The sequence below is a fragment of the Paraburkholderia sp. genome, assembly GCF_050742655.1.
Lineage (GTDB): Bacteria > Pseudomonadota > Gammaproteobacteria > Burkholderiales > Burkholderiaceae > Paraburkholderia.
Map to the genome: position 1 here is coordinate 227,188 of NZ_JBOIGG010000004.1, position 112,705 is coordinate 339,892.

At 64.7% G+C, this 112,705-nt stretch carries 104 protein-coding genes, 1 tRNA gene and 1 pseudogene (2 of these 106 running past the window's edge); 65 read left to right on the forward strand and 41 right to left on the reverse strand.

Annotated elements, in window-relative coordinates:
* Both mctP and ACREXZ_RS08260 read left to right on the forward strand, forming a co-directional pair.
* A protein-coding gene (gene mctP / locus ACREXZ_RS08255; protein ID WP_431763562.1) for a monocarboxylate uptake permease MctP crosses the window boundary here: on the forward strand, positions 1-476 show its end. Its footprint begins 1,075 nt before the window's first position; only the last 476 of its 1,551 coding nucleotides appear in the window; its start codon lies off the left edge, out of view; its stop codon occupies positions 474-476.
* Positions 477-613: 137 nt separating this feature from the next.
* A complete protein-coding gene (locus ACREXZ_RS08260; RefSeq protein WP_431763563.1) occupies positions 614-1,789 on the forward strand; it encodes an FUSC family protein in 1,176 nt (391 codons plus the stop codon).
* A 22-nt stretch (positions 1,790-1,811) separates the two neighbouring features.
* On the opposite strand, the gene ACREXZ_RS08265 is transcribed toward ACREXZ_RS08260, so the two are convergent.
* From ACREXZ_RS08265 to ACREXZ_RS08285, 5 genes are all read right to left on the reverse strand, one after another.
* Positions 1,812-2,231 carry a VOC family protein gene (locus ACREXZ_RS08265; RefSeq protein ID WP_431763564.1) on the reverse strand — a complete coding sequence of 140 codons (420 nt, stop codon included), beginning with the start codon at positions 2,229-2,231 and terminating at the stop codon, positions 1,812-1,814.
* A 254-nt stretch (positions 2,232-2,485) separates the two neighbouring features.
* Positions 2,486-3,436, reverse strand: a complete 951-nt coding sequence (tal, locus tag ACREXZ_RS08270) for a transaldolase (RefSeq protein ID WP_431763565.1) — start codon at positions 3,434-3,436, stop codon at positions 2,486-2,488.
* Between the two features lie 218 nt (positions 3,437-3,654).
* A complete protein-coding gene (locus tag ACREXZ_RS08275; protein WP_431763566.1) occupies positions 3,655-4,875 on the reverse strand; it encodes a benzoate/H(+) symporter BenE family transporter in 1,221 nt (406 codons plus the stop codon).
* Between the two features lie 121 nt (positions 4,876-4,996).
* Positions 4,997-6,172: a vWA domain-containing protein gene (locus tag ACREXZ_RS08280; protein WP_431763567.1), complete on the reverse strand. Its 1,176-nt coding sequence runs from the start codon at positions 6,170-6,172 to the stop codon at positions 4,997-4,999.
* Between the two features lie 48 nt (positions 6,173-6,220).
* Positions 6,221-7,063: an AAA family ATPase gene (locus tag ACREXZ_RS08285; RefSeq protein WP_431763568.1), complete on the reverse strand. Its 843-nt coding sequence runs from the start codon at positions 7,061-7,063 to the stop codon at positions 6,221-6,223.
* 341 nt (positions 7,064-7,404) lie between these two features.
* On the opposite strand from ACREXZ_RS08285, the gene ACREXZ_RS08290 reads away from it, so the two are divergent.
* Positions 7,405-7,773 carry a c-type cytochrome gene (locus ACREXZ_RS08290; protein ID WP_431763569.1) on the forward strand — a complete coding sequence of 123 codons (369 nt, stop codon included), beginning with the start codon at positions 7,405-7,407 and terminating at the stop codon, positions 7,771-7,773.
* A 70-nt stretch (positions 7,774-7,843) separates the two neighbouring features.
* Complete coding sequence (locus ACREXZ_RS08295) at positions 7,844-8,224, forward strand: c-type cytochrome (protein WP_431763570.1); 381 nt, start codon at positions 7,844-7,846, stop codon at positions 8,222-8,224.
* 170 nt (positions 8,225-8,394) lie between these two features.
* Here ACREXZ_RS08295 and ACREXZ_RS08300 read toward each other — a convergent pair whose 3' ends face one another.
* The 3 genes from ACREXZ_RS08300 to rsxB form a co-directional block, all read right to left on the reverse strand.
* A complete protein-coding gene (locus tag ACREXZ_RS08300) occupies positions 8,395-8,829 on the reverse strand; it encodes a DUF1841 family protein (protein ID WP_431763571.1) in 435 nt (144 codons plus the stop codon).
* A 119-nt stretch (positions 8,830-8,948) separates the two neighbouring features.
* A complete protein-coding gene (nth, locus tag ACREXZ_RS08305) occupies positions 8,949-9,593 on the reverse strand; it encodes an endonuclease III (RefSeq protein ID WP_431763572.1) in 645 nt (214 codons plus the stop codon).
* Between the two features lie 7 nt (positions 9,594-9,600).
* On the reverse strand, positions 9,601-10,500 hold the full coding sequence (gene rsxB / locus ACREXZ_RS08310; RefSeq protein WP_431763573.1) for an electron transport complex subunit RsxB: 900 nt from the start codon (positions 10,498-10,500) through the stop codon (positions 9,601-9,603).
* A gap of 305 nt (positions 10,501-10,805) precedes the next feature.
* On the opposite strand from rsxB, the gene ACREXZ_RS08315 reads away from it, so the two are divergent.
* The gene (locus ACREXZ_RS08315) at positions 10,806-11,438 is read left to right on the forward strand and encodes a TetR family transcriptional regulator (RefSeq protein ID WP_431763574.1); all 633 of its coding nucleotides are present in this window, start codon (positions 10,806-10,808) and stop codon (positions 11,436-11,438) included.
* A gap of 85 nt (positions 11,439-11,523) precedes the next feature.
* On the opposite strand, the gene ACREXZ_RS08320 is transcribed toward ACREXZ_RS08315, so the two are convergent.
* Entirely contained in the window at positions 11,524-12,810 is a 1,287-nt protein-coding gene (locus ACREXZ_RS08320) for a polyhydroxyalkanoate depolymerase (protein WP_431763575.1), read from the reverse strand.
* 181 nt (positions 12,811-12,991) lie between these two features.
* Complete coding sequence (locus tag ACREXZ_RS08325; RefSeq protein ID WP_431763576.1) at positions 12,992-14,824, reverse strand: glycoside hydrolase family 15 protein; 1,833 nt, start codon at positions 14,822-14,824, stop codon at positions 12,992-12,994.
* Between the two features lie 282 nt (positions 14,825-15,106).
* Between ACREXZ_RS08325 and ACREXZ_RS08330 the strand changes: the two genes are divergently transcribed.
* Positions 15,107-15,352 (forward strand): hypothetical protein, encoded by a 246-nt coding sequence (locus ACREXZ_RS08330; RefSeq protein WP_431763577.1) that lies wholly within the window; start codon positions 15,107-15,109, stop codon positions 15,350-15,352.
* A 193-nt stretch (positions 15,353-15,545) separates the two neighbouring features.
* Here ACREXZ_RS08330 and ACREXZ_RS08335 read toward each other — a convergent pair whose 3' ends face one another.
* Positions 15,546-15,704, reverse strand: coding sequence for a DUF3096 domain-containing protein (locus ACREXZ_RS08335; RefSeq protein WP_431763578.1), 159 nt, complete (start codon positions 15,702-15,704; stop codon positions 15,546-15,548).
* Positions 15,705-15,914: 210 nt separating this feature from the next.
* Between ACREXZ_RS08335 and ACREXZ_RS08340 the strand changes: the two genes are divergently transcribed.
* Positions 15,915-17,183 carry a lactonase family protein gene (locus ACREXZ_RS08340; protein ID WP_431763579.1) on the forward strand — a complete coding sequence of 423 codons (1,269 nt, stop codon included), beginning with the start codon at positions 15,915-15,917 and terminating at the stop codon, positions 17,181-17,183.
* Between the two features lie 40 nt (positions 17,184-17,223).
* On the opposite strand, the gene ACREXZ_RS08345 is transcribed toward ACREXZ_RS08340, so the two are convergent.
* Positions 17,224-20,799: a DNA translocase FtsK gene (locus ACREXZ_RS08345; protein ID WP_431763580.1), complete on the reverse strand. Its 3,576-nt coding sequence runs from the start codon at positions 20,797-20,799 to the stop codon at positions 17,224-17,226.
* A gap of 183 nt (positions 20,800-20,982) precedes the next feature.
* Complete coding sequence (locus ACREXZ_RS08350) at positions 20,983-21,507, reverse strand: META domain-containing protein (RefSeq protein WP_431763581.1); 525 nt, start codon at positions 21,505-21,507, stop codon at positions 20,983-20,985.
* Positions 21,508-21,770: 263 nt separating this feature from the next.
* Here ACREXZ_RS08350 and purT point away from each other — a divergent pair, with 263 nt between their 5' ends.
* The 6 genes from purT (at position 21,771) to ACREXZ_RS08380 (ending at position 29,091) form a co-directional block, all read left to right on the forward strand.
* A complete protein-coding gene (gene purT / locus ACREXZ_RS08355) occupies positions 21,771-22,985 on the forward strand; it encodes a formate-dependent phosphoribosylglycinamide formyltransferase (RefSeq protein ID WP_431763582.1) in 1,215 nt (404 codons plus the stop codon).
* A gap of 153 nt (positions 22,986-23,138) precedes the next feature.
* Complete coding sequence (locus tag ACREXZ_RS08360) at positions 23,139-23,309, forward strand: DUF6726 family protein (protein ID WP_431763683.1); 171 nt, start codon at positions 23,139-23,141, stop codon at positions 23,307-23,309.
* Positions 23,310-23,377: 68 nt separating this feature from the next.
* Entirely contained in the window at positions 23,378-23,809 is a 432-nt protein-coding gene (locus tag ACREXZ_RS08365) for an MliC family protein (protein ID WP_431763583.1), read from the forward strand.
* A gap of 276 nt (positions 23,810-24,085) precedes the next feature.
* On the forward strand, positions 24,086-25,738 hold the full coding sequence (locus ACREXZ_RS08370) for an acetolactate synthase large subunit (RefSeq protein ID WP_431763584.1): 1,653 nt from the start codon (positions 24,086-24,088) through the stop codon (positions 25,736-25,738).
* Positions 25,739-25,804: 66 nt separating this feature from the next.
* Positions 25,805-27,241 carry an aldehyde dehydrogenase family protein gene (locus ACREXZ_RS08375; RefSeq protein ID WP_431763585.1) on the forward strand — a complete coding sequence of 479 codons (1,437 nt, stop codon included), beginning with the start codon at positions 25,805-25,807 and terminating at the stop codon, positions 27,239-27,241.
* A gap of 374 nt (positions 27,242-27,615) precedes the next feature.
* A complete protein-coding gene (locus tag ACREXZ_RS08380; RefSeq protein ID WP_431763586.1) occupies positions 27,616-29,091 on the forward strand; it encodes a DEAD/DEAH box helicase in 1,476 nt (491 codons plus the stop codon).
* 78 nt (positions 29,092-29,169) lie between these two features.
* Here the strand turns inward: ACREXZ_RS08380 and gluQRS are convergent, their stop codons facing one another.
* On the reverse strand, positions 29,170-30,126 hold the full coding sequence (gene gluQRS, locus ACREXZ_RS08385; protein WP_431763587.1) for a tRNA glutamyl-Q(34) synthetase GluQRS: 957 nt from the start codon (positions 30,124-30,126) through the stop codon (positions 29,170-29,172).
* A gap of 57 nt (positions 30,127-30,183) precedes the next feature.
* Entirely contained in the window at positions 30,184-31,047 is an 864-nt protein-coding gene (locus ACREXZ_RS08390; RefSeq protein WP_431763684.1) for a sulfurtransferase, read from the reverse strand.
* A gap of 269 nt (positions 31,048-31,316) precedes the next feature.
* On the opposite strand from ACREXZ_RS08390, the gene dnaE reads away from it, so the two are divergent.
* Positions 31,317-34,910: a DNA polymerase III subunit alpha gene (dnaE, locus tag ACREXZ_RS08395; protein WP_431763588.1), complete on the forward strand. Its 3,594-nt coding sequence runs from the start codon at positions 31,317-31,319 to the stop codon at positions 34,908-34,910.
* Positions 34,911-34,937: 27 nt separating this feature from the next.
* Here dnaE and ACREXZ_RS08400 read toward each other — a convergent pair whose 3' ends face one another.
* Positions 34,938-35,708 (reverse strand): glycosyltransferase family 2 protein, encoded by a 771-nt coding sequence (locus ACREXZ_RS08400; protein WP_431763589.1) that lies wholly within the window; start codon positions 35,706-35,708, stop codon positions 34,938-34,940.
* 195 nt (positions 35,709-35,903) lie between these two features.
* Between ACREXZ_RS08400 and msbA the strand changes: the two genes are divergently transcribed.
* The 5 genes from msbA to ACREXZ_RS08425 all read left to right on the forward strand — a co-directional run bounded on the left by msbA (position 35,904) and on the right by ACREXZ_RS08425 (position 42,902).
* Positions 35,904-37,691 carry a lipid A export permease/ATP-binding protein MsbA gene (gene msbA, locus ACREXZ_RS08405; protein WP_431763590.1) on the forward strand — a complete coding sequence of 596 codons (1,788 nt, stop codon included), beginning with the start codon at positions 35,904-35,906 and terminating at the stop codon, positions 37,689-37,691.
* A 51-nt stretch (positions 37,692-37,742) separates the two neighbouring features.
* Positions 37,743-38,822 carry a glycosyltransferase family 4 protein gene (locus ACREXZ_RS08410; RefSeq protein WP_431763591.1) on the forward strand — a complete coding sequence of 360 codons (1,080 nt, stop codon included), beginning with the start codon at positions 37,743-37,745 and terminating at the stop codon, positions 38,820-38,822.
* A 401-nt stretch (positions 38,823-39,223) separates the two neighbouring features.
* Complete coding sequence (locus ACREXZ_RS08415; RefSeq protein ID WP_431763592.1) at positions 39,224-40,354, forward strand: glycosyltransferase family 9 protein; 1,131 nt, start codon at positions 39,224-39,226, stop codon at positions 40,352-40,354.
* A complete protein-coding gene (locus ACREXZ_RS08420; protein ID WP_431763593.1) occupies positions 40,351-41,643 on the forward strand; it encodes an O-antigen ligase family protein in 1,293 nt (430 codons plus the stop codon). Before ACREXZ_RS08415 ends, ACREXZ_RS08420 begins: the two co-directional genes overlap by 4 nt.
* A 26-nt stretch (positions 41,644-41,669) precedes the next feature.
* Complete coding sequence (locus ACREXZ_RS08425) at positions 41,670-42,902, forward strand: glycosyltransferase (protein ID WP_431763594.1); 1,233 nt, start codon at positions 41,670-41,672, stop codon at positions 42,900-42,902.
* Between the two features lie 48 nt (positions 42,903-42,950).
* Here the strand turns inward: ACREXZ_RS08425 and ACREXZ_RS08430 are convergent, their stop codons facing one another.
* The 12 genes from ACREXZ_RS08430 to upp form a co-directional block, all read right to left on the reverse strand.
* Complete coding sequence (locus ACREXZ_RS08430; protein ID WP_431763595.1) at positions 42,951-43,382, reverse strand: helix-turn-helix domain-containing protein; 432 nt, start codon at positions 43,380-43,382, stop codon at positions 42,951-42,953.
* Positions 43,370-43,651, reverse strand: a complete 282-nt coding sequence (locus ACREXZ_RS08435; protein ID WP_431763596.1) for a type II toxin-antitoxin system HigB family toxin — start codon at positions 43,649-43,651, stop codon at positions 43,370-43,372. The genes ACREXZ_RS08430 and ACREXZ_RS08435 overlap by 13 nt, the downstream gene beginning before the upstream one ends.
* Positions 43,652-44,071: 420 nt before the next feature.
* On the reverse strand, positions 44,072-45,142 hold the full coding sequence (locus ACREXZ_RS08440; protein WP_431763597.1) for a hypothetical protein: 1,071 nt from the start codon (positions 45,140-45,142) through the stop codon (positions 44,072-44,074).
* A gap of 71 nt (positions 45,143-45,213) precedes the next feature.
* The gene (gene rng, locus ACREXZ_RS08445; RefSeq protein ID WP_431763598.1) at positions 45,214-46,683 is read right to left on the reverse strand and encodes a ribonuclease G; all 1,470 of its coding nucleotides are present in this window, start codon (positions 46,681-46,683) and stop codon (positions 45,214-45,216) included.
* Between the two features lie 10 nt (positions 46,684-46,693).
* Positions 46,694-47,317, reverse strand: a complete 624-nt coding sequence (locus ACREXZ_RS08450; protein WP_431763599.1) for a Maf family protein — start codon at positions 47,315-47,317, stop codon at positions 46,694-46,696.
* 81 nt (positions 47,318-47,398) lie between these two features.
* Positions 47,399-47,869 carry a 23S rRNA (pseudouridine(1915)-N(3))-methyltransferase RlmH gene (gene rlmH, locus ACREXZ_RS08455; protein ID WP_431763600.1) on the reverse strand — a complete coding sequence of 157 codons (471 nt, stop codon included), beginning with the start codon at positions 47,867-47,869 and terminating at the stop codon, positions 47,399-47,401.
* 29 nt (positions 47,870-47,898) lie between these two features.
* Positions 47,899-48,354, reverse strand: coding sequence for a ribosome silencing factor (rsfS, locus tag ACREXZ_RS08460; protein ID WP_431763601.1), 456 nt, complete (start codon positions 48,352-48,354; stop codon positions 47,899-47,901).
* A gap of 8 nt (positions 48,355-48,362) precedes the next feature.
* Positions 48,363-49,106 carry a nicotinate-nucleotide adenylyltransferase gene (locus tag ACREXZ_RS08465; RefSeq protein ID WP_431763685.1) on the reverse strand — a complete coding sequence of 248 codons (744 nt, stop codon included), beginning with the start codon at positions 49,104-49,106 and terminating at the stop codon, positions 48,363-48,365.
* Between the two features lie 61 nt (positions 49,107-49,167).
* Positions 49,168-50,091, reverse strand: a complete 924-nt coding sequence (gene hemF, locus ACREXZ_RS08470; protein ID WP_431763602.1) for an oxygen-dependent coproporphyrinogen oxidase — start codon at positions 50,089-50,091, stop codon at positions 49,168-49,170.
* A 154-nt stretch (positions 50,092-50,245) separates the two neighbouring features.
* The gene (gene purD, locus ACREXZ_RS08475; protein WP_431763603.1) at positions 50,246-51,523 is read right to left on the reverse strand and encodes a phosphoribosylamine--glycine ligase; all 1,278 of its coding nucleotides are present in this window, start codon (positions 51,521-51,523) and stop codon (positions 50,246-50,248) included.
* A 173-nt stretch (positions 51,524-51,696) separates the two neighbouring features.
* Positions 51,697-52,425 carry a YebC/PmpR family DNA-binding transcriptional regulator gene (locus ACREXZ_RS08480; RefSeq protein ID WP_431763604.1) on the reverse strand — a complete coding sequence of 243 codons (729 nt, stop codon included), beginning with the start codon at positions 52,423-52,425 and terminating at the stop codon, positions 51,697-51,699.
* Between the two features lie 390 nt (positions 52,426-52,815).
* A complete protein-coding gene (upp, locus tag ACREXZ_RS08485) occupies positions 52,816-53,466 on the reverse strand; it encodes a uracil phosphoribosyltransferase (RefSeq protein WP_431763605.1) in 651 nt (216 codons plus the stop codon).
* A 221-nt stretch (positions 53,467-53,687) separates the two neighbouring features.
* Between upp and ACREXZ_RS08490 the strand changes: the two genes are divergently transcribed.
* The 17 genes from ACREXZ_RS08490 to ACREXZ_RS08570 all read left to right on the forward strand — a co-directional run bounded on the left by ACREXZ_RS08490 (position 53,688) and on the right by ACREXZ_RS08570 (position 71,395).
* A complete protein-coding gene (locus ACREXZ_RS08490) occupies positions 53,688-54,467 on the forward strand; it encodes an SDR family oxidoreductase (protein ID WP_431763606.1) in 780 nt (259 codons plus the stop codon).
* A gap of 161 nt (positions 54,468-54,628) precedes the next feature.
* Positions 54,629-55,018, forward strand: coding sequence for a methylglyoxal synthase (locus ACREXZ_RS08495; protein WP_431763607.1), 390 nt, complete (start codon positions 54,629-54,631; stop codon positions 55,016-55,018).
* Positions 55,019-55,064: 46 nt separating this feature from the next.
* A complete protein-coding gene (locus tag ACREXZ_RS08500) occupies positions 55,065-56,039 on the forward strand; it encodes a quinone oxidoreductase family protein (protein WP_431763608.1) in 975 nt (324 codons plus the stop codon).
* A 194-nt stretch (positions 56,040-56,233) separates the two neighbouring features.
* Positions 56,234-56,596, forward strand: a complete 363-nt coding sequence (locus ACREXZ_RS08505; RefSeq protein WP_431763686.1) for a glyoxalase superfamily protein — start codon at positions 56,234-56,236, stop codon at positions 56,594-56,596.
* Between the two features lie 315 nt (positions 56,597-56,911).
* On the forward strand, positions 56,912-57,025 hold the full coding sequence (locus tag ACREXZ_RS08510; protein WP_431763687.1) for a potassium ABC transporter ATPase: 114 nt from the start codon (positions 56,912-56,914) through the stop codon (positions 57,023-57,025).
* A complete protein-coding gene (gene kdpF / locus ACREXZ_RS08515) occupies positions 57,022-57,114 on the forward strand; it encodes a K(+)-transporting ATPase subunit F (RefSeq protein WP_431763609.1) in 93 nt (30 codons plus the stop codon). The genes ACREXZ_RS08510 and kdpF overlap by 4 nt, the downstream gene beginning before the upstream one ends.
* Positions 57,111-58,916: a potassium-transporting ATPase subunit KdpA gene (kdpA, locus tag ACREXZ_RS08520; protein ID WP_431763610.1), complete on the forward strand. Its 1,806-nt coding sequence runs from the start codon at positions 57,111-57,113 to the stop codon at positions 58,914-58,916. The genes kdpF and kdpA overlap by 4 nt, the downstream gene beginning before the upstream one ends.
* 39 nt (positions 58,917-58,955) lie before the next feature.
* Entirely contained in the window at positions 58,956-61,040 is a 2,085-nt protein-coding gene (gene kdpB / locus ACREXZ_RS08525) for a potassium-transporting ATPase subunit KdpB (protein ID WP_431763611.1), read from the forward strand.
* 56 nt (positions 61,041-61,096) lie between these two features.
* A complete protein-coding gene (gene kdpC, locus ACREXZ_RS08530) occupies positions 61,097-61,675 on the forward strand; it encodes a potassium-transporting ATPase subunit KdpC (protein ID WP_431763612.1) in 579 nt (192 codons plus the stop codon).
* 233 nt (positions 61,676-61,908) lie between these two features.
* On the forward strand, positions 61,909-64,860 hold the full coding sequence (locus ACREXZ_RS08535; RefSeq protein ID WP_431763613.1) for a DUF4118 domain-containing protein: 2,952 nt from the start codon (positions 61,909-61,911) through the stop codon (positions 64,858-64,860).
* Positions 64,853-65,551, forward strand: a complete 699-nt coding sequence (gene kdpE / locus ACREXZ_RS08540) for a two-component system response regulator KdpE (protein ID WP_431763614.1) — start codon at positions 64,853-64,855, stop codon at positions 65,549-65,551. Before ACREXZ_RS08535 ends, kdpE begins: the two co-directional genes overlap by 8 nt.
* A gap of 90 nt (positions 65,552-65,641) precedes the next feature.
* The gene (sugE, locus tag ACREXZ_RS08545) at positions 65,642-65,962 is read left to right on the forward strand and encodes a quaternary ammonium compound efflux SMR transporter SugE (RefSeq protein WP_431763615.1); all 321 of its coding nucleotides are present in this window, start codon (positions 65,642-65,644) and stop codon (positions 65,960-65,962) included.
* A 234-nt stretch (positions 65,963-66,196) separates the two neighbouring features.
* Positions 66,197-66,814: a DUF4126 domain-containing protein gene (locus ACREXZ_RS08550; RefSeq protein ID WP_431763616.1), complete on the forward strand. Its 618-nt coding sequence runs from the start codon at positions 66,197-66,199 to the stop codon at positions 66,812-66,814.
* An 80-nt stretch (positions 66,815-66,894) separates the two neighbouring features.
* A complete protein-coding gene (locus tag ACREXZ_RS08555; protein WP_431763688.1) occupies positions 66,895-69,387 on the forward strand; it encodes an ABC transporter permease in 2,493 nt (830 codons plus the stop codon).
* Between the two features lie 65 nt (positions 69,388-69,452).
* On the forward strand, positions 69,453-69,863 hold the full coding sequence (locus ACREXZ_RS08560) for a group II truncated hemoglobin (protein WP_431763617.1): 411 nt from the start codon (positions 69,453-69,455) through the stop codon (positions 69,861-69,863).
* A 192-nt stretch (positions 69,864-70,055) separates the two neighbouring features.
* Positions 70,056-70,787: an alanyl-tRNA editing protein gene (locus tag ACREXZ_RS08565; RefSeq protein ID WP_431763618.1), complete on the forward strand. Its 732-nt coding sequence runs from the start codon at positions 70,056-70,058 to the stop codon at positions 70,785-70,787.
* Positions 70,784-71,395, forward strand: a complete 612-nt coding sequence (locus ACREXZ_RS08570) for a DUF924 family protein (RefSeq protein ID WP_431763619.1) — start codon at positions 70,784-70,786, stop codon at positions 71,393-71,395. Before ACREXZ_RS08565 ends, ACREXZ_RS08570 begins: the two co-directional genes overlap by 4 nt.
* A gap of 45 nt (positions 71,396-71,440) precedes the next feature.
* Here the strand turns inward: ACREXZ_RS08570 and ACREXZ_RS08575 are convergent, their stop codons facing one another.
* From ACREXZ_RS08575 to ACREXZ_RS08620, 10 genes and pseudogenes are all read right to left on the reverse strand, one after another.
* Positions 71,441-72,187, reverse strand: coding sequence for an SDR family oxidoreductase (locus tag ACREXZ_RS08575; RefSeq protein WP_431763620.1), 747 nt, complete (start codon positions 72,185-72,187; stop codon positions 71,441-71,443).
* A gap of 38 nt (positions 72,188-72,225) precedes the next feature.
* The gene (locus tag ACREXZ_RS08580; RefSeq protein ID WP_431763621.1) at positions 72,226-72,819 is read right to left on the reverse strand and encodes a TIGR00730 family Rossman fold protein; all 594 of its coding nucleotides are present in this window, start codon (positions 72,817-72,819) and stop codon (positions 72,226-72,228) included.
* Positions 72,820-72,822: 3 nt separating this feature from the next.
* The gene (locus ACREXZ_RS08585; RefSeq protein ID WP_431763622.1) at positions 72,823-73,548 is read right to left on the reverse strand and encodes a TetR/AcrR family transcriptional regulator; all 726 of its coding nucleotides are present in this window, start codon (positions 73,546-73,548) and stop codon (positions 72,823-72,825) included.
* 185 nt (positions 73,549-73,733) lie between these two features.
* A complete protein-coding gene (locus ACREXZ_RS08590) occupies positions 73,734-74,381 on the reverse strand; it encodes a diacylglycerol kinase (RefSeq protein ID WP_431763623.1) in 648 nt (215 codons plus the stop codon).
* A gap of 14 nt (positions 74,382-74,395) precedes the next feature.
* On the reverse strand, positions 74,396-75,427 hold the full coding sequence (locus tag ACREXZ_RS08595) for a glycosyltransferase family 4 protein (protein WP_431763624.1): 1,032 nt from the start codon (positions 75,425-75,427) through the stop codon (positions 74,396-74,398).
* Positions 75,428-75,490: 63 nt separating this feature from the next.
* Positions 75,491-76,321: pseudogene (locus ACREXZ_RS08600) on the reverse strand (UDP-2,3-diacylglucosamine diphosphatase); the annotation flags it as partial.
* A 265-nt stretch (positions 76,322-76,586) separates the two neighbouring features.
* Complete coding sequence (locus ACREXZ_RS08605; protein WP_431763625.1) at positions 76,587-77,117, reverse strand: RDD family protein; 531 nt, start codon at positions 77,115-77,117, stop codon at positions 76,587-76,589.
* 12 nt (positions 77,118-77,129) lie between these two features.
* Entirely contained in the window at positions 77,130-77,870 is a 741-nt protein-coding gene (locus ACREXZ_RS08610) for a DUF3106 domain-containing protein (RefSeq protein WP_431763626.1), read from the reverse strand.
* Between the two features lie 16 nt (positions 77,871-77,886).
* Positions 77,887-78,306 (reverse strand): DUF3619 family protein, encoded by a 420-nt coding sequence (locus ACREXZ_RS08615; protein ID WP_431763627.1) that lies wholly within the window; start codon positions 78,304-78,306, stop codon positions 77,887-77,889.
* Positions 78,303-78,866, reverse strand: a complete 564-nt coding sequence (locus ACREXZ_RS08620; protein WP_431763628.1) for an RNA polymerase sigma factor — start codon at positions 78,864-78,866, stop codon at positions 78,303-78,305. The genes ACREXZ_RS08615 and ACREXZ_RS08620 overlap by 4 nt, the downstream gene beginning before the upstream one ends.
* 424 nt (positions 78,867-79,290) lie before the next feature.
* On the opposite strand from ACREXZ_RS08620, the gene ACREXZ_RS08625 reads away from it, so the two are divergent.
* From ACREXZ_RS08625 to ACREXZ_RS08650, 6 genes are all read left to right on the forward strand, one after another.
* Positions 79,291-81,054 (forward strand): acetolactate synthase 3 catalytic subunit, encoded by a 1,764-nt coding sequence (locus ACREXZ_RS08625; protein ID WP_431763689.1) that lies wholly within the window; start codon positions 79,291-79,293, stop codon positions 81,052-81,054.
* 108 nt (positions 81,055-81,162) lie between these two features.
* A complete protein-coding gene (gene ilvN, locus ACREXZ_RS08630; protein WP_133650607.1) occupies positions 81,163-81,654 on the forward strand; it encodes an acetolactate synthase small subunit in 492 nt (163 codons plus the stop codon).
* A gap of 115 nt (positions 81,655-81,769) precedes the next feature.
* The gene (gene ilvC, locus ACREXZ_RS08635) at positions 81,770-82,786 is read left to right on the forward strand and encodes a ketol-acid reductoisomerase (RefSeq protein ID WP_431763629.1); all 1,017 of its coding nucleotides are present in this window, start codon (positions 81,770-81,772) and stop codon (positions 82,784-82,786) included.
* Between the two features lie 132 nt (positions 82,787-82,918).
* Positions 82,919-83,557 carry a phosphatidylserine decarboxylase gene (locus tag ACREXZ_RS08640; RefSeq protein WP_431763630.1) on the forward strand — a complete coding sequence of 213 codons (639 nt, stop codon included), beginning with the start codon at positions 82,919-82,921 and terminating at the stop codon, positions 83,555-83,557.
* 20 nt (positions 83,558-83,577) lie between these two features.
* Positions 83,578-84,450, forward strand: coding sequence for a CDP-diacylglycerol--serine O-phosphatidyltransferase (gene pssA / locus ACREXZ_RS08645; protein WP_431763631.1), 873 nt, complete (start codon positions 83,578-83,580; stop codon positions 84,448-84,450).
* Positions 84,451-84,781: 331 nt separating this feature from the next.
* Positions 84,782-86,326 carry a 2-isopropylmalate synthase gene (locus tag ACREXZ_RS08650; RefSeq protein ID WP_431763632.1) on the forward strand — a complete coding sequence of 515 codons (1,545 nt, stop codon included), beginning with the start codon at positions 84,782-84,784 and terminating at the stop codon, positions 86,324-86,326.
* 127 nt (positions 86,327-86,453) lie between these two features.
* Here ACREXZ_RS08650 and ACREXZ_RS08655 read toward each other — a convergent pair whose 3' ends face one another.
* The 3 genes from ACREXZ_RS08655 to ACREXZ_RS08665 form a co-directional block, all read right to left on the reverse strand.
* Entirely contained in the window at positions 86,454-88,022 is a 1,569-nt protein-coding gene (locus ACREXZ_RS08655; protein WP_431763633.1) for a SulP family inorganic anion transporter, read from the reverse strand.
* Positions 88,023-88,110: 88 nt separating this feature from the next.
* On the reverse strand, positions 88,111-88,746 hold the full coding sequence (locus tag ACREXZ_RS08660; protein ID WP_431763634.1) for a carbonic anhydrase: 636 nt from the start codon (positions 88,744-88,746) through the stop codon (positions 88,111-88,113).
* A 196-nt stretch (positions 88,747-88,942) separates the two neighbouring features.
* Entirely contained in the window at positions 88,943-89,506 is a 564-nt protein-coding gene (locus ACREXZ_RS08665) for a hypothetical protein (protein ID WP_431763635.1), read from the reverse strand.
* 227 nt (positions 89,507-89,733) lie between these two features.
* Here ACREXZ_RS08665 and ACREXZ_RS08670 point away from each other — a divergent pair, with 227 nt between their 5' ends.
* The 23 genes from ACREXZ_RS08670 to ACREXZ_RS08780 form a co-directional block, all read left to right on the forward strand.
* The gene (locus ACREXZ_RS08670) at positions 89,734-90,981 is read left to right on the forward strand and encodes a branched-chain amino acid ABC transporter substrate-binding protein (RefSeq protein WP_431763690.1); all 1,248 of its coding nucleotides are present in this window, start codon (positions 89,734-89,736) and stop codon (positions 90,979-90,981) included.
* A 165-nt stretch (positions 90,982-91,146) separates the two neighbouring features.
* Positions 91,147-91,425 (forward strand): 30S ribosomal protein S15, encoded by a 279-nt coding sequence (gene rpsO, locus ACREXZ_RS08675; protein ID WP_431763636.1) that lies wholly within the window; start codon positions 91,147-91,149, stop codon positions 91,423-91,425.
* A gap of 319 nt (positions 91,426-91,744) precedes the next feature.
* Positions 91,745-93,877, forward strand: coding sequence for a polyribonucleotide nucleotidyltransferase (gene pnp / locus ACREXZ_RS08680; RefSeq protein WP_431763637.1), 2,133 nt, complete (start codon positions 91,745-91,747; stop codon positions 93,875-93,877).
* Between the two features lie 141 nt (positions 93,878-94,018).
* On the forward strand, positions 94,019-95,041 hold the full coding sequence (locus ACREXZ_RS08685) for an NAD(P)H-quinone oxidoreductase (RefSeq protein ID WP_431763638.1): 1,023 nt from the start codon (positions 94,019-94,021) through the stop codon (positions 95,039-95,041).
* A 178-nt stretch (positions 95,042-95,219) separates the two neighbouring features.
* On the forward strand, positions 95,220-95,990 hold the full coding sequence (gene tpiA, locus ACREXZ_RS08690; RefSeq protein WP_431763639.1) for a triose-phosphate isomerase: 771 nt from the start codon (positions 95,220-95,222) through the stop codon (positions 95,988-95,990).
* Positions 95,991-96,068: 78 nt separating this feature from the next.
* On the forward strand, positions 96,069-96,446 hold the full coding sequence (secG, locus tag ACREXZ_RS08695) for a preprotein translocase subunit SecG (protein ID WP_431763640.1): 378 nt from the start codon (positions 96,069-96,071) through the stop codon (positions 96,444-96,446).
* A gap of 112 nt (positions 96,447-96,558) precedes the next feature.
* A tRNA-Leu gene (locus tag ACREXZ_RS08700) sits at positions 96,559-96,643 on the forward strand.
* Between the two features lie 156 nt (positions 96,644-96,799).
* A complete protein-coding gene (locus ACREXZ_RS08705) occupies positions 96,800-97,159 on the forward strand; it encodes an NADH-quinone oxidoreductase subunit A (protein WP_431763641.1) in 360 nt (119 codons plus the stop codon).
* Between the two features lie 61 nt (positions 97,160-97,220).
* A complete protein-coding gene (locus tag ACREXZ_RS08710; RefSeq protein WP_006052903.1) occupies positions 97,221-97,700 on the forward strand; it encodes a NuoB/complex I 20 kDa subunit family protein in 480 nt (159 codons plus the stop codon).
* Between the two features lie 21 nt (positions 97,701-97,721).
* Entirely contained in the window at positions 97,722-98,324 is a 603-nt protein-coding gene (locus ACREXZ_RS08715) for an NADH-quinone oxidoreductase subunit C (protein ID WP_431763642.1), read from the forward strand.
* Positions 98,325-98,333: 9 nt separating this feature from the next.
* Positions 98,334-99,587 (forward strand): NADH-quinone oxidoreductase subunit D, encoded by a 1,254-nt coding sequence (locus tag ACREXZ_RS08720; RefSeq protein ID WP_431763643.1) that lies wholly within the window; start codon positions 98,334-98,336, stop codon positions 99,585-99,587.
* 144 nt (positions 99,588-99,731) lie between these two features.
* On the forward strand, positions 99,732-100,217 hold the full coding sequence (nuoE, locus tag ACREXZ_RS08725; RefSeq protein ID WP_431763644.1) for an NADH-quinone oxidoreductase subunit NuoE: 486 nt from the start codon (positions 99,732-99,734) through the stop codon (positions 100,215-100,217).
* Positions 100,214-101,542 (forward strand): NADH-quinone oxidoreductase subunit NuoF, encoded by a 1,329-nt coding sequence (nuoF, locus tag ACREXZ_RS08730; protein WP_431763645.1) that lies wholly within the window; start codon positions 100,214-100,216, stop codon positions 101,540-101,542. The genes nuoE and nuoF overlap by 4 nt, the downstream gene beginning before the upstream one ends.
* Positions 101,543-101,595: 53 nt before the next feature.
* Positions 101,596-103,932, forward strand: coding sequence for an NADH-quinone oxidoreductase subunit NuoG (nuoG, locus tag ACREXZ_RS08735; RefSeq protein ID WP_431763646.1), 2,337 nt, complete (start codon positions 101,596-101,598; stop codon positions 103,930-103,932).
* Complete coding sequence (nuoH, locus tag ACREXZ_RS08740; protein WP_431763647.1) at positions 103,933-104,997, forward strand: NADH-quinone oxidoreductase subunit NuoH; 1,065 nt, start codon at positions 103,933-103,935, stop codon at positions 104,995-104,997.
* A gap of 14 nt (positions 104,998-105,011) precedes the next feature.
* Positions 105,012-105,500: an NADH-quinone oxidoreductase subunit NuoI gene (gene nuoI, locus ACREXZ_RS08745; RefSeq protein WP_431763648.1), complete on the forward strand. Its 489-nt coding sequence runs from the start codon at positions 105,012-105,014 to the stop codon at positions 105,498-105,500.
* A gap of 140 nt (positions 105,501-105,640) precedes the next feature.
* The gene (locus ACREXZ_RS08750; protein ID WP_431763649.1) at positions 105,641-106,354 is read left to right on the forward strand and encodes an NADH-quinone oxidoreductase subunit J; all 714 of its coding nucleotides are present in this window, start codon (positions 105,641-105,643) and stop codon (positions 106,352-106,354) included.
* A gap of 18 nt (positions 106,355-106,372) precedes the next feature.
* The gene (gene nuoK, locus ACREXZ_RS08755) at positions 106,373-106,678 is read left to right on the forward strand and encodes an NADH-quinone oxidoreductase subunit NuoK (RefSeq protein ID WP_091018293.1); all 306 of its coding nucleotides are present in this window, start codon (positions 106,373-106,375) and stop codon (positions 106,676-106,678) included.
* A 17-nt stretch (positions 106,679-106,695) separates the two neighbouring features.
* A complete protein-coding gene (gene nuoL, locus ACREXZ_RS08760) occupies positions 106,696-108,774 on the forward strand; it encodes an NADH-quinone oxidoreductase subunit L (protein ID WP_431763650.1) in 2,079 nt (692 codons plus the stop codon).
* Between the two features lie 14 nt (positions 108,775-108,788).
* Positions 108,789-110,279, forward strand: coding sequence for an NADH-quinone oxidoreductase subunit M (locus ACREXZ_RS08765; RefSeq protein WP_431763651.1), 1,491 nt, complete (start codon positions 108,789-108,791; stop codon positions 110,277-110,279).
* A gap of 25 nt (positions 110,280-110,304) precedes the next feature.
* On the forward strand, positions 110,305-111,777 hold the full coding sequence (gene nuoN, locus ACREXZ_RS08770; protein ID WP_431763652.1) for an NADH-quinone oxidoreductase subunit NuoN: 1,473 nt from the start codon (positions 110,305-110,307) through the stop codon (positions 111,775-111,777).
* 3 nt (positions 111,778-111,780) lie between these two features.
* Positions 111,781-112,077 (forward strand): DUF2818 family protein, encoded by a 297-nt coding sequence (locus ACREXZ_RS08775; protein ID WP_431763653.1) that lies wholly within the window; start codon positions 111,781-111,783, stop codon positions 112,075-112,077.
* 60 nt (positions 112,078-112,137) lie between these two features.
* Positions 112,138-112,705, forward strand: partial view of an NUDIX domain-containing protein gene (locus ACREXZ_RS08780; protein WP_431763654.1) — the 5' portion only. 62 nt of this gene lie beyond the right edge of the window; 568 of the gene's 630 nt are visible here — the first part of the coding sequence; the start codon lies at positions 112,138-112,140; its stop codon lies off the right edge, out of view.

Sequence of the window (112,705 nt, forward strand, 5' to 3'; positions counted from 1 at the left end):
ACACGCGCAACATCCACAAGGAGTTCATCAACCGCAACATGACCCACACGCAGGAAACCGATGTCGCGAAGCTGGTGTCGCTGATCGTCAAGGTCGGCGCGGTCGCGTTCATTCTCGGTCTGCCGTTGACCTACGCGATCCAGCTGCAGCTGCTCGGCGGGATCTGGATTATCCAGACGCTGCCCGCAATCGTGCTCGGTCTCTATACCCGCATGCTCGACCATCGCGGTCTGCTGGTCGGCTGGGCGGTCGGTATTGCGACCGGTACGTGGATGGCGGTGTCGCTGAAGCTGGCTGGCTCGATCTACACGATCCATATCGGCGGCCTGTCGATTCCGGGCTACGCGGCAGTGTGGTCGCTGATCGTGAACCTGGTGGTGTCGGTGGCGGTGAGCCTGCTGGTGCGCGTGATCGGCATGAAGCGCGCGGAAGATCGCACGCGTCCTGAGGATTATCTCGACGTGGTCGAAAGCTGATCGATCGGGAGCCGCGGATCGTGTAGCGGATCCGATGCCCGCAACGAAAGTTGCGGGCATTTCTTTTGCGGGGCGCGATAATCGACGTATCGTCCACGCCAGGTTCGCGCTAAGTCCACGCGCTATCCGCCCGACTCATGGCCCTTTCCGATCAAGACCATTCCGATTCCTCTGCAGGCCCCACGCCGCGCTCACCGCGTTCACGCCTCGCGCGGATCTGGCGCATCGCGACGTCACCGTTCTACCGCTACCGGCACGCGAAGCTGATCCACGGCCTGCGGGTCGGCATCGCGATGCTGGTGTCGATTCTCGCGACAACCGGCGTCGACATCCCGCACGGCATCTGGGCGTCGGTGACGGTGCTGGTCGTGATCGGCGGGCTCCAGCATCAGGGGGGCATCCGCAAGAAGGCCGCAGAGCGCGCGGCGGGCACGCTGCTCGGCGCGTCGCTCGGGCTCGGGCTGATCCTGCAGCAGAACCTGATCGGCTCACTGCCGCTCACTTATCTGCTGATGGCGGCGATTGCCGGCGTCTGCGGCTGGTATGCGATCGGCAAGGCGGGCTACGTCGCGCTGCTGACCGCGATCACCACGGTCATCGTCGCGGGCCACGGCGACAATCTGATCGATGTGGGCCTGTGGCGCACGGCGAACGTGCTGATCGGCATTGTGATCGCGCTCGCGTTTTCATTCGCGCTGCCGCTGCACGCGACTTATTCATGGCGCTATCTGCTCGCCGACAATCTGCGCGAATGCGCGCGCATCTATACGCGGATGGTGGCCGGCGAGTCCGCCGCCGGTGTGCTGTCCGCGGATGAGCAGATCAAGATCTTCCTGCGGCTCGGCACGCGGCTCGTGCAACTGCGTGCGCTGATGCCGTCGGTGGCGAAGGAGATCGACGTGCCGCTGTCGACGCTCGATGAAATCCAGCGGCTGCACCGTTCGATGCTGAGCGCGCTCGAGATGATGTCGACCGGCACGCTCGCGCACGTCGATGCGGCGGCGCGCGCGGCGTTCGCGCAGCAGTGCGGTACGGAGTGGCATCAGGTGCGCGGCGTGCTACTAGGCACCGCGCGTGCGCTGCGCTTCGCGGGGACGACGCGGTTCAGGATGCCGGAACGGCCATCGCCCGACGCGTCGTGTACAGATGATTCACAGGCCAACCCGCTGCCGGACCTGCCGCCCGATCTGCAAGGGCCTTACTGGCTCGGCCTGCGGCTCGCGGAGCAGGTGGAGCGGTTGCGCGAACTGCTTGCGCAGACCGAGCCGAACTGGAACATCGAGCGGCACGTGCGGCCGCCCGTCGCGCAATGAACGTCGGGTGGTTCGCCGCCGGTTATTTCTCTTCCGGCGCGGAGATCATCCACGCGACGCCGAGACGGTCCTGCAGCATCCCGAAGCCCTTGCTCCAGAAGGTTTCCTGCCACGGTATCATCACCTGACCGTCCTGCGCGAGCGCGTCGTAATAGCGTTTCGCGGAGGCGGCGTCGTCGGCGGTGAGCGACAGCGCGAAGCTCGAGATCGGTTTCGGCGTCGCGTTGCAGTCACCGTCGGAAGCCATCAGTGTCGTCGAACCGATCTGGAACGACGCGTGCATGACCTTGTCTTCGGTGCCGGGACGGATCGGTTGGTCGGGGTTCGGCGGCGCATCGCGAAAGTGCATCTTCTGCAGCACCTGCGCGCCGAGCCTCTCGCCGTAGAACGTGAGCGCCTCTTCGCAGCGGCCGTCGAAAAACAGATAGGGCTGAACGTACATGATCGTCTCCTGGATCGTTGGCGTGGCGGTATGCGTGCGTTGATGCACCGGGCATCCGCGCTCACGATTGTAGTCATCACGGCGGCATGCAGGGCCATGAAACTTTGGTGAAACGGTGGGGGTTCGAACGCGGCGGAGGCGGGGAGACTACGAAAACGACTGCGCCCGGCTTTGGGGGCCGGGCGCGGGGTGAGGATCGTGAGCGGCGCGTTTGGGGCGCGCTGCGTATCGTGTATCGCGTATCGCGAAGTGTTTTAGCGAAGTGCTTCGATCATCTTTTCGAGCTTGACCGCGTCGGCGGCGAACGCGCGGATGCCTTCCGCGAGCTTTTCGGTCGCCATCGGGTCGTCGTTCACGAGGAAGCGGAACGACGATTCGTCGACCGGCACGCGTTCGAGGTTCGGGGTCTTCGCATCCGGCAACAGCTTGCGCTCGACGGTGTCCGTGCTGTCCTGCAGCTTTTGCAGCAGGTCGGGACTGATTGTGAGCAGGTCGCAGCCGGCCAGCTCGGTGATCTGCGACACCGTGCGGAAGCTCGCGCCCATCACTTCGGTCTTGTGGCCGAACGTCTTGTAGTAGCCGTAGATGCGGCGCACCGACTCCACGCCCGGATCGTTCGCGCCACCGTTCTTCGCTTCGTCCCATGCGCTGCCGGCGGACTTCTTGTACCAGTCATAGATGCGGCCGACGAACGGCGAAATGAGCTGCGCACCCGCTTCCGCACACGCGGCGGCCTGCGCGAGCGAGAACAGCAGCGTCATGTTGCAGTGGATGCCTTCTTTCTGCAGCACCTCGGCCGCGCGGATACCTTCCCACGTGGACGCGAGCTTGATCAGCACGCGCTCGCGGCCGATGCCCGCATCCTGATAGAGCTTGATGATCTCGTGTGCCTTGTCGATCGACGCCTTCGTATCGAACGACAGCCGCGCGTCCACTTCGGTCGACACGCGGCCGGGGATGATCTTCAGGATTTCGGTGCCGAACGCGATCAGCAGACGGTCGATGATGGCGCCCACCGGCTTCGACGCGTGATCGCGCACGGTTTTTTCCAGCAGCGGCTTGTAGTCGTCCTTCTGTACGGCCTTGAGAATCAGCGACGGATTGGTCGTCGCGTCGCGCGGCTTGTACTGGGCGAGCTGCTGGAAGTCGCCGGTGTCGGCGACGACGACGGTGTACTGCTTGAGCTGGTCGAGTGCGGTAGTCATATCGAGCCTTCCAGACGCCTGCGCGCCGTGGTCAATAAAAGATGAGGTTGTCGAACCGATGACCGGCGTGTCTGCCGGTCATCCCGAAACGTTCCCGCCATGTCGCGTCGATGTTACCGCGAAGCACGGCGCTCGACCTCTATTCTATGGCGGATCGGGCGATGCGTTTTTGACATGTGCGCTTGGGCGCGCGTTCAGTGCCCAGCACCCATCAAAGCCTACGCCCGTCGCGCGTTCAGCACCACCTGCGTGGCGACGCCCGCGACGAGCCCCCAGAACGCGGAGCCGATCGACAGCAACGTCAGGCCCGACGCGGTCACCATGAACGTGACGAGCGCCGCGTCGCGCTGCCGCGGATCCTGCATCGCATTCGTCAGCCCGCCCGAAATCGAGCCGAACAGCGCGAGCGCGGCCACCGACACGACCAGCGCCTGCGGCAGTGCGGCGAACAGCGCCGCGATCGTCGCGCCGAACACGCCCGCGATCAGGTAGAAGATGCCGCACCAGACCGCGGCTGTGTAACGTTTCGACCGGTCTTCGTGTGCGTCGGGGCCCGTGCAGATCGCCGCGGTAATGGCGGCGAGATTCATGCCGTGCGAACCGAACGGCGCGAGCACCAGCGATGTGAGGCCGGTCGTCGCGATCAGCGGCGCGGACGGCGTCGTGTAGCCGTCCGCACGCAGCACGGCGATGCCTGGCACGTTTTGCGACGCGGTCGCGACGACGAAGAGCGGGATGCCGATGCTGATGATCGCCGGCAGCGAGAACGACGGCCATGTCAGCACCGGCTGTGCGAGCGCGACGTGAACGCGGCTGAAGTCGAGTAGTCCGAGACCGCCCGCGACGACGGTGCCGGCGACGAGCGTCGTGACGATCGCGTAGCGGGGCGCCGCGCGTCGCATGATCAGATAGATGAAGAACATCGCGAGCACGAGCGCGGTGCTCGACTGCGCAGCGCGAAAGATTCCGATGCCGATCTCGAACAGGATGCCCGCGAGCAGCGCCGACGCGATGCCCGCCGGGATTTTCTTCATCAGCGTGTCGAACCAGCCGGTCAGGCCGGTGAGGGTAAGCAGCAGCGCGCACACGACGAACGCGCCGATAGCCTGCGCATACGGCACGTGGGGCAGCGACGACACTAGCAGCGCCGCGCCGGGCGTCGACCACGCGACGACGATCGGCGCGCGAAAGCGCAGCGACAGGCCGATCGTCGACAGCGCCATGCCGATCGACAGGGCCCAGATCCACGACGAGATCTGCGCATCGGACAGATGCGCGGCGGCTCCGGCCTGGAAAATCAGCACGAGCGAACTCGTGTAGCCGGTCATCATCGCGACGAAGCCGGCGACGAGCGCCGCGAGCGACGTGTCGCTCCAGGGTTTCGGCCAGCCGGAGGCGACGGCGGCGGAAGACAGATCGGGCGCGGAGGGGGGATTCATGCGGAGATGTCTCTTGGCGTGTTCAGGTTTCGTTCGATGCCGTGTCTGTGCACGGCAATGTTTGCCGCGGCATGTTACTGCGCAGCTTAACAATGCGGTAGACGCGGTAGGGGCGCAGCGGTTATTTGCTCAGCACGCGCATCGAGGCTTCGAGCCCGGCGAGCGTGAGCGGGTACATCCGGTAGCCGAGTACTTCGCGGATCACCGCGACCGACTGCCGGTATTCCCATAGTCCTTCGGGCTCCGGATTCAGCCACGCGTGATGCGGGAACTGGTCCGCGAGCCGGCGCAGCCACACGGAGCCGGCCTCCGTGTTGTTGTATTCGACCGAGCCGCCTGGCTGCAGCACCTCGTACGGGCTCATCGTCGCGTCGCCGACGAAGATCAGCTTGTAGTCGGGTGTGAAGCGATGCAGGACGTCCCACGTCGGCGTGCGTTCCGCGTGGCGCCGGCGATTGTTCTTCCACAGGAAGTCGTACACGCAGTTGTGGAAGTAATAGAACTCGAGGTGCTTGAACTCGGCCTTCGCGGCGGAGAACAGTTCTTCGGTGCGCCTGATGTGATCGTCCATCGAACCGCCGACGTCGAGCAGCATCAGCACCTTCACCTTGTTGTGCCGCTCGGGGACCATCTTCAGGTCGAGCCAGCCCGCGTTCGCCGCCGTGCTGTGGATCGTGTCGGGCAAGTCGAGCTCTTCGGCCGCGCCTTCGCGCGCGAAGCGGCGCAGGCGCCGCAGCGCGACCTTGATGTTGCGCGTGCCGATCTCGACCTGATCGTCGTAGTCGCGATACGCGCGCGCTTCCCACACCTTGACTGCGCTGCGGTTGCCCGCCGCATCGCCGCCGATGCGGATGCCTTCCGGGTTGTAGCCGCCATTGCCGAACGGCGACGTGCCGCCGGTGCCGATCCACTTGTTGCCGCCTTCGTGGCGTTCCTTCTGTTCGTCGAAGAGCTCCTTGAGACGGTCCATCAGCTTGTCGATGCCGCCCATTGCTTCGATCTGCGCTTTTTCTTCCGGGCTCAGGTCGCGTTGTAGTTTCTTTTTCAGCCAGTCGAGCGGCACGTCGAACGCGAGATCGGTCTTCAGCTCGATGCCGTTGAAGAACGCGCCGAACGCCTGGTCGAACTTGTCGAAGTACTGCTCGTCCTTCACGAGCGTCATCCGCGCGAGGTAGTAGAACTCATCGAGCGACGGCGCGATCACGCTCGCCTTCAGCGCTTCGAGCAGGGTCAGGTATTCCTTGACCGACACGGGCAGCTTTGCGGCACGCAGCGTGTAGAAGAAGTCGATCAGCATGCGAAATTCTCGACGGATTCCGGGGTTCAGGTTCGCGCGGCGTCGCGCTCAGCGGTTATTGCGGTTCATGAAGATCAGCCGCTCGAACAGGCTCACGTCCTGTTCATTTTTCAGCAGCGCGCCGTGCAACGGCGGAATGATCTGCTTGTGATCGGACGAGCGCAGCGCTTCGGGCGGGATGTCTTCCGCGAGCAGCAGCTTCAGCCAGTCGAGCAGTTCGGATGTCGACGGCTTCTTTTTCAGGCCCGATACGTTGCGCAGCTCGAAGAAGCTTTCGAGCGCGGCGCTCAACAGTTCCCGCTTGATACCCGGATAGTGGACCTCGACGATCTGCTGCATCGTCACCGGATCGGGAAACCTGATGTAGTGAAAGAAGCAGCGGCGCAGGAATGCGTCGGGCAGTTCCTTCTCGTTGTTCGACGTGATGATCACGAGCGGGCGCTGCTTCGCGCGGATCAGCTCGCGCGTCTCGTACACGTAGAACTCCATCCGGTCGAGTTCGCGCAGCAGGTCGTTCGGAAACTCAATGTCGGCCTTGTCGATCTCGTCGATCAGCAGCACCGTCTGTTCGTCCGATTCGAACGCCTGCCACAGCACGCCCTTGACGATGTAGTTGCCGATGTCCTTCACGCGCTCGTCGCCCAACTGCGAATCCCGCAGCCGCGATACGGCGTCGTACTCGTACAGACCCTGCTGCGCTTTCGTAGTGGACTTGATGTGCCATTGCATCAGCGGCATGCCGAGCGCGCCAGCGACCTCTTCGGCCAGCATCGTCTTGCCGGTGCCCGGTTCGCCCTTGATGAGGAGCGGCCGACGCAGCGTCATCGCGGCGTTGACCGCGAGCTTGAGATCGTCGGTGGCGACGTATTGCGATGAACCTTCGAAACGCATGGCGACAGGCTCGGTGGGGAAAAATCCCAGTATAAGTCAGAAGCCCTTTCGTGCTTCGAAGGGCTCGCGTAGGGTGTCGGGCGGTGCTGTCGGCTATGCTGTCGTCACATCAGGGCACGGTATCGCGCAAGCTGCGGGCGTCGCCGCGACAGTCGCTGCAACACGGGCGCGGCTTCGGGAATACGCGTAAGCAGCGGCCACGCCCGCGCGGTGGACGCCCGCCGTAGCGTCGCGGTACAATTAGCCCGATTTTTTTGGCCTGCGTGGCAACCCAACAAGAATAACGGCGCGGGCCGTTGCCTTTTTGGGCGCCCGTTTCCCCTCATGCCAGGTTATATGCTATGAATAAATTCGTCGGCAAACATGTCGTGATCGCAGCGCTGTCGGCGCTCGCGGGCTTCGCGGCCAGTGCACAGGCAGCGGATGTCGTGGGCAACGCGAAAGCGGGCCAGGGCAAGGTCGCGATGTGTATCGGCTGCCACGGCATTCCGGATTACCGCACCGCGTATCCGGAGGTCTACCGGGTGCCGATGCTCGGCGGGCAGAACCAGCAGTACATCATCAACGCGCTGCACGAGTATCAGAAGGGCGACCGCCATTTCCTGACCATGCACGCCGTCGCGACTTCGCTGTCGGACCAGGACATCGCCGATATCGCGGCGTACTACGCGGCGCAAACATCCTCTTCGAAGAACAATCCCGACAAGTGACCGGCTGCCGTATGTCGTCGTATCTGCCGTCCAGTCAACCGGTACTCACTCTCGCGGGACAGGAGAATTCATGAAGAAGCCCCAACAGGCACTCCACACGATGTTCAAGGCTGCATGCGCCGCCGCACTGCTCGGCGTCGCTGCGGCCCCCGCGGCTCACGCAGCCGATGCCGCGCACGGCAAGATCCTCTCCGACGCCCACAACTGCGCGGCTTGCCACGGCCCCAACCTGAACAAGCCGGTGAGCCCGGAATATCCGAAGCTCGCGGGCCAGCACGGCGACTACATCTACTGGGCACTGCGCCAGTACCAGATGGGCAACGGCAACCCGCATCTCGGTCGCAGCAATCCGATCATGCAGGCACAGGTGCAGAGCCTGTCGCAGAGCGACATGAAGGACCTCGCGGCCTACATCGAATCGCTGAACGGCGACCTCGTGCAGAAGAAGTAACGGGGCGTAAGGCGCTTCGGCCTGTTGTCGAACACCCCGCCCAGGCGGGGTGTTTGCTTTTGTGGGTCGCGAAATGCGACTTCAATCGATGGTTGGCGATGGCGCGGCGTTTTGTCGCACTGCGCGCCACGCAGGCCATTCCCGGCCAGCAGCGCGGCCTTTTCGCAGCGTCAGTCGCGCGACGCGCGACGTTCGATGCGCGCGAGGTACGCTTCCGTGTCCGGCGGTGTGCCGGTGCGCTGCGCTTCCCAGATCGTTTCGCCGAGGCACTCCATGATCGCGTGCTGCGCGTCGTGGGTCGAGCCGAGCCGCGCGGCGAGGCGATCGTGCGCGGCGCGGATGCCAGGCGGCTGATCGATCGACAACTGCTCGCTGATCGCGAGATGCATCGACAGATGCAGGAACGGATTGGTTTTGCCGTGCTCGGGCGAGTAGTCCTGCGTCGGTGCAGCGTCGGCATCGGCGAGATCGGCGTGATACTCGGGATGCTCGACGATCCAGTCGGCGGCGATCGCTTCGAGCGGCGTCAGGATTTCGCCTGCGCGCTGCTTGCGCCAGGTGTCGGTGAAGAAGTGTCGGACTTCGTCGCGGCTGGGATTGAACATCGTGAATGCGTGGGGAGTGGGGCGGTGATTCGGCTTCCGGGCTTCTTTCGAGGTGCGCCCTAACCGTGAGGCTTTATTTTACGCCGCGACGGATGGGATCACAGGCGTGGCCGCAGGCCTCACAGATCCGGCGGCGGCGTCTTCGGCTTGAACTCGCACAGCGGCTCGATCACGCAGTGCCAGCATTCGGGTCGGCGCGCCTTGCACACATAGCGGCCGTGCAGGATCAGCCAGTGATGCGCGTCCTGGCGGAACTCGGCCGGCGTGAATTTTTCGAGCGCCGTTTCAACCGCGCGCACGTCCTTGCCCGGCGCGAGACCGGTGCGGTTCGCGACGCGGAAGATGTGCGTGTCGACCGCGATGGTCGGGTGGCCGAACGCGGTGTTCAGCACGACGTTCGCGGTCTTCCGTCCAACCCCCGGCAGGCTTTCGAGCGCGTCGCGGTCCGCCGGCACCTCGCCGCCGTGCTGCTCGATCAGGATGCGGCACGTCGCGACGACGTTCTTCGCCTTGGTCCGGTACAGCCCGATCGTCTTGATGTAGCCGGTGACGCCTTCTTCGCCGAGTTCGAGAATCTTCTGCGGCGTGTTCGCGACCGGGAACATCTTGCGCATCGCCTTGTTCACCGAGACATCGGTGGCCTGCGCGGACAGCATCACGGCGATCAGCAGTTCGAACGGTGTCGTGTACTCGAGCTCGGTGGTCGGATGCGGGTTGAGGTCCTGCAGCGTTTCGTAGATCGCGCGTCGTTTGTTCGCGTTCATGGGGCGGTCAGCGCTTTGTCGGAGGGGCGTCGGGAGCGTTGTTGTTATCGTCGGCAGGCGGCTCATCGTCGCGCGTTGACTCCGCTTCACGGGATGCGATGCCGAGCCGGCGGCGGCGTGCCTCAGCCGCATCGATCTGCGCCTGCACCTCGGCGCTGACGCTTGCGGTGTTCTTCGGGCCGTCGCCCTGCGCGGCGAGTGCTTCCTTTTTCTGACGTGCACGGTCGAGCGCAGCCTGGATGATCGCGCGTTTTTTGGCTTCGGCGTCATCGGTGGCCGCCGCAGGTTGCGGTGCTCCGGGTGCGCTTGCGGGCGCATCGTCGGAAGCGGCTGCCGATGCAGCCGCCGAGCCCGCCGCTCCCGCTCGCCGCGCGGCTGCGCGCGCTTCGGCGGCTTCGCGCTCGCGTTCGAGGCGCGCGAGGCGCAGATCGTGCCGTTCGCGCGCGGCATCGGCCTGTTCCTGGGTCCATGCGTCCCAGCCGGTGAGGTCGCCCGTCACCGGAAGCATGTCGATGCAGTCGACCGGGCAGGGCGGCACGCACAGGTCGCAGCCGGTGCATAGCGATTCGACGACCGTGTGCATCTGTTTCGCGGCGCCGACGATCGCGTCGACGGGACAGGCCTGCGCGCACAGCGTGCAGCCGATGCAGATGTTCTCGTCGATGACGGCGCGCGGCCGCGGACGTTCGATGCCGTTGACGGGATTGATCGGGATGACCGGCCTGCCGAGCAGCGACGCGAGGCGTGCAACACCCTCGGCGCCGCCGGGCGGGCACTGGTTGTAGTTCGCGGTGCCCTCGGCGATTGCTTCGGCGTACGGACGGCAGGCGGCATAGCCGCACTTCGTGCATTGCGTCTGGGGCAGCAGATCTTCGATGCGGTCTGCGAGTGTTTTGGGATCTGTCACGGTGACGACGTCGTGGGCGGTCCGCAATGGCGCAGTGCGGCGTGCGGAGGGCCGTGCAGCGCGTTGCGCCGGGCGGCTCGAGAGCCGTTGCTGCGCGCCGTCGCGAGGCTTCGGCCAAATGGCGATTATCGCCGATTTCCCCGATTGCCATCGCCAAACCATGTGCCATAATCGAAGCGCTTTTTCGAAAGACCGCAGGAGGGTGTCCCCCAACCATGGCGCGCCCGTACAGTGCTGTCGGTGCAAGGCCCGAGGAGAGGCCGGCGGCGCGATCCGGAAACGCGGCTCACGAAGCACATGCCACCATGAATCAGCCGAAAATCAAAAGAGATCCTGAAGGCACACGGCGCCGCATCCTGCTCGCGGCCGCCGAAGAGTTTGCAAGCGGTGGGTTGTTCGGCGCGCGTGTCGACCAGATTGCGCGCCGTGCGGAGACGAACGAACGCATGCTCTACTACTACTTCGGTAGCAAGGAGCAGCTTTTCACGGCAGTACTCGAGCACGCATTCGCCGCGCTCACCGAGGCCGAGCGCACGCTCGACCTGAACGGCGTCGCGCCGGTCGAAGCGGTGACGCGGCTTGCGCATTTCGTGTGGGACTACTATCGGGATAATCCCGAACTGCTGCGCCTCGTGAACAACGAGAACCTGCACGAAGCGCGCTACATGCGCAAATCCACGCGGATCCGCGAGATGATTTCGCCGATCGTCGCGACGCTCGGCAGCATCCTCGAGCGCGGGCAGCGCGCGGGGCTGTTCCGCTCGAACGTGGACCCGTTGCGCTTCTATATGACGCTGTCGGGGATGGGCTACTACATCGTGTCGAACCGCTTTACGCTCGAAGCAACGCTCGGCCGCGATTTCAGCACGACCGCCGAGCGCGCGGAGATCGTGCAGATGAATACCGAAATCCTGCTCGCGTATCTGCTACGTCGCTGACGGGTACTTTATCCACGCGATGGCTCAATAAAAAACGGCGCCCAATGGGCGCCGTTCTCATGTGCCGGTGCGTGAAGCCGCAGGTTCAGGCCTCGGCCTTTTCCTTTTCCGTCTTCGCGGACCGGTTGCTCTTGTTGTGCGTGAGAATGAAATCGCGCAGTTGCGGATAAATGATCGTGCGCCACCGGCGACCCGAGAAAATGCCGTAGTGGCCGCATTTTTCGGCGGTGAAGTGCTGCTTGTTCTTCGCCGGGATACCGCTGCACAGGTCCTGCGCGGCGCGCGTCTGGCCGCTGCCGGAGATGTCGTCGAGTTCGCCTTCGATCGTGAAGAGCGCGGTCTTCTTGATGTCCTCGGGCCGCACGAGCTCGCCCGCGACTTCCCACGTGCCTTCGGCAAGGCGGAATTCCTGGAACACGACGCGGATGGTCTCCAGATAGTATTCGGCAGCCATGTCGAGCACCGCGTTGTACTCGTCGTAGAAGCGACGGTGCGCTTCGGCGTCTTCCTCGTCGCCGCGCAGCAGGCTCTGGTAGTAGTCCCAGTGCGCGGCCGTGTGACGCTCCGGATTCATCGCGACGAAGCCGGTGTGCTGAAGGAAGCCCGGATAGACCTTGCGGCCCACACCCGGATAGTTCGGCGGCACCGTGAAGATCACGTTGTTCTCGAACCATTCGAACGAGCGCTGCGTAGCAAGCGAGTTCACCGAGGTCGGGCTCTTGCGGGCGTCGATCGGGCCACCCATCATCGTCATCGTGCGCGGCGTGTCCTCGCCACGGCTCGCCATCAGCGAGATCGCCGCGAGCACCGGCACCGTGGGCTGGCACACCGAGATGACGTGCAGATCCTTCGCGCCGATGTGACGGATGAATTCCTGGATATAGCCGACGTAGTCGTCGAGGTCGAACGTGCCGTCTTCGAGCGGCACCATCCGTGCGTCGATCCAGTCCGTGAGGTAGACTTTGTGATCCTGCAGCAGCGTGCGTACCGTGTCGCGCAGCAACGTGGCGTGATGGCCGGACAGCGGCGCGCACACCAGCACGACGGGTTCGTCTTTCAACTGCGTAACCGCGTCGCTGTCGTCGGCGTAGCGCTTGAAGCGCAGCAGCCGGCAGAAGGGCTTTTCGATGATCGTCTGTTCGACGATCGGAATGTTGTGCCCATCCTTGACGATCTGGTGCAGGTTGAATTCGGGTTTTTCGTAGTCTTTGCCGAGCCGGTATAGCAGTTCATAGCCGGCGGACAGGCGGGTGGCCCCAGGTACGTAGGCGAGCGGGCTGGCCGGATTCGCAAACGACTTCGATGCGGCCTGGGCCCAGGCGGTAAGCGGGCTTAACAGCGCTCGCTGGAATTCGTGCAGCTGATAGAGCATGAAGGCTCCGGCTTTGAAATGGTTCGCGTGACGCGCGTAGCGTTGGGGCGGGCCGTATTGGTTGACGACAGTTGGTTATCGGCCGTTATGCTCCAAAGATGATATCGGAGCACGCCGGCTTGTGCAATGCAACAATTGTCAGATCGGCTGCGGCAACCGGCGCCCGCGCTTTGCGATCGCCTCAGCCGCCCGCGCCGTTGTGCCCATTGTGCGCCGGCTGGCCGGCCGCCTGCGCGATCTCCTGCTCGTGTTTCATCAGGTTTAACCCGGTGTGCACCAGCGCGACGTGCGAGAACGCCTGCGGGAAATTACCGACGAGCCGTCCCGCCGCCGGATCGTACTCCTCCGCGAGCAGGCCGACATCGTTCGCGAGTGCGAGCAGCCGCTCGTACATCGCGTGCGCCTCGGCCACGCGGCCTTGCAGCGCGAGATTGTCGACCATCCAGAAACTGCACGCTAGGAACGTGCCTTCGCCGGGCGGCAGGCCGTCGTCGACCTCGGTTGTCCGGTAGCGCATCACGAAGCCGTCGTGCATCAGCGTCTTCTCGATCGCCGCGACGGTGCCCGCGATGCGCGGATCCGACGGCGGCAGGAAGCCGACCAGTGGCATCAGCAGCGTGCTCGCGTCGAGGTCGTCGCTGCCGTACACCTGTGTGAACGTGTTGAGCGCCGGGTTCCAGCTTTTCGCGCAGACGTCGGCGTGAATCCGGTCGCGCACCTCGCGCCAGTGATCGAGCGGTGCAGGCAGATCGAAAGTTTCGGCCGACTTGATCGCGCGATCGAACGCGACCCACGCCATCACCTTCGAAAACGTAAAGTGCTGGCGTCCACCGCGTGTTTCCCAGATGCCTTCGTCGGGTTCTTCCCAGATCGTCTCGAGGTGCTTGAGCATCGTGCACTGCACCGTCCACGCGGTTTCGTCCGCCTGCAGCCCGCCGACCCGCGCGAGGTGCAGCGCGTTCATCACTTCGCCGTAGACGTCGAGCTGCAGTTGCCCGACCGCGTTATTGCCGACCCGCACCGGCTTCGCGCCTTCATAGCCGGGCAGCCAGTCGATCTCGAACTCGGGCAGCCGGCGCTCGCCGGCGATGCCGTACATGATCTGCAGCTGTTCCGGCGAACCCGCCATCACGCGACCGAGCCACGTGCGCCATGCGCGCGCCTCGTCGTAGTAGCCGCAGCGCATCAGCGCGAGCAGCGTGATCGTCGCGTCGCGCAGCCAGCAGTAGCGGTAGTCCCAGTTGCGCGTGCCGCCGAGCTGCTCGGGCAGTGATGTGGTCGGCGCTGCGACGACACCGCCGGTCGGTTCGTACGCAAGCGCCTTCAGCGTGATCAGCGAGCGGCGGATCGGCTCGGCCCAGCGTCCTTCGATCGTGCTGCGCGCCGACCATTCGAGCCAGTGATTCTCGGTGCGTGCGAGCGCGGTGTGCGGATCGCGCGCGGGCGGCGCACGCAGATGCGACGCCGAGTACGCGAGCGAGAACGGTACACGCTCGCCCTCCGACACAGTGAACTCGGCGAGCGTGCGCATGTTCTCGCCGCGCAGATCGACCGGCGTGCGCAGCACCGCGGTGTCGGGGCCGACGATCGCCTGCACGCCGCTGTCGTTCGGTAGGCGGCTCACCCAGGGGATCGAGAAGCCGTAGTCGAAACGCAGCACCAGTTCCATCTTCATCCGGACCGTGCCGCGCCGCCCGACGACGATCCGCACGAGTTCCGACCACCCGTTGCCGGGCGGCATGAAGTCGATCACGGTGACCGCGCCTTCCGGCGTTTCGAAATCGGTCTCGAGGATCAGCGTTTCGCCGCGATAGCGACGTGTGATCGAAGGCGCTTCGTCGCTGACCGGCGCGAGCAGCCAGCGACCGTTGTCCTCGGTGCCGAGCAGCGCCGCGAAGCAGGCGCCGGAATCGAAGCGCGGCCAGCACAGCCAGTCGACCGAGCCGTCGCGGGAGATCAGCGCGGCTGTGTGGCCGTCGCCGACGAGTGCGTAATCTTCAATGCGTGAGGGCATGGTTCAGCGGCGAGGCCGCGGGTAAAAAGTGCGCGCGGTGCGCGAGCCGGACGGTGCCGGATGTTATTCAAAGGTCATGACGAACACTTTGGTTACCGGGACCCGAAGATCGCGTTCCGGTTCAGTGCGGCGTCTCGCCGCGGCGCGTGAATGCGGCCTTGGCATTCCGCGTGCGCGCTGCCTACAATCAATTCTTCCGGGACCCGCGTACCGTTCGCGTCGCAGTCTCCCGTGTCTCTGTTCCGTCGTCGTATCGTCCGTTGCCGTTTCGAGGATCGAGCCATGCTGAACCCGACGAAATCCGATTGCGTCACGATTCTTTCCGCTGCCAGCCAGCTGACCGATGACGCATTATTGCCGCTCGATCCCAATCGGCTCGGCCTGTCCCGCAACGGGATGGAAACGGCGGCCGCGTTTCTGATCGAGCGCGCGTGCTTCAAGCGTCATGCGGACGGCGGTGGTCATTATGCCGTCGGCTGTCTGTCGCTGCAGGGACGGCTGCGGCTCGACCAGTTGTCGAACGGCTGAACAGGGCGGCGTTAGTTCTTGCCGTTCTTCCATACCCGTCGCGGGTCGGATCGCCCGCATCCGTGCTCCCACGGCTGCCCGTCCCGGCGCAGCCCTTGTTCCTTCCGCGTCGAAGTCGCGTCGCAGCGCATCCGCTGCGCACGGGCGCGCATGCGTATGCGCACGTGCCCATGCCCATGCAGCACAAAGCCCGTCACAGATGCAGATGCGACGCGCTCACGCCGAAGATGCCGATCGCCCCGATGATGATCAGATACAGCGCGACGATGGTACTGAGCAGACGCGGCATGATGAGGATCAGGATGCCTGCGATCAGCGAGACGACTGGACCGAGACTGAGCGTGACGTTCATGGAGACTCCGTGGGTTGAACTGCGGTGAGGCGGGGCGTGTCGTACAGGAGACGCGAGCACGGTATGCATAGCCGTCCCTCGTAACGCTTTTATACTGCACCCGACAACAGTCCCGCCGCTTCGAAACATACGCAGCCGGACGACAACAGCAGCGCGGCAGACCAACGACGCAACCAACAATCCGAAAAACCCGCCGTTCAGGAGGTCGTCATGCATCGCACTAACCGGGTAGTAGCAAAGATCGCGCCGCTGCCTTGCAGAAAGGCGGGATCCGCCCGCTCGATAATAAAAGGTTTTGTCCTCATGGCCTCGATCGTCGCTTCCCAAGCCGCTTCCCAGGCGTTCGCCCAAACGCAGACGCCGGCCGCCGTTCCCGCGGATGGCGTCTACGACATGCTCGTCGGCACGTACACCGGCGGCAAGAGCGAAGGCATCTACGTGTACCGCTTCGACACGAAAACCGGCGACGCGACGCGGGTCTCGTCGACACGCACCGTGAATCCGTCGTACCTCGTCGTGAGCAGCGACCGCCGCCACGTGTACACGGTGAACGAGCTGCCCGGCGATAACGGCCCGGCGACGCAGCGTGGCGGCATCAGCGCATTCGGCTTCGATCCGCAGAGCGGCCAGCTGACGTTCCTGAACAAGGTCTCGTCGGAAGGGAACGATCCGTGCTATCTGAGCCTGTCGCCGGACGGCAAATATCTGCTGACCGCGAACTACTCGGTCGCGGCCGATCCGGGCGGCAGCTTCGCGGTGTTCCCGCTACAAGCTGACGGCCAGGTCGGTGCGGCCGTGCTGAGCGTGCATCACGAAGGGGGTGGTCCCGTGAAGGGACGTCAGGACAACTCGCACGTGCATTCCACCGTGTTCTCCCCGGACGGCCACTATCTGTTCACGCAGGACCTCGGCGCCGACAAGCTCTATTCGTATCGCTACACGCCCGACGGCAGCCGCGGCCTGTTCGGTCCGACGGAAGTGCGCTACACCGACGTGAAGGCGGGCAGCGGTCCGCGTCATCTGATATTCGGCACCGATGGCCGGCATGCGTACCTGACGAGCGAACTCGCGGCGACCGTCAGCGTGTTCGATTACGCCGACGGCCGGTTGAAGCTCGCGCAGGTGCTGCCGCTGGCGGCACCGGGCTTCAAGGGCGCGGTCGGTGCCGCGGCGATCCATCTGTCGCCGGACGGCCGCTTCCTGTACGCGAGCAATCGCGGCGACGCGAATGAAATCGTCATCTACGCGGTCGATGCGTCGAACGGCCATCTGAAACTGGTCGGACGCCAGTCGAGTCTCGGCAAATCGCCGCGCGAGTTCACGATCGATCCGACCGGGCAATGGCTGATCGTCGGCAACCAGAACAGCGACACTGCTTATGTGTTCCGGCGCGATGTGCAGACTGGTCTGCTCGAACCGAATCCGAAGCGGCTCGAGATCGGTTCGCCGGTCGACTTCAAGCTCGTGTCGCCGTCGTGATCAGGCAGGCGGCGGGTTGATAGCCCGCCGTCAACTGCGCTTATTCAGCAGGACCGGGCGCCAGCACTTCACGGCTGCCGTTGATACCCATCGACGACACCAGCCCTGCAGCTTCCATCTGTTCGACGAGCCGGGCAGCACGGTTGTAGCCGATGCGCAGCTGCCGCTGCACCGACGAGATCGACGCGCGCCGCGTACGCACGACGAACGCGACCGCTTCGTCGTAGAGCGGATCGGCTTCCGCATCCGGTGTGTCGCCGAACAGGTCCTGCGTCGCGCCTTCGGTAGCCGGACCGTCGAGGATGCCTTCTTCGTACTGCGGCTCGCCGAACTGCTTCAGATGCTCGACGATGCGATGCACTTCCTCGTCGGCAACAAACGCGCCGTGTATGCGCTGCGGGTAGCCGGTGCCCGGCGGCAGGAACAGCATGTCGCCCTGGCCGAGCAGCGACTCCGCGCCCATCTGGTCGAGGATCGTGCGCGAGTCGATTTTCGACGATACCTGGAACGCGACGCGCGTCGGAATGTTTGCTTTGATCAAGCCGGTGATCACGTCGACCGACGGACGCTGCGTCGCGAGAATCAGATGGATGCCGGCCGCGCGTGCTTTCTGCGCGAGCCGCGCGATCAGCTCTTCAATCTTTTTGCCCGCGACCATCATCAGGTCGGCGAGCTCGTCGATCACGACGACGATCAGCGGCAGCTTCGCGAGCGGCTCGGGTGCGTCGGGCGTCAGCGAGAACGGATTGCCGAGTTTCTTGCCGGCGGCATCCGCGTCGCGAATTTTCTGGTTGAAGCCCGCGAGATTGCGCACGCCGACCGCCGACATCAGCCGGTAGCGCTTTTCCATTTCGCCGACGCACCAGTTCAACGCGTTCGCGGCGAGCTTCATGTCGGTGACGACCGGCGCGAGCAGATGCGGGATGCCTTCGTACACCGACAGCTCCAGCATCTTCGGATCGATCATGATGAGGCGCACGTCCTCGGGCGTCGCCTTGTAGAGCAGCGACACGATCATCGCGTTGATCGCGACCGACTTGCCCGAGCCCGTCGTGCCCGCGACGAGCATGTGCGGCGCCTTCGCGAGATCGGTGACGATCGGGTGGCCGGTGATGTCCTTGCCCATCGCGAGTGTCAGGTGCGAGTGCGACTGCCGGTAGACGCCGGCTTCGAGAATCTCCGCCAGGCGGATCGTCTGGCGTTTCGCGTTCGGCAGTTCGAGGCCCATGCAGGTCTTGCCGGGAATCGTCTCGACGACGCGGATCGACGTGAGCCCGAGGCCGCGCGACAGATCCTTCATCAGACCGACGATCTGGCTACCGCGCACGCCGAGCGCGGGCTCGACCTCGAAGCGCGTGATCACCGGTCCCGCCGATGCGCCGACCACCGTCACCGGCACCTTGAATTCCTGCAGACGCTGTTCGATCAGCGCGCCGGTTTCGGCGAGCCGTTCTTCGGAAACTGGCTCGACGTCGGTCGATGCGCGCTCGAGCAGATCGAGCGAAGGCAGTTCGACCGACGACGCGGCCGGCGCGTGAAACTCGAAGCTGGTCGGCGAGTGGCCGAGCGGCGGGCGGGCGACGAGGTCGGCGGAAGGGGCGGTGGGCTCGGTGTTACCGGTCGATGCGGCCTGGTCCGGTGCTGCTGCTTCATCGTCGATGGGCGGCAGGCCGGGGAAGCGGACAACGTTCGATGGGGGTTGTGGCGCGGCGGGTGGCATTTGCCAGGGCGGCACGGAAAGTGGGGGTGCCGGGACCGGTTGCGCGGCAGTTGCTGCTGACGTCGCATCCAGTACCGCCGCTAGTACGAGAGCCGGTTCGGTTGGTTGTAACGGCTTCAGCGGTGTGGTTGCGGGTTCGGCTTCGCGAGCGACGCGGTGCTCGACAAGGTCGGTATCGGACGGCAATGCGTGAGATTGCGTGACGGACACATCGTTCGGCTCCGATTCTTCAGCCGATGAGTCGACGTACGACGGCGTAATCGCTTGAGTCGCGGAAGGCATCATTGCCGCGGCGTGAGCCACATCGGCCATCGTCGCAATAGACGACGCGACCGCTGCCGTCGCCGCAATCGACACAACTGGGTTCGACACGGCGACATGAACATCGTGCGGTAGGATGCTCGCATCCGATGCGGCAAATACATTCTGTGCGCTGAAGGTCGGCGTCGCTGCGTTCGGAACCGTGGCCGATCGCGCGGCAACCTCCGGCGCGTCCGCTGCACCATGTGCATCGGCGTTTGAAGAAGCAATATCGCCAGCGATGGCAACGACCGGCACAGCCGCACCGGACACGACCTCGCTCGCCGCACCATCCGCATCGCGTGATGGCGCCGCATCCACGGCACGTCCTTCGACGACGTCCGTCTGCTCGTACGATCCACCCTGATCCGCATGACGTCGCGCGAGGCTCGCTCCTGCGAGCGTGGTCCAGCGCGCGGTGTTTTCTTCGATGCTGCGCAAGGTTTCCTGCACACTCGGCGGCGGCGCGACGCGCGCCGCGGTCGATGCCGGCGCGGCGGTCCGTGTGAACGCGGGTGCGCGTGTCGTCTGCGGCGGCTCGCCGGCGGGGCCGATACCGGCTGTGGGACGCTGCGGCGTCTGCGGCGACATGCGCGGCAGTGACGGCGAGGAGGTCTCGCGTGCAGTGCCGGCAACGGCTCCCAGCGGCGGACGGCTGATGCGCTGTCCCTGCGACGGTATCGACTGCGAAGACTGAGACAACGGTCGCGTTGGTGTTGCGAGCGGCGCAGGCGTCGTCGTTCGCACCGTCGACGGCACGGCTTGCGCTGCGCGTGCGGCCGCGCTGCCGACACCAGCGACCCCGCCGATTCCACCCACCTTCGTCGCAGCCCGCGCAACCTTGCCCGGGTCGCGTAACCATCCGGCGGGCGCAACCGGCTCCGTCGGCGTCCATGCACGATCCGCCGCCTGTGATGCGGGAAGCGAAGACGACGTGGACGAAGACGACGATAAGGAAGACCGCACGGTCCCCGGCACCGTAGCCCCACGCAACACACGTGTACCTGCCTTGGCGCTCACGGTTGTTCCCGACGCCGAACGCGCCGTATCGCGAGCAGTCACAGGCGGCCGCCACGCGGTGGGCCGTGCATAGCGGCCCTGCGATTTCGGCGCCATCGTATTGACGGTGTTCGTGACCGGCGCGGCCGGCAGGCCTTCGTCGGCACCGCGCCGGTTGCGCGGTTCGTCGCCGTCGCGTCGTGGGTTACCTGCGCCGGCGCGGCCGAAGCCGAGTCCGAACGCCGAGTCAGCCCACGCGGCGACCGAGCTCCACCGAAAACCGAGCAGCCACGGCACGCTCACGAGCCACAGCGCGAACATCGCGAGCGGCGTGCCGATGCGGCCGAGCAGATGGCCGAACCCAGCGGCGAGCGCGTGTCCCAATCCGTCGACGCCGGCGATGCCGATCATATCGACCAACGACGCCTCGAGCGTGCAGCTCCCGACGAGCACGCACACGAAGCCGAGCCACAGCCGGATCGTGCCGGGTCCGCGCAGCCCGACGCCGCCAGGCAGCACCGCTTTCGCGAGACGCCAGATCAAGGGAAGGAACCAGACGGCCGATACGCCGAACCAGCCGAAAACTACCGTGTGCATACTAGACATCAACGAATGGCGGACGCGCGGATGCGCAACCCGTCGAGTTTAAACCGGCGAAGCGACCTGCTTCGATGACACGCGCCGTCATATCTGCGCCGACCGCGCGCAGCAAGCGATGAAAAGCGATGAACGCGACGAACAAGGAGAATGAATAACCGGAGCGACGATGCCGCACGCCGGTCACTGCCCGCTGCGCGAAAAGCGCAACGCGTCACCGTTCTCGAGCGTCAGCTGGAGTTCCTGCGGCGTGCGCATCTGGACACCGGTGCGCGCGATGTGCTCGAGCGCGTCGAGGTACGCGGGCTCCAGTTGACCGCCCGGCGTATGGCATGCCATACGCGTGCCGGCGAGCAGCCCGAACGACAGCTTGCCGTCCTTCAGCGTGTAAGTGCCCATATAGCGGTTGCAGCCCGAGAAACCGTTCGCGCGCCGCTGGCCGGTTGCGGTCGACAGCACCAGTGTGATCGGCTTGTCGCTATCCGCGTGCGGTATGTCGCGCGGTGTGCCGTCCGCCTGGGTCCACGCGGCCAGTTGCCAGCTCGTGTCGTCGAGCAGCTGGGTCGCCGCCGGATTGAACGGATCGGGCTGGGGAGCGGACGCGTCGGTGTGAACCGGCAGCGAACATCCGGCGAGCAGCACGGCAACGGTCAGCGCGGCGAGCGGCGCAATGGAGCGCACGATCCGCGCGGAAGACGTTGAGGGCATGGCGTCGTTCCTCTTCAAACTGGCGAAGGCGTAAGGGTAACGCACTCCGCGTCCCGCACGCGAGCGCCGCCGTCGCGCATCGGCTATCGCGTGCTGTGGCCGCACGCACCAACCGGGCACTCATCAAGCACAAACCGCCCGTCGAACGGTGCCGCAGCGTGCGGTACCCCCGTGTTAACATTGCCAACTGAGATTGTCGACTGAGATGGCTGACCGACTACCCTCTCTTTAATCCCACCCGACTTGATTTTTCTGGAGACCTCATGCAGATCGGCCAACGGATCGGCACCCCGCTTTCGGCGTCGGCGACGCGCGTCATGCTGCTCGGCGCGGGCGAACTCGGCAAGGAAGTGATCGTCGCGCTGCAACGGCTCGGCGTCGAGGCGATCGCGGTCGACCGTTATCCGGATGCACCGGGCCACCAGGTCGCGCATCGCGCGCACGTGATCGACATGACCGACGCCGCCGCGCTGCGCGCGCTCGTCGAGGCCGAACGGCCGCATCTGATCGTGCCGGAGATCGAGGCGATCGCCACCGACGCGCTCGCCGCGATCGAAGCCGACGGCCTCGCCGAAGTCATCCCGACCGCGCGCGCGACGCAACTGACGATGAACCGCGAAGGCATCCGCCGCCTCGCCGCCGAAGAACTCGGTCTGCCGACGTCGCCGTACGCGTTCGCCGATTCACTCGACGAACTGCGCGCGGGCATCGCGAAAGTCGGTTATCCGTGCGTCGTGAAGCCGGTGATGTCGTCGTCGGGCAAGGGGCAGTCGGTGCTGAAGAGCGACGCCGACGTCGAGCCCGCATGGCAGTACGCGATGGCGGGCGGTCGCGTGAATCGCGGCCGCGTGATCGTCGAAGGCTTCATCGATTTCGAATACGAGATTACACAGCTGACCGTGCGCGCGATCGATCCCGCAACCGGCGAGATTGCCACGTATTTCTGCGATCCGATCGGCCACGTGCAGGTGGCGGGCGACTACGTCGAATCGTGGCAGCCGCAGCCGATGAGCGCGCTCGCGCTCGAACGCGCGCGCGATGTCGCGCACAAATCGACCGCGGCGTTGGGCGGGCGCGGCCTCTTCGGCGTGGAACTTTTCGTGCGCGGCGATGACGTATGGTTTTCGGAGGTCAGTCCGCGTCCGCACGATACGGGCCTCGTCACGCTGTGCACGCAGCGGCTGTCCGAGTTCGAGCTGCATGCGCGCGCGATCCTCGGGCTGCCTGTGGATACGTCGATGCGTACGCCCGGCGCGTCAGCGGTGATCTACGGCGGGCTCGACGAAGCGGGCATCGCGTTCGAAGGCGTCGCACAGGCGCTCGCCGTGCCGGGCTCCGATCTGCGGCTGTTCGGCAAGCCGGAGAGCTTCGTCAAACGCCGGATGGGCGTCGCGCTGGCGAGCGGCACGAGCGTCGACGAAGCGCGTGCACGCGCGAAGCAGGCTGCCGCGGCAGTGCGGCCGGTGTCGGCTGGCTGAATGGCAGGGTTGTACAGAAGCAGGATCGATTGAGAAAGTGAGCAGGTACACGCGGCCCGCGCGTCGTTGTGCGGACGCAGAGAGGCAATCATGAAGCAGCAGCGGCAGGTATCGATGCATTCCGGCACGCGCGGCCACGCGGGCCGATGGGGCATGCGCGCGATGTCCGTCGCGACGCTCGCCGTGCTGGTCGTCGCGCTGGGCGGCTGCGGGCTCGCTGCCGCGCCGTGTCGTGTCGCGTCGGCGGGACTGAAGATCGTGCCGCTCGTGGGCCACGTCGCCGCGGCGCCGACCGATGCGTGCGCGGACGTGATCGATCCTTGATCGGTTCGTGAGCAACCCTTGAGCAACCCTCACGCAATTTCTATAACGCCCACGGAGCAGGAACAGCAATGACGAAACGGCAGGCAGCGGCCCGTGCGGCAATCGACGTAACGGACGTCATTCAGCGCAACACAGTGCGCTCGCTCGCAGCGGCGCTTGTCGTGTTCGTTACGGCCGCAACGGCCAGCAGCGCGTTCGCGGCGCCGCTGCATCTCGCGGACATCCAGACCAAAGGACGCCAGACCCAGCAGTACACCTGCGCAACCGGCAAGATCCTGCGCGTCACGTACTGGAACACCGCGAACGGACAGAGCTTCGCGCTCCTTCCGGTCGACGGGAAGACGCTGCTGTTCGTCAACACGCTGGCGGCGTCGGGGGCGAAGTACCAGGCGGGGAGCTACACGTGGTGGACCAAGGGGCCGCGCGCCGACCTGTACGACGCGACTGCCGGCGACAACGCGCCGCCGGTGCTGTCCGACTGCGTCACGCTCGTTCGCTAGCGCTCATCTTCCTTCCTTATCTCCCTTCATTACATCCGTTTGACAACCGCACACTGACGCGTCGCAAGCCGATGCGTCGGGCGTGCGCGCATACGTACATCTTTCCTTATCCGGGAGTAAGCTGTGTTCCGGCGCCGCGGGGCGCACGCGAAGCAGGGCATGCAACCCGGGGTTCGCGAGCCCGCTCCGCGCGACATCGCCCTCTGCGAATGTTCTTTCCCGGAACCCCTCGCGCAGGCACGCTGCCTGCGTCTGTCCGTCAAAGCGAGACTCTCCATGAAAGCATCGGATCTATTCGTCAAATCGCTGGAAGCCGAAGGTGTCGAGTACGTGTTCGGCATCCCCGGCGAAGAAAACCTCGACCTGCTCGAGTCGCTGCGGCGCTCGAAAATCAAACTGATCCTCACGCGACACGAGCAGGCGGCCGGCTTCATGGCGGCGACCTACGGCCGGCTCACCGGGCGCACCGGCGTCTGCCTGTCGACGCTCGGCCCCGGCGCGACGAATTTCGTGACTGCGGCCGCGTACGCGCAGCTGGGCGGCATGCCGATGCTGATGGTCACCGGCCAGAAGCCGATCAAGACCAGCAAGCAGGGGCACTTCCAGATCGTCGACGTCGTGCGGATGATGGAACCGCTCACCAAGTACACGCGGCAGATCGTATCGATCGGCAATATTCCGGCGTCGGTGCGCGAGGCGTTCCGTCAGGCGGAGGAAGAGCGGCCCGGTGCGGCGCACCTTGAACTGCCCGAAGACGTCGCGGACGAAGAGGGCGACGGCAAGCCGATTCCGAAGAGCTTCAGCCGCCGGCCCGTCGCCGAAGAGAAAGCGATTGCGCACGCGGTCGCGGCTATCGCCGGCGCGAAGCACCCGCTGCTGATGATCGGCGCAGGCGGCAACCGCAAGACCACGACGAAGATGCTGCGCGAATTCGTCGACCAGATCGGCATCCCGTTCTTCACGACGCAGATGGGCAAGGGCGTGATCGACGAGTCGCATCCGATGTGGCTCGGCAACGCGACGCTGTCGGACGGCGACTTCGTGCACCGCGCGATCGATCACGCGGACTGCATCATCAACGTCGGTCACGATGTGATCGAGAAGCCGCCGTTCTTCATGCGCGGCGCCGATGCGGGCGAGAAGACCGTGATCCACGTGAACTTCCTCGGTGCGGAAGTCGATCCGGTGTACTTCCCGCAGATCGAGGTGGTCGGCGATATCGCGAACGCCGTGTGGCAACTGAAGGAAAGCCTCAAAGGCCGTGAGACGCAATGGGACTTCACGCGCTTCATCGAGATCAAGCAGCACTTCGACGAACACCTCGCGAAGGGCAAGCACGACAGCCGCTTTCCGATGTACCCGGTGCGCATCGTCAACGACGTGTACGAGACGACGCCGGTCGACGGCATCGTCTGTCTCGACAACGGCATGTACAAGATCTGGTTCGCGCGCTACTACCGTGCGCACGAACCGAATTCGATCCTGCTCGACAACGCGCTCGCGTCGATGGGCGCGGGGCTGCCGTCCGCGATCGCGACGAAGATCGTGCATCCCGACCGCAAGGTGATCGCGGTGTGCGGCGACGGCGGCTTCATGATGAACTCGCAGGAACTCGAAACGGCGGTGCGGCTGAAGCTCGATCTGGTCGTGCTGATCGTGCGCGACGACGCATTCGGGATGATCCGCTGGAAGCAGGAGAACATGAATTTCCCGGACTACGGGATGACGCTGAACAATCCGGATTTCGTCGACTACGCGAATAGCTACGGCGCGCATGGTCATCGCGTGACGGCAGCCGATGAGTTCGCGCCGCTGCTGCGCGACTGCTACGCGACGCCGGGCGTGCACGTGATCGACGTGCCGATCGACTACTCGGACAACGAGCGCGTGCTGAACCGCGAGATCAAGCGGCTGAGCGCGCAGCTGTAGATGCCGTGCCGGACTCAATGAACTGAACGCATGGATTGCTATCCATCGCATCAAGGAGAACGTGTCATGTTGCAGAAAAGTTACCCGTACTACCTCGCGAACGAACCGGTCGCGGCGAACACCGATCTCGAAGTGACGGATAAATTCAGCGGCGAAGTTGCAACGCGCGTCGCGATGGCCGACGCGGTAGCCATCGACAAGGCGATCGGCGCCGCTGTGGATGCGATGCCCGCGATGCGCGCGTACCCGCCGTTCAAGCGCCAGGCGGTGCTCGATCACTGCGTGAAGCGCTTTCGCGAGCGCTACGACGAGCTGGCGATGGCGCTGTGCATCGAGGCCGGCAAGCCGATCAACGATTCGCGCGGCGAAGTGACGCGCCTCATCGATACCTTCAGGATCGCCGCGGAAGAGTCGGTGCGCATCGACGGCGAGATCATTAACCTCGAGATCTCGCCGCGTGCGAAGGGCTATCACGGCTACGTGAAGCGCGTGCCGATCGGGCCGTGCTCGTTCATCTCGCCATTCAATTTCCCGCTGAACCTGGCCGCGCACAAGGTCGCGCCGGCGCTGGCTGCGGGCGTGCCGTTCGTGCTGAAGCCGGCGAGCCGCACGCCGGTCGGTGCGCTGATCATCGGCGAAGTGCTCGCCGAAACCGATCTGCCGAAGGGCGCGTTCTCGGTGCTGCCCGCGCATCGCGACGGCGCGGACCTGTTCACGACCGACGAGCGCTTCAAGCTGCTGTCGTTCACTGGCTCGCCGGCGGTCGGCTGGGATCTGAAGAAGAAGGCTGGCAAGAAGAAGGTGATTCTCGAACTGGGCGGCAACGCTGCCGCGATCGTCGACGGCGACCAGGGCGGCAAGCTCGATTACGTCGTCGACCGGCTCGCGTTCGGTGCGTTCTACCAGTCGGGGCAGAGCTGCATCGGCGTGCAGCGCATCCTCGTGCATGCGTCGCTGTACGACGCGCTGCGCGAGAAGCTGATCGCGAAAACTAAGTCGTTGAAGATGGGCGACCCGAAGGACGAGCAGACCTTTGTCGGCCCGATGATCTCCGAATCGGAGTCGAACCGCCTCGCCGGCTGGATGGAGAGCGCGGTGCAGGCCGGCGCGAAGATAGTCGCAGGCGGCAAGGTGAATGGCGCGATGTTCGAGGCGACGCTGCTCGAAAACGTCGGGTGCAAGACCGATCTGTATCGCAAGGAAGCGTTCGGGCCGGTAGCGATTCTCGAACGCTTCAACGATTTCTCCGACGCGCTCGAAACCGTCAACGACAGCGACTTCGGCCTGCAGGCCGGCATATTCACCGATTCGCTCGCGCACGCGCACGAGGCGTGGGACACGCTGGACGTGGGCGGCGTCGTGATCAACGATGTGCCGTCGTTCCGCGTCGACAACATGCCGTACGGTGGCGTGAAGGACTCGGGGCTGGGCCGCGAAGGGGTGCGCTACGCAATCGAGGACATGACCGAGCTGCGGCTGATGGTGATGCGCGAAACCTGGTAAGCCCGATGGTGACTCAGTGATAACCCGTGGTATCCGGCGATAACCGCAAGGCGGCTCCGGCCGCCTTGCGGGCCCGTGTGGCGGGGTGGTTGCCCGCCACACGGGCGTTTGCATTGCGGTGCTACAATACCGGCCTTTCCGGCGGGTATTGGTATTGATTGGGTATTCCCCGCCGGCCGGAGCCGGCCGTCCCGCTGCCTGCAGTATCTCCGGTCCTCGCCCGCGTATCGGGTGCACATGAGTGCACGTCGCGGCGCAGGACCCCATGTAGGGCCGCGTTCGGTAGTCGTGGCTCCGCCTTCATCACAATGCCTCTGCGGCTTTCCGGCCGCTGCCGCGCGCACCGCGCGAGCGCATTTTTAGCGAAAGCCACCATGTCCGACACAGACGTCACGCCCAGCAACGCGACTTTCGACCAGTTTGGTCTATCCGCCGACATCCTGAAGGCGATCGCCGAGCAGGGCTACACGACGCCCACGCCGATCCAGGCCCAGGCCATTCCCGTCGTGCTGTCCGGGCGAGACGTGATGGGCGCCGCGCAGACCGGCACCGGCAAGACCGCGAGCTTCTCACTGCCGATCATCCAGCGGCTGCTGCCGCTCGCCAGCACCAGCGCGTCGCCGGCGCGCCACCCGGTGCGCGCGCTGATCCTCACGCCGACCCGCGAACTCGCCGACCAGGTGGCCGCCAACGTCGAGGCTTACGCGAAGCACACGTCGCTGCGCAGCGCGGTCGTGTTCGGCGGCGTCGACATGAATCCGCAGTCGGAAGCGCTGCGACGCGGCGTCGAGGTGCTGATCGCGACGCCGGGCCGGCTGCTCGATCACGTGCAACAGAAAACCGCGAATCTCAGCCAGGTGCAGATGCTGGTGCTCGACGAGGCCGACCGGATGCTCGACATGGGCTTCCTGCCCGACCTGCAGCGCATCCTGAACCTGCTGCCGAAAGAACGCCAGACGCTGCTGTTCTCCGCGACGTTCTCCGGCGAAATCAAGAAGCTCGCCGCGACCTACCTGCGCAATCCGCAGACCATCGAGGTCGCGCGCAGCAACTCCACCGCGACCAACGTCACGCAGACGGTCTACGAGGTTGCGGAAGGCGACAAGACCGGCGCGGTCGTGCAGCTGATCCGCGAGCGCAGCCTGAAACAGGTTCTGGTGTTCTGCAACAGCAAGATCGGCGCGAGCCGCCTTGCCCGTTCACTCGAAAAGAGCGGCGTGGTGGCGACGGCGATTCACGGCGACCGGACCCAGAACGAGCGGATGCAGGCGCTCGACGCGTTCAAGCGCGGCGAGATCGAAGCGCTGGTCGCGACCGACGTGGCCGCGCGCGGACTCGACATCGTCGAGCTGCCGACGGTGATCAACTTCGACCTGCCGTTCAACGCAGAAGATTACGTGCACCGGATCGGCCGTACCGGGCGCGCGGGTGCGTCGGGCGACGCGCTGTCGCTGTGCAGCCCGAACGAGCGCAAGCAGCTCGCGGACATCGAGAAGCTGATCAAGCGGCCGCTCGACGTGGCGCACCTGACCGTCGACGTACCGGTGCGGCATCACGAGGAGCGCGGCGCATCGGGCACCGGCCGCCGCGACGGGCGCGAGGGTCGTGAAGGACGCGACGACCGGTCGTCGCGCCGGCGCTCGGGCGGTTCGTCGTTCGATCGTCCGCATACGCATCGCCAGCAGCCGGTCGACGATTTCTTCCTGAAGCCGTACGAGCCGTCGCCGTCCGCCCGCAAGGCCGACGATGCAGCGGCCGAGTCGTCCGCTCCCACGCAGCAGAAGACCACGAAGCAGCCGCTCGCCGCGCTGCTCGGTGGGTTTGGGATGCCGCGGAAGTCTTCGTCTTGATGTGAAATTGCCGCCCACCCGGGCGGTGGTGTTCGATGGCGTTGGTGTGGCCGCTGCAATAGCGGCCAATGCGGCTACTCAGCCGTCCGAGCCCGCTGCCGGATCCTTCTGCATCTGCTTCCCGAAACGCCGTCCCCACGCAGCCGTAGCTGAGCGATAGAACGCGGTCAGCGGCGCATCGCCTTTTCCTTCCGTTTCAATACCTGTTTCCAGTCCGAGAAAACGCGCGGCGGCGCGCAGCGCGTCGAGCGGATGCGCTGCGTCGAGCGGCTTTGCGCCGGTCTGCTTGCTGAGCTTCTCGCCGTCGTCATTCGTGACGACCGGCACGTGCAGATACGTGGGCGTCGGTACGCCGAGGCAGCGCTGCAGATAGATCTGTCGAGCGGTCGAATCGAGCAGGTCGGCGCCACGCACGACGTGCGTGATGGCCGCCTCTGCATCGTCGACGACGACCGCCAGCTGATACGCCCACTGATGATCGGCACGGAGCAGCACGAAGTCGCCGACCTCGGTGGCGAGGTTCTGCGACTGCGGTCCCTGCCAGCGGTCGTCGAACGATACGATGGCCGCGTTAGTGTTTGCTTCGATGTCGGCGCTCTCGTCCGGCACTCGCAGACGCCATGCGCGTGCGGGCTTGCCGTGCAACCCTTCGCGGCAGGTGCCCGGGTACGCGAGCGTTGTATGGCGCGCGTGCTCGTGCAGCAGCGAATCGGCGATTTCCCTGCGCGTGCAGCCACACGGATAGACGAGGCCCGCCTGCTTCAACTGGTCGAACGCATGCGCGTACTGCTCGCTGCGTTCGCTTTGCCAGACGGGCGGTTCGTCGGCTTCCATGCCGATGCGGGCGAGTGTCGCGAGGATGTCCTCCGCCGCGCCCGGCACCGTGCGCGGCGCGTCGACGTCTTCGATGCGCACGAGCCACGTTCCGGCGTGCGCGCGCGCATCGAGCCAACTGGCGAGTGCACTGACGAGCGAGCCGAAATGCAGCGGTCCGGTGGGCGACGGCGCGAAGCGTCCGCGATACGGGGGCGTCATGGGTTCAACTGGTGTGGTGAATAGCAACGTTGGCAACGGCCACAACGGCGCCGGCCATCACGCGGCGCGCGCGGCGTCCCGATCGGGATGACACGCGGGACACGTCTTGCCCGGCACATACAGCGGCGACTGCTGCGCGGCGGGGTCGACCACCGCGCGGCAGCCGAAGCACTGGACGGTCGCAGTCGGTTCGAGCTCCGGGTTCAACGCGGTGCGATAGTCGAACACGAAGCACTCGCCGTGATAATGCGCGCCGCCTACTTCCTCGAAGTATTTGAGGATGCCGCCTTCGAGCTGGTAGACGTTCTCGATGCCGATTTCCTTCATGTGGATCGCCGCTTTTTCGCAGCGGATCCCACCGGTGCAGAACGACACGACCGTCTTGCCTTCGAGGTCTTCGCGATGCGCATCGATGACGGCCGGAAACTCGCTGAATTTTGTGATGCGGTAGTCGAGCGCGTCATCGAACGTACCAACGTCGATTTCGAATGCGTTGCGCGTATCGAGCATGACGACCGGCCGGCCCGCGTCGTCGTGACCGCGGTCGAGCCATGCTTTCAGCGTCGGCGCGTCGACGGACGGCGCGCGGCCCAGTTCGGGCCGGATCGCCGGTTTCTTCATCGTGATGATTTCGCGCTTGAGCTTGACGAGCATCCGGCGGAACGGCTGTTTGTCCGACAGGCTTTCCTTGAACTGCAGCGTGGCGAACTTGCCTTCGAACAGCGGGTCGTGGCGCAGGTAGTCGACGAACGCGTGCGCACCATCGGGCTCGCCCGCGACGAACAGGTTGATGCCTTCCGGCGCGAGCAGGATCGTGCCGCGCAGGCCAAGTGCCGCGCAGCGTTCGGCGACGAGCGGGCGCCAGGCGGCGGTCGCATCGAGGGTGACGAACTGATACGCGGCGAGATTGACGATACTCATGATGATCCGGCGATAGAGCGGCCGGCGGGCCATACGGATGCGCGCATAAACGAACACGCGCGCACGGGCGACGCCGGCGGAAAGATTTGAAACCGTATTATCGCTCAAGCGGCGCGCGGTCTGGACCTGGCCGGATGGCCGATGTCTGGGCGTAGCCGCATCGCAAACGCGCCGCGCCCTTGCGCAAACACCGCCGGCTCGAGGACGCGCCCTGGCCGGACGGCCAACCCGTCGCCTGCGCTGCGAATATTCAGCGGTGCAGTTGTACAATGACGCCCATGTCAGATCCCCGCTTCGTTCATCTCCGCGTTCACTCCGAATTCTCGATTGCCGACGGCATCGTGCGCCTCGACGACGTCGTCGAGGCCGTGGCCAAAGACGGTCAGGGCGCGCTCGCGCTCACCGATCTCGGCAACGCATTCGGCCTCGTCCGTTTCTACACCGAAGCCCGCGGCAAAGGGGTCAAACCCATCGCGGGCTGCGACGTGTGGATCACCAATCCGGCTGATCGCGACAAGCCGTCGCGCCTGCTGCTGCTCGTGAAGGACAAGCGCGGCTATCTGAATCTCTGCGAGCTGCTGAGTCGCTCGTGGCTCACGAACCAGTATCGCGGCCGCGCCGAAGTCGAAGCCGAATGGCTCGAAGGTGGGCTCGCCGAAGGGCTGCTCGCGCTGTCGGGCGCACAGCAGGGCGACATCGGTCTCGCGTTCGCGGCCGGCAACGACGAAGCGGCGAAGCGCAACGCGCAGCGCTGGTCGAAGGTGTTTCCGACCGGCTTCTACATCGAGTTGCAGCGCAGCGGCCATCCCGGCAGCGAAGCGTACCTGCAGCAGGCGGTCGCGCTTGCCGCGTCGCTGAAGTTGCCGGTCGTCGCGACGCATCCGCTGCAGTACATGACGCCGGATGATTTCACCGCGCACGAAGCGCGCGTATGCATTTCCGAAGGCGACATGCTCGCGAATCCGCGGCGCCAGAAACGCTTCACGACCGAGCAGTATTTCCGCAGCCAGGACGAGATGGCGGCGCTGTTCGCCGATCTGCCGTCGGCGGTTGCGAACACCGTCGAAATCGCGAAGCGCTGTAACCTCACCCTCGAACTTGGCAAGCCGAAGCTGCCGCTGTTCCCGACGCCGGACGGCATGTCGCTCGACGACTACCTCGTGCAGTTGTCGAAGGACGGTCTCGAGACGCGCCTCGTACAGCTGTTCCCCGACGAAGCTGAACGCGCGCGGCAGCGCGATACGTACTACCAGCGGCTCGATTTCGAGTGCGGCACGATCATCAAGATGGGCTTTCCCGGCTACTTCCTGATCGTCGCGGACTTCATCAACTGGGCGAAGAACAACGGCGTGCCGGTCGGACCGGGCCGCGGCTCGGGCGCGGGTTCGCTCGTGGCATACGCGCTCGGCGTCACCGATCTCGATCCGCTGCGCTACAACCTGCTGTTCGAACGGTTCCTGAATCCGGAGCGGGTGTCGATGCCTGACTTCGACATCGACTTCTGCCAGGCCGGTCGGGATCGCGTGATCCAGTACGTGAAGGAGAAGTACGGCGCGGACGCGGTATCGCAGATCGCGACGTTCGGCACGATGGCCGCAAAGGCCGCGGTGCGCGACGTCGGTCGCGTGCTCGACCTCGGCTACAACTTCACCGACGGCATTGCGAAGCTGATTCCGTTCAAGCCCGGCAAGCACGTGACCATCGCCGACGCGATGAAGGAAGAGCCGCTGCTGCAGGAGCGCTTCGACAACGAAGACGAAGTGCACCAGCTGCTCGAACTCGCGCAGCGCGTCGAAGGCATTACGCGCAACGTCGGCATGCACGCGGGCGGTGTGCTGATCGCGCCCGGCAAGCTGACCGATTTCTGTCCGCTGTACACGCAGGGCGATGAAAGCGGCGTCGTGAGCCAGTACGACAAGGACGACGTCGAAGCGGTCGGGCTCGTGAAGTTCGACTTTCTGGGTCTCACCACGCTGACCATTCTCGACTGGGCCGAGCGCTATATCCGCAGGCTCGATCCGTCGAAAGCCGACTGGTCGCTCGCGCAGGTGCCGCTCGATGACCCGGCGTCGTTCACGATTCTCAAGAAGGCCAACACGGTCGCCGTGTTCCAGCTGGAAAGCCGTGGCATGCAGGGCATGCTGAAGGACGCGCAGCCAGACCGCTTCGAGGACATCATCGCGCTCGTCGCGTTGTACCGTCCGGGCCCGATGGACCTGATCCCGAGCTTCTGCGCACGTAAGCACGGCCGCGAAGTCGTCGAGTACCCGGATCCGCGCGTCGAACCTGTCCTGAAAGAGACCTACGGCATCATGGTCTACCAGGAGCAGGTGATGCAGATGGCGCAGATCATCGGCGGCTATTCGCTCGGCGGCGCCGACCTGTTGCGTCGCGCGATGGGCAAGAAAAAGCCCGAGGAAATGGCGAAGCATCGCGAGCTGTTCCGCGAGGGCGCCGCGAAGAACGGGCTCACGGGCGAGAAGGCCAACGAAATCTTCGACTTGATGGAGAAGTTCGCGGGCTACGGCTTCAACAAGTCGCACGCGGCGGCGTATGCGCTGCTCGCGTACCACACGGCATGGCTGAAGGCGCACCATCCGGCGGAATTCATGGCGGCCAACATGTCGCTCGCCATGGACGATACCGACAAGGTCAAGATCCTGTTCGAGGATTGCAAGAGTCCGACGAACAAAATGGATGTGCTGCCGCCCGACATCAACCAGTCGGCGTATCGCTTCGAGCCAGTCGCGGAACCGGACGGCAAACGTTCGAAGACGATCCGCTACGGCCTCGGCGCGGTGAAGGGCAGCGGCCAGAGCGCGATCGAGGAAATCCTGCGCGCGCGTGAAGACGGCCCGTTCATCGACCTGTTCGATTTCTGCAACCGGATCGACCGGCGCATCGTGAACCGCCGCACGGTCGAGGCGCTGATCCGCGCGGGCGCATTCGACACGCTGCACGGGAACCGCGCGCAGCTGATCGCATCGGTGTCGCTCGCGATGGAAGCCGCCGAGCAGGCAAGCGCGAATGCGCTGCAGGCTGGCCTGTTCGACATGGGCGATGCGCCGTCGCAAGGCCATGAACTGGTCGACGAACCTGCATGGCCCGAGAAGCGCAAGCTGCAGGAAGAGAAGGGTGCGCTCGGCTTCTACCTGTCGGGCCATCTGTTCGACGCCTACAAGGACGAAGTGCGCCGCTTCGTGCGCCAGAAGGTCGGCGACCTGAAGGAAGGGCGCGACAAGCTGGTGGCCGGTGTGATCGCATCGCTGCGCACGCAGATGACCCAGCGCGGCAAGATGCTGATCGCGCTGCTCGACGACGGTACCGGCCAGTGCGAGGTCACGGTGTTCAACGAGCAGTTCGAGGCGAACCGGGCACTCTTCAAGGAAGACGAGCTGCTCGTCGTGCAGGGACAGGCACGTAACGACGCGTTCACCGGCGGCATCCGTTTTACTGTCGATACCGTGATGGATCTCGAGCGCGCACGCAGCCGCTATGCGCAGGCGGTGAAGGTGCAGATGAACGGCAATGCGGACGCGGGCGCATTGCGTCGTGTGCTGGAAGCGTATTGGGCTGGCCCTGACCAGGCGCCGGCCGCGCCTGCGCCCGCAGCGGGCGCGTCGCGCGGCGGTAACGGCAATGGACGCGGAGGCTATGGCGGTTACGGCGGTGGCGATGGCGGCGGCCGGCAGCGCGTGCCGGTACAGATACCGGCGGGCCTCGCGGTGCAGGTCGTTTATCGCAGCGAACACGCGGAAGGCGAGGTGCGCCTCGGCGACGCATGGCGCGTGAAGCCCACCGACGAACTGCTGGCCGCGTTGCGCGGCGAGTTCGCAGGCAGTTCGATCGAGATCGTGTATTGAGTTAACCAGGCGGCCGCGCGGCGGCCGTTAACGGCGCTGCGCGTCGTGCAGATGCCCGAGCTTCAGGAACCGGTAGTAGACGGTCTGCGCGTTGAACAGCGCGATCATGAAGCCGGTGCGGCCGTCGAGAAATCCGCGGCGCAGCAGGTAGGTGCGCACGAACGCCCACGCCGCGCGCGGTACAGCTTTGGCGAGACCGCCGCGCTTGCCGGCCGCGTAGCGCTGTTGAGCGCCCGCCGTCGAATACGCGTCGAGCTTGCGCAGCACGGACTCGAAGTCCTCGTACGAGTGATGCAGCAGCTTGCCCGCGAGACGCGCGGACGGGCCGTCGAACACGAGCCGTTCGTGGACGAGATCGTCGGAGAATCGTGCTGACCCACGGCGGAACAATCGCGGAATCCAGTCCGGATACCAGCCGCTGTGGTGCACCCACTGCCCGCAAAAGCTCGACAGGCGATCCACTGCATAGACGTCCGCGGTAGGGGCTGCGGGTGTGGCAATAGTCGCGCGAATCGACGCAGCCAGTTCCGGTGAAACGATTTCATCGGCGTCGATCGACAGCACCCAGTCCGTACCCAGTGCATCGAGTGCACGGTTCTTCTGCGGACCGAACCCCGGCCAGTCCGTGTGCTCGATCACGACGGCGCCGTGGCGTCGCGCGATGTCGACGGTGGCGTCGGTGCTGCCGCTGTCCACGACGACGATCTGGTCCGCGAACGCGACGGACGCGAGACATTCCGCGAGGCGGGCCGCTGCGTTCCTGGTGATGATCGCGACGCCGAGGGTGGTCTCTTTCATGCGGTTGGCGGAGAAGGGCAGAAAATGGGATGAAGCGGGTCGCTCAGCGGGTTGGCCAGTATACACAGCGCAACACCCGCGGACCGCTTCGGCAGGCCGCCCGTCCGACCGCTTACAATACGGGTTCCGTTTTTGTCGTGCTGCCGTCCACCCGACGGACATTCACCCGTATTCCCAGAGTTTCCAGAGGATTCCTTGAGCGCGAAGCCCACGTTAAGCAAGACCATCGGTGGATCAGGAGATGCATCGTCGCCTGCCGTCGTGCTTCGGCGTCTGTGGCCGTACATGAAGCCGCTGCTGTGGATCATCGTTGCCGGCATACTGTCGATGGGTGTCGTTGCCGCGACCGAGGCCGGTATTCCCGCGCTGCTCAAACCGCTGCTCGACCACGGCTTCGGCACGAAGGGCAGCCCGGCCGCGAAGTGGATCGTGCCTGGCGCCGTGATCGGCCTCGCGCTCGTGCGCGCGGCATCGCAGTACGCGTCCGGCTATCTGCTGCAGTACGTGTCGAACCGCATCCTGCTCGACCTGCGCATCAAGATGTTCGAGCGGATGATCCACACCGGCGTCGGGTTCTTCCAGCGCGAGACGGCGAGCACCGTGATCAACGCGATCGTGTTCGAGGTCAACAACATCCTCAACGTGCTGATCAGCGTGATGGTGACGCTGGTGCGCGATTCGCTGACTGTCCTGTTCCTGCTCGGCTATCTGTTCTATCTGAACTGGCGGCTGACGCTGATCGTCGCGGTGCTGCTGCCGGCCATCGGCTGGATGGTCGGCAAGATCAACCGGCGGCTGCGCCAGCTGAACCGCGAGTATCAACTGCTGACCAACCAGCTGTCGTATATCGTCGAAGAGACCGTGGCCGGCTACAAGGTGGTCAAGGTGCACAACGGCGAGTCGTACGAAATCGGCCGCTTCAATGAAATGAGCCGGCGGCTGCGCGGCTACTCGATGCGAATGACGGTCTCCGGTGGACTCGCACAGCCGCTCACGCAGTTCCTCGCGTCGATCGCGCTGGCGGTCGTGATCGGTATCGCGGTCGTGCAGTCGTCGCACGATCAGACCACCGTCGGCGGTTTCGTCGCGTTCATCACGGCGATGCTGCTGGTCGTCTCGCCGCTCAAACACCTGATGGACGTGAACCAGCCGCTGCAGCGCGGGATGACCGCGGCCGAGCTGATCTTCGGGCTGATCGACGAGCCGCTCGAGCCGAAAGGCGGCGGCCGCGCGCTCGAGCGTGCGTCGGGCCATATCGAGTTCCGCGATGTGTCTTTCGCGTATGGGGAGGGTGGCCGGCAGACGCTCGATAGTGTGTCGTTCAAGATCGCGCCGGGCGAGATGGTCGCGCTCGCGGGGCCGTCGGGCGGCGGCAAGACCACGCTCGTCAACCTGATGCCGCGCTTCTTCGATCCGAGCGGCGGCGAGATTCTCGTCGACGGCGTCGCGTTGCCAGAGTACAAGCTGCACGACCTGCGCAGCCAGATCGCGATGGTGAGCCAGGACGTCGTGCTGTTCAACGACACGATTTCGAACAACGTCGCGTACGGCCAGACCGCGGACCGCGACCGCGTCGAAGCGGCGTTGCGCGCGGCGAACCTGTGGGACACGGTGCAGGCGATGCCCGAAAGCATCGACACGCTTGTCGGCGACAACGGCATGCGGCTGTCGGGCGGCCAGCGGCAGCGTCTCGCGATCGCGCGGGCGGTCTACAAGGACGCGCCGATCCTGATCCTCGACGAGGCCACGTCCGCGCTCGACTCCGAATCGGAGCGCCACGTGCAGGCCGCGCTCGAAACGCTGATGAAAGGGCGCACGACGCTCGTCATCGCACACAGGCTGTCGACGATCGAGCGCGCCGACCGCATTCTCGTCCTCGACGCAGGGCGGATCGTCGAGCGCGGCAGTCATCGCGAACTGCTCGCGCAGGACGGGCTGTACGCGCATCTGCACCGCATCCAGTTCCAGCAGAATGCCGCGTAACGTCCGCCGCGTTGCGGTGGGATCCGTCGGCCCCGCTCGCTCTGCCCGACCATGAAAATAGGCATTTCCAGCAACGCGCTGAAGCATAGCGGCGGCCTCGAACGCTATGCGATGGACCTCGTGCGCGGCTTCGTCGCGGCGGGGCTGCGGCCGGCGTTCTTCGCACGCCGTTTCGATCCGTCGGTGCCCGAGACCGGCATGGTCGACGCGCACCGGATCAACGTGTCGTTCCTGCCCGGCAAGCTGCGCGACGGCTGGTTCGCGCGACGGTTGCGCGCGGCGCGCCGGGCCGCGCAGGTCGACGTGCTGATCGGCTGCAATCGGGTCGACATGTCGGAGATCGCGATCTGCGGCGGCACTCATCGAGGCTTTCTGCACGCGACCGGCCGGCCGCAGAAATGGTCGGACCGCCGTCAGATCGCGCTCGAAAGCCGGCAGTACGATAACGCGCAGGTCGTCGTCGCGCATTCGGATCTGATGCATGACGAACTGCGCACGCTGTACGGCGTCGACGATGCAAAGATCCGCGTGCTGTACCCGCCGGTGGACGGCGCGCGCTTCAAGCCTGTCGCCGCGAACGAGCGGGCCGCGCTGCGGCGCCGCTACGGTTTCGCCGACGACGAGATCGTGCTGCTGTTTCCGTCGAGCAGTCACGAGCGCAAGGGACTGCCGCTGATCGAGGCCGCGCTGCGCGACCTCGCGTTGCCGGTCGTGCTCGCTGTCGCAGGGCGCGCGCCGGGGCGCACGTCGGAGCGGGTCCGCTACATCGGCTACGCAAAGAACATCGAAGACTGCTACCGCGCCGCCGATTTCACGATCCTCGCGTCGCGCTACGAGCCGTTCGGCCTCGTCGGCATCGAATCTGTGATGTGCGGGACGCCGGTGATCTTTCCATCGAGCATCGGGTGCTGCGACGCGATCGCGGCGCACGCGAAATTCGTGTTCACCCCTGATGACGTCGCCGGTCTGCGTGACACGATTGCCCGCGCAGTCGAATGGCGGCGTAGCCAGGGGCAGGGCGGCGACGTGCAGCAGACGGTCGCCCTTGGAGCGGTGTGCTACGACGCAACGGTGCGCGCGCACGTCGACGAACTGCTCGCTCTCGCCACCCGGATCGTCGCGAACCGCTGAGCGCGCCAGGGCGCGCCGAAGGGCGGCCCGCGGGCCTGCGGCATCCCTTACAGACACTTGCCCGGCAGGCCTTTCGCAAGGTGCCGCATGTTATGATTCGCGGTTATCAGTTAGGTGGGCGACGTAGCGAATGTCAACTGTTTTTCGTTTACTTTCGCTATCGGCAGATGGGCTTAACAATCGTGCAGCCGACGGTCGCGCAGCGTTCGCAGCATGGCCATGAAGCGAAGGCCATCAAGCCACCGCCCACACGGACAACCGTGCCGCGCCACTGGCGGACACCAGACGAACACCAGGCCGCCGGCACGTACCGGTTGCCGCATTGCGTAGGGGAGAACCTGTCTTGACCGGATTCCCGGATACAGGAAGATCGCAGGCAGGACCTCCGCGCCGATGACCCTATGAGTCGACTACCAGGGCGTATCCGAATTTTTGCGCGCGCGTTGCCGCGCCTTGCGCTCAAGCCATTGCGCCGCAAGCCGTCGCTGCCGCGGCGCATCTTCATCGCACATCACCTGCTGCTCGGCGATACGCTGCTGCTCACGCCGCTGCTCGCGAAACTGCGCGCGCAGTATCCGCAAGCGCAGATCGTGCTCGCGTGTCCGCGGCAGATCGTGCCGCTGTATGCGGGCCGGCCGTTCGACGTCGACGTGCTGCCGTTCGATCCGCGCAGCCTCGAGTCCGTGCGCGAGATCTTGCTTTCCGGACCTTACGATCTCGGCATCGTCGCGGGCGACAACCGTCATGCGTGGCTCGCGCTGGGCGCCGGATGCCGCTGGATCGTCGGCCATGCGGGCGATCATCCGGCGTGGAAGAGCTTGCCCATCAACGAAACCGTGCCGTATCCGGCATCGCCCGCCGCATGGGCGGACCTTGCTGCCGAACTCGTCGCCGGTCCGCCGCCGACTCCTTACCGTCCTGTCGATTGGCCTGCGCCGCCCTACGTCGAGCAACCCGATACGCCGATCCCGCTGCAACGCTACGTCGTGCTGCATCCGGGCGCAAGCACGGCGGTCAAGCGCTGGCCCGACGCGCGCTGGCGCGCGCTCGCCGAACGCGTGATCGCGCTCGGCTTTCTGCCCGTGTGGAGCGGTGGCCCCGGCGAGGTCGATCTGATCCGCACGCTCGATCCCGCGGGCCAGTATCCGAATTTCGCGGGCCGGCTGGGGCTCGGCGAGCTATGGCATCTGTTCGTCGGCGCGAAGGCCATCGTGTGTCCCGACACAGGCGTCGCGCATCTCGGACGAATCGTCGGCGTGCCGACGATCACGCTGTTCGGTCCCGGCAACGCGCTGATCCATGGTGCCGGCGAGTACTGGCAAGACGTACCGTTCGAACCGGTGACGATCGCGGACATGCCGTGCCGCGATCAGCCGTTTATCTTTCGCCGGCAGGTCGCGTGGGTCCGGCGCTGCGACCGCAACGCGAGCACCTGTGTCGCGTGGCACGGCGATCACGCCGACTGCATGGGCCGCCTGTCGGTCGACGCGGTCTTCGAGGCGCTGCATAACGTTCTGGTGGAAGTGCAATGAGTAGTCACAAGGCCGCGCGCATCGAACGCGTACTGTGGGTTGCGTGTCCGGTCATTCTGTTCATCGTGATGTTCGGACACATGACCGCGCTCGAGTACAACGCGCTCGGGCTGCTCGCGATCGGCACGCTCGCCGCAGCGTGTTCGACCGACCGTCCGCACGTCACGCGCTGGCCGCTGCTGGTGCCGATTCTCGCGTGGGCCGCGTGGAGCAGCGCGTCGATCGCGTGGTCAGCGTACCCTGCGGTCAGCGCGCATGCGTGGCTCGACGAAGTGCTGTACCCGCTGGTGTCGTTCTGGGGCTTCTGGCTGCTCGCCACACGCATCCCGCAAGCGGAGCGCTTCGTGCTGGTCAGCGTCGTTGCGTGCGTGCTGCTCACGCTCGTCAGTGCGACGTTCTGGGGGCAACTGCAGCCGCCCACCGCGGATATTTTCCCGCTGCACTTCTATAACCGCGTCGGCCACACGAGCACGCTCGCGGTGCTCGCGATGCCGCTGTTCACCGGACTGCTGCTGCGTTCGCGCTGGCGCGCGGCCGGCGTCGTGGGCATCGTGCTGTGCCTGTTCATCGGCCTCGCGACGCTCAACCGGTTCTTCTGGCCCGCGGCCGCGGTGACGCTGCTGATCGCGCTGTTTCCGTTCTACCGGCAGCACCTGCTGCTGGCGGGGCTCGTGATCGTCGTCATCGGCGCGGCGACCGTGGGCACGCTCGAATACAGTTCGCGGATGCGGATCGGCTCGGGCGCGCCGCTGCCCGCGCATGCCGACATCACGATCGGCGGCCATCAGCTGTATCTGCCGAAGTCGCTGACGGCCATCGGCGACACCGTGTCCGGCGATACCCGACCGAAGGTGTGGGCGTTCTACGGTCATGCCGGCGAGCCGCATACGTGGACCGGTATCGGCTTCGGCAAACCGCTGCCGGGCCTGACGTACGGAGTCGATGCGCCGCCGAAGCTGTTGCAGATCGAACCGCAGGCGCTCACGCACGCGCACAACCTGTTTCTCAATACGTGGCTGCAGACCGGCGTGATCGGCGTCGTGCTCGAGAGCGCGCTGCTGCTGGCCGTCGGCCTGCGGTTCTGGCGGCTGCGCCGTGCGGACCCGTGGATCGGCGCGGCCGGCATCGCGCTGGTCGTCGGGATGATCGCGAAAAACACCACCGACGACTTCATGTGGCAGACCACGATGCTCGCTTTCTGGTCGTTCTCCGGTCTGCTGCTCGGCGCGGGCGAACGCCGCGCGGGCCTCGTGCCAGCGGCTCGGCGCGTGGGCGGCACGCCGTACTGACGATGCGCTCGGACCAGACGGCACCGATGAGCAAGATGGCCGCACCCGACGAAGCACGCAGCGATGCCGCGCCGTTGCGCATCCTCTTTCACATCAACGATTTCGGCCGCGGCGGCACCGAAACGGCGATGCTCGCGTGGCTCAACGCGCTCGACCGCAAGCAGTTCGTACCGGCGGTGTCGGTCGGCTATCCGACCGACGATCTCGAGTTCTGGCGCGCGCATTCGATTCCCGCGGACGTCGACGTGCACGTGCTCGCGACTGAACGCTGGATGTACGCGCTGCATCAGGTGCAGCGCCGACGCAAGCTGCGCGGCGCGACCGGCGTACTGCACAAGGTGCTGACTTACGCGGCCATCCGTCCGCTGATGGCGCTGCGTCTGCGGCGGCTCGTGCAGCAGCAGGATGTCGTCTGCGATTTCGATTTTTCGCTGCGGCACGTCGCTGGCAGTGGCGGCGCCGCATGGTTCGGCGTCAGCCACTTCAGTCTCGCGACGCGGCTGAGCGGCAAGAGCGCAGCGCACATCGCACGGCGCGTGCGCCAGTACGCGCGCTACGCGGCGGTCGCCGTGCTCACCGCCGACATGCTGAAGGAGGCGCGGCAGCTGTTCGCCGGACAGCGCACGCACGTCGTCGAACTGCCGAACGTGATCGACGTCGACGCGATCCGCCGCCGCGCACAGGAACCCATCGAACGGCCGGCCGCATCGTTCATCGTGTCGGTTGCGCGGCTCGACGAAGGGCAGAAGGATCACGCGACGCTGCTACGTGCGTACGCGAAGGCGCGCGCGAGCGGCAGCGTGTCGGCGATGCTCGTGCTGATCGGCGAGGGCAGGGATCGCGCCGCGCTCGAACAGCTTGCGCAGACGCTCGGCATCGCGCCGTTCACGCGCTTCCTTGGCTTCTGCGCGAATCCTTTTCCGTATATCGCGCAGGCCGACATGCTTGTGCTGAGCAGCCGCTACGAAGGTTTCGGGATGGTGCTCGCGGAAGCGATGGCGCTCGGCACGGCGGTGATTTCCGCCGACTGCCCAACCGGGCCGCGCGATCTGCTCGAACACGGCGAAGCGGGGCTGCTGGTCGCTCCGGGCGACGTGGACGCGATGGCCAACGCGATCGAACGGTTGACGACCGATGCCGCGCTGCGCGCCGCGCTCACGCAGCGCGCGCTGACGAAGGTCGAGATGTTTGCGCCGGCGAGTGCGAACCGGCGGTTGCTGGAGTTGGTGCGTGGGATTGTTGTGCGGCGTGGACGTTAGCCCATCTGCGCTTGCTTCATCGCACCGGGGTGCTTCTGCAGCATCCCATTAGACAGCGAAGAAAACCGCCGGGCTGACGCCGAATCGGTGGGCGAGGGCTGCGATCTGACGCGTGTTCAGTTCGCGCTTTCCATTGATAATTTCCGAGACGACTCCCTGGCTGCCGACCTCAGGCAAATCAGACTGCCTGACATCGTTCGCCAGCATCAGATGCTTCAACACGTCTGCTGGCGATGCTTCCGGTAGTCGGTGGTGAACGTCATCGTAGTCGCCGATGAATTCGCCCAGCGCATCGGCGAGCGGTGCCAGCTTATGCCCTTCGTCTGCAGCGCCTGCGTCAAGCAGGGCATTCAGCGCGCGTACCGCGAAATCGTACTCGTGCCTGGTGTTGATCGGGTGCAACGGAACCTTCTGGGAGATGGCCTCGAAGTGCGTGGCCAGCTCGTCAATGTCGTTCCGCGAGAATTTCAAGGCTTCCATTTGTCGTACTCCGTGTGTGTGAGCACATAACGCACATATAGCTTCTGCACGTTGAAGTGCACAGCGGCAATCAGTCGATACTTGTTGCCGCCGATGTCGAACACATAGAACGATCCAACTTTGTCTGTCGCGTTGAAGGCTCGCTTCAACCCGGCAAAATTTCCGAACGTTCCTGCCTCAATCGTCTTTCTCCAGATCTGCAGCGGCACGAGAGCGTCTGGGTGTTTGCCGGAAAAATCGACTAGTGCCTTGTTGGAGATGACGCGCATGGGAAGGATAATATCTCAGTCTGAGATTGGTTGCAAATGTTGGTCGACCAGCCGTTCCCGGGAGGCTTTTCTTATTTTCGGGGATACATCGAAGCCGAAGACATGCTCGGGCGTGGGGCTGAAATGAATGCTCCAGTTTACCGATGCGCGCGCGGCACGGCGGCCGTTCGTCTATCGCGGTGCGGCAAGCAGGTCGTCAAGGACTTGCCGCAGGCTTCGAAGTCGATGTAACCGTCGTCCAGAAAGGAACAGAGGCGCTACATCAACACAATGTTGAACTGCCACGATTCGCGCGTGCGCTTGCGGGTCATCTCGACGATCCGGCGTCCGCGACGCGAACAGATCGAACGCCTGAAAATCGACCGACCGACCGCTGCCCTGTGTGCCCTTGAAGTGCCGAAATTTGAAGGTGGAGTGAGATCAGGCCGGTACGGCGCATAACTCTGCACTCCGGTCTTCCCAGCGATCCTGTGCCGTTTTGACGAATGCGGACTTGCGAGTCGTTTGCGCCTGCCCGTAGGTTTCTTCGTTAGTCAGGTGCGCGCGGTCGATCTCGTAGACGAAGACGAAATCGCGGTCGCCGGTCTCGCGACGCAGCGTTTCCCAGTCGTCGAACAATGTGTGTGCGGTGTACAGCGAGCCCGCCTGGTCGACGCCTGCGCAGACGAAGTACGTCTTTGGCTTGCCGGCTGCGGCGGGCCCGGTCAGGCGTGCAAGGATCGCATAGTCGAGCAGATCGGGCCGCCATTGCAGCAGCATCGGCGAAGTCGCACCAGGCGCCGTTGTTTGCGTGGCAACTGCGTTGTCTGCGAAGCGCGGCAGCAGCGGGTCCTTCATCAACGTGTTGCAGATCCAGCGCGTCAGCACATTCGACGCAGGGCTTCCGAACGACACCAGGCATTCGATGCCCGTCAGCGCGGGTTTCAGCGGGTCGAACCGCTTCAGATGAACGACGTCGATATCCAGTTGCATATCCAGAGCGACGTCGATTGCACGGGCTTTCTTCGACAACGAAGAGAATGCTTTGACGTCGGTCGCGCCGAGCACCGAACCGAAGGCGTGGCGAAACGATTCCCAGCCAGGTGTGGGCGTGTGCTGGAGGGCGAAGTTGGATTGTTTGACCGTGGCGTCGCCGCCCGGTTGAGTGGCGGGCAGCACGAAGGTGACTGAGGGCGTCGTGCCGAAGCCGAAGAATTGCCGCTTCGACGAACGCTGTTCACGTTCCTCGGCGAACAGCAGATACACGATGATGCCGGCGACGATCGCGGCCAATGTGCCTTGCACAAGCGAGGTGACGGTACCCGTGGCGAACGACGGCGCCCAGCCGGGCAGCGTTTGTCCGGACTTCAGGTCTAACTGCTCCGGCTTCCACGGCCATACGGCCGGGATCAGTTTCTGGCAGAAAAACAGGATGGCGAAGAACTGCGGAATTTTCCACGCGTCGCCCACTGTCTTCGCCTTCGTTACCCATCGCCCGATGTTTGCCGCCATACGATCCCCGATCCCGTTGATTTTTCTGGCGTGTATGGTACCGGAGACAAAACCGGCCGGGCGTGCCGCGGCTACATCAACACGATATCGTACTGCTCCTGACTCAAATTCGACTCCACCTGCAACGAAACCGGCTTGCCGATAAAGTCGATCAGCATCGCGAGATGCTGCGATTCCTCTTCGAGGAACAGGTCGATCACCTGCTGCGACGCCACCACGCGAAACTCGCGCGGATTGAACTGCCGCGATTCGCGCAGGATTTCGCGCAACACGTCGTAGCAGACGGTGCGCGACGTCTTCACCTGGCCCTTGCCCTGGCACACCGGACACGGCTCGCACAGCACATGCGCAAGCGATTCGCGCGTGCGTTTGCGGGTCATCTCGACGAGGCCCAGCTGCGAGAAGCCATTCACCGTGACGCGCGTGCGGTCGCGCGACAGTGCCTTCTTCAGTTCGCCGAGCACCTGGTCGCGGTGCTCGACGTTCTCCATGTCGATGAAGTCGATGATGATCACGCCGCCCAGATTGCGCAGCCGCAACTGGCGCGCGATCGTATGCGCCGCTTCGAGGTTGGTCTTGAAGATCGTGTCGTCGAAATTGCGCGCACCGACGTAGCCGCCGGTGTTCACGTCGATCGTCGTCATCGCCTCGGTCTGGTCGATCACGAGATAGCCGCCCGATTTCAGGTCGACGCGCCGCGACAGCGCGCGCTGGATCTCGGTCTCGATGTTGTACAGATCGAAGAGCGGTCGCTCGCCGGTGTAGTGGTGCAGCTTCGACGACACCGCCGGCGTGAACTCGGCGGCAAAATCGGTGAGCATCTGGAAGGTCTCGCGTGAATCGACCTGGATGCGCGTCGTCTCGTCGTTGACGAAGTCGCGCAGCACGCGCTGCGCGAGATTCAGATCCTGATACAGCAGCGTGGTCGCCGGCATGCGCTGCGACTGCGACTGGATCGTCGTCCACGTCCTGCGCAGGTACGCGACGTCGCCCGCGAGTTCTTCGCTCGTCGAATCTTCGGCGATCGTGCGCACGATGTAGCCGCCTTTCTCGTCGACCGGCAGCACGGCGGTCAGCCGCGCACGGATCGCTTCGCGCTCGGCCTCGCTCTCGATCTTCTGCGAGATGCCGATGTGCGGTTCCTGCGGCAGATAGACGAGCGTGCGTCCGGCGATGCTGACTTGAGTGGACAGCCGCGCGCCCTTCGTGCCGATCGGATCCTTGACGACCTGGACCATCAGCGTCTGTCCTTCGAACACGATCTTCTCGATCGGCTGATGCGGGACAGGATGCTGCGCGTCGCCGTCGGTACGCGGATGCCAGATGTCGGCGACGTGCAGGAACGCGGCGCGCTCGAGGCCGATGTCGATGAACGCGGACTGCATGCCCGGCAGCACGCGCACGACCTTGCCGAGATAGACGTTGCCGACGCGTCCGCGCGACAAAGTTCGTTCGACGTGAAGCTCCTGGACCGAACCCTGCTGGACGAGCGCGACGCGCGTTTCCTGAGGGGTGACGTTGATCAGGATCTCTTCGTTCATAGTGTTGTTCTTAGAAATCGATGCGCACTGCGCGCAGCAGCGCAGCGGTCTCAAAAAGCGGCAAACCCATGATACCTGAATAGGATCCGTCGATATGCTCGACGAAAGCCGCCGCGCGTCCCTGAATGCCGTAGGCACCCGCCTTGCCGGTGGGCTCGCCGGTCGCGATGTAGCGGCGCAGCATGTCGGCCGGTGCGGCCGCGAAACGCACGCGCGAGCGCGACAGCACGGCGGGTAGTGCCGCACCTTGCGCGTCGATTGCGGCGACCGCGGTCAGTACGTCGTGCTCGCGGCCCACAAGGCGCGTGAGCATCGCGAACGCGTCGTCCGGGTCGGCTGGCTTGCCGAGAATCGCGCCGTCGATCGTGACAGTGGTGTCGGCGGTGAGGATCGGCGCGGCCGGCCGGCCGCTCGCGACGAGCCGTGCATGCGCCGCTTCGGCCTTCGCCACGCACACGCGCAGCACGTAGTCGTGCGGCGCTTCGCCGGGCTGTTCCGTTTCGAGCGCTTCGGCATCTTCGTCGGGGCGCGGCAGAAGCAGTTCGAAGCGCACGCCGAGTTGCTGCAGCAACTCCTGGCGGCGCGGGCTTTGCGACGCGAGATAGACGAACGGATGCAGGGCAGTCGTAGACATGGGGGAGACTTCCGGAAGAGGGACGGCGCGGGCTATAGGCGCCACGCCAGACGGGAGCGCTGCCGCGCCAGGCGCTACACGCTAAGCGCGATGATACGGATGATTCTGCGTGATGGTCCACGCACGGTACAGCTGTTCGGCGAGCAGCACGCGCACCATCGCGTGCGGCAGCGTGAGACTGGAGAGCCGCAGCAGCAGGTCCGCGCGCGACTTCAGTTCGGCATCGAGCCCGTCCGCGCCGCCGATCAGGAACGCGACGTCGCGTCCGTCCTGCTGCCAGCCGGGCAGCGCGGCGGCAAGCTGCATCGTCGTCCAGTCCTTGCCGTGTTCGTCGAGCGCAACGATGCGCGCCTGCTTCGGCAGTGCTGCTTCGATGCGTTGCTTCTCGGCGGCCATCACGCTTTCGGCGGAACGGCCCGACGAGCGTTGCTCGGGCTTCAGCTCGCGCAGTTCGATCCGCAGTTCGGGCGGCATCCGTTTCGCGTACTCGTCGAAGCCCGCGGCGATCCAGTCGGGCATCTTGTGGCCGACGGCGACGATGTGCAGTTTCATCTAGCGGCGATACGGGGACGACCCGCGCGTCAGCGACGCCGCGCCGGGCTCTTGCGCGCCGGGCGTTTGACAGCGGGCGCGTCATCCTCGTCTTCACCGTCGAGCGGTTCGCTGGGACTTGCGCCGCCGAACGGGTTCGGGGTCGAGAGCTTGATCCGAACCGGCTTGTCGCCCCAGATCTCTTCGAGGTTGTAGTACTGGCGCAGCGCTGGCTGCAGGATGTGCACGACCGCGTCGCCGCAGTCGACCAGCACCCATTCGCCGACGTCCTCACCCTCGGTGCTGATGACTTCGCCGCCGGCCTCCTTCACCTTGTCGCGTACGTTCGACGCGAGCGATTTGGTCTGCCGGTTCGACGTGCCGCTCGCGACGATCACGCGATCGAACAGGGAGGTCAGGTGGCTCGTGTTGAAGACCCGGATGTCCTGGGCTTTCACGTCCTCGAGCGCGTCGACGATCGTGCGTTGCAGTTTGCGAATGTCCATGTTTACTTTTACTGGTGATACAGATGATGTTGAAGGATGTAGTCCCACACAGCGGCGGGAACGTGGCTCGCCGGCGGACTGGTTTCGTCGGCGGCGCGACGCGCGTGATGCGCGACACGTTCGCGCAGATGCGTGCGGATTTCGGTCGCCGATACGTCGAATGCAAGCGTGGTGTCGATCAGCAGATGACCGCCCGGCGTGGCCTGCAGCACCTCGGGTGCCGCGGAGCGCGCGGCGACTTCCGCCGCGACCGCGGGCGGTAACGTGGTGAGATCGAAGCCGGGACGCGTCGACGCGCACACGTGCGCGAAGTCGAACAGGCGGCGCCAGTCGCGCCACGTGTCGAGCTTCACCAGCTGGTCCGCGCCGATCAGCAGCGCGAGCGACGTCTCCGGCCCCTCGCGTTCGCGCCAGCGCGCGAGGGTTTCGACAGTATACGTGGGACCGTCGTGCTCGATCTCGTCGGTCGCGACGCGCACCGTCACGCCGGGGATCACGAGCGCATGGGCAGCAACGCGCGTCATCGCGAGGCGATGTTCCGCAGCGGTGACGTCGGTCTTCTGCCACGGCTGGCCGGCGGGCAGCAGCACCAGTTCGGTCAGCTGCAGCACGTCGGCGAAGCGTCGCGCGAGAGCGAGGTGGCCGTCGTGGACCGGGTCGAACGTGCCGCCGAGCAGGCCGATACGGCGAGGCAGGGCGGCAGAATGAGCGGGCGGATTCAGAACGTGATCCTTTGTCGTGACATTGCGTATACCCGAAGCCCGAATGCGGCAATCGTGGCAACTGCGGCGGCGGCAACCGCGGCGCCGGTCATCACACCCACTCGCGCGGCACGAGGAAGTCGCTCGCGAGGCGTGCTTCGGGTGTACCGGGCTCGGGATGCCAGTTGTAGCGCCAGTTCGCGACGGGCGGCATCGACATCAGGATCGACTCGGTGCGCCCACCGCTTTGCAGCCCGAACAGTGTGCCACGGTCGAAGACCAGGTTGAATTCGACGTAGCGGCCGCGCCGGTACGCCTGGAAATCGCGCTCGGCCTGGCCGAACGGCACGTCCCGGCGGCGCTCGATGATCGGCATATACGCCTTCAGAAACCCATCGCCGACGCTGCGCACCATCTCGAACGAACGCTCGAAGCCCGACGCGGAGAAATCGTCGAAGAAAATCCCGCCGACGCCGCGCGCCTCGTTGCGATGCTTGAGGAAAAAATATTCGTCGCACCAGCGCTTGAAGCTCGGGTACAGGTCCGCGCCGAATGGCTGCAGCGCGTCGCGGCAGGTGCGGTGAAAATGCTGCGCGTCTTCCTCGTAGCCATAGTACGGCGTCAGATCCATCCCGCCGCCGAACCAGAAGATCGGCGCCTCGCCGGGCTTCGTCGCGATCAGCAGGCGCACGTTCATATGCACGGTCGGGCAGTGCGGATTGTGCGGATGCAGCACGAGCGACACGCCCATCGCTTCGAACGCGCGTCCGGCGAGCTGCGGACGCGCCGCGCTCGCCGATGCGGGCAGCGCATCGCCCGCGACGTCCGACAGGCCGATGCCCGCGCGCTCGAAGAACGAGCCGCCTTCGAGCATGCGCGTGCAGCCGCCGCCGCGCAGCTTCTCGCCGGGGGCGCGCTGCCATACGTCGGTGGCGAACGGTTGGCCGTCGAATGCGCCGAGCGTGTCGGCGATGTGGGTCTGCAACTGCTGGAGCCAGCTGCGGACGGCCTGGACGTTGTAGATCGTTTCGGTCATGAATGCGGAACGGCTGGGCGGCGCGCCTGGGGAGGCCGCGGGTTCAGGAAAGCGCACGCCGGATGGCGGGGAGCGTGTACGTCATGCGCATCACAACCCGCAGTGTAGCGCCGGCGACACCGCGCGACCGCGCGACGGGATGTCGCCGCCCCCATCAGCCGTGCTTGCGGTTGACCGCCCGGTGGCCGATGTCACGGCGATACTGCATGCCGTCGAACGAGATCTGGTTGATCGTTTCGTACGCGACCGACTGTGCACTGCGCACCGAATCCGCGAGGCCGACCACGCACAGCACACGGCCGCCCGACGTCACGAGCTTGCCGTCCACGAGCGTCGTGCCCGCATGGAACGTCATCGATTCGTCGGTGGCGGCGGGGATGTCGCTGATGCGGTCGCCCTTGCGCGGCGTGTCCGGGTAGTGGTGCGCGGCGAGCACGACGCCGAGCGCGGTGCGACGGTCCCAGTCGAGTTCGACCGTATCGAGCGTGCCGGCGATTGCCTGCTCGACGACTTTCGAGAAGTCGCCCTTCAGACGCGCCATGATCGGTTGCGTTTCGGGGTCGCCCATCCGGCAGTTGAACTCGAGCGTCTTCGGGGTGCCCTGCGCGTCGATCATCAGTCCGGCGTACAGGAAGCCGGTGAAGCGCACGCCTTCCTTCTCCATCCCGCGCACGGTCGGCAGGATGATTTCGCGCATCACGCGCGCATGCAGTTGCGGCGTGACGATCGGCGCGGGCGAGTACGCGCCCATGCCACCGGTGTTCGGCCCCTGGTCGCCGTCGAGCAGACGCTTGTGGTCCTGGCTCGACGCGAGCGCCAGCACATGCTTGCCGTCGACCATCACGATGAAGCTCGCTTCTTCGCCCGAGAGAAACTCTTCGATCACGACGCGTGCGCCCGCATCGCCGAGCTTGTTGCCGGACAGCATCGAGTCGACCGCTTCGTGCGCTTCGTCGAGCGTTTGCGCGACCACCACGCCCTTGCCTGCGGCGAGGCCGTCGGCCTTGACGACGATCGGCGCACCCTTCGCATCGAGGTACGCGTGCGCGGCGGCGGGGTCGGAGAAGGTTTCGTATTCGGCGGTCGGGATCGCGTGGCGCTTCATGAACGCTTTCGCAAAATCCTTCGAGCTTTCGAGTTGCGCGGCTTCCTTCGTCGGTCCGAAGATCTTCAGGCCGCGCGAGCGGAACAGGTTGACGATGCCGTCCGCGAGCGGGCCTTCGGGCCCGACCAGCGTGAACGCGATCTGTTCTTTCTCGACGAAATCCGCGAGCGCGGCGAGCTCGGTAATGTCGACGTTCTGCAGCCGGTCGTCGTGTGCCGTGCCGCCGTTGCCGGGCGCGACGTAGACGAGCTGCACCCGCGGCGATTGCGCGAGTTTCCATGCGAGCGCATGTTCGCGACCGCCGGACCCGACGACGAGTAACTTCATGTGATTCCCCGAAGGCTAAAAACCGTGAACGGCCGGCGCACAGGCGCCGGCCGCGAATATCCGCAAGGTTCGCGCAGTGCGAACGTCGAGCCCTTTATCGGGCTCCTTTCGAGTCCAAAGCCCATTAACCCGGCCCGCGCGAACAGGCACAGCGCGGCCAGGCCGCGCCGCGCTCATTCGTCCGCGATCGCCGCGTTTGTATAGACTTCCTGTACGTCGTCGAGATTTTCGAGCGCGTCGAGCAGCCTCTGCATCTTCGCCGCGTCGTCGCCGGTGAACTCGACTTCGGTCTGCGGCTTCATCGTCACCTCGGCCAGCTCGGCCTTGAAGCCGGCGGCTTCGAGCGCGCCTTTCACCTTCGGGAAGTCGTTGGCCGGGCAGGTCACCTCGATGCTGCCGTCGTCGTTTGTCACGACGTCGTCGGCGCCGGCTTCGAGTGCGGCGTCCATCAGCTTGTCTTCGGACGTGCCCGGCGCGAACAGGAACTGGCCGACGTGATCGAACATGAACGACACCGAGCCGTCCGTGCCCATGTTGCCGCCGAACTTCGAAAACGCGTGCCGCACTTCGGCGACGGTACGGATGCGGTTGTCGGTCATCGTGTCGACGATGATCGCCGCGCCGCCGATGCCATAGCCTTCGTAGCGGATTTCCTCGTAGTTCGCCCCGTCGACGCCGCCTGTGCCGCGCTGGATCGCGCGGTTGATGTTGTCCTTCGGCATGTTGGCGTCATACGCCTTTTCGATAGCGAGCCGCAGACGCGGGTTCGTGTCGACTTCACCGCCGCCCATGCGGGCCGCGACCTGAATTTCCTTGATGAGCCGTGTCCAGATCTTGCCGCGCTTCGCGTCGGTCGCGGCTTTCTTATGCTTGATGTTGGCCCATTTCGAATGACCCGCCATACCTTTCTCCAGCGCATGCGCCCCAGGGCGCACACATAGTGCAATTGTCGTTGCGATGTCGGGCGCTTGCCGTGGCGCGCCTCGATGACCGTCCGCCGCGAGCGTGCGGCGCGGTTCGCGCACCGCGGGCGCTGGCCTTGCGGGCCGCGTGTGCCGGGTGTTCGCAGGTGCGTGCCATGCATGGGCGACCGGGTTGCTGCGCTTTTGCCGGGTCGCCACGCATTCGCCATGCATTTGCGACGCAAGTCCGGCAGATACCGCTGCCCGGCGAGCCGCTCGACGAACGGGATGCGAATTTTATCATGCCGGCGCGTGCCGGCCGGCCTCTGTGTGCGTCGGAATGCACCGCGCCACGGGCGATGCGCACGAACGGCGCTCCGCGGCCGACGCTCAGTTTTTCGTGCCGAACAGCCGGTCGCCGGCGTCGCCGAGACCCGGCACGATGTACGCGTGGTCGTTCAGATGCGAATCGAGCGACGCGACGTACAGCTTCACCTCGGGATGCGCATTCTGGAACACCTCGACGCCTTCGGGCGCGGCGACCAGCGCGAGGAACAGGATGTTCGTGCCGTCCACGCCGCGGCGCTTCAGCACGTCGACCGCGTGCACCGCCGAGTAGCCGGTCGCGACCATCGGATCGCACAGGATGAAGATGCGGTCCTCGAGATCCGGCAGTCGGACGAGATACTCGACCGGGCGGTGATCGGCCGCACGGTACACGCCGATGTGGCCGACGCGCGCCGACGGGATCAGCTCGAGCAACCCGTCCGACATCCCGACGCCCGCGCGCAGCACCGGTACGATCGCGAGCTTCTTGCCGGCGATTACCGGTGCGTCGATGTCGACGAGCGGCGTCGACACGCGGCGCGTTGTCATCGGCAGGTTGCGGGTGATTTCATAGCCCATCAGCAGCGTGATCTCGCGCAGCAGTTCGCGAAACGTGCGCGTCGACGTGTCCCGGTCGCGCATATGCGACAGCTTGTGCTGGATCAGCGGGTGATCGAGGATGAAGAGATTGGGAAAGCGGCTGTCCTGTGTCATGGCGTAAGCGCAAGCGGTGCGAAGGGGGGCGGGCGGGTCGGCGCCTCGCGGCGTCACACTGCCGCGAGGCGAACCACGACTGCAAGTTTACCGAAAGTCCCGGCGGAAGATACCGGAGATTATGTTGCGCTGGCGAGGGTTCATCCGCCACGGCGCGCGCACCGTGGCGGCGATTCTTCTAGAATCGAGGGAAATTTCACCCGGGGACTGAGGACACACACATGGACATGGGCATCGCAGGACGCACCGCGCTGGTCTGCGCGGCGAGCAAGGGCCTTGGGCGCGGCTGCGCGGAGGCGCTAGCCGCCGAGGGTGTCAACCTCACGATCGTCGCGCGCACCGCGGAGACGCTCGAGGCGACAGCCGCCGGGATCCGCGCGCAGACGGGCGTCGACGTGAAGACGGTCGCGTGCGACATCACCACGCCGGAGGGCCGCGCGGCGGCGCTCGCCGCGTGTCCGCAGCCGGATATCCTCGTCAACAACGCGGGCGGCCCGCCGCCCGGCGACTTCCGCACGTTCACGCACGACGACTGGCTCCGCGCGCTCGAAGCGAACATGTTGACGCCGATCGAGCTGATCCGCGCGACGATCGACGGGATGATCGCGCGCGGCTTCGGGCGCATCGTCAACATCACGAGTTCGTCGGTGAAGGCACCGATCGACGTGCTGGGCCTGTCGAACGGCGCGCGCTCCGGGCTGACTGGCTTCGTCGCCGGTATCGCGCGCAAGGTCGCCGCGCAGGGTGTGACGATCAACAACCTGCTGCCTGGCGTGTTCGACACCGACCGCATCGTTGATACCATCGCCGCGCAGGCGAAAGCGCACAACCTATCGATCGACGAAGCGCGTAAGCAGCGGATGGCGTCGATTCCCGCGGGCCGCTTCGGCAACCGCGACGAATTCGGCCGGGCGTGTGCGTTTCTGTGCAGCGTGCACGGCGGGTACATCACGGGGCAGAACTGGTTGATCGATGGTGGCTCTTATCCGGGAACGTTCTAACTCGCACGTATTGCATTCGGTCCGCGTCGCCGGACCATACGAATAGAAGCAACAACGCCAACAGGGATCGACGCCGGAGTACGGCGCTAAAGCGCCAACTCCGGCATGGGACCAGAGTAAGCGCTAAAGCGCTAACTCTGGTCGACACAGGAGACGACACCATGACCGCACGCGTCGCGCTGATCGCGCACGACCACAAGAAAGACGACATCGTGAAGCTGGCCGGCGAATACGCCGCCACGCTCAAACATTGCGAGCTCGTCGCCACCGGCACGACCGGTTCGCGGATCGCCTCCGCGCATGGCCTCGACGTACAGCGGATGCTGTCGGGCCCGCACGGCGGCGACCTGCAGATCGGCGCGCAGCTCGCCGAGGGCAACATCGACATGGTGATCTTCCTGCGCGACCCCATGACACCGCAGCCGCACGAGCCGGACATCAACGCGCTGGTGCGCGCATGCGACGTGCACAACGTGCCGTGCGCGACCAATATTTCCACAGCACGGATGCTGCTCGATGCGCTGACGCTGCGGGTCGCGCAGCAAGCCTGAGCGGCGCGCACAATCCCGAACTGAATCGCCCAAGACAGGAGTCAAGATGACCAAGGCAATCCGCTTCGACCGCACCGGCGGTCCCGAAGTGATGAAGTGGGTCGACGTCGAGGTCGGCGATCCGGCCGACGGCGAGATCCGCGTGAAGCAGCACGCGGTCGGCCTGAATTTCATCGACGTGTATTTCCGCACGGGTCTGTACCCGCTGCCGCTGCCAGGCGGGCTCGGCATGGAAGCCGCAGGCGAAGTGACCGCGGTCGGGTCGGGTGTGACCGGCCTGCAGGCTGGCGACCGCATCGCGTATGTCGCGCGGCCGCCGGGCGCGTATGCGCAGGAGCGCGTGTTGCCCGCGAAGGATGTCGTGAAGCTACCCGACGGCGTGAGCTACGAGCAGGCCGCATCGGCGATGCTGCAGGGGCTCACCGTGCAATACCTGCTACGTCGCACGTACCCGGTGAAGGCCGGCGACACGATCCTGATCCAGGCTGCCGCGGGCGGCGTCGGGCTGCTCGCGTGCCAGTGGGCGAAGGCGCTCGGCGCGACGGTGATCGGCACAGTCAGTTCGGACGAAAAGGCGGAGATCGCGAAGGCGCACGGCTGCGACTATCCGATCGTCTATACGCGCGAAAACTTCACGAAGCGCGTGCGCGAGATCACGAACGGCGCGGGCGTGCCGGTGGTGTACGACTCGATCGGAAAAGACACGTTTACCGCGTCGCTCGACTGTCTCGCGCCGCTCGGATTGTTCGTCAGCTTCGGCAATTCGTCCGGACCGCTGCCGCCGATCGATTCGTCGGAATTCGCGGGCCGCGGCTCGTTGTTCTTCACGCGGCCGACGCTCTTCACGTACACCGCGAAGCGCAGCGACTACGACGCGATGTCGACCGAGCTGTTCGACATGCTGCAGTCGGGCAAGGTGAAGACGAGCATCAACCAGCGTTATGCGCTCGCCGACGTCGGGCAGGCGCATGAGGATCTGGAGGCGCGGAAAACGACAGGGTCGACGGTTTTGCTGCCGTAGTTTTTTGCGAGCCGCGCTGCTCCCAGCCATCCATCGCCTGCACAGGAGTTTTGATGATTACGCTCGATCATGCGAGAGAGATCGCCACGCGGTTGCGTTCCAGGCTTGCCGAACACGGTACCGAGTTATCCGATGCCGCCGCGCTGGAACTGGTTACCGCGGGATATGGCCCGGACGACGCGGCGAACGAACCGATCCGCTTTCTCGAGGCGATCCCGATCCTGCGTATTTTCGACGAAGCGAAAGCCCGCGAGTTCTACTGCGGCTTTCTCGGCTTCGAAGTTACGTTCGAACACCGGTTCGAGCCCGCTCTTCCGCTCTATATGGGTGTGAAGCGCGCCGGATTGCAGTTGCATCTGTCGGAGCACCACGGCGATGCGTGTCCGGGTTCGACGGTGTACGTCCCGATGCAAGGCGTGCATGCGTTCAATCGCGAACTACTGGACAAGCAATACAACTATGGCCGACCCGGCGTCGAACCGGAGCCGTGGGGCGACGTGATGGAGGTTCACGATCCCTTTGGCAATCGAATCCGCTTTTGCGAACCGAAGGCTTGAGCGAGCTTTTATCGCGGTAGCGCAGGGCTGGCCGCAGCGGCATGCGCTACTGGATTCGGAACAGTCAATCTTAGCAAGTCCGCCAGGCGTCGCGGCAGATTCACCGTTATCGCGTTTGCAGATCGCCCGCCGTCATCCAGACCGCGGCAACAGCCGCAACCCACCCGCCCATAGGCCTTCCGCGCCGTTCGATGCCAGTGCCGGATCCTCCGCGTTTACGCGATTTTTACACCCCTCCATCCAACCTTGTCCCGCCCTTTACGCCAACCGGCATAACGTTGCAGGCATCCAAAGTCCGTCATGGAGAACATCAAAATGGATGCGCTGTACATCGGGGGAATCGTGCTGTTTATCGCACTGACCTTTGCAATGATTGCCGGCTGCGAGAAGCTCGAGCAGTACCGGCGCGGTCAGGGAGCACGCTCATGAGCTGGATGTTGTGGCTATCGGGCGCGGCGACCGCGCTGCTGTTTGGTTATCTGGTCTATGCGCTGCTGCGCGCGGAGGACATTGAATGAACTTCAACAATGTCCTTCAGACGGTCGTCTATCTCGTCGTCCTGCTGGTACTCGCCGTACCGGTCTCGCGCTATCTGACGCGCGTGATGGACGGCACGTCGCGCGCGCTGCGTATCGGCGGTCCGTTCGAACGGCTGCTGTATCGCGTGGCCGGCGTCGATCCGTCGAGCGAAATGAGCTGGAAGCATTACGCGTTCGCGGTGATCGCGTTCAACGCGCTCGGCGCGCTGTTCCTTTATGTGCTGCTGCGTGTGCAGGGCTGGCTGCCCGGCAATCCGCAGGCGTTCGGTCCGATGACCGTCGACGGTGCGTTCAACACCGCCGTCAGCTTCGTCACGAACACCAACTGGCAGGACTACACGCCGGAGCAGACGACCGGCTATCTGACGCAGATGCTCGGCTTCACGGTGCAGAACTTCATGTCAGCCGCAACCGGCATCGTCGTCGTGATCGCGCTCGTGCGCGGCTTCGCTCGGCACACCGCGAAGACCATCGGCAACTTCTGGGTCGACCTGACGCGCATCACGCTGTATGTGTTGCTGCCGATGGCCGCGATCATCGCCGCGCTGCTGATGAGCCAGGGTGTGATCCAGAACTTCAAGGCCTATCAGGACGTACCGACGCTGCAAACGACCACGTACGCCGCGCCGAAGCTCGACGCGCAAGGCAACCCGGTGAAGGACGCGAAGGGCAACCCGGTGACGGTCGACACACCGGTCAAGACGCAGACCATCGCGATGGGTCCGGTCGCGTCGCAGGAAGCGATCAAGATGCTCGGCACCAACGGTGGCGGCTTCTTCAACGCGAACTCGGCGCATCCGTACGAAAACCCGACACCGTTCTCGAACTTCCTGCAGATCCTGTCGATCCTGATTATTCCGGCCGCGCTGTGTCTCGTGTTCGGACGGATGGTCAGCGACCGCCGCCAGGGCATCGCGGTGCTCGCGGTGATGACGATCGCGTTCACCGTGGCCGTCGTCGGCGAGATCAGCTCGGAGCAGGCTGGCAATCCGACGCTCACGTCGTTGCACGTCGACCAGTCGGCGAATGCGCTGCAGTCGGGCGGCAACATGGAAGGCAAGGAAACGCGCTTCGGCATCGCGCAGTCGGGCATCTTCACCGTCGCGACGACCGCGGCGTCGTGCGGCGCGGTCGATAACGCGCACGACTCGCTGACGCCGCTCGGCGGTCTCGTGCCGCTGCTTCTGATCCAGCTCGGCGAAGTGATCTTCGGCGGGGTTGGCTCGGGGCTCTACGGGATGCTGGTGTTCGCGTTGCTGGCGGTGTTCGTCGCGGGGCTGATGATCGGCCGCACGCCGGAGTACGTCGGCAAGAAGATCGAAGCGTACGAGATGAAGATGGTGTCGATCGTCGTGCTGTTGACGCCGATGCTGGTGCTCGTCGGGGCATCGATCGCGGTGCTGGCCGACGCGGGCAAGGCGGGTATCGCGAACCCTGGCGCGCACGGTTTCTCCGAAATCCTCTACGCGTTCAGCTCGGCGGCGAACAACAACGGCAGTGCATTCGCGGGGCTCTCGGTGAACACGCCGTTCTACAACATTCTGCTGGGGATCGCGATGTGGTTCGGCCGCTTCGGCACGATCGTGCCGGTGCTGGCGATCGCGGGTTCACTCGCGTCCAAGAAGCGCCTCGGGGTAACGGGCGGCACGTTGCCGACGCATGGCCCGCTGTTCGTCGTGCTGGTGCTGGGCACGGTGCTGCTGGTCGGTGCGCTGACGTATGTGCCCGCGCTCGCGCTCGGTCCCGGTGTCGAACATCTGATCATGATGGCTGGCCACTGATCGCCGCACGCTACGGCATTCGAAGAATTAGAGGAACAGATGACTGAACATTCAGCAACCAGGTCCATGTTCGATCCGGCGCTCGTGCGCCCGGCGATCGTGGACTCATTCAGGAAACTCAAACCGCGGACGCAGTTCCGCAACCCGGTGATGTTCTGTGTGTACGTTGGCAGCGTGCTCACGACCATCCTGTGGATTGCGGCGCTCGTCGGCCAGGCGGAAGCGCCTGCGGGTTTCATTCTCGCGGTCGCACTGTGGCTGTGGTTCACGGTGCTCTTCGCCAACTTCGCTGAGGCGCTCGCCGAAGGCCGTTCCAAGGCTCAGGCTGCGTCGCTGCGCAGCGCGAAGAAAGACGTGATGGCGAAGAAGCTCAACGAGCCGCATCCGAAGGCGCCGATCCGCATCATGACGGCGTCCGACCTGCGTCGCGGCGACGTGGTGCTGGTCGAGACCGGCGACGTGATCCCCGCCGACGGCGAGGTGATCGATGGCGTCGCGTCGGTCGACGAATCGGCGATCACCGGCGAATCCGCACCGGTGATCCGCGAGTCGGGCGGCGACTTTTCGTCGGTGACCGGCGGCACGCGCGTACTGTCCGACTGGATCGTCGTGCGTGTCACCGCGAACCCGGGCGAGGCGTTCCTCGACCGGATGATCGCGATGGTCGAAGGCGCGAAGCGTCAGAAGACGCCGAATGAAATCGCGCTGACCATCCTGCTCGTCGCACTGACCATCGTGCTGCTGCTCGCCACCGCGACGCTGCTGCCGTTCTCGATGTTCTCGGTCGAAGCGGCGAAGGCCGGTCACGTCGTGACGATCACCGCGCTCGTCGCACTGCTCGTCTGTCTGATTCCGACCACCATCGGCGGTCTGCTGTCGGCCATCGGTGTGGCGGGCATGAGCCGGATGATGCAGGCGAACGTGATCGCGACGTCGGGCCGCGCAGTCGAAGCGGCCGGCGACGTGGACGTGCTGCTGCTCGACAAGACCGGCACGATCACGCTCGGTAACCGCCAGGCATCGCAGTTCGTGCCGGCGCCGGGCGTGACGGAAGAAGTGCTCGCCGATGCCGCGCAACTGTCGTCGCTGTCGGACGAAACGCCGGAAGGCCGCAGCATCGTCGTGCTCGCGAAGCAGCGCTTCAACATCCGTGCGCGCGACATGGCGTCGCTGCAAGCCGTGTTCCTCGCGTTCACCGCGCAGACACGGATGAGCGGCGTCGACCTGCCTGGCCGTGAAATCCGCAAGGGTGCGGCCGACGCGGTGAAACGCTACGTCGAAGCGCAGGGTGGCCGTTTCCCGGCCGAAGTGAGCAGCGCGGTCGACGAAGTCGCGCGCCGCGGCAGCACGCCGCTGGTCGTCGCGGAGAAAGGCGAAGGCGCGGCGCGCGTGCTCGGCGTGATCGAGCTGAAGGACGTCGTGAAGGGCGGCATCAAGGAACGCTTTGCCGAGCTGCGCAAGATGGGTATCAAGACCATCATGGTGACCGGCGACAACCGGCTCACTGCTGCGGCGATCGCGGCTGAAGCAGGGGTCGACGATTTCCTCGCCGAAGCCACGCCGGAAGCGAAGCTCGCGACGATCCGCGGCCACCAGGCCGAAGGGCGCCTCGTGGCGATGACCGGCGACGGCACCAACGATGCACCGGCGCTCGCGCAGGCCGATGTCGCGGTGGCGATGAATACCGGCACGCAGGCGGCGAAAGAGGCCGGCAACATGGTCGACCTCGATTCGAACCCGACCAAGCTGATCGAGATCGTCGAGATCGGCAAGCAGATGCTGATGACGCGAGGCTCGCTCACGACGTTCTCGATCGCCAACGACGTCGCGAAGTACTTCGCGATTATTCCGGCGGCGTTCGCGACGACCTATCCGCAACTGCGGGTGCTGGACATCATGCATCTGACGTCGCCTTCGTCGGCGATCCTGTCGGCGGTGATCTTCAATGCACTGATCATCGTCGCGCTGATCCCGCTGGCTTTGAAGGGCGTGAAATACCGGCCGCTCGGCGCGGCCTCGCTGTTGCGCCGCAACCTGCTGATTTACGGGCTGGGCGGGATTCTGCTGCCGTTCCCGTTCATCAAGCTGATCGATATGGTGATCACCGGGTTGGGCTGGGCTTGAGCGTTAAACCTTTAAGCCAGCGCCACGCGTTATTCAGGGATTGAGGAATCAACATCATGAAAAACTTTTTTCGCCCGCTCATCGTGATCTTCGCGGTCATGGCCGCGTTGACCGGGCTTGCTTATCCGGCCGTGATGACGGCGGTCGGCCAGATCGCCTTCAACAGCCAGGCCAACGGCAGCATGATCGAGCAGAACGGCAAGGTAGTCGGCTCGGCGCTGATCGGCCAGCAGTTCGATGCGCCGCAGTACTTCTGGGGACGTCTGTCGGCGACGAGCCCGATGCCGTACAACGCGCAGGGCTCGAGCGCGTCGAATATCGGCCCGACCAACCCGGCGCTGTCCGACGAAGTGAAGGGCCGCATCGACGCACTGAAGGCCGCGGGCACCGACATGTCGAAGCCCGTGCCGATCGATCTGGTGACGTCGTCGGGTAGCGGTCTCGATCCGGAAATCAGCCCGGCCGCCGCCGCGTATCAGGTCGATCGCGTCGCGAAGGCACGCAAGATGAATGCGAACGACGTCGACGCGCTGGTCGAGCGTTATACGCACGGACGGCAGTTCGGCATCTTCGGTGAAGCGCGTGTGAACGTGCTGCAGCTGAATCTCGCGCTCGACGCCGCTGGGCACGGCTGATCCCGACGCTTCGGCCAGGTCCGGTTCGATCCGGACCGGTTCGCGTCGGTTCAGTCCGCGCCGGTTCGCGAAGGCAGGCGGCGCCTATCCGGCGCCGCCGCCGTTTTTGCCGGGCGTGTCGCGGCCATCCCCCGTGAATTTGCAGCGGCCGCAACGCCGTGCGACCATCGCGGCATCGCGAGCCGGCTTTCCGGCCGGTACCGCCGGCCCCCTATCGCCCTCCGTCCTGTTCCATGACACGACCCGATCCCGACGAACTGCTCGATAAACTGCAGCGTGAAGAAGAAAAAAGCCAGCGCGGCAAGCTGAAGATCTTCTTCGGTGCCTCGGCTGGCTCGGGCAAGACCTACGCGATGCTGCAGGCCGCGCGCCGCCACCAGGAAGAGGGTGTCGACGTGGTGGTCGGCATCGTCGAAACGCATGGCCGCGGCGAGACCGCCGCGCTGCTCGAAGGCCTCGAAGTCCTGCCGCTCGCGCAGATCGAATACCGCAATCGCAAGCTCGCCGAGTTCGATCTCGACGCGGCGCTCGCGCGTCGGCCGCAACTGATGCTCGTCGATGAACTCGCGCATTCGAACGTGCAGGGCGCGCGTCACCTGAAGCGCTGGCAGGACGTGTACGAACTGCTCGACGCGGGCATCGACGTCTACACGACGGTCAACGTCCAGCATCTCGAGAGCCTGAACGACGTGGTCGGGCAGATCACCGGCATCCGCGTGTGGGAGACGGTGCCCGACCGTGTGTTCGACAGCGCCGACGAGATCACGCTGGTCGATCTGCCTGCCGAGGAACTGCTCGCGCGGATGCGCGAGGGCAAGGTCTATCTGCCCGCACAGGCCGAGCGCGCGGTGCGCAATTTCTTTCGCAAGGGCAACCTGATCGCGCTGCGCGAGCTGGCGTTGCGGCGCACCGCCGACCGCGTCGACGCGCAGATGCGCGAGTACCGCGCGGACCGTTCGATCCAGCGTATCTGGCAGGCGCGCGAGCGGCTGCTGGTGTGCGTCGGTCCCGGTCCCGAGGCGCCGACACTGGTGCGCGGCGCCGCGCGGCTCGCGGCGAGCCTGAAAGCCGACTGGATCGCGGTCTACGTCGAAACGCCGGCGCTGCAGCGGCTACCCGCCGCGCGCCGCGAACGCACGCTCGATGCGCTGCGTCTCGCATCCGAACTAGGCGCCGAAACCGCGACGCTCGCGAACAGCGACGCGGTCGCCGCGCTGATCGGCTATGCGCAGGTGCGCAACGTGTCGAAGCTGGTCGCGGGCAGTTCGATGCGCAGCGGTTTCATGCGGCGGCTGCGGCGGCCGTTCGGCGAGCGTCTCGCGGAACGCGCGGGCGATCTCGACCTGACGCTGATCCGCGCATCCGACACGCGTGAAGCGGGCCGCGATGCGCCGCGCACGCCGCTCGACGAAGGCGTGCGCGCATGGCGCGAGGCGCTCGGCGCGGCCCGCGAGCGCCGTTCGCCGCCGCGCGCGTATGCGTGGACGCTCGTGCTGTGCGCGGGTATTACGCTGATCGCGAGCCAGCTGATCGATCGCATCGATCTCACGAACCTCGTGATGCTGTATCTGCTCGGCGTGATCTTCGCCGCAGTGAAGCTGGGGCGCGGGCCAGGCGTGTTGCTGTCGTTCGCGAGCGTCGCGGCATTCGATTTCTTCTTCGTGCCGCCGCGCATGTCGCTGTCCGTGTCGGACACGCAGTACGTGCTGACCTTCACGGGCATGCTGCTGACGTCGCTCGTGATCAGCCACCTGACGTCGAGCCTGCGTCGCGAGGCGAGCGTCGCGCAGCGCCGCGAGGCGCGTACCGGCGCGATGTACGCGATGGCGCGCGAACTGGCCGCGGCGCTCACGACTGAGCAGATCGTCGGAATCGGCAGCCGGCACGTGCACGAAGTGTTTCGCGCGCGCGTCGCGATGCTGCTGCCGGACAGCGCTGACCGCGTGCGGCAGAAGATCGAGGACCCCGACGCCGCGGTGACGCTCGACGGCTCGGATCTCGACAGCGATGTCGGTCAGTGGGTCTACGACCAGCAGAAGCCGGCTGGCCATGGCACCGACACGCTGCCCGCGACGACCGCGCTGTATCTGCCGCTGAAGGCGCCGATGCGCACGCGCGGCGTGCTCGCGGTGTCGACGACCGATCCGCACGAACTCGACGTGCCTGAGCAGCAGAGAATGCTCGACGCGTTCGCCGCGCAGATCGCACTCGCGCTCGAACGCGTGCATTACGTCGACATTGCGCGCGACGCGCTCGTCAATATGGAATCGGAGCGGTTGCGCAACTCGCTGCTGTCGGCGATCTCGCACGATCTGCGCACGCCGCTCACGACGATCGTCGGTTTCGCGTCGATGCTCGCGCAGACGCGTCAGCAAGCGCATGCGCAGTCGCCGGATGCGCCTCCTCAACCCGGCGACGATCTCGTCGAAGCGATTCACGAAGAATCGCTGCGGATGGCCGGCATCGTCACGAATCTGCTCGACATGGCGCGTCTGCAGGCGGGCGGATTGCAACTGAACCGCCAATGGACGCTGCTCGAAGAGACCGTCGGCGCCGCGTTGCGCGCGTGCCGTCGCGTGCTCGCGCGACATCCGGCGCAGGTGCGGCTGCCGCCCGATCTGCCGCTGCTGCAGCTGGACGCCGTGCTGATGGAGCGCCTCTTCGCGAACCTGTTCGAGAACGCGGCGAAGTACACGCCGGCCGATACGCCGCTCGCGATCGGCGCGCAGCGCATCGATGACAACGACGGGAAGCCGTTCGTACGCGTGACCGTCGACGATACGGGCCCCGGTCTGCCGCCCGGCATGGAGACGCGCATCTTCGACAAGTTCACGCGCGGCGAGAAGGAATCCGCGAAGCCGGGCATCGGGCTCGGGCTCGCGATCTGCCGGGCGATCGTCGAGGCGCACGGCGGTACAATCGGCGCGCTCAATCGGGTTGGTCAGGATGGACGCGTCGAAGGCGCGCGTTTCTGGTTCACGCTGCCGGTCGAGACGCCGCCGCCCGCACCCGATGCCGCCGATCTGCCGGACGTGGACGACGAAGACTTGCAGGTGCATCCCGACGATGCACACGATCTGGCCGGGGGCAGCGCCAGCACGGAAGCTGTCCACCGTCGCGCGACACCCGATGACCCGCCCGTGCACGATGGCACCCAACCCGTAGCGGGACCGACCCATGAATGAACCGAGCATTACCGTCGTCCTGATCGAAGACGAAAAACAGATCCGCCGCTTTGTACGCAGCGCGCTGGAAGGCGAGGGCATCGTCGTGCACGACGCGGAAACGGGTAAGCAGGGTTTGATCGAAGCGGCGACGCGCAAGCCCGATCTCGTGATCGTCGATCTCGGGTTGCCCGATACCGATGGCCTCGACGTGATCCGGGAACTGCGCGGCTGGAGCGAACTGCCGGTGATCGTGCTGTCGGCGCGCACCCAGGAAAGCGAGAAGGTGGCCGCGCTTGACGCCGGCGCCGACGATTATCTGACCAAACCGTTTGGCGTATCGGAGCTGCTCGCGCGGATTCGCGCGCACATGCGCCGCCGCAACCACGGCGGCGCGAACGAGACGCCGCAGGTGCATTTCGGCGCCGTTACCGTCGACCTTGCGCTGCGTCAGGTGTCGCGCGACGGCACGGCCATCCATCTGACGCCGATCGAATACCGGCTCCTCGCGACGCTCGTGCGCCACGCGGGCCGCGTGCTGACACACCGGCAACTGCTGCGTGACGTGTGGGGGCCGTCGCATGTGGAGAGCCACCACTATCTGCGCATCTACATGGCTCATCTGCGGCAGAAGCTCGAGCGTGATCCTGCGCAGCCGGAGCATATCGTGACCGAAACGGGTGTGGGTTACCGGCTGGTGGGGGCCGTGTAAAACAGGCGTTTGCTACAATGCGGGCTCGCAAGGACGGCCTTGCGCATCTGCATCGAACGGGGACGGCCCCATTTTTCATGGAGTCGTTTCATGTCCTGGATTCTTCTGTTTATCGCCGGTCTGCTCGAAGTCGCATGGGCCGCCGGCCTCAAAACCTCCGACGGTTTTACCCGGCTGTGGCCGTCCGTGTTCACCATCGTGACCGCGATCGGCAGCTTCGTGCTGCTCGCGATGGCGATGCGCCAGTTGCCGCTCGGCACGGCCTACGCCGTGTGGACGGGGATCGGCGCAGTCGGCGCATTCGTGTTCGGCATTGTGGTGATGGGCGAGGTAGTGAGCTTCGCGCGGATCGCGAGCGCGGGGCTGATCGTCGTCGGGTTGATCGGGTTGAAGCTGTCTTCGGGGCATTGAGCTAGCCCTTTGCCCTTTACTGGTCCGTTACGGGCCCTTTACGCAGCGGACTGCGAATCAACGTGTCTATAATGAAGCTGGTATCAACCGAATAACCTGCAATTGCCCGCGTTCCCGGCCCCTCGCATCGGCCGGCGGCTCGCGCGGGTCGGCGGCTTCGGCACGGCGGATCGTCCACTGAGATCCGGCGAACCGGCCGAAGCACCCGGCAGCGGCGCGCGCCAGGAGGCGGCCATGCTTGAACCTCTCTCTCTTGCGGCAGGTCTGTCCTGGGGCAGCGGCCTGCGCCTCTACCTGACGGTTCTGCTGGCCGGCGTGCTCGAACGCCTCGGCTTCATCCATCTGCCCGATACGCTGTCCGTGCTCGCGTCGCCGTGGGTGATCGGCGTGGCCGCGATCCTCACCCTTACCGAATTCCTCGCCGACAAAATCCCCGCGTTCGATTCGCTGTGGGACGCCGTGCATACGTTCATCCGCATTCCCGCCGGCGCGGTGCTCGCGGTCGGCGCGTTCGGCCATGCGGACCCGGCGCTCCTCACGATCGCCGCGCTCGCGGGCGGCACGCTCGCCGGCACCGCGCATCTCGCGAAGGCGGGCACCCGCGCGCTGATCAACCTGTCGCCGGAACCGGTGTCGAACGTGGTCACGTCGACCGCCGAAGACGGCCTCGTGTTCGGCGGTCTGCTGCTCGCGCTGTTCGTGCCGGTGCTGTTCCTCGTGCTGCTGATCGGTTTCCTGGTGCTCGCCGGCTGGGCGCTCCCGCGTCTGTGGCGTGGCGTGCAGGGCGGTTTTCGCGGGATGGCCACGCATATGGTGACGCGCTTCGGTTCGCTCAGAGGCAGGCACGATTGAACGATTCCCAGCGGACTGAATTGCCGCCCATCGCGGCGCACCGGCTTGCGTGGCCGGACCTCTTACGCCAGGTACTGCGGATGACCGCGCGCGACTGGCGCGCCGGCGAACTCACGATGCTGCTGCTCGCGCTCGTGCTCGCAGTGGCCGCGCTCGCGAGCGTCGGCTTTCTGGCTGACCGTCTGCAGAAAGGTCTCGAGCGCGACGCGCGGCGGATGCTCGCCGCCGATTTCATCGTGCGCGCCGATCATCCGGTCGATCCGCAGTTCTTCGCGCAGGCGAAGTCGCTCGGTCTCGACACCGCGACTACCGCGATTTTCCCCAGCATGGTGGGCACCGCCTCAGGCACGCAGCCGGTGTCGCGGCTCGCCGCGCTGAAAGCGGTGTCGCCCGGCTATCCGCTGCGCGGCGAACTGCGGCTCGCGCCCGCCGAGAACGTGCCCGACCATGCCGAGCGCGGCATTCCGCCGCCGGGCGTCGTATGGGCCGACCCGGCGCTGCTCGATGCGCTGAAGCTGCACGTCGGCGACACGGTGCGGGTCGGCAACCGCACGTTCAAGATCGGCGCGGTGATCACGCGCGAGCTCGACCGCGGCTTCGCGTTCGTCAATTTTTCGCCACGACTGATGCTGAACGCCGGCGATCTGCCGTCGACCGGCCTCATCGCGTACGGCAGCCGCGTCACGTATCGTCTGCTCGTCGCCGGGCCTGATCCGGCCGTCGCGACGTTCGCGCAATGGGCGCATCAGCACGTCGACGGCGGCAAGATGCGCGGCGTCGGCCTCGAATCGCTGCAGGACGGTCAGCCGCAGGTCCGGCAGACGCTCGATCGCGCGAGCCATTTCCTCACACTCGTATCGCTGCTGACCGCGCTGCTCGCGGCGGTCGCGATCGCGATGGCGGCGCATCGCTACATGCGTCGGCATCTGGACGGTTGCGCGGCGATGCGGTGCCTCGGCGTGAGTCAGCGGACGCTGCGCACGCTGTTCACGCTCGAATTCGTCGGGCTCGGCTTGATCGGCGGTGCGCTCGGCGTCGCGCTCGGCTATGCGGGGCATCTTGCGCTGCTGTGGTGGCTCGGCAGCCTGATCGACGTCGTGCTGCCGCAGCCCGGCGTGCTGCCGGCACTCGAAGGGATTGCGGCGGGACTCGTGCTGTTGCTCGGCTTCGCGCTGCCGCCTCTGCTGCCGTTGACGCGCGTGCCGCCGGTGCGCGTGCTGCGACGCGAATGGGGCGACGCGGGTCGCACTGCGTGGGCCGCGTATGCGCTCGGCGTCGTGTTGTTTGCAGGGCTGCTGATCATTGCGGCGGGCGAGTGGAAACTCGGCGGGATCGTCGCGGGCGGTTTTGCGGGCGGACTGCTCGTGTTTCTCATCGTCGCGCGCATCGCGCTGTGGGGCGCGGCGCGGTTTGCGCGCAGCGAGCGGCTGAACGTCGGCATCGGCTGGCGCTATGCGCTCGCATCGCTCGAACGGCGCAGCGGCGCGAGCGCGCTGCAGATCACCGCGCTCGGCATCGGCCTGATGTGCCTGCTGCTGATCGCGATGACGCGCAACGACCTGATCGCCGGCTGGCGCCACTCGACCCCGCCCGACGCACCGAACGAATTCATCATCGACATCCAGCCCGATCAGCGCGCGGCGATCGGACAGTACCTGACCGATCACGGCTGGCCCGACGCCGCGCTGTCGCCGATGGTGCGCGGACGGCTCATCGCGATCAACGGCAAACCGATCAATCCCGATACGTACAAGAGCGGGGATGCGCGCCGGCTCGTCGATCGCGAATTCAACCTGTCGTATACGTCCGAATTGCCGTCCGACAACCTGATCGCCGACGGTACCTGGTACGGCACGACGGACAAGCCGCAGATCTCGATTGAGCAGGGGCTCGCGAAACTGGTAGGCGTGAAGACCGGCGACGTGCTGCGCTTCGACGTGACCGGGCTGACCATCGAGGCGCCGGTGACGAGCGTGCGCAAGCTCGACTGGGGATCGTTCAAGGTCAATTTCTTCGTGCTGATGCCGCCCGCGGCGCTGCAGGATTTTCCGGCGACGTTTATCACGAGCTTCCACGTCGGGCCGCCGCAGCAGTCGACGGTCGACCGCCTCGTCGCGACCTGGCCGAACGTCACGGCGATCGACATGGGGCCGATCCTCGCGCAGGTGCAGCGCGTGCTCGAACAGGTGATCGGCGCGGTGCAGTTCCTGTTCGCGTTCACGCTCGCGGCCGGCATCCTCGTGCTGTACGCGGCGCTCGCGGGCACACGCGACGAGCGTATGCGCGAATCCGCGCTGCTGCGCGCGCTCGGTGCATCGCACCGGCAGGTACGCGCGGTGCAGGTCGCGGAGTTCATCGCGGTCGGCGCGCTGTCGGGGTTGATGGCCGCGATCGGCGCGCAGATCATCGGCTGGGTGCTCGCGACGCGCGTGTTCGAATTCCACCTGAGCTTCAATCCGTGGCTGCTGCCCGCGGGCGTTGCCGCGGGTATCGCGTGCGCGGCGCTCGGTGGGTGGATGAGCCTGCGTCATGTGCTCGCGCGGCCGGCGCTGCAGTCGCTGCGTGATGCTTGAACCCCAGGCGTGAGGCCCACGCGAGTACCGATCCGATCCACTGAATTGAAAAACCGATTGACCGTATGACCGAACCGACCGAAGCCACGCCCGAGCAAACGACGGCGTTCGAACTCGTAGGCGGCGAGGCGCGCGTGCGCGAACTCGTCGACCGTTTCTACGACCTGATGGATCTCGAACCCGACTTCGCCGGTCTGCGTGCATTGCATCCGCCGACGCTCGACGGCTCGCGCGACAAGTTCTTCTGGTTCCTGTGCGGCTGGCTCGGTGGTCCGGATCATTACGTCAGTCGCTTCGGTCATCCGCGTCTGCGCGCACGGCATTTGCCGTTTGCGATCTCATCGAACGAGCGCGATCAGTGGCTGCAGTGCATGGCGTGGGCGATGGAAGAGGTCGGGTTGGCCGAAGCGCTGCGGGAGCGGTTGCTGCATTCGTTTTTCGATACGGCGGACTGGATGCGTAACCGGCCGGACTGAGGGGCTGCGCCACACCACGAAAGGTCTGTGCACGGCCAGGGTTCGCGAACAAGTACGGCTGCGAATACCAGCGAACTGGCCCGGCCCCACAACCAGTACAGTACCGCCCGCGCAGCGCACGAGCCTGCCACTCCTCAGGCCCGCATGCCCGGCATAATCATCGTTTGCAAGAACCCCACGGAGACCCCACCGATGACCACGCGCGCACTCTTTCGCGAGGACGCCTACCTCACGCATTGCGAAGCCGCGATCACCGCCATTGATGAGCACGGCATCCATCTCGACCAGACCGTGTTCTATCCGCTCGGCGGCGGCCAGGCGGGCGATGCCGGCGCGCTGATACTCGCCGACGGCACCCGCATCGAGATCGCCGATACGCGTAAGGCGAAGTTCGAAGGCGCGACGCCCGACGACGCGGTGCATGTGCCCGCGCCGGGACAGGAAGCCCTGCTCGCGCGCATCGCGGCGGGCGAGCCCGTGCGCGCGGAAATCGACTGGGCGCGCCGCTACCGGCACATGCGGCTGCATACCGCGAGCCATCTGATGTGCGCGGTGCTGCCGTATGCGGTCGATGGATGCAGCATCACGATCGACTACGCACGGCTCGACTTCGCGACCGTCGAGCCGATCGAGCGCGAAGCGGTCGAAACACGGCTCGCCGAACTGGTCGGCGGCGCGCATGATGTCGCGACCGAATGGATTACCGACGACGAAATGCAGCAGCGTCCCGAACTCGTGCGCACGATGAGCGTGAAGCCGCCGGTGGGCCTCGGGCGCGTGCGGCTGCTGCGCATCGAAGGCGTCGACCTGCAGCCGTGCGGCGGCACGCACGTACGCAACACGCGTGAGATCGGTGCGCTGCGTGTCGCGAAGCTCGAGAAGAAGAGTGCGCGTACACGGCGTCTTGTGCTGGAGTTCGCATGAGCGCAAATGCTCACGCGCCGCTCGATCCGCGCGCGGCGGACGTGCTCGAATGCTGGTTCGGCGTGCCCGGCACCGATGGTTTTGGCGACGAGCGCAAGCAGTGGTTCGCGCGCGACGCAGCGTTCGACGCGATGCTGCGCGAGCGCTTCGGTGCGCTGATCGACGCGGCCCGCGCGGGCGAACTCGACGACTGGACGCGCACGCCGGAAGGCGCGCTCGCACTCGTCATCGTGCTCGACCAGTTCTCGCGCAACTGTCATCGCAACACCGCGCGTGCATTCGCCGCTGACGCGAAGGCGCTGCAGATTGCGACGCAAATAATCGAGCAGGGCGACGACCTGCGCCTGCCGACCGCCCATCACCGTGCGTTCGCGTATCTGCCGTTCGAACACGACGAGTCGGCGGCGAGCCAGCAGACGTCGCTGCGACTCTTCCAGCAACTCGACGCGGACCCTGCAGCCGCGCACGCCGACTACTACCGCTACGCGCAGCGGCACGCGGAGATCGTCGAGCGCTTCGGGCGCTTTCCGCATCGCAATGCACTGCTTGGTCGTGTGTCGACCGAAGCGGAGCTCGCGTTTCTGCGCGAGCCGGGGTCGTCGTTTTGAGTGTCGTTTTGCTTATGGCGAGCAGCCTCGTCGCCTCCGGAAGCTTCAGCGCCCGCCCGTCACATCAAGCAACGTGCCGTTCACATACGACGCCGCATCGGTGAGCAGCCACACGATCGCCTCGGCGACCTCATCCGCGCTGCCGGACCGGCCGAGCGGCGTCTGTGCGCCGAGCACCGCGGCACGATCAGGGCGACCACCGCTCGCGTGGATCTCGGTGTCGATCAGTCCAGGGCGCACTGCGTTGACGCGAATCCCACGCGGACCGAGTTCTTTCGCGAGGCCGATCGTCATCGTATCGATCGCGCCTTTCGAGCCCGCGTAGTCGACGTATTCGTTCGGCGAGCCGAGACGCGCCGCAGCCGACGACACATTGACGATCGCACCACCCGCGCCGCCGCGGTCGGTGGCCATTCGGCGTGCCGCTTCCCGCGCGCACAGGTACGCGCCGAACACGTTCACGTCGAACAGCCGCTTCAGGCGCGCGGCGTCCATGTCGGCGAGCGGCATCGACGGCGCGACGATGCCCGCGTTGTTGACGAATGCAGTGAGCGGGCCGAACGCCTGCTCGGTCGCGTCGAACATCGCGACGACGGCCGCTTCGTCGGAGACGTCGCCGGGAATCGCGATCGCGCGGCCACCGGCGTGCTGCACTTCGGCGACGGCGGCTTGCGCGGCCGCCGCGTCGCGCGCGTAGTTCACGCCGACCGACCAGCCGCGCGCGCCGAGCAGGCGCGCAGTCGCGCGGCCGATGCCGCGGCTCGCGCCGGTGATCAGAACGACAGGGGACATTGAAGACTCGCTGGGATCAGAACAAAGGGTCGTCGGGTTCAGACGGCCGGGCGGTTACCGTGATTGTCGGCCCACTTGTCGTGCGCGACCGGCCGATACGCCTTCAGCTCTTCGATCAGCGCGACGGGACTCGCGTTCACGTACAGCACGTCGAGGAAGCTCTGCTTCATGAAGCCCTCTTCGACGGTATGTCGCAGCATCGCCATCAGCGGATCGTAGAAGCCGTCGATGTTCAGCACCGCGACCGGCTTCTGGTGATAACCGAGTTGCGCCCACGTGTAAGCCTCGAACAGTTCTTCGAGCGTGCCCGCGCCGCCCGGCAGCGCGACGAACGCGTCGGCGAGATCGGCCATCATCTTCTTGCGATGATGCATGTCGGGTACGACGTGCAGTTCGGTCAAACCTTCGTGGCCGACTTCCTTGTTGACGAGCAGTTCGGGAATGATGCCGATCGCGCGGCCGCCGCCTTTCATCACTTCGTCGGCGATCACGCCCATCAGGCCGACCTTGCCGCCGCCGTAGACGAGCGCGAGGTCGTGCTCGACGAGCGCGCGGCCGAACGCGCGCGCCGCTTCCGCATACACCGGACGGGCCCCGTTAGCGGAGCCGCAATACACACACACCGACTTCATTGCTCAACCATCCTTCGGTTCGTTGCGCGGAGCCGCGCCTTCTTTCGGCGGCAGGTAATCGTAGAACTCGCGCTTCGGCAGCTTGCCCGATACCAGATCGTCGAAGATCTGCCGCGAGCGTCCGCGCAGATATGGCGCCATCAGCGACACGACCTGCACGCTCACCTGATGCAGCTCGTCGCGGATCGTTTCCTGCTCGTTGTACTTACGTGGGTTCATCACGAACTGATACGACAGCCAGTACGTGGTGATGACGCCGATGTTGGTCGCCATCACGCCGATTTCCTCGGGGGTCGCGATCATCTCGCCATCTGCGACAAGCTGCTCGCAGAACTGGCTCGCGAAGCGCACCTTGTGCGTGATGATCTGCTTGAAGTGCGTTTCGAGCGTGCGATTGCGCGCCAGCAGGTCGTTCAGATCGCGATACAGGAAGCGATAGCGCCATGTGAAATCGCCCATGTACTGCAGATACGACCACATTTCGTCGATCGTCGCGCGGTGATCGTCCGGGAAACGCAGACGCTTCTCGATCTCCTGCTCGAACTGGCTGAAGATGCTGTTGATGATGTCGTCTTTGTTGCGGAAGTGGTAGTACAGATTGCCCGGGCTGATCTCCATTTCCTCGGCGATCGTCGTCGTCGTGACGTTCGGTTCGCCGATATCGTTGAAGAGCTTCAGCGATAGTTCGAGAATCCGTTCTCGGGTGCGACGGGGAGGTTTGGCTTCCATGACGTCCGGCCCTGGTTTCGCCGGGAGGGCGCGGCGGCAAGCCGCTGCTGCATGAGCCACCCGGACGCGGTTGGTATTGGAGATAGCCGGTCGATTATAAACCGACCGTTCGCTTTCCAAGCCAGCAATCAGGGTTTTCATTTTCGTCGCGACGCGACGGATATGCAATGCGCTTCGCGCAAACGTTAAAGCAGTGCGGCGATCCAGTGCCACACGAGCGGTCCGACGATCAGCCCCCACGTCATCACGCACATGAACAGCGCGACCATCACCGCGGCGCTGCCGAGATCCTTCGCGCGTCGCGACAGTTCGTGGCGCTCGAGCGAGATGCGATCGATCGCGGCCTCGACGCTCGAGTTGAGCAACTCGACGATCAGCACCAGCAGCACCGAGCCGAGCAGCAGCACGCGCGACACGGGATCGACGGGCACCACCACGCCGCACGGCAGCAGGATCGCGGCGAGCGTCAGCTCCTGGCGGAACGCGCTTTCTTCGCGGATTGCGACGCGAAAGCCGGCGAACGAATTTTTCATCGCGTGCCATGCGCGCGTGACGCCGCGATTGCCCTTGTACGGATTGAACGGCAGCGGTGTGAGCGGATCGTCGGGGCCGAGCGGTTCGTGTCCGTTCGGGTGGTCGTGCGCGGGTTCGTCCGGCTGCGGCGCGGCGCGATGCACCGACGCGACGCGCGGCTTCGCGTCGGACGTTGCAGGGGCCGTACCGTTGTTGTGCTCGGGATCGGGACGCACGTCGTCGAAGGGATCGGCGCCGGTCGCGTGCGACGGCAACGCGCCATTCGCGTCGCGCCGCACGGATGAGGTCCTGGCTCGCATGGACGGCGTCTTGATCACGCGGCGGCGCTGTTCTCGGCGAACGATTCGCGCTGCAGCGGCTTCAGGTGCGCCGCGAACTGCGCGGACGCCGCAGCCCACGAGAAGCGCTCGGCCCATGCACGCGCATGCTGGCGATCGATCTTCAGCGCTTCGAGGCACGCTTCGCGCAGATCCTCGTTCATCGCGCCGGCGCCGCCATTGCCCAGTACGTCGACCGGACCGGTCACCGGGTAGGCGGCGACCGGCGTGCCGCACGCGAGCGCTTCGAGCAGCACGAGACCGAACGTGTCGGTGCGGCTCGGGAACACGAACACGTCGGCAGCCGCATAGACCTTCGCGAGTTCCGCCTGGGTCAGCACGCCGAGATAGTTCGCCTGCGGATAGCGCGACTTCAGTTCGGCGAGCGCGGGGCCTTCGCCGGCGACCCACTTCGAGCCCGGCAAATCGAGCTTCAGGAAGGCCTCGACGTTCTTCTCGACGGCCACGCGCCCGACGTACAGGAAGATCGGCCGCGCGCTGTTAAGCACCTTCGAATCCATCTGGTGGAAGATGTCGAGATCGACGCCGCGGGTCCACAGCACGACGTTCGTGAAGCCGAATTTCTCGAGATCGGTCTTGACGATCGGCGTCGGCGCCATCACTGCGAGCGACGGTTTGTGGAACCAGTGCAGGAAGCGGTACGTCGCCCCGAGCGGGATGCCGAAACGCGCCTGCACGTACTCGGGAAAGCGCGTGTGATACGCGGTCGTGAAGGGCAGTTTGTGCGAGATCGCGTAGTTGCGCGCAGCGAGGCCGAGTGGGCCTTCGGTCGCGATGTGCAGCGCGTCCGGTGCGAACTCGTCGATGCGCTGGCGCAGCTTGCGCTTGGGCAGCAGCGACAGACGAATCTCCGGGTACGTCGGGCACGGAATCGTTTTGAACTCGAGCGGCGTCAGCAGATCGACGCGGTGGCCGAGCGCGATGAGTTCGCGCGTCGTGTTCTTCAGCGTGCGCACGACGCCGTTGACCTGCGGCTCCCATGCATCGGTGACGATCATGATCTTCATCGGTTCTGGCCCAGTCGGAGTGAATCGGAAAACAGCGTGCAGTGAGACGCGGAATGAAGCATGTCAGGCGGTTGCCTTGGCCTTCTGTACGTCGGCCTGCGGCGAGCGCATCACGGTCCAGTAGATCACCTTGAGTTCGCCCTCGAACGTCTCGACGAGTGCCGACAGACTTTCGACCCAGTCGCCATCGTTGCAGTACAGCACGCCGTCGATGTCGCGAATCTCCGCCTTGTGGATGTGGCCGCAGACCACGCCGTCGCAGCCGCGGCGGCGTGCTTCGTCGGTCATGACGCGCTCGAACGACGAGATGAAGTTCACCGCGTTCTTCACCTGATGCTTCAGGTACTGCGACAGCGACCAGTACTGGAAGCCGAAGCGGCTGCGGATCCGGTTGAACCAGCGGTTCAGCACGAGGATCAGCGTGTACAGCGTGTCGCCGAGATACGCGAGCCACTTTGCGTGCTGGATCACGCCGTCGAACAGATCGCCGTGCACGATCCACAGACGCTTGCCTGCGAGCGTCGTGTGAAACGCTTCGCCGCGCACGTGGATGTCGCCGAACGCGAGGTCGCAGAACTGTCGCGCGGCTTCGTCGTGATTGCCTGGGATGAACACGACCTGGGTGCCCTTGCGCGCCTTGCGCAGGATCTTCTGTATGACGTCGTTGTGCGCCTGCGGCCAGTACCAGCCTTTTTTCAGCTGCCAGCCGTCGATGATGTCGCCGACGAGGTACAGGTACTCGGATTCGTTGTGCCGCAGGAAGTCGAGCAGGTACGTCGCCTGACAGCCGCTCGAGCCGAGGTGAATGTCCGATAGCCAGATCGTGCGGTAGCGGTGCGATGCTTCGCCATCCTCATCGCGTTGCGTATCGTGCGCGACAGGCGGCGATGGAGCGATGGGTAGTGGCAGTGGCAGCGCGCTGCCGGGAGAGGAGTTGGGCCGGAACGCGACGGGGTCGACGCTCGGGCCAATCTGGCGGAACAGGGAAGTCGCGGACGTTTTGGGGTCCATGGCTCACGCGTCGAGTTGCGGTACACGCATTCGGCCATTGGCGCGTGACTACGCCGTGACAGTCACGAGAAGTTCTTATTACGCCGATTGCGTTGTGGCAACGGCGCGACGGCGAGATGTGCGTTGAGGCGACGCGGAAGGTGCCTGGCTAGCGCGCGATCGCGACGATCCGCGTGCCCGCGAGCCGGTCGTGCAGGAACTGGTGCGTGTTGAAGAGGGCCGTCGAGGCCCACAGCACGAACCAGATTGCGGCGATCACGAGGGTCTGCGGCACCGCGAGTCCAAGCAGCGGATGCAGTGCGAGCGGCGGCAGGAACCACAGCCACGCGAGCACGTAGCGCAGTACCGCGCGCGGTGTGGTCACCGGTGCGCCATCGGCATCGACGAGACGCACGTGCCAGGTTTTCATCGGCAACGTCTGACCGCTGTGTGTCCAGAACCAGACGAAATACACACCGACGACGAGCCCGATCCACGCGGCGAGTACGTTGTGATGCGTGAGGCCGTTGCGTTGCTGTGTCAGTGTGCTGAACAGATAGCCCGCGATGAACACGATGCCGAACAGGATCACGCCTTCGTAGACCATCGTCGCGAGGCGTCGGCGGATGGTCGGCACCGTTGAACCGGGAACGGGGGGCAAGGGGGTAGTGAGGTCTGACACGGCGGCGGAATCGGTCATGGCAGGCGGGGCTCAGGAACCGTTGAAGATCGACGGTGCTTCGGACGGCGACACCGGAATCGGCGTGGCCGGCACGAAGCTCCCGGCGCCCGGAATGGCCGGCGTGGGCAATGCGCCCGCCGCCGTTGCGGACGCAGCCGACACGGCGCTCGCGCCGCGCTCCTTTGCATTGAGCCGGTCGAGATCCTTGACCTCGGTCTTGCCGGACGGCGGCGCGCTGACCACGGTCGGGCGGCGTTTGCGTTCGCTCGCGGCGAGGCGCTCCTTCTGTTCTTCGGGCAATTGCTGGTAGGCCTTCCACGCGTTCTGGCGGGTTTCGCGCGGCAGCTCTTTCGACACCTGGTAGTTTTCGCGCGCGACGCGGCGCTGTTCCGGTGTCATGCGTGTCCACTCGGTCATCCGGTCGTGCAGCCGCTTTTGCGCATCCGGAGAGAGCTTCGAGTAGCGCGACGCGATCTTCAGCCACTTGCGACGACGCTCGTCGCCGAAGGTGTCCCACTGGCTCGCGAACGGCGCGAGCGCGACGCGCTCGGCATTGCTCAGACGGGCCCACGCGAGCGGATTATTGCTGGTCGGCAACCCGGGCAGTTCGACTGACAGCGAAGGCGTCACCGGCTTGACCGCAGTGCCGGTACCGGCCGGACGCGTGGCCTGTGACGGCGAAGGATAGAAGCGGGGGAAGGTGGCGGCGAACGACACCAGGGCTGCGATTGCGCACCCGAAGACAACGGCCAGGCCGCGCTTGTAGCTCACCCGTAGACTCTCCCGCTCAATGCGCGCGCGACAGATACGCGTTGAAACCGTGATCCAGATACGCGTTGAGCGGCAGGTCGTCGCTCAACATCGCAGCGTCGATGTCCGCGAGTTCGGCGGTGCGCTGCTGGTCTTCCCAGTAAGCGATCGCGACGAGGCTGACGACGAGTGCGGCGAGCGGCCACGCCAGCGCGAAGCGACGCAGCCGCGATGGACGGCGCTGCGGAGCATGCGCGAGGCCGGCAGGCATGCCGGCGAACGCAGGAACGAAGACCGGCGCGGCGACGGGTTCGGGTTTCTTGCGGGCGAGGGCGACACGGCGCGCCGCGGCGAGGCGGTCGACGGTGGCGGGCGGGATGCTGGCCGCGTTTTCGTCAAGCGCACGGCGCAGCTGCCGCGCAAACTCGAGTTCTTTAGTATCGGGAGCGGAGCTCATAGCGTGATTCCTTTGGCCTTGAGCGCATGCGCCAGCGTGTGGGTGGCCCGGGAGCAGTGTGTTTTCACGCTGCCTTCGGAGCAGCCCATTGCGGCGGCAGTCTCAGCGACATCCATATCTTCCCAGTAACGCATCAGAAAGGCCTCCCGTTGACGTGCCGGTAATTTTTGGATCTCTTCGTCGATCAGCTGCAGGATCTGCTCGCGCTCGACCTTCTGTTCGCCACTTTCGGCGCCCACCGAGCCTTCCCTGGCCTCGAACGTTTCGAGCGGGTCGAATTCGTCGTCGTCGGCGCTGCCGAGCGACGAAAACAGGCTGACCCACGTATTGCGCACCTTCTGGCGACGGAAATAGTCATGCGTCGCATTCTGGAGAATACGCTGAAACAGTAGCGGCAACTCAGCGGCGGGGCGGTCGCCGTATTTTTCGGCGAGTTTGATCATCGCGTCCTGCACGATGTCGAGCGCAGAATCGTCGTCCCGCACGGCGTAGACCGTCTGCTTGAACGCGCGCCTTTCGACGCCCGCAAGAAAGTCGGCGAGTTCCTTGTCTGATGCCATCCGTTGGGGATCGGCGCAACGAGCGTGCGCGTAAACGTTCGAAAAATGTCGTAAAACCCGCGGATGCTAGCAAACTTTCGCCGCGCCGGGTTAAAACGCGGACATACAGGGCCTGTCATGGCGATCTTCGCGAAAGCAGGAAGAAGGCTGGGCGAAAGCAACCGGCCCGCCGATTGTCTCACCGACCCGCAGCCAGTCCCGCTTTTACCGCCCTTATGGCTCGCCGCGCTGCAGCGCGGCATTATTTGCTTGACCGCGCGCCGCCGAGCCGCTATCGTCGGCGGTTCGCAACATAAGTGACTGTCTCAATTGAGGCGTGGCCCAAGAAGCCCGCCTGCCAACTGGACGCGCCGCTTGAACCCGAGCCACAAGCCCGGCAGAGAGCACCCAATCAATTTTTTGCCGAAAATTCGAAAGGTGAATGATGAACATGCCCAGCGCGGAATTCTCCACGTCGGATACCACTCCGTCCCACGAAGCTGACTCTATCGGCGCCACCGTGCTCATGCAGGCACTGGCCGACGAAGACGTCGAATTCGTCTGGGGCTATCCCGGCGGCTCGGTACTCTACATCTACGACGAGCTGTACAAGCAGGACAAATTCCAGCACGTTCTCGTACGCCACGAGCAGGCCGCGGTCCACGCGGCCGACGCCTACGCACGTTCGACCGGCAAGGTCGGCGTGTGCCTCGTGACCTCCGGCCCCGGTGTCACCAATGCGGTGACCGGCATCGCCACCGCCTACATGGATTCGATCCCGATCGTCGTGATCAGCGGCCAGGTGCCGACTGCCGCGATCGGTCAGGACGCGTTCCAGGAGTGCGATACCGTCGGCATCACGCGACCCTGCGTGAAGCACAACTTCCTCGTGAAGGACGTGCGCGACCTGGCGGCGACGGTCAAGAAGGCGTTCTATATCGCTCGTACCGGCCGGCCCGGCCCTGTGCTGATCGACATTCCGAAAGACGTGTCGAAGATGCCGTGCCGCTACGAGCCGCTGAAGAACGTGTCGCTGCGCTCGTACAACCCGGTTACCAAAGGCCACTCTGGTCAGATCCGCAAGGCCGTCGCGCTGCTGCTGTCGGCGAAGCGTCCGTATATCTACACCGGCGGCGGCATCATCCTCGCTGACGCGGCTCGCGAGCTGAACCAGTTCGCCGATCTGCTCGGCTATCCGGTCACGAACACGCTGATGGGCCTTGGCGGCTATCGCGCGAGCGACAGGAAATTCCTGGGCATGCTCGGCATGCACGGCACCTACGAAGCGAACATGGCGATGCAGTACTGCGACGTGCTGATCGCGATCGGTGCGCGCTTCGACGACCGTGTGATCGGCGACCCGGAGCACTTCGCGTCGCGGCCGCGCAAGATCATTCACATCGACATCGATCCATCTTCCATCTCGAAGCGCGTGAAGGTCGACATTCCGATCGTCGGCGACGTGAAGGAAGTGCTGAAGGAACTGATCGAACAGCTGCAGACCGCCGAACATGGCCCGGACACCGAAGCGCTCGCGCAATGGTGGAAGGACATCGAGGAATGGCGCGCGAAAGACTGCCTGAAGTTCGACCGCAAGAGCGAGATCATCAAGCCGCAGTATGTGATCGAGAAGGCGTACGAACTGACCGACGGCAATGCGTTCGTGTGTTCAGACGTCGGCCAGCATCAGATGTGGGCGGCTCAGTTCTACCGCTTCAACAAGCCGCGCCGCTGGATCAACTCGGGCGGCCTGGGCACGATGGGCTTCGGCCTGCCGGCGGCGATGGGCGTGAAGATCGCGCATCCGGACGACGACGTGCTCTGCATCACCGGCGAAGGCTCGATCCAGATGTGCATCCAGGAGCTCTCGACCTGCAAGCAGTACGAGACGCCGATCAAGATCATTTCGCTGAACAACCGCTATCTGGGTATGGTGCGCCAGTGGCAGCAGATCGAATACAGCAAGCGCTATTCGCATTCGTACATGGACGCGCTGCCTGATTTCGTGAAGCTCGCTGAGGCGTACGGCCACGTCGGCATGCGCATCGAAAAGACCGCGGATGTCGAGCCGGCGCTGAAGGAAGCGTTGCGTCTGAAGGATCGCACGGTGTTTCTCGATTTCCAGACCGATCAGACCGAGAACGTCTGGCCGATGGTTCAGGCCGGCAAAGGCATCACCGAGATGCTGCTCGGGTCGGAAGACCTGTAACGACGGTTTCGTCCGCCGGCTTCGCCATGCGCGCCTTCACGAAGGGCGCGAACGGGCGAAGCGGCGCGAACCTCGCCAACGTCGATCAATCATCTGGAAGAAGCGAATATGAGACACATTATTTCCGTCCTGCTGGAAAACGAACCCGGCGCGCTGTCGCGCGTGGTCGGCCTCTTTTCCGCACGCGGGTACAACATCGAAACCTTGACGGTGGCCCCGACCGAAGACCATTCGCTGTCGCGCATGACCATCGTTTCCATTGGCTCGGACGACGTGATCGAACAGATCACGAAGCATCTGAACCGCCTGATCGAGGTGGTGAAAGTGGTCGACCTGACCGAGGGCGCCCACATCGAGCGCGAGCTGATGCTGATCAAGGTAAGGGCAGTCGGCAAGGAGCGTGAAGAAATGAAGCGGATGTCGGATATTTTCCGCGGCCGCATCATCGACGTCACCGAGAAGACCTACACGATCGAACTGACGGGTGCGAGCAACAAGCTCGATGCGTTCCTCGAAGGACTCGACGCCACCGCGATTCTCGAAACGGTCCGCACAGGCGGCTCCGGCATCGGGCGCGGCGAACGCATCCTGAAGGTTTGACGCCACATCGATCGGGACCGGGACGCGCCGCGCGTCACCGGCCATTCCCTGCAGCAAACCCGGCATCGTCCGGGTCCACTGATTTCACTGATTTGAATATCGCCAAGGAACAGACATGAAAGTTTTCTACGACAAGGACGCCGACCTCTCCCTCATCAAAGGCAAGCAGGTCACGATCATCGGCTACGGCTCGCAAGGCCATGCGCACGCACTGAACCTGAAGGACAGCGGCGTGAACGTGACCGTCGGTCTGCGTAAGGGCGGCGCTTCGTGGAGCAAGGCCGCGAACGCTGGCCTTACCGTGAAGGAAGTCGCGGAAGCGGTGAAGGGTGCGGACATCGTCATGATGCTGCTGCCCGACGAGCAGATCGCCGAGGTGTACAGCAAGGAAGTGCACGCGAATGCGAAAGAAGGCGCGGCGCTCGCCTTCGCGCACGGCTTCAACGTCCACTACGGTCAGGTGATCCCGCGTGCGGACCTCGACGTGATCATGATCGCGCCGAAGGCGCCGGGCCACACGGTGCGCGGCACGTACACGCAGGGTGGCGGCGTGCCGCACCTGATCGCGGTCGCGCAGGACAAGTCGGGTGCGGCGCGCGACATCGCGCTGTCGTATGCGGCGGCGAACGGCGGCGGCCGTGCCGGCATCATCGAAACGAACTTCCGCGAAGAAACCGAAACCGATCTGTTCGGCGAACAGGCTGTTCTGTGCGGCGGTACCGTGGACCTGATCAAGGCCGGTTTCGAAACGCTGGTCGAAGCGGGCTACGCGCCGGAAATGGCGTACTTCGAATGCCTGCACGAACTCAAGCTGATCGTCGACCTGATCTACGAAGGCGGCATCGCGAACATGAACTACTCGATCTCGAACAACGCCGAGTACGGCGAGTACGTGACGGGTCCGCGCATCATCACCGCTGAAACGAAGAAGGTGATGAAGGACGTCCTGAAGGACATCCAGACCGGCGAGTACGCGAAGAGCTTCATCATCGAAAACCGCGCCGGTGCGCCGACGCTGCAATCGCGCCGCCGTCTGACGGCCGAGCACCAGATCGAACAGGTCGGTGCGAAGCTGCGCGCGATGATGCCGTGGATCGCGAAGAACAAGCTGGTCGATCAGTCGAAGAACTAAGCCGGCATTTCGTCGCTGCGGCAGCGCGGAGTTCGCGCTGTCCGTGTGCAACGCATCAAAAAGCCGTCCAGGCGTGCTGAACCCTGGACGGCTTTTGCTATCCTACGGTTTTACAAAAAAGTGAAGCCACTCATGAATTACCCTCATCCGATCATCGCGCGCGAAGGCTGGCCGTTCATCGCGATCGCCGCCGTCGTTGCGCTGCTGATCAATTTCATCGCGGGGTTCGGCTTTGCGTGGCCGTTCTGGCTGCTGCTCATCTTCGTCGTGCAGTTCTTCCGCGATCCCGCACGGCCCATTCCCACCCAGGCGAATGCGGTGCTGTGTCCCGCCGACGGCCGCATCGTCGCGGTCGAAACCGCGCACGATCCTTACGCGAATCGCGAGGCGCTGAAGATCAGCGTGTTCATGAACGTATTCAATGTGCATTCGCAGCGCTCGCCGGTCGATGGCGCGATTTCGAAGGTCGAGTATTTTCCGGGCGCCTATCTGAACGCTGCCGTCGACAAGGCGTCGCTCGAGAACGAACGCAACGCGCTCGTGATCGAAACCGCGAGCGGTCACACGGTGACGTCGGTGCAGATCGCGGGGCTGATCGCACGCCGGATCCTCTGCTATGTGCGCGCCGGCGAACCGCTCACGCGCGGTCAACGTTACGGCTTCATCCGCTTCGGTTCGCGGGTCGACGTGTACCTGCCGACAGGCAGCCGTCCGCGCGTGTCGATCGGCGAAAAGGTATCCGCGTCGTCGACGATCCTCGCTGAACTGTAAGCCGGCATAAGGAGTTTCCGATGGCCGCATTCAAACCGCGTCGTCCGCGCCAGGGCGGCGCACCACTGCCGCGAGCGTTTCGCCGCAACAAGCCGGTGGTGCAGGAGCCGGTGGTGACCGACAGCCGCCGCGCCCGGCGTCAGCAGTTTCTGCGCAAGCGGGGCATCTATCTGCTGCCCAATGCGTTTACCACGGCCGCGCTGTTCTGCGGCTTCTTCGCCGTCGTGCAGGCGATGAACGTGCGCTTCGAAGTCGCGGCGATCGCGATTTTCGTCGCGATGGTGCTCGACGGCATGGACGGCCGCGTCGCACGGATGACGCATACGCAAAGCGCGTTCGGCGAGCAGTTCGACAGCCTGTCCGACATGGTGTCTTTCGGCGTCGCGCCGGCGCTCGTGATGTACGAATGGATCCTGAAAGACCTCGGGCGCTGGGGCTGGCTCGCGGCGTTCGTCTACTGCTCGGGTGCGGCGCTGCGGCTCGCGCGCTTCAATACGAACATCGGCGTCGTCGACAAGCGCTTCTTCCAGGGCATGCCGAGCCCGGCCGCGGCCGCGTTGATCGCGGGTTTCGTGTGGCTTGCCACCGATAACCGCGTGCCGCTCAAGCTGGTCTGGCTGCCGTGGGTCGCGTTCGCGCTGACCGTCTATGCGGGCGTGACGATGGTGTCGAACGCGCCGTTCTACAGCGGCAAGGCGCTCGACGTCCGGCATCGCGTGCCGTTCGCGGCGATCCTGCTCGTGGTGGTCGCGTTCGTGCTCGTGTCGTCCGATCCGCCGCTGATGCTGTTCGGCCTGTTCGTGCTGTACGGGCTGTCCGGCTACGTGTTCTGGGCGTGGCGCGCGGCGCGCGGCCGGGCCAATCCGGCCCGTTCGTCGCAGCGAGAGAACTGACACGTAGCTCGTGCTACGCAGGTACGGAGAAACGGCAGCCAAACGGTAACGTAAGGCTGCCGTTTCCCTTTCCGGGGCAGGCTTTGCGCCAATTGCACGTTTGCTGGATTGCCGCTATATTTGGCGGATGCGATTCCCCACGATTTCCCTTCTTCCTCAAGCCGGCGCGCCGCTACGCGTGCTAGCGCTAGCGCGCCTGCCGCGCTGATCGTTCTCGCCCCCGTCTGCCTCGTGCGTGGTTTAGCGTCGCCAGCGGTGGCGCGAACACCCGAATTTCGTTTCCTGCATAAAGTTACTCAACGAACCCCACGAATCCCCACGGAGACCCGAGATGGCAGACAAGCTGATCATTTTCGACACGACGCTGCGCGATGGCGAACAATCGCCCGGTGCGTCGATGACGAAGGAAGAAAAAATCCGTATCGCGAAGCAGCTCGAACGGATGAAAGTCGACGTGATCGAAGCGGGCTTCGCCGCCAGCTCGAACGGCGACTTCGACGCGATCCAGACAATCGCTTCGACGATTCGCGACAGCACCGTGTGCTCGCTTGCCCGTGCGAACGATAAAGACATCCAGCGTGCCGCCGATGCGTTGAAGCCCGCCGATCATTTCCGCATCCACACGTTCATCGCAACGTCGCCGCTGCACATGGAAAAGAAGCTGCGCATGACGCCCGACCAGGTGTTCGAGCAGGCGAAGCTCGCCGTGCGCTTCGCGCGCAAGTTCACCGACGACGTCGAGTTCTCGCCGGAAGACGGCAGCCGCTCCGACATGGATTTTCTGTGCCGCATATTGGAGGCAGTGATCGCCGAAGGCGCGACGACGATCAACATCGCGGACACCGTCGGCTATGGCGTGCCGGATCTGTACGGCAATCTCGTGAAGACGCTGCGCGAGCGCATTCCGAATTCGCACAAGGCCGTGTTCTCCGTGCACTGCCATAACGATCTCGGGATGGCGGTCGCGAATTCGCTGGCCGGCGTGCAGATCGGCGGCGCGCGTCAGGTCGAATGCACGATCAACGGTCTCGGCGAGCGCGCGGGCAACACATCGCTCGAAGAAATCGTGATGGCGGTGAAGACGCGCAAGGACTACTTCGGCCTCGAACTCGGTATCGACACGACGCAGATCGTGCCCGCATCGAAGCTCGTGTCGCAGATCACCGGCTTCGTCGTGCAGCCGAACAAGGCGGTGGTCGGCGCGAATGCGTTTGCGCACGCGTCGGGCATCCACCAGGACGGCGTGCTGAAGGCACGCGACACCTACGAGATCATGCGCGCGGAAGACGTGGGCTGGGCCGCGAACAAGATCGTGCTCGGCAAGCTGTCGGGACGCAACGCGTTCAAGCAGCGGCTGCAGGAGCTGGGCGTGACGCTCGACAGCGAAGGCGAACTGAACGCCGCGTTCGCGCGCTTCAAGGAGCTCGCGGACCGCAAGGCCGAAATCTTCGACGAGGACATCATCGCGATCGTTACGGAAGAATCGGCCGAAGCGCAGCAGAAGGAGCACTACAAGTTCGTGTCGCTGTCGCAGCGCTCGGAGACCGGCGAACAGCCGCATGCGCGGATCGTGTTCTCGGTCGACGGCAAGGAAGTCACCGGCGAAGCGAAGGGCAACGGGCCGGTCGATGCGACGCTGAACGCGATCGAATCGGTCGTCGGCAGCGGGTCGGAACTGCTGCTGTACTCGGTCAACGCGATCACGACCGGCACGCAGGCGCAAGGCGAAGTGACGGTGCGGCTGTCGAAGGGCGGACGCATCGTGAACGGCGTCGGTACCGATCCGGACATCGTCGCGGCGTCGGCGAAAGCGTACATCTCGGCGCTCAACAAGCTGTATAGCAACGTGGACAAGCTGAACCCGCAGCGCTCGTAACGCAGGGCCGCGCCTATTTAACGGCCTCGCGTCCCGGCGTACCGCTGCTTCACTCTGAAAACCCCGTGCTTCGACGAAGCGCGGGGTTTTTCTTTGCCTCTTTAGCGCCTTACCTTGTTACCGATGCTTATTCGGCGGCTGGCCGGCGCCACGTCCATTCGCGCGCCGGACGCCGGGCTGCGTGCGCGTGCTGGCGCACCTCCACCGCGATCGAACGGCGCGGCGCGTCGGCGGCGAAGCGGTCGATCAGCTCGCGCACGTCGTGGTCGATGAAGTCGGCGCGCATCGCATCGACGATCAGCGTCGCGCCGTCGGGGATCTGCTGCAGATAGTGCTTCAGCGAAACCTTGCCGAGAAACGACACGTCCTTGCGGAACGACAGCAGGTAGTGATCGTCGTGCTGCGCGAGCGTGATCGGCCGCTGCAGGTTGGCGTGCAGTGTGAGCAGCACACTGCACAGCATGCCGAGCACGATGCCGATCAGCAGGTCGGTCGCGAACACACCGATCACCGTCACGATGAACGGAGCGAATACGGCGAATCCCTGTTTCGCGGTCGCGGCAAACAGTGACGGCTTTGCGAGTTTCACGCCGGTGAAGATCAGGATCGCCGCGAGGCAGGCGAGCGGAATCAGGTTGATCACGCTAGTCAACGCGAACACGCTGACGAGCAGCAGCACACCGTGAATCACCGCGGACAGCCGGCTGTGCGCGCCCGCGTGCACGTTCGCTGAACTGCGCACGATCACCGATGTGATCGGCAGCCCACCTATCGCGCCGGCGATCAGATTGCCGACGCCCTGTGCCTTCAGCTCGCGATCCGGCGGCGCGGTGCGACGCTTCGGATCGATCTGTTCGACTGCTTCGAGGCTCAGCAGCGTTTCGAGACTCGCGACGATCGCGAGCGTGAACGCGACACGCCAGATGTCCGGATTGACGAGTTGCGCGAGATTCGGACCGAAGTCGGCGAGCGCGAGTGCCGCACGCAGCGCCGCGAACGATTCAAGCGAGGGCAGTGCGACGCGGTGTCCGGCGGCCGGCGCGAAGGCGGGGGCGAACGCGTCGAGCGCGAGGGTCGCGGCGATGCCGAGCAGCACGACCGCGAGCGGCGCGGGCATCAGGCGCACGAGCGTGAAGCGGCGCAACGCGCGGGTTTCCCACGCGGCGAGCAGCGCAAGCGATAACCCGGCGATTGCGCATGCCGCGAGCGACAGCGAGCCGAACGGCGTCGCGAGACTGCCTGCCGTGTGTAGGGCGGCGTCCGCGCCGGTGCCGCTCATGCCGAGCGCGAGCGGGACCTGTTTGACGATCAGCAGCAGGCCAATCGCCGCGAGCATGCCCTTGATCACCGGCGACGGCACGTACGCGGCGAACCGGCCCGCCTTCAGCATCCCGAAGCCGAACTGGATCGCGCCCGACAGCAGCACCGCAAGCAGGAACGCCGAAAAACTGCCGAGTCGCGCGATCCCTTCGACGACGATCACGACGAGGCCCGCCGCTGGTCCGCTGACGCTCAGCCGCGAGCCGCTTAAAGCCGCGACGATCAGCCCGCCGATGATCCCGGACACGAGCCCGGCAAATGGCTCGACGCCCGATGCGTTGGCGATGCCGAGGCACAGCGGCAACGCGACGAGAAAGACGACGGTGCCCGCGAACAGGTCGCGGGCAAGCGTGGAGGGACTGAGTCGGTCGGTCATGGTATCGGGCGGAGTGGGGAGTCGGTAATCGGGTAGCGACCGACGACGCGCCGGTGTGCGTCGTCGCCTCGCGGTGCCCCGGAAAGCGTTATGTGGAAGGCGCTGCGGTCGACGGCGCACGCACGGGGGCATCGTCCGGATAGCCGGACGCGAGCACTTTGAGCCCGCCGTCTTCGAGCGAGAAGATCCAGCCGTGCACGAGCGGTGGCCGTTCCATGTCGCGCACGATCGGATGAGCGCGTAGCTGGCGCACCTGCTCGAGCACGTTCAGTTCCGCGAGCCGGTTCACGCGCGTGGCCTCCGATTCGTGCTGCGCGAGTTCGTCGCGATGCGTATGCGCGAGCGTGCAGAGCGGCGCGATGCGCCGGTTGACGTGCGGCAGTGACGGGTCCAGCGGCAGCAGCGATGCGCGCACGCCGCCGCAGCCGTAGTGTCCGCAGACGATTACGTGACCGACTTCCAGCACGCGGACCGCGTACTCGAGCACGCTCGCACCGTTGTCGTCGTCGGGATCGAACAGGTTCGCGATGTTGCGGTGGACGAACAGGTCGCCCGGCTCGCAATGGGTGATCGTTTCGGCGGGCACGCGGCTATCCGAGCAACCGAGCCACAGCACGTGCGGATTCTGGCCCTGCGTCAGGCCCGTGAAGAACTGCGGGTCGCGGGCGGCGGCTTCCCGCGCCCAGGCGATGTTGGCGACCAGCATGCGTTTCGGACGATCCATCTAAAGCGGCTCCATCGTTCGTTCGATGCGTCGCCGCCGTTTGCGCGGCGGCCGTCTGCATCGGGTTAAACCTTACCAATAGCTTTCTATCGAAAAATTATTGGCGCGTCAGAAAAAAATCGTATCCCATGCGACATAAATAAAAAAAAGCCGCCCTGCGAAAGGCGGCTTGCGTGTCCTGCGGGTTGGATCGGCATCAGAAGAAGCTGCGGCGATCCGGGTCGTGCAGCGGGTCAGGCGTTTTCTGTGTGAGGCGCACGATGCCCTGCGCGTCGAAGTAGAAGCTGTACATCATGTACCAGACGTTGTCCTCGAGATAGCGATAGGTCCAGACCTCGCGCTTCATCAACGGGAAATACGCGGTCTCTTCGGGGCGGCCGAAGTTGACGAGCACGTCGTTCTTCGTCCACTTGCCGATCTCCGCGCGATAGAACTCGTTGGGCTGCAGCACCTGGCGCACGTTGACGACCTTGCCGGACGCGTCGATGTCGGCGGCGACCGTTGTTTCGCCCATCGGCTGGGTCGGCCACATCAGCCGCTTGCCGCCGTTCGGCAGATCGTAGACTTCGCGCGGCGGGCCGAGCTTCGCGACGACGGTCGATTGATCCTCGCCCGCTTGAAACCGCTGCCACGGTTGCACGCAGCCGGCCAGCGTCAGCGCGCCGAGGCAGGCCGCGGCCAGACGCCGCAGCCGCGTGCGCGGCGACGTCGAGCGCACGGCGGGAGCGGTTCCGGCTGCGGATGAAAGACGGGTAGACATGAATTCCTCCGGTGACAGGCGACGACTGACGGCTCGTTGTGGAATGCGTCGAGTGCATTATTTTGACACGCGGGCCGGGAAAGGATTGCCGGGCGCGCATAGCGTCGCGCATTGTCCGTCTGGCGGGCTTGCTCTCGTGGGCGTGGGCGTCCTATGATCCGCGCTTCGACGAATCGGGCGGAACGACGATGGCAATCCGGTGGGCAGGGTGGACGAAGTGGGGAAGCATGGCGCTGGCCGCGCTCGCCATCTCGATGACGATGGCGCCGCTCGCGGCGTCGGCAGCGGGCGAGCCGATCCGGCTTGCAATGATCGAGGGCATGTCCGGGCCGTTCGCGAATGCGGGTGCCGCGGTGGAACGTAACCTGCGGCTCGGCGTCGAGCAGGTGAACGCGCGCGGCGGCGTGAAGCTCGCCGACGGCGCGCATCCGCTCGAACTCGTGGTGCTCGACAGCAAGGGCAGCACCGAAGAGGCGCTGGTCCAGCTACGCGCCGCGGCGGACCAGCACATCGGCTTCATCCTGCAGGGCAACAGCTCGGCGGTCGCGGCCGCGCTGCTCGGGGCGATCGACAAGCAGAACGCCCGCGAGCCGGACAACCGCGAACTGTTCCTCAACTATTCCGCCGACGATCCCGCGCTGACGAACGCGAACTGCAGTTTCTGGCATTTCCGCTTCGACGCGCATGCCGGCATGCGGATGGACGCGCTCGCGGACGTGATCCAGCACGACCAGTCGGTGAAGAAGGTGTATCTGTTGAACCAGGATTACAGCTTCGGCCACGACGTGAGCCGCCTCGCGCGCGCGGCGCTCGCGGCGAAGCGGCCGGACATTTCGGTGGTCGGCGACGAATTTCACCCGATCGGTCGCGTGAAGGACTTCGCGCCGTACATCGCGAAGATCCGTGCGAGCGGCGCGGATGCGGTCGTCACGGGCAACTGGGGCAACGATCTGACGCTACTCGTGAAGGCGGCGCGCGAGCAGGGCCTCGACACCCGCTTTTACACGTTCTACGGCAACAGCCTTGGCGCGCCGGCGGCGCTCGGCGACGCGGGCGTGAAACGCGTGCTGGCAGTTGCCGACTGGCATCCGAATGCGGGCGGTGCCGCGTCGGACGCCTGGTATCGCGCGTTCCGCGTGCGCTACCCGGCCGCTCAGGACGACTACCCGGTGCTGCGCATGGAGCTGATGATCGAGATGCTCGCCGCGGCGATGACCCGTGCTGGCAGCGCACAGCCAGCGGCAGTCGCGCATGCTCTGGAAGGGATGAAGTTCGACAACGGTTTCCATCCGGTGTGGATGCGCGCCGACGACCATCAGTTGATCCAGCCTTTGTACGTAATGGAGATGGACAAGGCCGGCACGCCGGGGGTGCGCTTCGACAACGAGGGGTCCGGCTATGGCTTCCGGACCGTGCTCGCGCTGCCACCCGAGCGCACGGCGCCGGCAACCGTGTGCCGGATGCAGCGGCCCTGAGCACGGGCCGGCCCCAGCGGCCTCAAAACGGGCCAATCCCTCCGAAAAACGCGGAAACACAGGGGGTTCGCCCGGCACACACGCTGTGTTACAATCGCGTTCCGCTGTAAATCACGGCACGGCCATTCTTCCGTGACCGCCTGTCTAGTACTTAAGGAAATCAACATGTCTGTTGCTGAAGTTACCATTGCCAAGAAGTCCGACGTCGTCGCGCAATTCGCACGCGCTGCCAACGACACCGGCTCCCCTGAAGTGCAGGTCGCGCTGCTCACGACCCGCATCAACGAACTGACCGTTCACTTCAAGGCTCACACGAAGGATCACCACAGCCGCCGCGGTCTGCTGCGCATGGTGAGCCGCCGTCGCAAGCTGCTCGACTACCTGAAGGGCAAGGACGCCGACCGTTACCGCACGCTGATCGAGAAGCTGGGTCTGCGTAAGTAATCGGACGGTCTCTCACCAAGATGCCTGTGTCAGTTCCACTGATACAGGCATTTTGTTTTTGAATGGTGCGCTTTATGTGATGCGCACCGGCAGGTTGTCCGCCGTCGTTCGTTCCCGTCATTCGATGCGGCGCGAAACACCCGGCGGCAACCCGAAACACGGCCGGGCCTCGGGGCAGAGCTTTGTGTCATTCCAGCGGTTCGCGCACGGCGCGCTTCTCTGGAATGGCATAACACTCCTCTGCCCGCGCGGCCCCGGTCATGGCGTTGCCGCGCCGCTGCTAGTCCGCGCGGCATAACGAAGCGTAAAGGAGTGACTAATGTTCAATAAGATCGTTAAAGAGTTCAAGTGGGGACAACATACCGTTCGCCTGGAAACCGGTGAAATCGCCCGCCAGGCAGGCGGCGCGGTGCTCGTCGACATCGAAGATACCGTGGTGCTCGCCACGGTCGTCGGCGCGAAAACCGCGAAGCCCGGTCAAGACTTTTTCCCGCTGACTGTCGACTACATCGAAAAGACCTATTCCGCCGGCAAGATCCCCGGCGGCTTCTTCCGCCGCGAAGGCCGTCCGTCCGAAGGCGAGACGCTGATTTCGCGCCTGATCGACCGTCCGCTGCGTCCGCTGTTCCCGGAAGGCTTCTACAACGAAGTCCAGGTCGTGATCCACGTGATGTCGATCAACCCGGAAGTGCCGGCCGACATCCCCGCGCTGATCGGCGCATCGGCGGCGCTGGCTATCTCCGGCCTGCCGTTCAACGGCCCGGTGGGCGCCGCACGCGTCGCGTACATCAACAACGAATACGTGCTCAACCCGACGCGCGCGCAGATCAAGGAATCGAGCCTCGACCTCGTGGTCGCGGGCACGGAACGCGCGGTGCTGATGGTCGAGTCGGAAGCGAAGCAACTGCCGGAAGAAGTGATGCTCGGCGCGGTCGTGTTCGGCCACGAGCAGATGCAGATCGCGATCGACGCGATCCACGAGCTCGTGCGTGACGGCGGCAAGCCCGAATGGGACTGGCAGCCGGCGCCGAAGAACGAAGCGCTGATCTCGCGCGTGACGGAAATCGCGCAAGCCAATCTGCTCGCCGCTTATCAGATCCGCGACAAGCAGGCACGTTCGGCGAAGCTGAAGGAAGTCTACGCAGCGACGTCCGCGAAGCTCGAAGAAGACGCAGTGGCCGGAGGTACGGTTGCAGCGGACAAGGCGAGCGTCGGCAACGTGCTGTTCGACATCGAAGCGAAGATCGTCCGTTCGCAGATCCTGAACGGCGAGCCGCGCATCGACGGCCGCGACACGCGCACGGTGCGCCCGATCGAGATCCGTACCGGCGTGCTGCCGCGTACGCACGGCTCGGCACTGTTCACGCGCGGCGAAACGCAGGCGCTCGTCGTCGCGACGCTCGGCACGAAGGGTGACGAACAGATCATCGACGCGCTCGAAGGCGAATACCGCGAGCGCTTCATGCTCCACTACAACATGCCTCCGTTCGCGACCGGCGAAACGGGTCGCGTCGGTTCGCCGAAGCGTCGCGAAATCGGTCACGGCCGTCTCGCGAAGCGCGCGCTGGTCGCGTGTCTGCCGAGCGCTGAAGAATTCGGCTACTCGATCCGCGTCGTTTCGGAAATCACCGAATCGAATGGTTCGTCGTCGATGGCTTCGGTGTGCGGCGGCTGCCTCGCGCTGATGGACGCCGGCGTGCCGATGAAGGCGCACGTCGCGGGCATCGCGATGGGCCTGATTCTCGAGGACAACCGCTTCGCGGTGCTGACCGACATCCTCGGCGACGAAGATCACCTCGGCGACATGGACTTCAAGGTGGCGGGTACCGAGCAAGGCGTGACCGCGCTGCAGATGGACATCAAGATCCAGGGCATCACGAAGGAAATCATGCAGGTCGCACTCGCTCAGGCGAAGGAAGGCCGTCTGCATATTCTCGGCAAGATGAGCTCGGCGGTGTCGGGTGCGAACACGCAGCTGTCCGACTACGCGCCGCGCATGATCACGATCAAGATCAATCCGGAAAAGATCCGCGACGTGATCGGCAAGGGCGGCTCGGTGATCCGCGCGCTGACCGAAGAAACCGGCACGACGATCGATATCTCCGACGACGGCGTCGTCACCATCGCGAGCACCAGCAGCGAAGGGATGGCCGAGGCGAAGAAGCGCATCGAGAACATCACGCTGGAAGTCGAAGTGGGCCAGGTGTATGAAGGCTCGGTGCTCAAGCTGCTCGACTTCGGCGCGATCGTGAACATCCTGCCGGGCAAGGACGGTCTGCTGCATATCTCCGAGATCGCAAACGAGCGCATCAAGGACATCAACGACTATCTGAAGGAAGGCCAGCAGGTGAAGGTCAAGGTCATCCAGACGGACGAGAAGGGTCGTGTGCGTCTGTCCGCGAAGGCGCTGCTGAACGAAGCGCCGCAGGGCGAGCCGACGCCGCAGCAGTAACGCGGTAAGAGGCAACGGCCGGCAGCGCGAATGCGCGCCGGCCGTTTTTCATGCAGGGCCGGTTGTTTTAGGGCCGATTGTCCTGTGCATCCCGCGTTCGCGGGGTTCACAGCGCAATCCAGACCTTGGAGGTAACGACGGATGAAAGCGATCGAGATTACCGAGTTCGGTGCGCCTGAAGTCTTGAAGCTCGCCGAGCGGCCGATGCCGGAGCCGAAAGCAGGCGAAGTACTGATCAAGGTGGCTGCGTCGGGCGTGAACCGGCCGGACGTGTTCCAGCGCAAGGGCGCGTATGCGCCGCCACCGGGGGCATCGGATCTGCCGGGCCTCGAGGTGGCGGGCGAGATCGTCGGCGGTTCGCTCGACGTGAAGCACAATCCGTTCGGCCTGAAGATTGGCGATCGCGTGTGCGCGCTGCTCACTGGCGGCGGCTACGCGGAGTACGCGACAGCGCCGCTTGCGCAATGTCTGCCGGCGCCGCAAGGGCTGTCGGATGTCGAGGCCGCGTCGCTGCCCGAGACCTTCTTCACGGTATGGAGCAACGTCTTCGATCGCGCGCAGCTGGGCGCGGGCGAGGGCGGCGCAAACGAAACCTTCATGGTGCAGGGCGGCTCGAGCGGCATCGGCGTGACGGCGATCCAGATCGCGCACGCGCTCGGCTTCCGCGTGTTCGCTACTGCCGGGTCCGACGACAAATGCCGCGCGTGCGAAGCGCTCGGTGCCGAACGGGCGATCAACTACAAGACCGAAGACTTTGTCGAGGTCGTGAAGTCGCTGACGAACGACCGCGGCGTCGACGTGATTCTCGACATGGTGGCGGGCAGCTACGTGCCGCGCGAACTGACGGCGCTCGCGGACGGCGGACGCCTCGTGCTGATCGCGCTGCTCGGCGGCGCGAAAGCGGAGCTGAATCTCAACGACGTGCTGCGCCGCCGTCTGACGGTGACCGGCTCGACGCTGCGTCCGCGGTCGGTAGAATTCAAGGCGAAGGTCGCCGCGCGGTTGAAGGAGCACGTGTGGCCGCACCTCGAGAGCGGACGCATCAAGCCCGTGGTGCATCAGGTGTTCCCGGCCGCGCAGGCGGCGCAGGCGCACGCGCTGATGGAGAGCAGTACGCACGTGGGCAAGATCGTGCTGGACTGGGGCGTGACGAGTGTGGCCTGAGGCCGCGCTCGCGCAGTAAAAGGGTGCGGATACGCGGCATCGCGGTTTGACCCGGTCCGGCCTGACGCAGTAAAATTGCGCGTTTTGCGCGCGCTGTACGACGCGGGACGAGCCGGGCCGGCATTCGTGCGCCATCCGTTTCGTCCTATCGACGACCCAGCCACGACGGAACGAGACGATGTCCCAACAACGAAAGAAACTGGTGGTCGGCAACTGGAAGTTGCATGGTCGGCTGGCCGACAATGCGGTTCTGCTGGATGCCGTTGCGCAGGCGGCCAGCCGGTTGCCGGAGCAGGTGAAGGTTGGCGTGTGCGTGCCGTGTCCGTATCTCGCGCAGACGCAGACGTTGCTGGCCGGTAGCGTCGTCGGTTGGGGTTCGCAGGACGTGTCGGCGCATCTGCAGGGCGCGTACACCGGCGAGGTTGCAGCGGAGATGGTGGCGGAGTTCGGTGCGACGTTCGCGATCGTCGGGCACTCCGAGCGGCGCGCGTATCACCGCGAAAGCGCGGATCTCGTCGCGATCAAGGCGGGGCGTGCACTGACGGCGGGTTTGACGCCGATCGTATGTGTCGGCGAAACGCTCGAGCAGCGCGAAGCCGGTACGACGGAGCAGGTGGTCGGTGTGCAGCTCGACGAAGTGCTCGCGAGGCTGTCGCTCGAAGAAGCCGCGCGTATCGTGGTCGCCTACGAGCCGGTCTGGGCGATCGGCACAGGCAAAAGCGCGACGGCGGCTGAAGCGCAGGCGGTTCACGCGTTTCTGCGGAAGCTTCTCGTGGCGAGAGGTGCAGAGGTAGGCGGCGTATCCGTGCTGTATGGCGGAAGTGTGAAGCCGGATAACGCGGAAGAGTTGTTTCGTCAGCCGGATATCGATGGCGGCCTGATTGGCGGCGCATCGTTGAAGGCACAGGATTTCCTCGCAATCTGCAACGCAGCAGCCGCGACGCTTTGAGCGGCAGGCGTGCAGGCGAGGTGGCTCGAGGCGGCATGCGTGGCATGTCGTCCGATTAAATGAGACTCGGGTGGTGTGATGCTGTATTTGAAGACATTGATTATCGTCGTGCAGTTGCTGTCGGCACTGGGCATCATCGGCCTCGTATTGCTGCAGCACGGCAAGGGCGCGGACATGGGTGCGGCATTCGGTAGCGGCGCATCGGGAAGCCTGTTCGGCGCGACCGGTTCTGCGAACTTTCTGTCGCGAACGACTGCGGTGCTCGCTGCGGTTTTCTTCGTGTCGACACTCGCGCTGACCTACCTCGGCTCTTACAAATCGAGGCCTTCGGCGGGTGTGCTCAGTGAAGCGGTGACGGCTCCGGTCGCGGCTTCCGCAGCGTCTGCGCCGGTCCCTGGATCGACGCCGGCCGCGGCTTCCGCAGCATCGACGCCGGGCCAGGACGTACCGAAATAAATTTTCGATCGGCGCGGTTTTGTGCGTTGAACAAACTGTTTGAACCAGTTACAATTGCTGTCTTGAAGCGATTCGCGGGTTTTATTGGTTGTTTTCCCGGATTGCAGACAGTGCCGACGTGGTGAAATTGGTAGACACGCTATCTTGAGGGGGTAGTGGCGAAAGCTGTGCGAGTTCGAGTCTCGCCGTCGGCACCAATGTTATCTAATGCCAGCCGATTGCTTCGCTTCGGCTGGCATTTCTACTTCTGGTCCACGGATTACTGTGGGCTGACAGCGTCAAGCAGGCCGAAGTAAATGACGCGCCGGTGTTACGCTCCGGCAGTACACCGAACCAACCGATTGAGGATAGTCTTGAACCTCGCAGCCTATTTCCCCGTTTTGTTGTTCCTCCTCGTGGGCACCGGTTTAGGCGTAGCACTGGTCAGCATTGGCAAGATCCTCGGTCCCAACCGGCCCGACACCGCGAAGAACGCACCGTACGAGTGCGGCTTCGAAGCGTTCGAAGATGCGCGCATGAAGTTCGACGTGCGCTACTACCTCGTGGCCATCCTCTTCATCATTTTCGATCTTGAAACGGCATTCCTGTTCCCGTGGGGCGTGGCCCTGCGCGACATCGGCTGGCCGGGGTTCATGTCGATGATGATTTTTCTGCTCGAATTCCTGCTGGGCTTCGCCTATATCTGGAAGAAAGGCGGTCTCGACTGGGAATGACGGGTTAATGCCGGTTTGCATGGGCGGCCATGGCTAGCCGCCCGTCTGGAGTGGAAAGAAAATGAGTATCGAAGGGGTCTTGAAGGAAGGGTTTGTCACCACCACGGCTGACAAACTGATCAACTGGACGCGCACCGGCTCGCTGTGGCCGATGACGTTCGGTCTCGCGTGTTGTGCGGTCGAGATGATGCATGCGGGCGCGGCCCGCTACGACCTCGACCGCTTCGGCGTCGTGTTTCGTCCCAGTCCGCGTCAGTCGGATGTGATGATCGTCGCGGGCACGTTGTGTAACAAGATGGCACCGGCTCTTCGCAAGGTCTACGATCAGATGGCCGAGCCCCGCTGGGTGATCTCGATGGGGTCGTGCGCAAACGGCGGCGGCTACTATCACTACTCGTACTCGGTGGTGCGTGGCTGCGACCGCATCGTGCCGGTCGACGTCTACGTGCCGGGCTGTCCGCCCACCGCGGAAGCGCTGGTCTACGGCGTGATCCAGCTGCAGGCCAAGATCCGCCGCACCAACACCATCGCCCGACAATAAGGCCAGAGCCTTCCCCACACTATGGCAAGCAAACTCGAGACCCTGAAAGCGAACCTCGAGGCGGCCTTTGGCGGCCGCCTGCTGAGCGTGACCGAAGCGATCGGCGAACTGACGATCGTCGTGAAGGCGAGCGAATATCTCGACGTCGTCACGCGTCTGCGCGACGATCCCACGCTGCGCTTCGAGCAACTGATGGACCTGTGCGGCGTCGACTACCAGACCTACGGCGACGGTGCGTACGAAGGCCCGCGTTTTGCGGCCGTGCTGCATCTGCTGTCGATCGCGAACAACTGGCGCGTGCGCGTGCGCGCGTTCGCCCCTGACGACGAAGTGCCGATCCTGCCGTCGGTCGTCGAGATCTGGAGTTCGGCCAACTGGTACGAGCGCGAAGCGTTCGACCTGTACGGCATCGTGTTCGAAGGCCATCCTGACCTGCGCCGCATCCTGACCGACTACGGTTTCATCGGTCACCCGTTCCGCAAGGATTTCCCCATTTCCGGCTACGTCGAAATGCGTTACGACCCGGAAGAGAAGCGCGTCGTCTATCAGCCAGTGACGATCGAGCCGCGGGAAATCACGCCGCGCGTGATCCGCGAGGATCGCTATGGCGGTCTGAAACACTAAGAGAACGCCATGGCAGAGATCAAGAACTACACGCTCAACTTCGGCCCGCAGCATCCGGCAGCGCACGGCGTGCTGCGCCTCGTGCTCGAGCTCGACGGCGAAGTGATCCAGCGCGCCGACCCGCACATCGGCCTCCTGCACCGCGCCACTGAAAAGCTCGCGGAAAGCAAAACCTTCATCCAGTCCGTGCCGTATATGGACCGTCTCGACTACGTGTCGATGATGGTCAACGAGCACGGCTACGTGATGGCAATCGAAAAGCTGCTCGGCATCGACGTGCCGATCCGCGCGCAGTACATCCGCGTGCTGTTCGACGAAGTCACGCGCGTGCTGAACCACCTGATGTGGATCGGCTCGCACGCGCTCGACGTCGGCGCGATGGCGGTATTTCTGTACGCGTTCCGCGAACGCGAAGACCTGATGGACGTGTACGAAGCGGTGTCCGGTGCACGGATGCACGCGGCGTACTACCGTCCGGGCGGCGTCTATCGCGATCTGCCTGACGCAATGCCGCAATACAAGGCGTCGAAGATTCGCAATGCGAAGGCGCTGTCGAAGATGAACGAAACGCGGCAAGGGTCGCTGCTCGACTTCATCGAAGACTTCTTCAACCGCTTCCCGACCTGCGTCGACGAATACGAAACGCTGCTCACCGACAACCGGATCTGGAAGCAGCGGCTCGTCGGCATCGGCGTGGTGAGCCCGGAGCGGGCGCTGCAGCTCGGCATGACCGGCGCGATGCTGCGCGGCTCGGGCATCGAATGGGATCTGCGCAAGAAGCAGCCGTACGAGGTGTACGACAAGCTCGACTTCGACATCCCGGTCGGCGTGAACGGCGACTGCTACGACCGCTATCTGGTGCGGGTCGAGGAAATGCGCCAGTCCACGCGGATCGCGAAACAATGTATTGAGTGGCTGCGCAAGAATCCTGGCCCGGTGATGATCGACAATCACAAGGTCGCGCCGCCGTCGCGCGTGGGCATGAAGTCGAACATGGAAGAGCTGATCCATCACTTCAAGCTCTTCACCGAAGGTTTCCACGTGCCCGAAGGCGAAACGTACGCGGCCGTCGAACATCCGAAGGGCGAGTTCGGTGTCTATCTGATTTCCGACGGCGCAAACAAGCCGTATCGCCTGAAAATTCGCGCGCCGGGGTATGCGCATCTGTCGGCGCTCGACGAAATGGCGCGCGGCCACATGATCGCCGACGCTGTGACGATCATCGGTACGCAGGACATCGTGTTCGGCGAAATCGATCGCTAGGTTGGGTCGTTAGGCGATCATCATCGAGGCGCGTGCCCGCATTGTCCCCGCGGCGCGTGTCTAGCAAGGAACGCCGGGTCTGTCGCAACAGGTTGTGCGCGGCAGGTTTTCGTTCGGTAGGAATTGATAGAGTCGTGTCTGAAAATGATCTCAGCTGAAGGCCTGAAAGAAATCGATCGCGCGTTGACGAAGTACCCCGCCGATCAGAAGCAGTCCGCCGTGATGTCGGCGCTGGCCGTCGCTCAGGAAGAGCACGGCTGGTTGTCGCCCGAACTGATGCAGTTCGTTGCGGACTATCTCGGCATGCCTGCCGTCGCCGTGCAGGAGGTCGCGACCTTCTACACGATGTACGAGACGTCGCCGGTCGGCCGCCACAAGATCACGCTCTGCACGAACCTGCCGTGCCAGCTCGGTCCGGACGGCGGCTCCGAAAGCGCGGCCCATTACCTGAAGCAGAAGCTCGGTATCGACTTCGGCGAAACCACGCCCGACGGCAAGTTCACCCTGAAGGAAGGGGAGTGCATGGGTTCGTGCGGCGATGCGCCGGTGATGCTCGTGAACAACCACCGCATGTGCAGCTTCATGAGCCGCGAGAAGATCGACCAGCTGCTCGAGGAACTTTCGAAATGACGTCTCTCCACGATCGTCACATCAAACCGCTGATTCTCGCTGGCCTCACGGGCGACAACTGGCATCTCGAAGACTACGTCGCGCGCGGCGGCTACAAGCAGCTGCGCCGCATCCTGGAAGAAAAGATTCCGCCCGAGCAGGTGATCGCCGACGTCAAGGCGTCGGGTCTGCGCGGCCGTGGCGGCGCCGGCTTCCCGACGGGCCTGAAGTGGAGCTTCATGCCGCGTCAGTTCCCGGGGCAGAAGTACCTCGTCTGCAATTCGGACGAAGGCGAGCCGGGCACGTTCAAGGACCGCGACATCCTGCGCTGGAACCCGCATTCGCTGATCGAAGGCATGGCGATCGGTGCATACGCGATGGGCATCACGGTCGGCTACAACTACATCCACGGCGAGATCTGGGAAACCTACAAGCGCTTCGAAGAAGCACTTGACGAAGCGCGTCGCGCGGGTTTCCTCGGCGACAACATCATGGGCTCGGGCTTCAAGTTCGAACTGCATGCGCACCACGGCTACGGCGCGTACATCTGCGGCGAAGAAACTGCGCTGCTCGAATCGCTCGAAGGCAAGAAAGGCCAGCCGCGTTTCAAGCCGCCGTTCCCGGCGAGCTTCGGCGTGTACGGCAAGCCCACGACGATCAACAACACGGAAACATTTGCTGCCGTGCCTTTCCTGCTCGAGATCGGCCCGCAGGCGTATCTCGAACTCGGCAAGCCGAACAACGGCGGCACGAAGATCTTCTCGATCTCGGGCGACATCGAGCGTCCGGGCAACTACGAAGTGCCGCTCGGCACGCCGTTCGCGACGCTGATGGAACTTGCCGGCGGCATGCGCGGCGGCAAAAAGATCAAGGCGGTGATTCCGGGCGGCTCGTCAGCGCCGGTGATCCCCGGCGACATCATGATGCAGACCGACCTCGACTACGATGCGATCGCGAAGGCCGGCTCGATGCTCGGCTCCGGCGCGGTGATCGTGATGGACGAAACGCGCTGCATGGTGCGCGCGCTGCTGCGTCTGTCGTATTTCTATTTCGAAGAATCGTGCGGGCAGTGCACGCCGTGCCGCGAAGGTACCGGCTGGCTGTATCGCGTCGTGCATCGTATCGAGCACGGTCAGGGCCGCGCGGAAGATCTCGACCTGCTGAACTCGGTCGCCGAAAACATCATGGGTCGCACGATCTGTGCCCTCGGCGATGCGGCGGCGATGCCGGTACGCGGGATGCTGAAGCACTACTGGGACGAATTCGAATATCACGTCGCCCACAAGCATTGTCTCGTCGGCGGTCATGCCGATGCGGCGGCGGCGACGGAAACGGTCGCTGCTTGAGCGGCATCACGGCAAACGATTCAGCGGTAACAGGTTAAGGAAGATTGACCATCATGGTTGAACTTGAAATAGACGGCAAGAAGGTCGAGGTGGCCGAAGGCAGCATGGTGATCCAGGCTGCGCACAAGGTCGACAGCTACATCCCTCATTTCTGCTATCACAAGAAGCTGTCGATCGCGGCGAACTGCCGGATGTGTCTCGTCGAAGTCGAGAAAATGCCGAAGGCGGTGCCCGCCTGCGCGACGCCGGTCTCGGCCGGCATGATCGTGCGCACGAAGTCCGACAAGGCGGTGAAGGCACAGCAGTCCGTGATGGAATTCCTGCTGATCAACCACCCGCTCGACTGCCCGATCTGCGATCAGGGCGGCGAGTGCCAGCTGCAGGATCTGGCGGTCGGCTACGGCAAGTCGGGCTCGCGCTATAGCGAAGAAAAGCGCGTCGTGTTCCACAAGAACGTCGGCCCGCTGATCTCGATGGAAGAGATGACGCGCTGCATCCACTGCACGCGCTGTGTGCGCTTCGGCCAGGAAGTGGCCGGCGTGATGGAGCTCGGCATGCTGGGCCGCGGCGAGCATTCGGAAATCACGTCGTTCGTCGGCAAGACGGTCGACTCCGAACTGTCGGGCAACATGATCGACCTGTGCCCGGTTGGCGCGCTGACCAGCAAGCCGTTCCGCTACAGCGCCCGTACGTGGGAACTGTCGCGCCGCAAGTCGGTGAGCCCGCACGATTCGGTCGGTGCGAACCTTACCGTCCAGGTGAAGAACAACCGCGTGATGCGCGTGCTGCCGTTCGAGAACGAAGCAATCAACGAATGCTGGATCTCGGACAAGGACCGCTTCTCGTATGAAGGTCTGAACAGCCCGGAACGTCTCACGCAGCCGATGCTCAAGCAGGGCGGCAAGTGGGTCGAGACCGACTGGCAGACCGCGCTCGACTACGTCGTGAAAGGTCTGTCCGGCATCAAGGGCGATCACGGCGCGGATGCGCTGGCTGCGCTCGCGAGCCCGCACAGCACCGTTGAAGAACTGTTCCTGCTGAAGCAGTTCGCACAGGCCGTCGGTACGCCGAACATCGATTTCCGTCTGCGCCAGGCCGATTTCTCCGTGGCACCGACCGGTGCGCCGTGGCTCGGCACGAAGATCGCCGAACTGTCGAATGTCGACGCGGCACTCGTGATCGGCTCGTTCCTGCGTCGCGATCATCCGCTGCTTGCCGCGCGTCTGCGCCAGGCGGCGAAGTCGGGCGCGAAGCTCACGCTGTTGCAGGCGACGAACGACGACGCATTGATCCCGCAAGCGCAGCGTATCGCTGCCGCGCCGTCCGCGTGGCTCGCCGAACTCGCGGGCATCGCCGCAGCGGTGTCCGAAGCGCGTGGCGTCGCGTTGCCTGAAGCGTTTGCCGGTGCGAAGGCATCGGACGCAGCGAAGCAGGTCGCGGCATCGCTCGCGAACGGCGAACACCGTCTCGTGCTGCTCGGCAATAACGCTGTCCAGCATCCTGAATTCGCAAGCCTTCATGCCGCCGCGCAATGGATCGCCGAACAGACTGGTGCCACGCTCGGCTTCCTGCCGGAAGCGGCGAACACGGTCGGCGCGCATCTGGTCGGCGCACTGCCGGGCGAAGGCGGCCTGAATGCGCGTGAAGCATTCGAGCAGCCGCGCAAGGGCTATCTGCTGCTGAACGTCGAACCCGAGTTCGACACGGCAAATCCGGCGCAGGCGCTCGCGGCGCTGAACCAGGCCGAGATGGTCGTCGTGATGTCGCCGTTCCAGATCGGTGCCGACTACGCCGATGTGCTGCTGCCGGTCGCGCCGTTCACCGAAACGGCTGGCACGTTCGTCAACGCGGAAGGCCTGTCGCAAACCTTCAACGGCGTCGTGCGTCCGCTCGGCGAAACGCGTCCTGCATGGAAGGTGCTGCGTGTGCTCGGCAGCCTGCTCGGCGCATCGGGCTTCGAATTCGATACCGCGGAAGAAGTGCGTAACGCGGCGCTCGACGGCGATCTGTCGTCGCGTCTGTCGAACCGCACGCAGGCTCCGGTTGCACGCGGTGCAGCCGGAGTTGCAAACACCGCGAACGGCGCGTTCGAGCGCATCGCCGATGTGCCGATCTACCACGCGGATTCGCTCGTGCGCCGTGCGGAATCGCTGCATCTGACCGCCGCGGCCCGCGTCGCGAACACGGTCGGGTTGCCCGCAGCCTTGTTCGACAAGCTGGGATTGAAGGACGGCGACGCGGTTCGTGTCCGTCAGGGAGAGCGCTCGGTGCAGTTGCCGGCCGTGCGCGAGGCGAATCTTGCGGAGACGGTGGTCCGCGTGTCGGCGGCGACTCCCGCCGGTGCCGCGCTGGGCAGCCTGTTCGGTGAACTGCTGGTGGAGAAGGTGTAAATGAGCCTGTTCGATACGATCAACTCGGGCGGCACCCAGCTTCTCGGCGTCGCGTGGCCTACGGTGTGGGCGCTGGTGCGCATCCTCGTGGTAGCCGTCGTGATCCTGCTGTGTGTCGCGTACCTGATCCTCTGGGAGCGCAAGCTGATCGGCTGGATGCACGTGCGCCTCGGGCCGAACCGTGTCGGTCCGGCCGGTTTGCTGCAACCGATCGCCGACGTGCTGAAGCTGCTGCTGAAGGAAGTCATCCAGCCGAGCCAGGCGAGCCGCTGGATCTACCTGATCGCGCCGATCATGGTGGTCGTGCCGGCGTTCGCGGTGTGGGCGGTGATTCCGTTCCAGGCGGGCGCGGTGCTCGGCGACATCAACGCCGGTCTGCTGTACGCGATCGCGATTTCGTCGGTCGGCGTGTACGGCGTGATTCTCGCCGGCTGGGCGTCGAACTCGAAGTACGCGTTCCTCGGCGCGATGCGCGCCGCGGCGCAGATGGTGTCGTACGAAATCTCGATGGGCTTCGCGCTCGTCGTCGTGCTGATGACGGCCGGCACGCTGAACCTGTCCGGTATCGTCAACTCGCAGGAGCATGGCATCTTCGCGAGCTACGGCCTCAACTTCCTGTCGTGGAACTGGCTGCCGCTACTGCCGATGTTCGTCGTCTACTTCGTGTCCGGCATCGCCGAAACGAACCGCCACCCGTTCGACGTGGTGGAAGGGGAGTCGGAGATCGTCGCGGGCCACATGATCGATTACTCGGGGATGGCGTTCGCGCTGTTCTTCCTCGCCGAGTACATCAACATGATCGTGATCTCGGCGCTCACAGCGACGCTGTTCCTCGGCGGCTGGAGCGCACCGTTCGGGTTCCTGTCCTTCGTGCCGGGCATCGTGTGGCTGGTGCTGAAGGTGTTCTTCCTGCTGTCGGTATTCATCTGGGTGCGTGCGACGTTTCCTCGCTACCGCTACGACCAGATCATGCGCCTCGGCTGGAAGGTGTTTATTCCGGTGTGCGTGGTGTGGCTGATCGTGGTCGGCTTCTGGATCATGTCGCCACTGAATATCTGGAAATAGAGGCGGATGACTCCATGACCGCAATTCAAAACTTCTTCAAGACGTTCTTCCTGACCGAGTTGTTGCAAGGTCTGGCGCTGACGGGACGCTACACGTTCAAGCGCAAGGTCACCGTGCAGTTTCCGGAAGAGAAGACCCCCATCTCCCCGCGTTTTCGCGGCCTGCACGCGCTGCGCCGCTATGAGAACGGCGAAGAGCGCTGCATCGCGTGCAAGCTGTGCGAGGCCGTGTGCCCCGCGCTCGCGATCACGATCGAATCGGAAACGCGCGCGGACAACACGCGCCGCACGACGCGCTACGACATCGATCTGACCAAGTGCATTTTCTGCGGTTTCTGCGAGGAGAGCTGCCCCGTCGATTCGATCGTCGAGACGCACATCCTCGAATATCACGGCGAAAAGCGCGGCGACCTGTACTTCACGAAGGACATGCTGCTGGCCGTTGGCGACCGCTACGAAGCGGAAATCGCGGCGAGCAAGGCGGCAGACGCACCGTACCGTTGATGCTTGCTGTATCGGCCCGCGCATGCGGGCGGGCGCCGCGGCTTTCCACCGCCGCGGCACGGCGTTCCTGTGCTGCTGTTTGCGCGGTGCGCGCGCCAAAGAACCTTGGCTGACGTTGGCCTAACGATGAACCGGTAATCATGGAATTCACGACCGTACTGTTCTACATCTTCGCGCTGCTGCTGACCGTGTCAGGGCTGAAGGTGATCACTTCGCGCAACCCGGTGGCGGCCGCGCTGTTCCTCGTGCTCGCGTTCTTCAACGCGGCCGCGATCTGGATGCTCCTGGAAGCGGAATTCCTCGCGATCCTGCTGGTGCTCGTCTACGTCGGCGCAGTGATGGTGCTGTTCCTGTTCGTCGTGATGATGCTGGACATCAATCTCGACGTGCTGCGGCGCGACTTCAGGCGCTTCGTGCCGATGGCGACGATCGTCGGCGCGATCATCGTGGTCGAGACCGCGCTGATCCTCTGGCACGGCTACGGCGCGACGACGACCGTGGTGCGCGATGCGTCGCTGGCGGTGCCCGGCACGTCGCCCGACTGGTCGAACACGCGTCTGATCGGCAAGCTCATCTACACGGATTACATCTTCGCGTTCGAAGTCGCCGGCCTCGTGCTGCTGGTCGCGATCATCGCGGCGGTCGCGCTGACCACGCGGCACGCGAAGGACAGCAAGCGCCAACGCGTGTCGGATCAGGTCAAGGTGCGCAGCCAGGACCGCGTGCGCATCGTGAAGATGGCATTCGAGAAGTCCGTGGCGCAGGAAGCGGCGGATTCGGCCAAAGCAGCGCAGGCGGCGAAAGATGCTGCGGCAACCGCTGCACCCGGCGCGGCTCCGGGCAGCAAAAGCTGAGCGGACAGGAGAAAAAACATGTTGACCCTTGCTCACTACCTCGTACTCGGCGCGATCCTGTTTGCGATCAGCATCGTCGGTATTTTCCTGAACCGCCGCAACGTGATCATCATCCTGATGGCGATCGAGCTGATGCTGCTGGCGGTGAATACGAATTTCGTCGCGTTCTCGCACTATCTCGGCGACCTGCACGGCCAGATCTTCGTGTTCTTCGTGCTGACCGTTGCCGCGGCTGAAGCGGCCATCGGCCTCGCGATTCTGGTGACCCTGTTCCGCAGCCTCGACACGATCAACGTCGAGGATCTCGATCAGCTCAAAGGTTAATTTCAGGCAAAGCTGTTATGTCAACGACACTTAACGAAAACCTGCTGCTGGCGGTTCCGCTCGCACCGCTGGCCGGCTCGCTGATCGCGGGGCTGTTCGGGAAGACAGTAGGGCGCAAGGGCGCCCACACGGTCACCATTCTCGGCGTCGCGATTTCCTTCATCCTGTCGGCGATCGTCCTGCTCGACGTGATACAGGGCGCGAGCTTCAATGCGACCATCTACGAGTGGCTGTCGGTCGGCAAGCTGAAGTTCGAAGTCGGCTTCCTCGTCGACTCGCTGACCGCGATGATGATGTGCGTTGTGACCTTCGTGTCGCTGATGGTGCACATCTACACGATCGGCTACATGGCCGACGACGACGGCTACCAGCGCTTCTTCTCGTACATCTCGCTGTTCACGTTCTCGATGCTGATGCTCGTGATGAGCAACAACTTCCTACAGCTGTTCTTCGGCTGGGAAGCGGTGGGTCTTGTCTCGTACCTGCTGATCGGCTTCTACTACACCCGTGAAAGCGCGATCTACGCGAACATGAAAGCGTTCCTCGTGAACCGCGTCGGCGACTTCGGCTTCCTGCTCGGCATCGGCCTGCTGCTCGCGTACGGCGGTTCGATGAACTATCAGGACGTGTTCGCGAAGAGCCACGAACTCGCGGCGCTTTCGTTCCCGGGCACCAGCTGGGGCCTGCTGACAGTCGCGTGTATCTGCCTGTTCATCGGCGCGATGGGTAAGTCGGCGCAGTTCCCGCTGCATGTGTGGCTGCCCGATTCGATGGAAGGCCCGACGCCGATCTCCGCACTGATCCACGCGGCAACGATGGTGACGGCCGGCATCTTCATGGTGACGCGGATGTCGCCGCTGTTCGAACTGTCGGACAGCGCGCTGTCGTTCGTCACCGTGATCGGCGCGATCACCGCGCTGTTCATGGGCTTCCTCGGCATCGTGCAGAACGACATCAAGCGGGTCGTCGCATATTCGACGCTGTCGCAGCTCGGCTACATGACGGTCGCGCTCGGCGTGTCCGCGTACCCGGTCGCCGTCTTCCACCTGATGACCCACGCATTCTTCAAGGCGCTGCTGTTCCTCGGCGCGGGTTCGGTGATCATCGGCATGCACCACGACCAGGACATGCGCAACATGGGCGGCCTGCGCAAGTACATGCCGATCACGTGGATCACGTCGCTGGTCGGTTCGCTGGCGCTGATCGGCACGCCGTTCTTCTCCGGCTTCTATTCGAAAGACTCGATCATCGATGCGGTGAAGCTGTCGCATCTGCCGGGTTCGGGCTTCGCGTACTTCGCGGTGGTGGCGAGCGTGTTCGTCACGGCGCTGTACTCGTTCCGGATGTACTTCCTCGTGTTCCACGGCGAAGAGCGCTTCCGCGGTCCGAAGCATCCCGAGTCGCCGATGGGCATCGAAGCAGCGGCTGCCGCGGCGCATGGCCATGACGATCACGGCCACGGTCATGATCACAGTCACGACGATCACGACCACGCGCATGAACCGCACGAAACGCCGTGGGTGGTGTGGGTGCCGCTCGTGCTGCTCGCGATTCCGTCAGTCGTGATCGGCGCGATCGCGGTGGGTCCGATGCTGTTCGGCGATTTCTTCCAGCACGGTGTCGCGTTCAGCCAGGTGATCTTCATCGGCGACAACCATCCGGCGCTGCACGAGATGGCTGAAGAATTCCAGGGCTGGGCGCAGATGGGTCTGCATTCGGTCGCGGGGCTGCCGGTGTGGCTCGCGCTCGCGGGCGTCGTCGTCGCGTGGTTCCTGTACCTGAAGCGTCCGGATCTGCCGGCCGTCGTCAAGCGCGCGTTCGGCCCGATCTACACGCTGCTGGATAACAAGTACTACATGGACAAGATCAACGAAGTGGTCTTCGCGAAGGGCGCCGTGGCGATCGGCCGCGGCCTCTGGAAAGAGGGCGACGTCGCGGTCATCGACGGTATCGTCAACGGAAGCGCACGCTTTATCGGGTGGTTCGCCGGCGTGATCCGCTTCCTCCAATCCGGTTACATCTACCACTACGCGTTTGCCATGATCATCGGTATGTTGGGGCTCCTAACCCTGTTTGTAACGCTCGGCGGCAAATAAGGCGAGGGACACGAATGCACGCTTATCCGATTCTCAGTACCGCGATCTGGCTGCCGATCATTGTCGGCCTCCTGGTTCTCGCCATCGGTTCAGACCGCAACCCCGGTCCCGCGCGCTGGCTCGCGCTGATCGGCTCGCTGCTGAGCTTCCTCGTCACGATTCCGCTGATCACGCAGTTCGACGCGAGCACCGCGCAGCTGCAGTTCGTCGAACAGGCGAAGTGGATCGAGCGCTTCAACATCACGTATCACCTCGGTGTCGACGGCATCTCGATGTGGTTCGTCGTGTTGACCGCGCTGATCACCGTGATCGTCGTGATCGCCGCGTGGGAAGTCATCACCAAGAACGTCGCGCAGTACCTCGCCGCGTTCCTGATCCTGTCCGGGATCATGGTCGGCGTGTTCAGCTCGGCCGACGGGATGCTGTTCTACGTATTCTTCGAAGCGACGCTGATCCCGATGTACATCATCATCGGCGTGTGGGGGGGAGCGAACCGCGTGTACGCGGCGTTCAAGTTCTTCCTGTACACGCTGATGGGCTCGCTGCTGATGCTGGTCGCGCTGCTGTACCTGTACACGCAGACCGGCACGTTCGATCTCGCCACGTGGCACGCCGCGAAGCTGTCGATGACGCCGCAGGTGCTGATCTTCATCGCGTTCTTCCTTGCGTTCGCCGTCAAGGTGCCGATGTGGCCGGTCCACACGTGGCTGCCCGATGCGCACGTGGAAGCGCCGACCGGCGGCTCGGTCGTGCTGGCCGCGATCATGCTGAAGCTCGGCGCGTACGGTTTCCTGCGCTTCTCGCTGCCGATCGCACCGGACGCAAGCCACTTCCTCGCGCCGGTCGTGATCACGCTGTCGCTGATCGCGGTGATCTACATCGGCCTCGTCGCGCTCGTGCAGGCGGACATGAAGAAGCTGGTCGCGTATTCGTCGATTGCGCACATGGGCTTCGTCACGCTCGGCTTCTTCATCTTCAACCAGCTTGGCGTCGAAGGCGCGATCGTGCAGATGATCTCGCACGGCTTCGTGTCGGGCGCGATGTTCCTGTGTATCGGCGTGCTGTACGACCGCATGCACTCGCGCCAGATCGCCGACTACGGCGGCGTCGTCAACACGATGCCGAAGTTCGCGGCGTTCGTAATGCTGTTTGCAATGGCGAACTGCGGCTTGCCGGGCACCTCCGGTTTCGTCGGCGAATTCATGGTGATCCTCGCCGCCGTCCAGTTCAATTTCTGGGTCGCGTTCGGTGCGGCGTTCACGCTGATCCTGGGCGCGGCGTACACGCTGTGGATGTACAAGCGCGTGTACTTCGGCGCGGTCGCGAACGACCACGTGAAGAGCCTGCTCGACATCAACCGTCGCGAGTTCTTCATGCTGGCGGTGCTCGCCGTGCTGACGCTGTTCATGGGCCTGTATCCGAAGCCCTTCACCGATGTGATGCACGTATCCGTGGAAAACCTCCTCTCCCACGTCGCGCAGTCAAAACTGCCGTTGCCACAGTAATGCAGAGCGGAGGAATTTAAAGATCATGCAAAACGCCCCTATGAGTGCTCTGCTGCCCGACGCGCTGGTGATGCTCGCGATCATCGTCGCGTGGCTCAACGATACGTTCGTCGGCGCGTCCGGCCGCCGGACCACGTACTACATCGCGCTGATCGGTACGGTCGTCGCCGGTGTCTGGTTTGCGGCGAACTCGTTCGATCCGAACCAGTATTACTTCTTCTCGAAGATGGTGGTGGTCGATTCGTTCGCCAACGTGATGAAGGCGGTGGTGTCGCTCGGCTATGCGGTGTCGATCGTCTACTCGCGCAAGTACCTGGAAGATCGCGACCTGTTCCGCGGCGACTTCTTCCTGCTCGGCATGTTCTCGCTGTTCGGGCAGCTCGTGATGATCTCGGGCAACAACTTCCTCACGCTGTATCTCGGCCTCGAACTGATGTCGCTGTCGCTGTACGCGGTGATCGCGCTGCGCCGCGATGCCACGCAGTCGAATGAAGCGGCGATGAAGTACTACGTGCTCGGCGCGCTCGCTTCGGGCTTCCTGCTGTACGGCATCTCGATGCTGTACGGCGCGACCGGCTCGCTCGAACTCGGTGAAGTGTGGAAGGCGATCGCATCGGGCCGCATCAACGATGTCGTGCTGCTGTTCGGCGTGATCTTCATCGTCGCGGGTATCGCGTTCAAGATGGGCGCCGTGCCGTTCCACATGTGGGTGCCGGACGTCTACCAGGGCGCACCGACCGCGATGACGCTGCTGACCGGCGGCGGTCCGAAGGTCGCCGCATTCGCGTGGGGGCTGCGTTTCCTCGTGATGGGTCTGCTGCCGCTCGCGGTCGACTGGCAGGAGATGCTCGTCATCCTCGCCGCGCTGTCGATGATCGTCGGCAACATTACCGGTATCGTCCAGCGCAACATCAAGCGGATGCTCGCGTACTCCGCGATCGCGAACATGGGCTTCGTGCTGCTCGGCCTGCTCTCGGGCGTCGTCGACGGCAAGGCCGGCGGCGCGGCGAACGCGTACGGCTCGGCGATGTTCTACAGCATCGTCTACCTGATCACGACGCTCGGCTCGTTCGGCGTGGTGATGCTGCTCGCGCGGCGCGACTTCGAAGCCGAAACCATCGACGACTTCAAGGGTCTCAATCAGCGCAGCCCGGTGTTCGCGTTCGTGATGATGGCGATGATGTTCTCGCTCGCCGGCATTCCGCCGACAGTCGGCTTCTACGCGAAGCTCGCGGTGCTCGAAGCGACGATGAACGCCGGCCTCACCTGGCTCGCGGTACTCGCGGTGATCACGTCGCTGTTCGGCGCGTTCTACTACCTGCGCATCGTGAAGGTGATGTACTTCGATGCGCCGCAGGATACGGAATCGATCACGGCGGATACCGGCAAGCGCGCGCTGCTGACGCTGAACGGCGTCGCCGTGCTGGTGCTCGGCATCGTGCCCGGCCCGCTGATGACGATCTGCCTGCAGGCCATCAGCCACTCGCTGCGTAACTGATCGATGTCCGCAGCGGGCTGGTTTATCGTACTGTTGGCGCTGGTCGGCGCCAACCTGCCGTTCCTGAATCAACGCCTCTTCGCCGTCGTGCCGGTTGGCGCGACGAAGAAGAACGCGTGGATCCGGATCGCGGAGCTGATCGTGCTGTATCTGGCGGTCGGCGCACTGGGCTTCATGCTCGAGTCGCGCGCGGGCAACCGCTTCGAGCAGGGCTGGCAATTCTATGCGGTCACGTTCAGCCTGTTCGTCGTGTTCGCGTTTCCCGGTTTCACCTACCAGTATCTGGTCAAACGCCGCTGACGGCTCGTGCCGTCGCGGTTGACGTCGCACCAGGCGTCGCCAGATCCTACGAGGTCACATATGGCTCACGCTCCGGCAACCCCTTCGGCTGACGTCACGGCCAATCCCCCCGATCACGGCGATGCGCTGATCGAAAAGCGCGTCTCGGGCGAGACGCTCCATCAAGGCAAGTTCCTGACGCTAAAGTGCGATACGGTCGAGCTGCCCGATGGCAAGCACGCGACGCGCGAATACGTGCAGCACCCGGGCGCGGTGATGGTGATTCCGCTGTTCGACGACGGCCGCGTGCTGCTCGAAAGCCAGTATCGCTATCCGATCGGCAAGGTGATGGTCGAGTATCCGGCCGGCAAGCTCGATCCGAACGAAGGTGCGCTGGCCTGCGCGAAACGCGAGCTGCATGAGGAGACGGGCTACACCGCGAGCGAATACATTTTCCTCGCGCGCATCCACCCGATCATCTCGTACTCGACCGAGTTCATCGAGATCTACCTCGCGCGTGGACTCACCGCGGGCGAACGCAAGCTCGACGACGGCGAGTTTCTCGAACTGTTCACCGCGACGGTCCCGCAGATGTCCGAATGGGTCCGCACCGGCAAGGTCACCGACGTGAAGACCATCATCGGGACGT

What these genes read in the sequence shown, in the direction of transcription:
- ACREXZ_RS08260 (WP_431763563.1), top strand. Translation starts at nt 614, where the DNA reads ATGGCCCTTTCCGATCAAGACCATTCCGATTCCTCTGCAGGCCCCACG.
- ACREXZ_RS08265 (WP_431763564.1), bottom strand. Translation starts at nt 2,231, where the DNA reads ATGTACGTTCAGCCCTATCTGTTTTTCGACGGCCGCTGCGAAGAGGCG.
- tal (WP_431763565.1), bottom strand. Translation starts at nt 3,436, where the DNA reads ATGACTACCGCACTCGACCAGCTCAAGCAGTACACCGTCGTCGTCGCC.
- ACREXZ_RS08275 (WP_431763566.1), bottom strand. Translation starts at nt 4,875, where the DNA reads ATGAATCCCCCCTCCGCGCCCGATCTGTCTTCCGCCGCCGTCGCCTCC.
- ACREXZ_RS08280 (WP_431763567.1), bottom strand. Translation starts at nt 6,172, where the DNA reads ATGCTGATCGACTTCTTCTACACGCTGCGTGCCGCAAAGCTGCCCGTG.
- ACREXZ_RS08285 (WP_431763568.1), bottom strand. Translation starts at nt 7,063, where the DNA reads ATGCGTTTCGAAGGTTCATCGCAATACGTCGCCACCGACGATCTCAAG.
- ACREXZ_RS08290 (WP_431763569.1), top strand. Translation starts at nt 7,405, where the DNA reads ATGAATAAATTCGTCGGCAAACATGTCGTGATCGCAGCGCTGTCGGCG.
- ACREXZ_RS08295 (WP_431763570.1), top strand. Translation starts at nt 7,844, where the DNA reads ATGAAGAAGCCCCAACAGGCACTCCACACGATGTTCAAGGCTGCATGC.
- ACREXZ_RS08300 (WP_431763571.1), bottom strand. Translation starts at nt 8,829, where the DNA reads ATGTTCAATCCCAGCCGCGACGAAGTCCGACACTTCTTCACCGACACC.
- nth (WP_431763572.1), bottom strand. Translation starts at nt 9,593, where the DNA reads ATGAACGCGAACAAACGACGCGCGATCTACGAAACGCTGCAGGACCTC.
- ACREXZ_RS08315 (WP_431763574.1), top strand. Translation starts at nt 10,806, where the DNA reads ATGAATCAGCCGAAAATCAAAAGAGATCCTGAAGGCACACGGCGCCGC.
- ACREXZ_RS08320 (WP_431763575.1), bottom strand. Translation starts at nt 12,810, where the DNA reads ATGCTCTATCAGCTGCACGAATTCCAGCGAGCGCTGTTAAGCCCGCTT.
- ACREXZ_RS08325 (WP_431763576.1), bottom strand. Translation starts at nt 14,824, where the DNA reads ATGCCCTCACGCATTGAAGATTACGCACTCGTCGGCGACGGCCACACA.
- ACREXZ_RS08330 (WP_431763577.1), top strand. Translation starts at nt 15,107, where the DNA reads ATGCTGAACCCGACGAAATCCGATTGCGTCACGATTCTTTCCGCTGCC.
- ACREXZ_RS08335 (WP_431763578.1), bottom strand. Translation starts at nt 15,704, where the DNA reads ATGAACGTCACGCTCAGTCTCGGTCCAGTCGTCTCGCTGATCGCAGGC.
- ACREXZ_RS08340 (WP_431763579.1), top strand. Translation starts at nt 15,915, where the DNA reads ATGCATCGCACTAACCGGGTAGTAGCAAAGATCGCGCCGCTGCCTTGC.
- ACREXZ_RS08345 (WP_431763580.1), bottom strand. Translation starts at nt 20,799, where the DNA reads ATGCACACGGTAGTTTTCGGCTGGTTCGGCGTATCGGCCGTCTGGTTC.
- ACREXZ_RS08350 (WP_431763581.1), bottom strand. Translation starts at nt 21,507, where the DNA reads ATGCCCTCAACGTCTTCCGCGCGGATCGTGCGCTCCATTGCGCCGCTC.
- purT (WP_431763582.1), top strand. Translation starts at nt 21,771, where the DNA reads ATGCAGATCGGCCAACGGATCGGCACCCCGCTTTCGGCGTCGGCGACG.
- ACREXZ_RS08360 (WP_431763683.1), top strand. Translation starts at nt 23,139, where the DNA reads ATGCGCGCGATGTCCGTCGCGACGCTCGCCGTGCTGGTCGTCGCGCTG.
- ACREXZ_RS08365 (WP_431763583.1), top strand. Translation starts at nt 23,378, where the DNA reads ATGACGAAACGGCAGGCAGCGGCCCGTGCGGCAATCGACGTAACGGAC.
- ACREXZ_RS08370 (WP_431763584.1), top strand. Translation starts at nt 24,086, where the DNA reads ATGAAAGCATCGGATCTATTCGTCAAATCGCTGGAAGCCGAAGGTGTC.
- ACREXZ_RS08375 (WP_431763585.1), top strand. Translation starts at nt 25,805, where the DNA reads ATGTTGCAGAAAAGTTACCCGTACTACCTCGCGAACGAACCGGTCGCG.
- ACREXZ_RS08380 (WP_431763586.1), top strand. Translation starts at nt 27,616, where the DNA reads ATGTCCGACACAGACGTCACGCCCAGCAACGCGACTTTCGACCAGTTT.
- gluQRS (WP_431763587.1), bottom strand. Translation starts at nt 30,126, where the DNA reads ATGACGCCCCCGTATCGCGGACGCTTCGCGCCGTCGCCCACCGGACCG.
- ACREXZ_RS08390 (WP_431763684.1), bottom strand. Translation starts at nt 31,047, where the DNA reads ATGAGTATCGTCAATCTCGCCGCGTATCAGTTCGTCACCCTCGATGCG.
- dnaE (WP_431763588.1), top strand. Translation starts at nt 31,317, where the DNA reads ATGACGCCCATGTCAGATCCCCGCTTCGTTCATCTCCGCGTTCACTCC.
- ACREXZ_RS08400 (WP_431763589.1), bottom strand. Translation starts at nt 35,708, where the DNA reads ATGAAAGAGACCACCCTCGGCGTCGCGATCATCACCAGGAACGCAGCG.
- ACREXZ_RS08410 (WP_431763591.1), top strand. Translation starts at nt 37,743, where the DNA reads ATGAAAATAGGCATTTCCAGCAACGCGCTGAAGCATAGCGGCGGCCTC.
- ACREXZ_RS08415 (WP_431763592.1), top strand. Translation starts at nt 39,224, where the DNA reads ATGAGTCGACTACCAGGGCGTATCCGAATTTTTGCGCGCGCGTTGCCG.
- ACREXZ_RS08420 (WP_431763593.1), top strand. Translation starts at nt 40,351, where the DNA reads ATGAGTAGTCACAAGGCCGCGCGCATCGAACGCGTACTGTGGGTTGCG.
- ACREXZ_RS08425 (WP_431763594.1), top strand. Translation starts at nt 41,670, where the DNA reads ATGAGCAAGATGGCCGCACCCGACGAAGCACGCAGCGATGCCGCGCCG.
- ACREXZ_RS08430 (WP_431763595.1), bottom strand. Translation starts at nt 43,382, where the DNA reads ATGGAAGCCTTGAAATTCTCGCGGAACGACATTGACGAGCTGGCCACG.
- ACREXZ_RS08435 (WP_431763596.1), bottom strand. Translation starts at nt 43,651, where the DNA reads ATGCGCGTCATCTCCAACAAGGCACTAGTCGATTTTTCCGGCAAACAC.
- ACREXZ_RS08440 (WP_431763597.1), bottom strand. Translation starts at nt 45,142, where the DNA reads ATGGCGGCAAACATCGGGCGATGGGTAACGAAGGCGAAGACAGTGGGC.
- rng (WP_431763598.1), bottom strand. Translation starts at nt 46,683, where the DNA reads ATGAACGAAGAGATCCTGATCAACGTCACCCCTCAGGAAACGCGCGTC.
- ACREXZ_RS08450 (WP_431763599.1), bottom strand. Translation starts at nt 47,317, where the DNA reads ATGTCTACGACTGCCCTGCATCCGTTCGTCTATCTCGCGTCGCAAAGC.
- rlmH (WP_431763600.1), bottom strand. Translation starts at nt 47,869, where the DNA reads ATGAAACTGCACATCGTCGCCGTCGGCCACAAGATGCCCGACTGGATC.
- rsfS (WP_431763601.1), bottom strand. Translation starts at nt 48,354, where the DNA reads ATGGACATTCGCAAACTGCAACGCACGATCGTCGACGCGCTCGAGGAC.
- hemF (WP_431763602.1), bottom strand. Translation starts at nt 50,091, where the DNA reads ATGACCGAAACGATCTACAACGTCCAGGCCGTCCGCAGCTGGCTCCAG.
- purD (WP_431763603.1), bottom strand. Translation starts at nt 51,523, where the DNA reads ATGAAGTTACTCGTCGTCGGGTCCGGCGGTCGCGAACATGCGCTCGCA.
- ACREXZ_RS08480 (WP_431763604.1), bottom strand. Translation starts at nt 52,425, where the DNA reads ATGGCGGGTCATTCGAAATGGGCCAACATCAAGCATAAGAAAGCCGCG.
- upp (WP_431763605.1), bottom strand. Translation starts at nt 53,466, where the DNA reads ATGACACAGGACAGCCGCTTTCCCAATCTCTTCATCCTCGATCACCCG.
- ACREXZ_RS08490 (WP_431763606.1), top strand. Translation starts at nt 53,688, where the DNA reads ATGGACATGGGCATCGCAGGACGCACCGCGCTGGTCTGCGCGGCGAGC.
- ACREXZ_RS08495 (WP_431763607.1), top strand. Translation starts at nt 54,629, where the DNA reads ATGACCGCACGCGTCGCGCTGATCGCGCACGACCACAAGAAAGACGAC.
- ACREXZ_RS08500 (WP_431763608.1), top strand. Translation starts at nt 55,065, where the DNA reads ATGACCAAGGCAATCCGCTTCGACCGCACCGGCGGTCCCGAAGTGATG.
- ACREXZ_RS08510 (WP_431763687.1), top strand. Translation starts at nt 56,912, where the DNA reads ATGGATGCGCTGTACATCGGGGGAATCGTGCTGTTTATCGCACTGACC.
- kdpF (WP_431763609.1), top strand. Translation starts at nt 57,022, where the DNA reads ATGAGCTGGATGTTGTGGCTATCGGGCGCGGCGACCGCGCTGCTGTTT.
- kdpA (WP_431763610.1), top strand. Translation starts at nt 57,111, where the DNA reads ATGAACTTCAACAATGTCCTTCAGACGGTCGTCTATCTCGTCGTCCTG.
- kdpB (WP_431763611.1), top strand. Translation starts at nt 58,956, where the DNA reads ATGACTGAACATTCAGCAACCAGGTCCATGTTCGATCCGGCGCTCGTG.
- kdpC (WP_431763612.1), top strand. Translation starts at nt 61,097, where the DNA reads ATGAAAAACTTTTTTCGCCCGCTCATCGTGATCTTCGCGGTCATGGCC.
- ACREXZ_RS08535 (WP_431763613.1), top strand. Translation starts at nt 61,909, where the DNA reads ATGACACGACCCGATCCCGACGAACTGCTCGATAAACTGCAGCGTGAA.
- kdpE (WP_431763614.1), top strand. Translation starts at nt 64,853, where the DNA reads ATGAATGAACCGAGCATTACCGTCGTCCTGATCGAAGACGAAAAACAG.
- sugE (WP_431763615.1), top strand. Translation starts at nt 65,642, where the DNA reads ATGTCCTGGATTCTTCTGTTTATCGCCGGTCTGCTCGAAGTCGCATGG.
- ACREXZ_RS08550 (WP_431763616.1), top strand. Translation starts at nt 66,197, where the DNA reads ATGCTTGAACCTCTCTCTCTTGCGGCAGGTCTGTCCTGGGGCAGCGGC.
- ACREXZ_RS08555 (WP_431763688.1), top strand. Translation starts at nt 66,895, where the DNA reads ATGACCGCGCGCGACTGGCGCGCCGGCGAACTCACGATGCTGCTGCTC.
- ACREXZ_RS08560 (WP_431763617.1), top strand. Translation starts at nt 69,453, where the DNA reads ATGACCGAACCGACCGAAGCCACGCCCGAGCAAACGACGGCGTTCGAA.
- ACREXZ_RS08565 (WP_431763618.1), top strand. Translation starts at nt 70,056, where the DNA reads ATGACCACGCGCGCACTCTTTCGCGAGGACGCCTACCTCACGCATTGC.
- ACREXZ_RS08570 (WP_431763619.1), top strand. Translation starts at nt 70,784, where the DNA reads ATGAGCGCAAATGCTCACGCGCCGCTCGATCCGCGCGCGGCGGACGTG.
- ACREXZ_RS08575 (WP_431763620.1), bottom strand. Translation starts at nt 72,187, where the DNA reads ATGTCCCCTGTCGTTCTGATCACCGGCGCGAGCCGCGGCATCGGCCGC.
- ACREXZ_RS08580 (WP_431763621.1), bottom strand. Translation starts at nt 72,819, where the DNA reads ATGAAGTCGGTGTGTGTGTATTGCGGCTCCGCTAACGGGGCCCGTCCG.
- ACREXZ_RS08585 (WP_431763622.1), bottom strand. Translation starts at nt 73,548, where the DNA reads ATGGAAGCCAAACCTCCCCGTCGCACCCGAGAACGGATTCTCGAACTA.
- ACREXZ_RS08590 (WP_431763623.1), bottom strand. Translation starts at nt 74,381, where the DNA reads ATGCGAGCCAGGACCTCATCCGTGCGGCGCGACGCGAATGGCGCGTTG.
- ACREXZ_RS08595 (WP_431763624.1), bottom strand. Translation starts at nt 75,427, where the DNA reads ATGAAGATCATGATCGTCACCGATGCATGGGAGCCGCAGGTCAACGGC.
- ACREXZ_RS08605 (WP_431763625.1), bottom strand. Translation starts at nt 77,117, where the DNA reads ATGACCGATTCCGCCGCCGTGTCAGACCTCACTACCCCCTTGCCCCCC.
- ACREXZ_RS08615 (WP_431763627.1), bottom strand. Translation starts at nt 78,306, where the DNA reads ATGAGCTCCGCTCCCGATACTAAAGAACTCGAGTTTGCGCGGCAGCTG.
- ACREXZ_RS08620 (WP_431763628.1), bottom strand. Translation starts at nt 78,866, where the DNA reads ATGGCATCAGACAAGGAACTCGCCGACTTTCTTGCGGGCGTCGAAAGG.
- ACREXZ_RS08625 (WP_431763689.1), top strand. Translation starts at nt 79,291, where the DNA reads ATGAACATGCCCAGCGCGGAATTCTCCACGTCGGATACCACTCCGTCC.
- ilvN (WP_133650607.1), top strand. Translation starts at nt 81,163, where the DNA reads ATGAGACACATTATTTCCGTCCTGCTGGAAAACGAACCCGGCGCGCTG.
- ilvC (WP_431763629.1), top strand. Translation starts at nt 81,770, where the DNA reads ATGAAAGTTTTCTACGACAAGGACGCCGACCTCTCCCTCATCAAAGGC.
- ACREXZ_RS08640 (WP_431763630.1), top strand. Translation starts at nt 82,919, where the DNA reads ATGAATTACCCTCATCCGATCATCGCGCGCGAAGGCTGGCCGTTCATC.
- pssA (WP_431763631.1), top strand. Translation starts at nt 83,578, where the DNA reads ATGGCCGCATTCAAACCGCGTCGTCCGCGCCAGGGCGGCGCACCACTG.
- ACREXZ_RS08650 (WP_431763632.1), top strand. Translation starts at nt 84,782, where the DNA reads ATGGCAGACAAGCTGATCATTTTCGACACGACGCTGCGCGATGGCGAA.
- ACREXZ_RS08655 (WP_431763633.1), bottom strand. Translation starts at nt 88,022, where the DNA reads ATGACCGACCGACTCAGTCCCTCCACGCTTGCCCGCGACCTGTTCGCG.
- ACREXZ_RS08660 (WP_431763634.1), bottom strand. Translation starts at nt 88,746, where the DNA reads ATGGATCGTCCGAAACGCATGCTGGTCGCCAACATCGCCTGGGCGCGG.
- ACREXZ_RS08665 (WP_431763635.1), bottom strand. Translation starts at nt 89,506, where the DNA reads ATGTCTACCCGTCTTTCATCCGCAGCCGGAACCGCTCCCGCCGTGCGC.
- ACREXZ_RS08670 (WP_431763690.1), top strand. Translation starts at nt 89,734, where the DNA reads ATGGCGCTGGCCGCGCTCGCCATCTCGATGACGATGGCGCCGCTCGCG.
- rpsO (WP_431763636.1), top strand. Translation starts at nt 91,147, where the DNA reads ATGTCTGTTGCTGAAGTTACCATTGCCAAGAAGTCCGACGTCGTCGCG.
- pnp (WP_431763637.1), top strand. Translation starts at nt 91,745, where the DNA reads ATGTTCAATAAGATCGTTAAAGAGTTCAAGTGGGGACAACATACCGTT.
- ACREXZ_RS08685 (WP_431763638.1), top strand. Translation starts at nt 94,019, where the DNA reads ATGAAAGCGATCGAGATTACCGAGTTCGGTGCGCCTGAAGTCTTGAAG.
- tpiA (WP_431763639.1), top strand. Translation starts at nt 95,220, where the DNA reads ATGTCCCAACAACGAAAGAAACTGGTGGTCGGCAACTGGAAGTTGCAT.
- secG (WP_431763640.1), top strand. Translation starts at nt 96,069, where the DNA reads ATGCTGTATTTGAAGACATTGATTATCGTCGTGCAGTTGCTGTCGGCA.
- ACREXZ_RS08710 (WP_006052903.1), top strand. Translation starts at nt 97,221, where the DNA reads ATGAGTATCGAAGGGGTCTTGAAGGAAGGGTTTGTCACCACCACGGCT.
- ACREXZ_RS08715 (WP_431763642.1), top strand. Translation starts at nt 97,722, where the DNA reads ATGGCAAGCAAACTCGAGACCCTGAAAGCGAACCTCGAGGCGGCCTTT.
- ACREXZ_RS08720 (WP_431763643.1), top strand. Translation starts at nt 98,334, where the DNA reads ATGGCAGAGATCAAGAACTACACGCTCAACTTCGGCCCGCAGCATCCG.
- nuoE (WP_431763644.1), top strand. Translation starts at nt 99,732, where the DNA reads ATGATCTCAGCTGAAGGCCTGAAAGAAATCGATCGCGCGTTGACGAAG.
- nuoF (WP_431763645.1), top strand. Translation starts at nt 100,214, where the DNA reads ATGACGTCTCTCCACGATCGTCACATCAAACCGCTGATTCTCGCTGGC.
- nuoG (WP_431763646.1), top strand. Translation starts at nt 101,596, where the DNA reads ATGGTTGAACTTGAAATAGACGGCAAGAAGGTCGAGGTGGCCGAAGGC.
- nuoH (WP_431763647.1), top strand. Translation starts at nt 103,933, where the DNA reads ATGAGCCTGTTCGATACGATCAACTCGGGCGGCACCCAGCTTCTCGGC.
- nuoI (WP_431763648.1), top strand. Translation starts at nt 105,012, where the DNA reads ATGACCGCAATTCAAAACTTCTTCAAGACGTTCTTCCTGACCGAGTTG.
- ACREXZ_RS08750 (WP_431763649.1), top strand. Translation starts at nt 105,641, where the DNA reads ATGGAATTCACGACCGTACTGTTCTACATCTTCGCGCTGCTGCTGACC.
- nuoK (WP_091018293.1), top strand. Translation starts at nt 106,373, where the DNA reads ATGTTGACCCTTGCTCACTACCTCGTACTCGGCGCGATCCTGTTTGCG.
- nuoL (WP_431763650.1), top strand. Translation starts at nt 106,696, where the DNA reads ATGTCAACGACACTTAACGAAAACCTGCTGCTGGCGGTTCCGCTCGCA.
- ACREXZ_RS08765 (WP_431763651.1), top strand. Translation starts at nt 108,789, where the DNA reads ATGCACGCTTATCCGATTCTCAGTACCGCGATCTGGCTGCCGATCATT.
- nuoN (WP_431763652.1), top strand. Translation starts at nt 110,305, where the DNA reads ATGCAAAACGCCCCTATGAGTGCTCTGCTGCCCGACGCGCTGGTGATG.
- ACREXZ_RS08775 (WP_431763653.1), top strand. Translation starts at nt 111,781, where the DNA reads ATGTCCGCAGCGGGCTGGTTTATCGTACTGTTGGCGCTGGTCGGCGCC.